The 115,343-nt window shown below is 49.9% G+C and carries 95 protein-coding genes (2 of these 95 cut by a window edge); 36 read left to right on the forward strand and 59 right to left on the reverse strand.

Annotated features, from left to right (window positions below; genetic code table 11):
- The 7 genes from ACJJH9_RS14920 to edd all read right to left on the reverse strand — a co-directional run.
- A protein-coding gene (locus tag ACJJH9_RS14920; RefSeq protein WP_444923241.1) for an RHS repeat-associated core domain-containing protein crosses the window boundary here: on the reverse strand, nucleotides 1–4,297 show its 5' portion. Its footprint begins 851 nt before the window's first position; 4,297 of the gene's 5,148 nt are visible here — the first part of the coding sequence; the start codon lies at nucleotides 4,295–4,297; the stop codon falls past the left edge of the window.
- Nucleotides 4,298–5,135: 838 nt separating this feature from the next.
- Nucleotides 5,136–6,572, reverse strand: coding sequence for a pyruvate kinase (gene pyk, locus ACJJH9_RS14925; protein ID WP_444910317.1), 1,437 nt, complete (start codon nucleotides 6,570–6,572; stop codon nucleotides 5,136–5,138).
- Between the two features lie 153 nt (nucleotides 6,573–6,725).
- Nucleotides 6,726–7,760 carry a type I glyceraldehyde-3-phosphate dehydrogenase gene (gap, locus tag ACJJH9_RS14930; RefSeq protein ID WP_444910318.1) on the reverse strand — a complete coding sequence of 345 codons (1,035 nt, stop codon included), beginning with the start codon at nucleotides 7,758–7,760 and terminating at the stop codon, nucleotides 6,726–6,728.
- 163 nt (nucleotides 7,761–7,923) lie between these two features.
- Entirely contained in the window at nucleotides 7,924–8,553 is a 630-nt protein-coding gene (locus ACJJH9_RS14935; protein ID WP_444923242.1) for a bifunctional 4-hydroxy-2-oxoglutarate aldolase/2-dehydro-3-deoxy-phosphogluconate aldolase, read from the reverse strand.
- A gap of 21 nt (nucleotides 8,554–8,574) precedes the next feature.
- Nucleotides 8,575–9,285 (reverse strand): 6-phosphogluconolactonase, encoded by a 711-nt coding sequence (gene pgl / locus ACJJH9_RS14940; RefSeq protein ID WP_444923243.1) that lies wholly within the window; start codon nucleotides 9,283–9,285, stop codon nucleotides 8,575–8,577.
- A gap of 56 nt (nucleotides 9,286–9,341) precedes the next feature.
- Entirely contained in the window at nucleotides 9,342–10,802 is a 1,461-nt protein-coding gene (gene zwf, locus ACJJH9_RS14945; protein ID WP_444887006.1) for a glucose-6-phosphate dehydrogenase, read from the reverse strand.
- 54 nt (nucleotides 10,803–10,856) lie between these two features.
- Nucleotides 10,857–12,674, reverse strand: coding sequence for a phosphogluconate dehydratase (gene edd, locus ACJJH9_RS14950; protein ID WP_444923244.1), 1,818 nt, complete (start codon nucleotides 12,672–12,674; stop codon nucleotides 10,857–10,859).
- A gap of 809 nt (nucleotides 12,675–13,483) precedes the next feature.
- Here edd and ACJJH9_RS14955 point away from each other — a divergent pair.
- Nucleotides 13,484–14,557 (forward strand): LacI family DNA-binding transcriptional regulator, encoded by a 1,074-nt coding sequence (locus ACJJH9_RS14955; protein ID WP_444923245.1) that lies wholly within the window; start codon nucleotides 13,484–13,486, stop codon nucleotides 14,555–14,557.
- 16 nt (nucleotides 14,558–14,573) lie between these two features.
- On the opposite strand, the gene nagA is transcribed toward ACJJH9_RS14955, so the two are convergent.
- A complete protein-coding gene (gene nagA / locus ACJJH9_RS14960; RefSeq protein WP_444923246.1) occupies nucleotides 14,574–15,701 on the reverse strand; it encodes an N-acetylglucosamine-6-phosphate deacetylase in 1,128 nt (375 codons plus the stop codon).
- A gap of 51 nt (nucleotides 15,702–15,752) precedes the next feature.
- Nucleotides 15,753–16,751 carry a glucosamine-6-phosphate deaminase NagB-II gene (gene nagB-II, locus ACJJH9_RS14965; RefSeq protein ID WP_444887009.1) on the reverse strand — a complete coding sequence of 333 codons (999 nt, stop codon included), beginning with the start codon at nucleotides 16,749–16,751 and terminating at the stop codon, nucleotides 15,753–15,755.
- A gap of 314 nt (nucleotides 16,752–17,065) precedes the next feature.
- Between nagB-II and ACJJH9_RS14970 the strand changes: the two genes are divergently transcribed.
- Together ACJJH9_RS14970 and ACJJH9_RS14975 are read left to right on the forward strand one after the other, a co-directional pair.
- Complete coding sequence (locus ACJJH9_RS14970) at nucleotides 17,066–17,932, forward strand: DUF6279 family lipoprotein (RefSeq protein WP_444923247.1); 867 nt, start codon at nucleotides 17,066–17,068, stop codon at nucleotides 17,930–17,932.
- Nucleotides 17,933–18,075: 143 nt separating this feature from the next.
- The gene (locus ACJJH9_RS14975; protein ID WP_252083064.1) at nucleotides 18,076–19,362 is read left to right on the forward strand and encodes an aspartate aminotransferase type Ic; all 1,287 of its coding nucleotides are present in this window, start codon (nucleotides 18,076–18,078) and stop codon (nucleotides 19,360–19,362) included.
- A gap of 59 nt (nucleotides 19,363–19,421) precedes the next feature.
- On the opposite strand, the gene olsF is transcribed toward ACJJH9_RS14975, so the two are convergent.
- The 3 genes from olsF to ACJJH9_RS14990 form a co-directional block, all read right to left on the reverse strand.
- Nucleotides 19,422–21,107: a bifunctional ornithine lipid synthase OlsF gene (gene olsF, locus ACJJH9_RS14980; protein WP_444923248.1), complete on the reverse strand. Its 1,686-nt coding sequence runs from the start codon at nucleotides 21,105–21,107 to the stop codon at nucleotides 19,422–19,424.
- Nucleotides 21,104–21,895: a UDP-2,3-diacylglucosamine diphosphatase gene (locus ACJJH9_RS14985; RefSeq protein ID WP_444923249.1), complete on the reverse strand. Its 792-nt coding sequence runs from the start codon at nucleotides 21,893–21,895 to the stop codon at nucleotides 21,104–21,106. Before ACJJH9_RS14985 ends, olsF begins: the two co-directional genes overlap by 4 nt.
- A gap of 316 nt (nucleotides 21,896–22,211) precedes the next feature.
- Nucleotides 22,212–22,544: a DUF1820 family protein gene (locus ACJJH9_RS14990; protein ID WP_211214910.1), complete on the reverse strand. Its 333-nt coding sequence runs from the start codon at nucleotides 22,542–22,544 to the stop codon at nucleotides 22,212–22,214.
- A 181-nt stretch (nucleotides 22,545–22,725) separates the two neighbouring features.
- On the opposite strand from ACJJH9_RS14990, the gene miaB reads away from it, so the two are divergent.
- The 6 genes from miaB to ACJJH9_RS15020 all read left to right on the forward strand — a co-directional run bounded on the left by miaB (nucleotide 22,726) and on the right by ACJJH9_RS15020 (nucleotide 29,462).
- Nucleotides 22,726–24,093: a tRNA (N6-isopentenyl adenosine(37)-C2)-methylthiotransferase MiaB gene (miaB, locus tag ACJJH9_RS14995; protein WP_444883981.1), complete on the forward strand. Its 1,368-nt coding sequence runs from the start codon at nucleotides 22,726–22,728 to the stop codon at nucleotides 24,091–24,093.
- Nucleotides 24,094–24,307: 214 nt separating this feature from the next.
- Nucleotides 24,308–25,336 (forward strand): PhoH family protein, encoded by a 1,029-nt coding sequence (locus ACJJH9_RS15000; protein WP_252083068.1) that lies wholly within the window; start codon nucleotides 24,308–24,310, stop codon nucleotides 25,334–25,336.
- Nucleotides 25,337–25,353: 17 nt separating this feature from the next.
- Nucleotides 25,354–25,824 (forward strand): rRNA maturation RNase YbeY, encoded by a 471-nt coding sequence (ybeY, locus tag ACJJH9_RS15005; RefSeq protein WP_444887015.1) that lies wholly within the window; start codon nucleotides 25,354–25,356, stop codon nucleotides 25,822–25,824.
- Nucleotides 25,825–25,889: 65 nt separating this feature from the next.
- Complete coding sequence (locus ACJJH9_RS15010) at nucleotides 25,890–26,783, forward strand: CorC family transporter (RefSeq protein WP_435583622.1); 894 nt, start codon at nucleotides 25,890–25,892, stop codon at nucleotides 26,781–26,783.
- A gap of 81 nt (nucleotides 26,784–26,864) precedes the next feature.
- Nucleotides 26,865–28,430, forward strand: a complete 1,566-nt coding sequence (gene lnt, locus ACJJH9_RS15015; protein ID WP_444923250.1) for an apolipoprotein N-acyltransferase — start codon at nucleotides 26,865–26,867, stop codon at nucleotides 28,428–28,430.
- Between the two features lie 114 nt (nucleotides 28,431–28,544).
- Nucleotides 28,545–29,462, forward strand: a complete 918-nt coding sequence (locus ACJJH9_RS15020; protein WP_444883977.1) for a TIGR01777 family oxidoreductase — start codon at nucleotides 28,545–28,547, stop codon at nucleotides 29,460–29,462.
- Nucleotides 29,463–29,501: 39 nt separating this feature from the next.
- Here ACJJH9_RS15020 and ACJJH9_RS15025 read toward each other — a convergent pair whose 3' ends face one another.
- From ACJJH9_RS15025 to ACJJH9_RS15035, 3 genes are all read right to left on the reverse strand, one after another.
- Nucleotides 29,502–29,915, reverse strand: a complete 414-nt coding sequence (locus tag ACJJH9_RS15025) for a hypothetical protein (RefSeq protein ID WP_252083072.1) — start codon at nucleotides 29,913–29,915, stop codon at nucleotides 29,502–29,504.
- Between the two features lie 163 nt (nucleotides 29,916–30,078).
- Nucleotides 30,079–30,864 carry a YdcF family protein gene (locus ACJJH9_RS15030; RefSeq protein WP_444883976.1) on the reverse strand — a complete coding sequence of 262 codons (786 nt, stop codon included), beginning with the start codon at nucleotides 30,862–30,864 and terminating at the stop codon, nucleotides 30,079–30,081.
- The gene (locus tag ACJJH9_RS15035; protein ID WP_252083074.1) at nucleotides 30,861–31,310 is read right to left on the reverse strand and encodes a zinc ribbon-containing protein; all 450 of its coding nucleotides are present in this window, start codon (nucleotides 31,308–31,310) and stop codon (nucleotides 30,861–30,863) included. Before ACJJH9_RS15035 ends, ACJJH9_RS15030 begins: the two co-directional genes overlap by 4 nt.
- 162 nt (nucleotides 31,311–31,472) lie before the next feature.
- On the opposite strand from ACJJH9_RS15035, the gene leuS reads away from it, so the two are divergent.
- The 3 genes from leuS (at nucleotide 31,473) to holA (ending at nucleotide 35,712) form a co-directional block, all read left to right on the forward strand.
- Nucleotides 31,473–34,070 (forward strand): leucine--tRNA ligase, encoded by a 2,598-nt coding sequence (gene leuS, locus ACJJH9_RS15040; protein WP_252083075.1) that lies wholly within the window; start codon nucleotides 31,473–31,475, stop codon nucleotides 34,068–34,070.
- Between the two features lie 101 nt (nucleotides 34,071–34,171).
- Complete coding sequence (locus ACJJH9_RS15045; RefSeq protein WP_444887020.1) at nucleotides 34,172–34,696, forward strand: LPS-assembly lipoprotein LptE; 525 nt, start codon at nucleotides 34,172–34,174, stop codon at nucleotides 34,694–34,696.
- A gap of 11 nt (nucleotides 34,697–34,707) precedes the next feature.
- Nucleotides 34,708–35,712 carry a DNA polymerase III subunit delta gene (gene holA, locus ACJJH9_RS15050; protein ID WP_444883974.1) on the forward strand — a complete coding sequence of 335 codons (1,005 nt, stop codon included), beginning with the start codon at nucleotides 34,708–34,710 and terminating at the stop codon, nucleotides 35,710–35,712.
- Nucleotides 35,713–35,807: 95 nt separating this feature from the next.
- On the opposite strand, the gene ACJJH9_RS15055 is transcribed toward holA, so the two are convergent.
- The 6 genes from ACJJH9_RS15055 to ACJJH9_RS15080 all read right to left on the reverse strand — a co-directional run bounded on the left by ACJJH9_RS15055 (nucleotide 35,808) and on the right by ACJJH9_RS15080 (nucleotide 40,240).
- Nucleotides 35,808–36,998: a hypothetical protein gene (locus ACJJH9_RS15055; RefSeq protein ID WP_444887022.1), complete on the reverse strand. Its 1,191-nt coding sequence runs from the start codon at nucleotides 36,996–36,998 to the stop codon at nucleotides 35,808–35,810.
- A gap of 55 nt (nucleotides 36,999–37,053) precedes the next feature.
- Nucleotides 37,054–37,533, reverse strand: coding sequence for a hypothetical protein (locus ACJJH9_RS15060; RefSeq protein WP_444923251.1), 480 nt, complete (start codon nucleotides 37,531–37,533; stop codon nucleotides 37,054–37,056).
- A 321-nt stretch (nucleotides 37,534–37,854) separates the two neighbouring features.
- Nucleotides 37,855–38,703 carry a CsgG/HfaB family protein gene (locus ACJJH9_RS15065; protein ID WP_252083080.1) on the reverse strand — a complete coding sequence of 283 codons (849 nt, stop codon included), beginning with the start codon at nucleotides 38,701–38,703 and terminating at the stop codon, nucleotides 37,855–37,857.
- Nucleotides 38,704–38,745: 42 nt separating this feature from the next.
- Complete coding sequence (locus ACJJH9_RS15070; protein ID WP_444889577.1) at nucleotides 38,746–39,147, reverse strand: curli assembly protein CsgF; 402 nt, start codon at nucleotides 39,145–39,147, stop codon at nucleotides 38,746–38,748.
- Entirely contained in the window at nucleotides 39,147–39,560 is a 414-nt protein-coding gene (locus tag ACJJH9_RS15075; RefSeq protein ID WP_252083082.1) for a CsgE family curli-type amyloid fiber assembly protein, read from the reverse strand. The genes ACJJH9_RS15070 and ACJJH9_RS15075 overlap by 1 nt, the downstream gene beginning before the upstream one ends.
- Nucleotides 39,557–40,240 carry a LuxR C-terminal-related transcriptional regulator gene (locus tag ACJJH9_RS15080; protein WP_444923252.1) on the reverse strand — a complete coding sequence of 228 codons (684 nt, stop codon included), beginning with the start codon at nucleotides 40,238–40,240 and terminating at the stop codon, nucleotides 39,557–39,559. Before ACJJH9_RS15080 ends, ACJJH9_RS15075 begins: the two co-directional genes overlap by 4 nt.
- A gap of 666 nt (nucleotides 40,241–40,906) precedes the next feature.
- Between ACJJH9_RS15080 and ACJJH9_RS15085 the strand changes: the two genes are divergently transcribed.
- A complete protein-coding gene (locus ACJJH9_RS15085) occupies nucleotides 40,907–42,595 on the forward strand; it encodes an acyl-CoA dehydrogenase family protein (protein ID WP_444923253.1) in 1,689 nt (562 codons plus the stop codon).
- A 65-nt stretch (nucleotides 42,596–42,660) separates the two neighbouring features.
- On the opposite strand, the gene ACJJH9_RS15090 is transcribed toward ACJJH9_RS15085, so the two are convergent.
- On the reverse strand, nucleotides 42,661–45,246 hold the full coding sequence (locus ACJJH9_RS15090; protein ID WP_444923254.1) for a TonB-dependent receptor: 2,586 nt from the start codon (nucleotides 45,244–45,246) through the stop codon (nucleotides 42,661–42,663).
- A gap of 273 nt (nucleotides 45,247–45,519) precedes the next feature.
- On the opposite strand from ACJJH9_RS15090, the gene ACJJH9_RS15095 reads away from it, so the two are divergent.
- The 6 genes from ACJJH9_RS15095 (at nucleotide 45,520) to ACJJH9_RS15120 (ending at nucleotide 52,194) form a co-directional block, all read left to right on the forward strand.
- Entirely contained in the window at nucleotides 45,520–46,845 is a 1,326-nt protein-coding gene (locus ACJJH9_RS15095) for a DUF5690 family protein (RefSeq protein ID WP_444923255.1), read from the forward strand.
- A 19-nt stretch (nucleotides 46,846–46,864) separates the two neighbouring features.
- Complete coding sequence (locus ACJJH9_RS15100; RefSeq protein WP_444923256.1) at nucleotides 46,865–48,049, forward strand: TIGR03364 family FAD-dependent oxidoreductase; 1,185 nt, start codon at nucleotides 46,865–46,867, stop codon at nucleotides 48,047–48,049.
- Nucleotides 48,039–48,593, forward strand: coding sequence for an HD domain-containing protein (locus ACJJH9_RS15105; RefSeq protein ID WP_252083088.1), 555 nt, complete (start codon nucleotides 48,039–48,041; stop codon nucleotides 48,591–48,593). Before ACJJH9_RS15100 ends, ACJJH9_RS15105 begins: the two co-directional genes overlap by 11 nt.
- Before the next feature lie 49 nt (nucleotides 48,594–48,642).
- Nucleotides 48,643–49,452, forward strand: coding sequence for a phosphonoacetaldehyde hydrolase (phnX, locus tag ACJJH9_RS15110; protein ID WP_444923257.1), 810 nt, complete (start codon nucleotides 48,643–48,645; stop codon nucleotides 49,450–49,452).
- Nucleotides 49,453–49,531: 79 nt separating this feature from the next.
- Nucleotides 49,532–50,233, forward strand: coding sequence for a UTRA domain-containing protein (locus ACJJH9_RS15115; RefSeq protein WP_444923258.1), 702 nt, complete (start codon nucleotides 49,532–49,534; stop codon nucleotides 50,231–50,233).
- Nucleotides 50,234–50,433: 200 nt separating this feature from the next.
- On the forward strand, nucleotides 50,434–52,194 hold the full coding sequence (locus tag ACJJH9_RS15120) for a hemopexin repeat-containing protein (RefSeq protein WP_444923259.1): 1,761 nt from the start codon (nucleotides 50,434–50,436) through the stop codon (nucleotides 52,192–52,194).
- A gap of 4 nt (nucleotides 52,195–52,198) precedes the next feature.
- On the opposite strand, the gene ACJJH9_RS15125 is transcribed toward ACJJH9_RS15120, so the two are convergent.
- The 5 genes from ACJJH9_RS15125 to ACJJH9_RS15145 form a co-directional block, all read right to left on the reverse strand.
- On the reverse strand, nucleotides 52,199–52,939 hold the full coding sequence (locus tag ACJJH9_RS15125; protein WP_252083092.1) for an SDR family NAD(P)-dependent oxidoreductase: 741 nt from the start codon (nucleotides 52,937–52,939) through the stop codon (nucleotides 52,199–52,201).
- 32 nt (nucleotides 52,940–52,971) lie between these two features.
- Nucleotides 52,972–55,035 (reverse strand): aminotransferase class I/II-fold pyridoxal phosphate-dependent enzyme, encoded by a 2,064-nt coding sequence (locus ACJJH9_RS15130; protein WP_444923260.1) that lies wholly within the window; start codon nucleotides 55,033–55,035, stop codon nucleotides 52,972–52,974.
- A 227-nt stretch (nucleotides 55,036–55,262) separates the two neighbouring features.
- Nucleotides 55,263–55,667 (reverse strand): NUDIX hydrolase, encoded by a 405-nt coding sequence (locus ACJJH9_RS15135; RefSeq protein ID WP_252083094.1) that lies wholly within the window; start codon nucleotides 55,665–55,667, stop codon nucleotides 55,263–55,265.
- Nucleotides 55,668–55,700: 33 nt separating this feature from the next.
- Nucleotides 55,701–56,816: a phospholipase A gene (locus ACJJH9_RS15140; protein ID WP_444923262.1), complete on the reverse strand. Its 1,116-nt coding sequence runs from the start codon at nucleotides 56,814–56,816 to the stop codon at nucleotides 55,701–55,703.
- Nucleotides 56,817–57,125: 309 nt separating this feature from the next.
- On the reverse strand, nucleotides 57,126–57,851 hold the full coding sequence (locus tag ACJJH9_RS15145) for a hypothetical protein (RefSeq protein WP_444889566.1): 726 nt from the start codon (nucleotides 57,849–57,851) through the stop codon (nucleotides 57,126–57,128).
- A gap of 621 nt (nucleotides 57,852–58,472) precedes the next feature.
- On the opposite strand from ACJJH9_RS15145, the gene ACJJH9_RS15150 reads away from it, so the two are divergent.
- On the forward strand, nucleotides 58,473–59,411 hold the full coding sequence (locus ACJJH9_RS15150) for a hypothetical protein (protein ID WP_444883959.1): 939 nt from the start codon (nucleotides 58,473–58,475) through the stop codon (nucleotides 59,409–59,411).
- A 104-nt stretch (nucleotides 59,412–59,515) separates the two neighbouring features.
- On the opposite strand, the gene ACJJH9_RS15155 is transcribed toward ACJJH9_RS15150, so the two are convergent.
- From ACJJH9_RS15155 to ACJJH9_RS15170, 4 genes are read right to left on the reverse strand one after another with little or no spacing between them, the layout of a single operon-like run.
- Nucleotides 59,516–60,829: a lysine N(6)-hydroxylase/L-ornithine N(5)-oxygenase family protein gene (locus ACJJH9_RS15155; protein WP_444903011.1), complete on the reverse strand. Its 1,314-nt coding sequence runs from the start codon at nucleotides 60,827–60,829 to the stop codon at nucleotides 59,516–59,518.
- A 2-nt stretch (nucleotides 60,830–60,831) separates the two neighbouring features.
- Nucleotides 60,832–62,646 (reverse strand): IucA/IucC family protein, encoded by a 1,815-nt coding sequence (locus ACJJH9_RS15160; RefSeq protein ID WP_444923264.1) that lies wholly within the window; start codon nucleotides 62,644–62,646, stop codon nucleotides 60,832–60,834.
- On the reverse strand, nucleotides 62,643–63,623 hold the full coding sequence (locus tag ACJJH9_RS15165) for a GNAT family N-acetyltransferase (protein ID WP_444923265.1): 981 nt from the start codon (nucleotides 63,621–63,623) through the stop codon (nucleotides 62,643–62,645). The genes ACJJH9_RS15160 and ACJJH9_RS15165 overlap by 4 nt, the downstream gene beginning before the upstream one ends.
- A gap of 34 nt (nucleotides 63,624–63,657) precedes the next feature.
- The gene (locus ACJJH9_RS15170; RefSeq protein WP_444923266.1) at nucleotides 63,658–65,523 is read right to left on the reverse strand and encodes an IucA/IucC family protein; all 1,866 of its coding nucleotides are present in this window, start codon (nucleotides 65,521–65,523) and stop codon (nucleotides 63,658–63,660) included.
- A gap of 177 nt (nucleotides 65,524–65,700) precedes the next feature.
- Here ACJJH9_RS15170 and ACJJH9_RS15175 point away from each other — a divergent pair, with 177 nt between their 5' ends.
- Nucleotides 65,701–66,921: an MFS transporter gene (locus ACJJH9_RS15175; RefSeq protein ID WP_444887038.1), complete on the forward strand. Its 1,221-nt coding sequence runs from the start codon at nucleotides 65,701–65,703 to the stop codon at nucleotides 66,919–66,921.
- 51 nt (nucleotides 66,922–66,972) lie between these two features.
- Here the strand turns inward: ACJJH9_RS15175 and ACJJH9_RS15180 are convergent, their stop codons facing one another.
- Both ACJJH9_RS15180 and ACJJH9_RS15185 read right to left on the reverse strand, forming a co-directional pair.
- Nucleotides 66,973–67,482 (reverse strand): GNAT family N-acetyltransferase, encoded by a 510-nt coding sequence (locus tag ACJJH9_RS15180; protein ID WP_444923267.1) that lies wholly within the window; start codon nucleotides 67,480–67,482, stop codon nucleotides 66,973–66,975.
- A gap of 163 nt (nucleotides 67,483–67,645) precedes the next feature.
- A complete protein-coding gene (locus tag ACJJH9_RS15185; RefSeq protein WP_444887040.1) occupies nucleotides 67,646–67,867 on the reverse strand; it encodes a hypothetical protein in 222 nt (73 codons plus the stop codon).
- 136 nt (nucleotides 67,868–68,003) lie between these two features.
- Here ACJJH9_RS15185 and can point away from each other — a divergent pair, with 136 nt between their 5' ends.
- The 4 genes from can to ACJJH9_RS15205 all read left to right on the forward strand — a co-directional run bounded on the left by can (nucleotide 68,004) and on the right by ACJJH9_RS15205 (nucleotide 71,933).
- On the forward strand, nucleotides 68,004–68,660 hold the full coding sequence (gene can / locus ACJJH9_RS15190) for a carbonate dehydratase (RefSeq protein ID WP_252083105.1): 657 nt from the start codon (nucleotides 68,004–68,006) through the stop codon (nucleotides 68,658–68,660).
- A gap of 85 nt (nucleotides 68,661–68,745) precedes the next feature.
- Nucleotides 68,746–70,404 carry an FAD-dependent oxidoreductase gene (locus ACJJH9_RS15195; RefSeq protein WP_444923268.1) on the forward strand — a complete coding sequence of 553 codons (1,659 nt, stop codon included), beginning with the start codon at nucleotides 68,746–68,748 and terminating at the stop codon, nucleotides 70,402–70,404.
- A gap of 105 nt (nucleotides 70,405–70,509) precedes the next feature.
- Nucleotides 70,510–71,022, forward strand: coding sequence for a flavin reductase family protein (locus ACJJH9_RS15200; RefSeq protein ID WP_252083106.1), 513 nt, complete (start codon nucleotides 70,510–70,512; stop codon nucleotides 71,020–71,022).
- 179 nt (nucleotides 71,023–71,201) lie between these two features.
- The gene (locus ACJJH9_RS15205; RefSeq protein ID WP_444923269.1) at nucleotides 71,202–71,933 is read left to right on the forward strand and encodes a glycerophosphodiester phosphodiesterase; all 732 of its coding nucleotides are present in this window, start codon (nucleotides 71,202–71,204) and stop codon (nucleotides 71,931–71,933) included.
- 152 nt (nucleotides 71,934–72,085) lie between these two features.
- Here ACJJH9_RS15205 and ACJJH9_RS15210 read toward each other — a convergent pair whose 3' ends face one another.
- Together ACJJH9_RS15210 and ACJJH9_RS15215 are read right to left on the reverse strand one after the other, a co-directional pair.
- Entirely contained in the window at nucleotides 72,086–74,707 is a 2,622-nt protein-coding gene (locus tag ACJJH9_RS15210; RefSeq protein ID WP_444923270.1) for a TonB-dependent receptor plug domain-containing protein, read from the reverse strand.
- 383 nt (nucleotides 74,708–75,090) lie between these two features.
- Nucleotides 75,091–76,641: a M20/M25/M40 family metallo-hydrolase gene (locus ACJJH9_RS15215; protein ID WP_444923271.1), complete on the reverse strand. Its 1,551-nt coding sequence runs from the start codon at nucleotides 76,639–76,641 to the stop codon at nucleotides 75,091–75,093.
- 685 nt (nucleotides 76,642–77,326) lie between these two features.
- On the opposite strand from ACJJH9_RS15215, the gene ACJJH9_RS15220 reads away from it, so the two are divergent.
- The gene (locus ACJJH9_RS15220) at nucleotides 77,327–77,956 is read left to right on the forward strand and encodes a DUF2799 domain-containing protein (protein WP_444899987.1); all 630 of its coding nucleotides are present in this window, start codon (nucleotides 77,327–77,329) and stop codon (nucleotides 77,954–77,956) included.
- A 316-nt stretch (nucleotides 77,957–78,272) separates the two neighbouring features.
- Here the strand turns inward: ACJJH9_RS15220 and arfB are convergent, their stop codons facing one another.
- Complete coding sequence (gene arfB, locus ACJJH9_RS15225; protein ID WP_444923272.1) at nucleotides 78,273–78,680, reverse strand: alternative ribosome rescue aminoacyl-tRNA hydrolase ArfB; 408 nt, start codon at nucleotides 78,678–78,680, stop codon at nucleotides 78,273–78,275.
- A gap of 434 nt (nucleotides 78,681–79,114) precedes the next feature.
- Here arfB and ACJJH9_RS15230 point away from each other — a divergent pair, with 434 nt between their 5' ends.
- Nucleotides 79,115–81,451, forward strand: a complete 2,337-nt coding sequence (locus ACJJH9_RS15230) for an autotransporter outer membrane beta-barrel domain-containing protein (RefSeq protein ID WP_444923273.1) — start codon at nucleotides 79,115–79,117, stop codon at nucleotides 81,449–81,451.
- A gap of 149 nt (nucleotides 81,452–81,600) precedes the next feature.
- Nucleotides 81,601–82,107 carry a GNAT family N-acetyltransferase gene (locus ACJJH9_RS15235; RefSeq protein WP_444923274.1) on the forward strand — a complete coding sequence of 169 codons (507 nt, stop codon included), beginning with the start codon at nucleotides 81,601–81,603 and terminating at the stop codon, nucleotides 82,105–82,107.
- Nucleotides 82,108–82,233: 126 nt separating this feature from the next.
- Here ACJJH9_RS15235 and ACJJH9_RS15240 read toward each other — a convergent pair whose 3' ends face one another.
- Complete coding sequence (locus ACJJH9_RS15240; protein WP_252083114.1) at nucleotides 82,234–82,752, reverse strand: hypothetical protein; 519 nt, start codon at nucleotides 82,750–82,752, stop codon at nucleotides 82,234–82,236.
- 611 nt (nucleotides 82,753–83,363) lie between these two features.
- Here ACJJH9_RS15240 and ACJJH9_RS15245 point away from each other — a divergent pair.
- Nucleotides 83,364–83,654 carry a DUF1540 domain-containing protein gene (locus tag ACJJH9_RS15245; protein ID WP_252083115.1) on the forward strand — a complete coding sequence of 97 codons (291 nt, stop codon included), beginning with the start codon at nucleotides 83,364–83,366 and terminating at the stop codon, nucleotides 83,652–83,654.
- A gap of 88 nt (nucleotides 83,655–83,742) precedes the next feature.
- Here ACJJH9_RS15245 and ACJJH9_RS15250 read toward each other — a convergent pair whose 3' ends face one another.
- The 14 genes from ACJJH9_RS15250 to ACJJH9_RS15315 all read right to left on the reverse strand — a co-directional run bounded on the left by ACJJH9_RS15250 (nucleotide 83,743) and on the right by ACJJH9_RS15315 (nucleotide 98,661).
- Complete coding sequence (locus tag ACJJH9_RS15250) at nucleotides 83,743–85,452, reverse strand: AMP-binding protein (RefSeq protein WP_444923275.1); 1,710 nt, start codon at nucleotides 85,450–85,452, stop codon at nucleotides 83,743–83,745.
- Nucleotides 85,453–86,268: 816 nt separating this feature from the next.
- Nucleotides 86,269–87,252, reverse strand: a complete 984-nt coding sequence (lipA, locus tag ACJJH9_RS15255) for a lipoyl synthase (protein WP_444923276.1) — start codon at nucleotides 87,250–87,252, stop codon at nucleotides 86,269–86,271.
- Nucleotides 87,245–87,946 carry a lipoyl(octanoyl) transferase LipB gene (gene lipB / locus ACJJH9_RS15260; RefSeq protein WP_444923277.1) on the reverse strand — a complete coding sequence of 234 codons (702 nt, stop codon included), beginning with the start codon at nucleotides 87,944–87,946 and terminating at the stop codon, nucleotides 87,245–87,247. Before lipB ends, lipA begins: the two co-directional genes overlap by 8 nt.
- A complete protein-coding gene (locus ACJJH9_RS15265) occupies nucleotides 87,946–88,227 on the reverse strand; it encodes an HP0495 family protein (RefSeq protein ID WP_444889550.1) in 282 nt (93 codons plus the stop codon). Before ACJJH9_RS15265 ends, lipB begins: the two co-directional genes overlap by 1 nt.
- A 176-nt stretch (nucleotides 88,228–88,403) precedes the next feature.
- Nucleotides 88,404–89,549 carry a D-alanyl-D-alanine carboxypeptidase family protein gene (locus tag ACJJH9_RS15270; RefSeq protein WP_252083120.1) on the reverse strand — a complete coding sequence of 382 codons (1,146 nt, stop codon included), beginning with the start codon at nucleotides 89,547–89,549 and terminating at the stop codon, nucleotides 88,404–88,406.
- 363 nt (nucleotides 89,550–89,912) lie between these two features.
- Complete coding sequence (locus ACJJH9_RS15275) at nucleotides 89,913–90,779, reverse strand: septal ring lytic transglycosylase RlpA family protein (RefSeq protein WP_444923278.1); 867 nt, start codon at nucleotides 90,777–90,779, stop codon at nucleotides 89,913–89,915.
- A gap of 148 nt (nucleotides 90,780–90,927) precedes the next feature.
- The gene (mltB, locus tag ACJJH9_RS15280) at nucleotides 90,928–91,938 is read right to left on the reverse strand and encodes a lytic murein transglycosylase B (RefSeq protein WP_252083121.1); all 1,011 of its coding nucleotides are present in this window, start codon (nucleotides 91,936–91,938) and stop codon (nucleotides 90,928–90,930) included.
- A gap of 43 nt (nucleotides 91,939–91,981) precedes the next feature.
- Nucleotides 91,982–93,127 (reverse strand): rod shape-determining protein RodA, encoded by a 1,146-nt coding sequence (gene rodA / locus ACJJH9_RS15285; RefSeq protein WP_444923279.1) that lies wholly within the window; start codon nucleotides 93,125–93,127, stop codon nucleotides 91,982–91,984.
- Complete coding sequence (mrdA, locus tag ACJJH9_RS15290; RefSeq protein ID WP_252083123.1) at nucleotides 93,120–95,012, reverse strand: penicillin-binding protein 2; 1,893 nt, start codon at nucleotides 95,010–95,012, stop codon at nucleotides 93,120–93,122. Before mrdA ends, rodA begins: the two co-directional genes overlap by 8 nt.
- 122 nt (nucleotides 95,013–95,134) lie before the next feature.
- Entirely contained in the window at nucleotides 95,135–95,611 is a 477-nt protein-coding gene (gene rlmH, locus ACJJH9_RS15295; protein WP_444883939.1) for a 23S rRNA (pseudouridine(1915)-N(3))-methyltransferase RlmH, read from the reverse strand.
- A 4-nt stretch (nucleotides 95,612–95,615) separates the two neighbouring features.
- A complete protein-coding gene (rsfS, locus tag ACJJH9_RS15300) occupies nucleotides 95,616–95,993 on the reverse strand; it encodes a ribosome silencing factor (RefSeq protein ID WP_252083125.1) in 378 nt (125 codons plus the stop codon).
- Nucleotides 95,993–96,736 carry a nicotinate-nucleotide adenylyltransferase gene (nadD, locus tag ACJJH9_RS15305; protein ID WP_444923280.1) on the reverse strand — a complete coding sequence of 248 codons (744 nt, stop codon included), beginning with the start codon at nucleotides 96,734–96,736 and terminating at the stop codon, nucleotides 95,993–95,995. The genes rsfS and nadD overlap by 1 nt, the downstream gene beginning before the upstream one ends.
- Nucleotides 96,714–97,997: a glutamate-5-semialdehyde dehydrogenase gene (locus ACJJH9_RS15310; protein ID WP_444883937.1), complete on the reverse strand. Its 1,284-nt coding sequence runs from the start codon at nucleotides 97,995–97,997 to the stop codon at nucleotides 96,714–96,716. The genes nadD and ACJJH9_RS15310 overlap by 23 nt, the downstream gene beginning before the upstream one ends.
- An 88-nt stretch (nucleotides 97,998–98,085) precedes the next feature.
- Entirely contained in the window at nucleotides 98,086–98,661 is a 576-nt protein-coding gene (locus ACJJH9_RS15315) for an LON peptidase substrate-binding domain-containing protein (RefSeq protein ID WP_444887053.1), read from the reverse strand.
- A gap of 174 nt (nucleotides 98,662–98,835) precedes the next feature.
- Between ACJJH9_RS15315 and ACJJH9_RS15320 the strand changes: the two genes are divergently transcribed.
- On the forward strand, nucleotides 98,836–99,138 hold the full coding sequence (locus ACJJH9_RS15320; RefSeq protein ID WP_286037026.1) for a peptidylprolyl isomerase: 303 nt from the start codon (nucleotides 98,836–98,838) through the stop codon (nucleotides 99,136–99,138).
- A 77-nt stretch (nucleotides 99,139–99,215) separates the two neighbouring features.
- On the opposite strand, the gene ACJJH9_RS15325 is transcribed toward ACJJH9_RS15320, so the two are convergent.
- The 4 genes from ACJJH9_RS15325 to mpl all read right to left on the reverse strand — a co-directional run bounded on the left by ACJJH9_RS15325 (nucleotide 99,216) and on the right by mpl (nucleotide 104,252).
- Nucleotides 99,216–101,792 (reverse strand): efflux RND transporter permease subunit, encoded by a 2,577-nt coding sequence (locus ACJJH9_RS15325; protein WP_444923281.1) that lies wholly within the window; start codon nucleotides 101,790–101,792, stop codon nucleotides 99,216–99,218.
- A 118-nt stretch (nucleotides 101,793–101,910) separates the two neighbouring features.
- A complete protein-coding gene (locus ACJJH9_RS15330) occupies nucleotides 101,911–102,186 on the reverse strand; it encodes an Rdx family protein (RefSeq protein WP_286036977.1) in 276 nt (91 codons plus the stop codon).
- Nucleotides 102,187–102,207: 21 nt separating this feature from the next.
- The gene (locus ACJJH9_RS15335; RefSeq protein WP_444925228.1) at nucleotides 102,208–102,834 is read right to left on the reverse strand and encodes a flavin prenyltransferase UbiX; all 627 of its coding nucleotides are present in this window, start codon (nucleotides 102,832–102,834) and stop codon (nucleotides 102,208–102,210) included.
- Between the two features lie 29 nt (nucleotides 102,835–102,863).
- A complete protein-coding gene (gene mpl, locus ACJJH9_RS15340) occupies nucleotides 102,864–104,252 on the reverse strand; it encodes a UDP-N-acetylmuramate:L-alanyl-gamma-D-glutamyl-meso-diaminopimelate ligase (protein ID WP_444923282.1) in 1,389 nt (462 codons plus the stop codon).
- A gap of 280 nt (nucleotides 104,253–104,532) precedes the next feature.
- On the opposite strand from mpl, the gene ACJJH9_RS15345 reads away from it, so the two are divergent.
- Nucleotides 104,533–105,795 (forward strand): 6-phosphofructokinase, encoded by a 1,263-nt coding sequence (locus ACJJH9_RS15345; protein ID WP_252083130.1) that lies wholly within the window; start codon nucleotides 104,533–104,535, stop codon nucleotides 105,793–105,795.
- A 77-nt stretch (nucleotides 105,796–105,872) separates the two neighbouring features.
- Here ACJJH9_RS15345 and ACJJH9_RS15350 read toward each other — a convergent pair whose 3' ends face one another.
- The 3 genes from ACJJH9_RS15350 to ACJJH9_RS15360 form a co-directional block, all read right to left on the reverse strand.
- Nucleotides 105,873–106,238: a VOC family protein gene (locus ACJJH9_RS15350; protein ID WP_444923283.1), complete on the reverse strand. Its 366-nt coding sequence runs from the start codon at nucleotides 106,236–106,238 to the stop codon at nucleotides 105,873–105,875.
- Nucleotides 106,239–106,273: 35 nt separating this feature from the next.
- A complete protein-coding gene (locus ACJJH9_RS15355; protein ID WP_444923284.1) occupies nucleotides 106,274–106,648 on the reverse strand; it encodes a hypothetical protein in 375 nt (124 codons plus the stop codon).
- Between the two features lie 265 nt (nucleotides 106,649–106,913).
- Nucleotides 106,914–109,760: an ExeM/NucH family extracellular endonuclease gene (locus tag ACJJH9_RS15360; RefSeq protein WP_444923285.1), complete on the reverse strand. Its 2,847-nt coding sequence runs from the start codon at nucleotides 109,758–109,760 to the stop codon at nucleotides 106,914–106,916.
- A 195-nt stretch (nucleotides 109,761–109,955) separates the two neighbouring features.
- Between ACJJH9_RS15360 and ACJJH9_RS15365 the strand changes: the two genes are divergently transcribed.
- From ACJJH9_RS15365 to ACJJH9_RS15375, 3 genes are read left to right on the forward strand one after another with little or no spacing between them, the layout of a single operon-like run.
- On the forward strand, nucleotides 109,956–110,495 hold the full coding sequence (locus tag ACJJH9_RS15365) for a MarR family winged helix-turn-helix transcriptional regulator (protein ID WP_444923286.1): 540 nt from the start codon (nucleotides 109,956–109,958) through the stop codon (nucleotides 110,493–110,495).
- Nucleotides 110,492–111,448 carry a S41 family peptidase gene (locus tag ACJJH9_RS15370; RefSeq protein WP_444923287.1) on the forward strand — a complete coding sequence of 319 codons (957 nt, stop codon included), beginning with the start codon at nucleotides 110,492–110,494 and terminating at the stop codon, nucleotides 111,446–111,448. The genes ACJJH9_RS15365 and ACJJH9_RS15370 overlap by 4 nt, the downstream gene beginning before the upstream one ends.
- 55 nt (nucleotides 111,449–111,503) lie before the next feature.
- Nucleotides 111,504–111,974: a GNAT family N-acetyltransferase gene (locus tag ACJJH9_RS15375; protein WP_444903037.1), complete on the forward strand. Its 471-nt coding sequence runs from the start codon at nucleotides 111,504–111,506 to the stop codon at nucleotides 111,972–111,974.
- Here ACJJH9_RS15375 and ACJJH9_RS15380 read toward each other — a convergent pair.
- A complete protein-coding gene (locus ACJJH9_RS15380) occupies nucleotides 111,967–112,566 on the reverse strand; it encodes a pyridoxamine 5'-phosphate oxidase family protein (protein ID WP_444923288.1) in 600 nt (199 codons plus the stop codon). The genes ACJJH9_RS15375 and ACJJH9_RS15380 overlap by 8 nt on opposite strands.
- A gap of 103 nt (nucleotides 112,567–112,669) precedes the next feature.
- Here ACJJH9_RS15380 and pdxR point away from each other — a divergent pair, with 103 nt between their 5' ends.
- On the forward strand, nucleotides 112,670–114,142 hold the full coding sequence (gene pdxR, locus ACJJH9_RS15385; protein WP_444923289.1) for a MocR-like pyridoxine biosynthesis transcription factor PdxR: 1,473 nt from the start codon (nucleotides 112,670–112,672) through the stop codon (nucleotides 114,140–114,142).
- 314 nt (nucleotides 114,143–114,456) lie between these two features.
- A protein-coding gene (locus tag ACJJH9_RS15390; RefSeq protein WP_444923290.1) for a hypothetical protein crosses the window boundary here: on the forward strand, nucleotides 114,457–115,343 show its 5' portion. Its footprint extends 454 nt past the window's final position; 887 of the gene's 1,341 nt are visible here — the first part of the coding sequence; it begins with the start codon at nucleotides 114,457–114,459; the stop codon falls past the right edge of the window.

Here is a 115,343-nt window from a genome sequence, read left to right on the forward strand (position 1 = left end):
CAGGTTTGAAAGTGCCCGGCTCGAAGTAGTAGGTACGGGTATTGATATCCTGCTTGGTTTGGGTATCAGTTTTATTTTCCCGCAGGAGTACGTCGCCATCCCAAAGAAAGCCTGTTTGCTCATCGCTAGAAGCTTTACCAATACGGCGCCCCAGGGGGTCATATTGGTAGTGAATCTCTTGTTGAAGCTGCTCTGCCCCCTCTTCTACCTTGAGCTTTTCTACCCTCACCAACTGCTGGCGACTGTTGTAGTGGTAGCGGGTTTGCAGTTTTTGTCCTTTACCGCGTAGCTCAGCAATACGGTTGCCATGGATATCGTAGCGGTAGTGGGTATCACCACGGAGGGCTAAACGGTTGCCTTTGACCTGGGTGACGCTAGCCTGTTGTTTGGCTTCGTCTTTCGAGTTGGCGGCGGCAAGAATATTGTGCGCGGGATCGTGCACAAAATATTCGGGGTTGGGGCCGTCTACCTGAGTGAGCCGGTCGAGGGCGTCGTAGTGGTAGCTGCGGTTTCCGCGCAGGCTGTCCTCAATTTGGGCAATCTGGCCGGCTTTATTGTATTGGTAGCTACGCTCCAGGATGGAGTTTGACTGAGTTGGATCTGATACCGGGCCATTTGCCTTGCCCAGGCGCAGTTTTTGCAGGCGGCCCTGAGGATCGTAATCTCTCTGGCTTTCCAGCCCATTGCCGTGTTGGCGCTGGCTTTCCCTGCCCTGTTCATCGTGGCTGATGCTGGTGATCAGCTGATCGATGTCGCCACCTACTGGGCAGCGGTGTAGGCTTTGGAATTGGCCGGCGGGATTGAAGGCGAAGTTCAGTACTTCACCATCGGGTAATGTTGTGGCAATACGATTACCGACGGCATCGTATTGGTGGCTAAGTTTGTCTTTGCCCTGCCAATCGGCAACAACACGCCCATTAGCATCGTACTCCCAGCGCAATTTACAGTGGGTATTTTCCGCCTCAATTAATTGCCCACTGCGGTTGTAGCGGAAGTTAGTAATTCCATCCGGGCTCACCTCTTCTAACAAACGACCGAAGGGGTCACGCTCGAAGATGGTGTCGATGCCCTTACCTGAATCCGTATCCGTCACTGCTCTGGAGCTAATCAGGTGGCCGGCGCGGTTGTAGGCGTAGCGGGTCACGCGGCCATCGAAACCGACTTCTTCAATTAATCGTTCGTTGAGATCGTATTTAAGCTGGTAGTGTTCACCATTTTCGTTGGTGAGACCAACTAAATTGCGCTCGCCGTCGTAGTGGTATTGCAGGCGGCTACCATCCGGATTAGTACGGGCCTTAACCTGGCTAAGGCCGTCGTAGGCGTAGCAGGTACTGCGACCTTCGGAGTCGGTAACTTCGGCCAGTAACCCCTGAGGGTTGTAGCTGTATTGGATGCGAGCACCATCTGGGGTGATTACCGCATGGATGCGATCCTGGGCATCGTATTCGTAGCGAGTGACCTGGCCAGGGGCGTGTTGTACTTCTTCCAGGCGACGAGCGCTGTCGTAGCGGTAGTGCTGGGCGCGGCCCATGGGATCTTTGACTGCGGCGAGTTTACCTTCAGGATTCCACAAGTAGCGAGTGGTATTTCCCAGTGGGTCGGTAACACTGCCGATCAGACCAACGGGGTTATAGCCATACTGGGTACTGTTGCCGAGAGGATCTTTGGTGGCAGCGATCTGACCTTTTTTGTTGTACTCGCGTTGCCACTTATTCCCAGCAGGATCAATAACTTTTGCGGGCAGGCCTTCCCTATTGTATTCAATGCGGTGCTTATTGCCGGCGGCATCGGTTTTTTGTACCAGACGTCCCTGATCGTCGTATTGATAAATCTCTTCACGCAGGCTGCCATCGTCGCTTGGCAGCTGTACCTTAGTGATCTGGCCCAGGTCGTTGTAACTGTAAAGGGTCTCTGCACCTTCCGGATCGCAGTGATAAATGGGCAGGGCGCGCTCATTGAAACGGTAACGCTCTTTACCGCCGCGGGTATCCGTGACGCTAACCCCCTTACCATCATCATCCCAGGCAAACTGATAATTGTAAGTGTCCTGCCCATCGATAGGGTCACCCCACTGACGAACACAGCGGGCGGAGGGACCTTCGGCATCCCATTCGAAGTGGAAGCGGTAGCCGGTTTTTAGGGTACGCTGCTTAATAACATGCTGGTGATACTGATACTGCTCACTGTGGCCATCAGCGTCGGTGGCCTTGATCAGGTCGCCTTCATTGTTGTACTCATATTTTGCGAGAACTTTAATACGACCATCGCGGGTTTCTTTTTTCAGTTCACCAATATGTAAACTTTTTGCCTGCCCTTCCGGAGGACTGATATGCAGGGCTTCACCGAGACTGCTCTCGATGCAGATTAAACGCTCATCGATATAGTGGAACAGGTAGAAGTTGCCGTAACCATCGCGAATTTCTGCAAGCTTAAGAGTCCCCTTATCCCCGATAGCTTTAAAGTGCCTCTGCACTCCATTGGGGGCACCATAGGGGGTAACTATCCAATGTTCATCATTAACGCGAGTAAGGGTTAACTGCTCCACCACGTTGTGGCTGCGACCGCTATCTCCCGGTGCCGGCAGGTTAATCACTCGGCCCTCGGCATCGTGGAGCTGCACCGCTTTACCGGGGCGCCATAGCAGTTTTTCACCTAGGGTATGGGTCCAGCCGTGTCCCATGCCGAAGTCTTTGGGGTTACTGCTGCGGTAGGTGCGCGCTACAGTGAGTGGCAGAGGGCCATCCAGAACCGTATCCACCAGGGTGAGGCGTTCCTCACCGGTTTTTAGGTTAATTGGATCGCCACCCTCAACCGCATTAGAGTTGGATTGACTAGTTTTTTTGTTTTGGTTGTTACCTGTTTCACTACTGGTTTTATCGGGCTGGTTGGAGGCTGAACTACCTCCAGTTTGGCCCCCATTATTTGTGCTGGAACCCGAACTACTGCTCTGGTTACTTTGACTACCTTTACTCGAACTATTAGAGGAAGAACTGCTAGACGAGGGGCCATTGGACGATGGCGGTGTCGCAGCTTCGGAGGAGCTTAAGTCAGAGAACTTAGCCCCTTTAGCTCCAGAGGGGCGCCTCAGCTTACGTAGACTTTGTTTTTTAAGTAAGTCTGAAATACGCTTAAAAATATGCCCAATTTTTTTGTAGCCATTGGCAAGCATCAATGCAGGTTGATTTACAGCAGCCACAGCTGCGGCTGTCCCCCCTGTTAGGAAGGCAATTACAACAGCTACTATAAACTCAAATAGTTTGCCACCTGCCCATTCAGCTATTTCTAAAGGATGTTGGGCTCGTACATAGGCTTGAAGAAACCTTGAAATCTCTGCCCGCATTCTCTGATCATCGTAGATTGCTTCAGCAATTTGGAACGCTTCTTCCGTAACCTCTTTTGCAACATGCCGAATATCGTACCCAAGAACATCAGCCGTTTCCTTAAACGCCTGATTTAAATTGGTGTCGAGATACTTTAAAGCCGCAGCTTTTTGCTCCCCTCGCAAAAATAAATTAGCCGCAGCTGTTTGCCCTAGGTAACCAGGTAATTGATGCCATACTGTTTGCCAGGAGGCAGCCATTTCAACAATATTTACACCTAGCTTTAAGGCCTCATCTGGAGAATTCCATACCCACTTTGCTGTATCAACCGTTGTATCCCATGCGCCTTCAGCATACTCAGTGACATCATTCGCAGCATCTACAAATCCATTTTTGGCAAGCTCAGCAGCAACTGCTTTATAGATCCAGTCAGAAGCATACTCTCTAGCGACCCCCTCAACGACACTCAGCACCTTGCCTTGTAAATCGCTAGTATCTGTGAACTGCCTCTGCCCCAAGATCCGAAGCCGCGATTGTAAAAGAGATTCAATCTCTGCTTTATGGGCTTCTTCAGAGGCAATAATTTTCTGAAATTCGGCACGCAGCTCAGAAATCAACCTCAATCGTTCTTGCTCAATCTCCCACAAATCATTGATATCCTCTTCAATGATTAAGCGGTTTTGAATTAAAGCTATGTATATATCTCGGGCTCTGCTTGATAAGTAGGCTGGCGCTTCGCTTAGCGGTCCTAGAAAAACTGTACCAGTATTGCTGGACTGAATACTGATACTAAGTGTATTGCAGGAAAAGCCATCTGGACCAAAAAACTCACGATGTATATCCTGAATAACCTTATCATCAAACATTGAAAGCAAAAGATTCGCATCTACGCTCATGGGTACGCTCATCTGATAAGCAAACCCAACACGAACCAGATACCTCACGCCTTCTTTGTTCTCGATAAATAATCGCTTCATGGATAATCCTTTAATCACAGCAGCCCGTAGCAAAGCAGCTTCTTACCATCTCGCTCAGAGCAGAAAAATACTCTGATTTATTTAGTGACTGCTAAAACGAGAAACTCTTAGAGTGATCAAAAACTGAGCAACTCATTTAGATTGATCGCTCTTTCACCATGGGAAAGAGCCTCACAAACAGCCAAATACCCCTATAAATTTTATAGATTTAGGGTAACCGTAATTTGTGAAATCTTAAATACCAAACTTTTATGGCTCTGAAGGTAGTCAAAATCCACTTACCAAAATTCTAACTTTCTGGACGAACGAAGAGCTGAAAGCAAGACTAGCGGCAAGGAGTACCCATAATTACGGTCTATCTGGGAAGATTACCGTAACTAGGTCGAGGGGGATAGATAAACGGCATTACACGAGTACGACAACGAGTGTAGCGCTGCAGACAAATAAATTACTGAAAATATTTTGAATTAAGCGTAATAAATATAAAGGCAATCATCCTAGCAACAGATAATTTACTGCAAAGATCTAAAAGAAAAATCAAATTCGAATTTAACCGGCAATAACTCATTAAAAAAGTTATTTGTGCTGCCATCCCTCTTCACTGCTTTAACTAGTAGCTACTAGTTGGATCTATAGAACCACTCAAGGATCAGGCGCAACGTGAACAACATCACAAACCAGGAGAGGAGAAAAGATTGAAAAGAATTTAGAGCTGGGTGAAAAAGTGAGCAGCTGAGAATGGAGAAATGAAAAGTTTATCGACAATCTTTCTTTTCAGGTGAAAGCCATTACTAATTTCAACTCCCAAATCGTTAGTAATGACTTACACCATAAAGATTTATTCGATTTCTTTAATACGCATCGAGTTGGTATGACCACCGACATTGAGGCGCTCACCTTGGGTGATCAATACCCGCTGGCCTTTTTGCAGGTCTATGCGCGCGCCCAGCACTTCGATAATTGACTCGGTAAGGTGCCCCAGAGGCACCGTGGTTGGGTCGTAACTGATGGGCTCTACTCCGCGCAAGAGTACCAGCTGACGTGCAACATTGGGGTGCCTTGTCATAGCGTAAATCGGCAGGCGGGTATTGGCGCGGGACATCATACGCGGGGTTCGGCCAGACTCTGTCAACGCAGCCACTGCGCAGAGATTCTCCACTCGGGCAGCCACATCAATAGCGGCCTGGGCGATCACGGTATCAATACGATCCGAAGCACCATGTTCCTCTGGCGAGTAAGGCACACTGCCGAGATACTGCTCTGCCCCCACAATCACCTCACTCATGGATTCCACTGCAGAGACCGGGTAATCTCCTGCAGCGGTCTCTGCAGAAAGCATCACCGCATCGGTACCATCCAGCACAGCATTAGCCACGTCCATCACTTCCGCGCGGGTAGGCGTTGGGCTGGTAATCATGGACTCCATCATTTGCGTCGCGGTGATTACGCCACGATTAAGCGCATTGGCACGGTTGATCAGTTTCTTTTGCACACCCACCAGAGCGGGATCGCCAATCTCTACTCCTAGGTCGCCACGTGCCACCATAATCGCATCAGAAGCAAGTATCAGGGCATCCATCTGTGTATCGTCGGCAACGGCTTCGGCGCGCTCAATCTTGGCCACAATAGCGGCCTGGCTACCAGCAGCCTGCATAGCCTTGCGCGCGGTCTCCAGGTCCTCGGCACAGCGGGGGAAACTCACTGCGAGGAAATCCACTTCCAACTCGGCAGCCAGTTCAATATCGCGGTAATCTTTTTCAGTTAAAGCTGGCGCGGACAAGCCACCGCCAAGCAGGTTAATGCCCTTGTTATTGGAGAGTTTACCGCCCTGTAGCACACGGCAATACAGTTTGCTGGCAGTTGTGCCCGTCACCTCCAGGCGAATCTTGCCATCGTCGAGTAGGAGAATATTACCGGAATGGCAATCGCTGATCAGACTGGGGTAGTCGACCCCCACACGATGCTCATCGCCCCCTTCCGGAGGGCAGTCGAGATCCAGTGTGAACTCATCATTGTTCTCAAGCGCCACGCTGCCGGCTGTAAAACGGGCAATTCGAATTTTGGGGCCCTGTAAGTCGCCCAGTACTGCGACAGTTTTCCCCTGGGCCTCAGCAGCATCTCGCACTTCCCGCACCCGACGGCGATGGTCATCGACACTACCATGGGAGAAATTTAAACGCACAACATTCACGCCGGCACGAATCATTTCATCGATCACACGCGGCTTATCGGTACCGGGTCCCAGAGTGGCGACGATTTTTGTATGGCGAATCATATGGTCCCGTTAGATATTTGTTTAAAAGAAAATCTCTACGACCGGCTAGCACTGCAAAAGTAAATTTAGCCGGCCCACTAGAGTACAAGACGAATTCACAGGCTTTCCCACAAGGGTTTTCTAATTTAGGGGCAACCTATCATAAGAATATACTCAGGCAGATTCCGCCACCGGCAGATCCAACTGTAAAGCTGCTGCCATGGCCAAGCTGGTATCCAACATACGGTGGGAGAAGCCCCATTCATTGTCATACCAGGCCATCACCTTCACCAGATTTCCATTCACCCGCGTGTGATTGGCATCGAAGTGGCTGGAAGCGGTGGTGTGATTAAAATCCACAGAAACCAAAGGCTGGTCGCAATAGCTCAAAACACCACCACTGGCTTCTGCGGCGCTCTGCATAATACGGTTTACCTCTTCAACCGTAGTATCGCGGCTCGCAATAAACTGACAGTCCACCAGAGAGACGTTACTTACCGGCACCCGAACCGCCATTCCATCCAAGCGTCCCTTTAATTCCGGTAATACCAGACCCACGGCCGCCGCCGCCCCAGTCTTGGTGGGAATCATATTGTCGGCCGCAGCACGTGCCCGATAAATATCCGCATGTACCGCATCCTGAGTGTTTTGGTCGTTGGTATAGGCATGCACCGTGGTCATAAAGCCCCGCTCAATTCCCAGCGTACGGTGCAGCGCCTGTGCCACCGGTGCTAGGCAATTGGTGGTGCAGGAAGCATTGGAAACTACGCGATGCTCCGAGGTCAGGTTACTATTATTCACGCCGTAAACCACGGTGAGATCTGCATCTTTTGAAGGAGCGGAAATCAGCACCGCTGCAGCACCAGCTTCGATATGGGCAGAAGCAGAAGCCTTGTCAGTAAAGCGGCCGGTACATTCCAATACCAGATCCACCCCCAGCTTTCCCCAAGGCAGTTTAGCCGGATCGCGCTCCTGATAGACCTGAACTCTATCAGAGCCGATAATCAACGCATTGCCGTCCACTTTTACTTCGGTGGCAAAGCGGCCGTGAATAGTATCAAAACGCGTCAAATGCGCATTGGAGGCAACCGGAGCCAAGTCATTAATCGCAACCAACTGGATACGATCGCGGTAACCGGACTCGTAGATGGCACGGGTGACGTTGCGACCGATACGGCCGTAACCATTGATGGCGACTTTAATTTTCATCTGGCTTTACCTTTTTTTTAGCTTCTGGTTATCCCCTATTGCATCCATTTATGAATGCACTCTAGCGAACTTTTATGACGATTTGCCTGATGGTGTAGCGCACTTGCATCAGTCACTAAAGTACTACCCGAACAATTCGGGAACGACACAGGCAATTAACAGATTAAGATTCCAGTGCTGCAGCCTGTTGCGAAAGACGGGTAATCTCGGCCCAATTTTTCTCCTGTACCAGGGCACTTGAGGCCATCCAGGAACCTCCCACACAAACCACGTTGTTAAGTGCCAGGTAATCCGCCGCGTTGTTGGGGCTCACACCACCCGTTGGGCAAAATTTTACTTCCGCTAATGGACCGGCAAGGGACTTCAGCATGGCCACACCGCCGGCGGCCTCAGCAGGGAAAAATTTCTGATAACGGTAACCCCGCTCATACAGGCCCATCACTTCGGAGGCGCTTGCGGCACCGGGTAATAGAGGCACATCACTTTCATCCGCAGATGCCAATAGTTTTTCTGTTGCACCAGGGCTTACCATAAAGCGCGCTCCTGCATCGACAGAGCGGCGCAGATCATCGCCATTTAGCACTGTGCCGGTACCCACATCAGCCTCGGGTAGGTGTTTGGCAATTTGCTCTACTGCAGCCAAGGCCGCTTCTGTACGCAGGGTCACCTCAAGAACATTCAAGCCACCTTCGAGCAAGGCCTCAGCCAGGGGCAACGCATCTTCAGCCCGCTCGATAACCAACACTGGGACAACGCCAGCAGACTGCAAAATGTCGGCGATATTTTTCTGCATCAATCAATTCCAAATCGTTCGTTAAGGCGCCCAATACACAGTGACCGGCTTCAGTCCCTGCTTGAGAATACTGCGCACCGGCATTTCCATTTCATCACTACCGAGCAGGGCTTCACGATAAACCTTGAGTTTTTCCTCACCGGTAATCAGTAGCTTGATATTTTTTGCCTGTAAAATGGCATTTAGGGTCAGCGTCATACGTTCGGTATTGGTACCGGTTACGGCACTCTGTTGCGCGGTAATGGCGCTACACAATTTGTCCGAATCTGGATTTAGTGCTTCGGCAAGCCCTTGTGCATGGGGAAATAAAGAAGCGGTGTGGCCGTCGTTACCCATTCCCAGAATGCACACATCAAAGGGGCGCGGTAGCTCGTCATAGGCGCGCTCACAATCAGCTTCACCCTCTACAGCACTACTATGGGTGTTTTTCATGCCCAGCAAAGTGGCCTCGGCGGCATTATTTTGCAGCAGGCTGTTTTCAATAAATGTCTGATTGCTGCCACTGTGGGATTTTTCTACCCAGCGTTCATCCACCAACGCCGCCGTAATCTGCGCCCAGGGCAGTGGACGCTTGGAAAGTTCGCGATAAACCGGTTCCGGAGTACTGCCTCCCGAGACAAGAAAAGTGGCTTGACCAGACTCTTTAATGCCTTGCTGCAGTTCGCAGGCACAGTCGTAGGCCAGTGCCTGTATCAGGCGTTCGCGATCGGTAAAGAATTTCTCTTCTGCCATGAATACTTCCATTCATCGTTATGGATTACCTTAAAAATAGGTAATCCACAAAATCATTAGTAGGCGTTAAACCATTGGCGACCATCCCGCGCTAGTAGTTCGTTAGCTTCTTCTGGTCCCCAGCTACCAGCAGGATAGGGCTTGGGCTGATTTTCGGTTTCACGCCAGTGTTCAATAATAGGGTCCACCCAGGCCCAGGCTGCCGCCACTTCATCGCGGTGAATAAACAGGGCCGAGTTATTGGCAGCGGCATCGAGCATCAACCGCTTATAGGCATCACTGCGGAAGCTGTCATAAGTGTCTGAAAGCGTTAAGTTCAATTCCGCCGGCTGTAGCTCAGTGGTCAGGCTATCCATTTTCTTGGCCATCAAAATCAGCCGGATGCTCTCTTCCGGCTGTAAGCGGATAACCAAACGGTTGGGGACTACATTGCCGGCACTCTCGTCATAGACTAGGTGGGAAACTTTTTTGTACTGCACCACAATTTCCGCACAGCGTTTTTCCATACGCTTGCCTGTACGCAGGTAAAAAGGTACTCCCGCCCAACGCCAGCTATCGATATATGCACGCAAAGCGACAAAGGTTTCCGTGGCACTAGCGCCACCTTCCAGATCATCCAGATACCCCGGCACCTTTTGACCATTAATTTCTCCAGCAACATACTGGCCACGCACAACGTTTTTATCTACCAGGCCGCCCTTTAGTGGGCGCAACGCCTCCAATACCTTGATTTTTTCCGCTCGAACATTTTTCGCGGTCATGGAATTCGGAGAATCCATAGCGATCAGGCACAAAAGTTGTAAAAGATGATTTTGCACCATATCCCGCAGCGCACCGGTTTCATCATAAAAACCCGCGCGGCCTTCAAGGCCGACAGTTTCAGAAATACTAATCTGTATATGGTCAATAGTTTTTGCATCCCAAAGGTGCTCGAACAATACATTACTAAAACGCAAGGCCAGCAAGTTTTGAACGGTTTCCTTACCCAGGTAATGATCGATGCGGAAAATACTATTTTCCGGAAAGTAACTCGCAATTTTGCTATTGATTTCGTCGGAAGTCTGCGCGTTATAACCGAGAGGTTTTTCTACCACCACCCGGGAATTTTTACTAATTAAGCCTTTGGATGAAAGGTTTTCACAGCAGGGGCCAAAAACACCAGGGGGAATAGCCAAATAAAAAATTCGTACTCGCTCGGGATCTGATTCGAGGATGTCCGATAAGTGCGTCCACTGTTGATCCGGTACAGAAATATCCAGGGCCACAGGGCGTAATAACTGGCTAAAACCAGTCCAGATGGAATTGCAATATTCACCATCGCGCAAATGCTGCTGTAGGGCCTGAAGTGCCACATTTAGATATTGATCGGCGTCTTGCTGGTGGCGACAAACAGGAAGAATTCGGCAGCCCTCTGCTAAGCTGCCCTCTCGGTAAGCGCGATACAGTGCTGGAATCAACTTGCGCAGGGCAAGATCACCACCACCACCAAATAACACCATATCAAATGGGTTAGACATAAACTTTGCTCTGAAATCGTTTTCTACTGCGCCGTTTCTTTTGAGCGACACATATTAATAAAGGATACTGGCACCACTCTCGGCACCACTGGCGATAGCGCGCATATTGGCAAAGAGTTCCCGGCCCATACCGCGGGCGCTATCAGATAAATCGCACTGAGCGAGTTCGCGCGCATGTAATTCCGTTTCATCCACCAAGACCCGCAACACGCCAGCTTCGGCATCTAGCTCCACTATGTCACCATCGCGCACCTTGGCAATGGGGCCGCCTTCGACGGCCTCAGGAGACATATGAATAGCCGCCGGCACCTTGCCGGAAGCACCGGACATCCGCCCATCGGTGACCAGGGCCACTTTGAAGCCTCGATCTTGCAGTACACCCAGGGTTGGAGTCAGCTTATGCAGTTCAGGCATACCGTTTGCTTGTGGTCCCTGAAAACGCACTACCGCAACAAAATCCCGTTCCAGCTCGCCAGCTTTGAAACGCTCTAGCAATTCATCCTGGTTATGCAGCACAATCGCCGGCGCTTTCACCTTGAGATGCTCTGGTTTAATCGCGGAAACTTTGATCACACTACGGCCGAGGTTGCCCTCCAGTAGCTGCAAGCCGCCGTGATGGGAGAAAGGATCGCTAACAGGGCGAATCACTGTAGTGTCTCCGCTCTCTTTCGCCGTTGGCCGCCAAACTACACCATCACCAGACTCGTTGAGGAAGGGGTCTTGGCAATAGGACTCAAGACCACTATCACCCAACACCGTGCATACATCACCATGTAACAGACCAGCCTCAAGCAACTCACTCATCAGGAATTGCATACCGCCAGCTGCCGCAAAGTGATTGATATCGGCTGTACCGTTCGGGTAGACATGGCACAACAGAGGCACCACTTCAGAGAGGTCGGCCATATCCTGCCAGGTGATTTGGATACCGGCAGCTCGCGCCATCGCTATTAAATGCAGCGTATGGTTGGTGGAACCACCTGTGGCGAGCAGTCCCACAATACCGTTAACAAATGTTTTTTCAGTGAGGATTTTCGCGATGGGTGTGTGTTGGCTGGGCTCAGTAATTTTTGCTAACTGTGCCACCGCCGCTTCATTAAGTGCATCGCGCAGGCCAGTGCCAGGATTTACAAATGAACTGCCTGGCAACTGCAGGCCCATAATTTCCACCAACATCTGGTTGCTGTTAGCGGTGCCGTAAAAAGTACAGGTGCCAGCACTGTGGTAAGAAGCGCTCTCCGCCTCCAACAATTCGGCACGACCAACCTTGCCCTCGGCATAGAGCTGGCGAACTCGTACTTTTTCCGCATTAGAAAGCCCAGTAGGCATTGGGCCCGCCGGTACAAAAATTGAGGGTAGATGTCCAAAAGCGAGGGCACCGATTACCAGTCCCGGCACTATCTTGTCGCAGATGCCGAGGAACATAGCGCCTTCAAAGACATCGTGGGAAAGGGCGATGGCTGTGGACATGGCAATTACATCGCGGGAAAAGAGACTCAGCTCCATACCTGGCCGCCCCTGCGTCACCCCATCGCACATCGCCGGTACCCCACCGGCTACTTGCGCAGTGGCACCGTGACGCGCCGCCGCCTCTTTCAAGCGTGGCGGATAAAGCCCATAGGGCTGGTGCGCTGAGAGCATATCGTTATAAGCGGTAACAATCCCCAGATTGGGACCACGCCCGGAAACAATAAGCTGCTTGTCCTTTTCTGGAGAGGCTGCAATAGCATGGGCCAGATTGCCACAGGACAGGTGCGTAGTGGCACGCCCTTCAATGTGCGCTTTCTCCACCTGAGCCAAATACTGAGCGCGGGTTTCCTCACTGCGCTGGATAATCCGCTCGGTAACTGCCTGAACCTTGCTGTGAACCATGACTCTTCCGTATTAATTCTGCTCGATGCACGCTTGAGCTGACATCGATGCCTTATTGCGGTGGCGGCACAGCCACCATTGAGTTTTCATCCCTGAAAGGGCCTTTCGGCAAGTAAAATCCCGCCGCCTGACTGGGTTGTAGTGCGGACGAAGCCCTATCACCCGGCAGGCGATGGACAAGCTGGAGAACTCCATCACCCACCTAGCAAAAAAAGTGCACTTTTTTTTCAGGAAAAACTAATAGGCTTGATCAATACCCCTACCAAACCTCAAGAAATGCACTTTCTTACCAGGCCTAATTTTTACCGGAGCCCACTAACTCCATCGGATACTAATGGGCCAGTGAGATCAAAACCTCCCCCCTCCAGATGGAGTAGAAAGCTCACAAACCTCAAATGGCACTAGCAAAATAAGGCCATGCAAGCTTGATGAAGCTCATTATGTAGTAAAACTACAAAAAAGATCAAGAGCCAACCTATAGCCGACATAAGAACCAAGCCATTAGCCTGGGAAGGCCAAGTGAAACGATGCTAAATCCTCCAATAAAGAGAATTAAACGCCACAATAGCAAGATATACGGGAAATATATTTTTGGTACCAAAAGGTAATAATGTAAGAAAATTACAAAAGATGTCAGATCAGTATATTTTGCTCATGCCCACTACCGCCATTAACCGGGATTACTAGCTGCTGCCAAACTGTCAGTACCGAGTGATCCTTTTTACTTCGGATGGTCCGAACAAAGAAGATGAGATGAGTTTGAGGCTAAGGCCTCCCCAGGGCAGGTTTTGCTAGAGGAATCGGTGCCGATGAAAGTCACCATTAACGACGTTGCCGCACGCGCAGGCGTATCAATAAAGACAGTTTCCCGGGTCATAAACAATGAACCCTCTGTGCGCCCCAGCACCCGCGAGCGGGTCATGCAGGCGGTACAAGCCCTAAACTACCGTCCCAACCTGGCCGCACGCAATCTGGCAGGTACCCATTCCTATTCCATTGCCCTTATTTACGACAACCCCAATGCCTACTATGTGATCGACATGCAAAACGGCATCCTCGAAGCCTGCCGCGAACGGGGCTACGAACTGCTTATCCATCCTGGCAGTGGCCGAAGAGAAAACATCCATGAAGAGTTGCGCAAACTAATAGAGCAAAGCCGGGTTGCCGGACTGGTACTCACTCCCCCTTTCTCCGAGACCCGGGAAGTTATCGATACTTTGAAGTCACTGGATGTGGAGTTTGTACGGATAATTTCCTCTGAAGGTTGCGGCCAGGGAGAGGAAAACTGCATTGCAATTGATGACGAAACCGCCGCTTTCACAATTACCCAACATTTATTGCAGCTGGGACACAGACAAATTGCCTACCTTGGCGGTGGCGCCGAACACTTATCCACCCTCAGCCGCCTAGCGGGTTACAAAAAGGCCCTGCAAAAAGCTGGCTTACCTTTTACTGAAGAGCAGGTCATAGAGGGCGAATATTCCTTTGACTCCGGCGTAGCCGGGGCGACCGCCTTATTACACTCAGTCACCCCTCCCACGGCCATCTTTGCCGGTAACGATGAAATGGCTGCAGGAGCACTTTTTGCCGCGCGCATGTTAAACATTGAGGTGCCACAACAACTTTCTATCGCTGGCTTCGAAGACAGCCCCTTTTCACGCCAGACCTGGCCGAAGCTCACCACCGCCCACCAACCGAACGAAGATATTGCCCGTCGCGCTGCAGAACTGTTATTGGAGCGTATTCAATGCCGTGGAGGACAGGAAAAAGAACAACTAAACGGCGTAAAGTCAGATAGCAATTACCGCAGTTTTACGCCGAGTCTAATCGTGCGAGAATCCAGCGGTCCGGTAGTTGAGAAAGCCTACAACCCTCAAACTTGATTGAGAGGCAGGCACACTACTCACCATAAACCTGACGGCCACCGATCCAGGTTTTTTGCACATTAAAATTACGGTCGAGCAAAATAAAATTCGCTTTGGTTCCAGGAGCAATACTTCCGCCCTGCGAACCCAGAAACTGGCAAGGATAGAGGCTTGCCATTCGCAAGGATTCACAGATATCCAAGCCACACCAGTCGCTGATATTACGCACTGCCCCCATCATATCCAGATGCGAACCGGCCAACTCTCCGGTACTGGAAGTGAGCTTATCCCCCTCTCTAGTTACCACCCGATCAAATAACGGAAAGCTCAACGCATCACTCCCCACCAGGGACATGGCATCGGTCACAAGAAGCAGCTTTCCACGCGGCTTAACCTTGAGCGCCAGAGTAATAGCCTCGGCACTGACATGATGACCATCGGCAATAATTCCGCACCAAGCTTCGTCGCTAACAAGAGCGGATCCCACCATACCCGGCTCGCGAGAATGCAACGGCGACATGGCATTGTACAAATGTGTAAAACCCACTGCGCCAGCCTGCAATGCCGAACGCACGGTTTTCCCATCGGCATTAGAATGCCCCAAACACACCCGCACCCCCATAGAAGACAGTCGACTGATATCCTCCATGGGCACTGTTTCCGGCGCCAGGGTAACAACCTTGATACCCAGATCCTCTCGCGCATAAATTTGCCACTCCTCATCGCTAAGAGGACGAATAAATGACTGCTCATGAGTCCCCTTTTTCGGCACGCTAAGATGTGGTCCTTCAAAGTGGATACCGATCACACCGGGTACTTGCTGATGCAGCGCAGCACTAACCGCATTCGCAGCATCCTGCATAATATCGAGACAGTCGGTAATCAGCGTGGGGAGAAAAGCTGTAGTGCCGAACCGGGCATGAGCCTCGCCCATTGTACGTAGCCCTGCAACATTGGGCTCTTGGTTAAACAGTACACCACCACCACCATTCACCTGCACATCCACCAACCCCGGCGCCAATAGGCCCTGCAAATATGTCGCTGAGGACTGCGGGGATTTTCCAACGGAGGCAATGCGACCATCATCGTCGATAATCAGTGACACGTCCTCCAAGATCCGTTCACCATCAAAAAGCTTCTCTGCGACCAGGGCGAAAGCCACAACCTCTCCTTAACACTGAATATTATTTACACCGAAATTCCTGGCAGATTATTACACGGTCTGGGTGACCTTTTTTAGGCCTGCCGGCTCATCAGGATTAATACCGCGGTTTACTGCCACATGGGCAACATCGATATAAAAGCGCTGCAGTAAAGCAAGGGGGGCGATGCGGGGATGTACTCCTTTACTCGGCACATGCAGATTGATCAGGCTTGCCCCTCTTTGCACTATGTCATCGATTTGCTCACTGTGCGCCTTGAATGACTCATCCTCAATAGGGACATTTACCACGGTCAACTTGTCTTCAACGAGAGTAACCGGCCCATGCAAAAATTCTGCACTGGAAAAAGACTCCGCATGGATATTGCACACTTCTTTTAATTTCAGTGCCAGCTCGCGGGTTATGGCATAACCGGGACCGCGTCCGAGCACCACCAGATTCTGCACCGAAGCCAGATCCTCAGGTCTCAATTGTATCTCTGCACGAACAGCAGATTCTAAAGTTTCAGGTAGTTTTTCCAAGGCCAAGCGCAGCCTCTTGTCACCACTCCAGCAAGCCACCAGCTGCAAAATTGCCGAAAGCGTGGCCAGGTAACTTTTGGTAGCTGCCACCGCTTTTTCCGGCCCCGCCTTCAAGGGGATCAGTAAATCGACAATATCCTTGATTGGCGCCTGCTCATCATTCACCAAGGCTACCGTATAGGCGCCGCACTCCCTGGCCATCTTCGCCTGAGCCAGAATATCCGGACTGCGCCCCGACTGAGAGATCACCAGCACCAATGCCCCTTCCAATTTCAATCGGCGTCCATACACACTGGAAACTGAAGGCGCCGCAGCAAAGGTGGGCGTCCCTGTTTCTATTTCGATCAGATACTTGGCAAAAACACCAGCATGGTCAGAAGAACCCCGCCCAACAATCATGACAAAGCGCGGAGCATGAGCTTGCAAACGCTCCCCCAGGCGCTCCATCACTTTCGCATTCGTTTGTAGCTGTTCAGCAATTCTTGCCGGAGCCTCTCGGGCTTCGGCCTCCATGATCGTCGTAGTCATTCCATCATTCACTCAGGCTACTCCTCCCCCCCCCCGAAACCGGACTCCCGGCAAACTTTTGGGGGGGAATCCAACTATCAGTTTATGTGCAGGTAACACATAAAGAGCGGCTGTTTTAATGGCTGGGGAGGTCATTGTCACTTCTTTTATCAAGCCATTTTCGACTCATTCCCGATAAGCGTGAAAAGCTTCCCAAAGCAGGCCTACACGAGAGAAACAGGCAATTTCACGCCACAAGACGCTTATATCCTAATCATCTATGCTTTCTAATAATTCCCCGACATCAATCGGGCAATGCCTACAGGAAAAAATCGATGACAAAAGCGGGCGGCACGCCAACACACCTTTTCTGGCGAGTTATAACGCTCCTAATCCTATTACAATTTATTAACAGTTGTTCCAGCATCCAATTTGCCTACAACAATGTGGATTACTGGATTCGCTGGAAAGCCCAAAAATATGTAGAACTGGATCGCACCCAAGAAGGTGAGCTGCAGGGCGCACTCAACAGCTTTTTTCGCTGGCACCGACAGACCCAACTCCCTCGCTACGCCGACTTTTTGAATAACCTAGCAAAAAGGGTCGATGAAGGAGCACTGGAAAAGCCCAACTTGCAACCTATCGATAAGCAGGTCCATCAGTTTTTAGCCGCCGCCAGTGAAAATGCTTACAACCTGATGCTGCCTTTGGCAGCGCAGTTGAGTGAACAACAGATTAATGAACTACAAGGCAATATGTGGAGAAAAGAGCAAAAGAGATTGGAAAAATGGCAACGCTCTCCGGAAAAAGTACAACATAAGCGTGACAAAATTATCCGGAGAGAAAGCATTCGCTGGCTCGGCACCCTTACCGAAGAGCAAAAAAAAATGATTACCGCCTGGGTATCCAAAATGGAGTACAACCCTCTACAGCGCATCGAGCAACGAAGACTCTGGCAATCCAAAACCTTCGAATTATTGCGTAACAAACCGGAGGGATACCTGGAAAAAATCCGCAGCCTGCTGCTCAACCCAGAACAACTCTGGTCGCAAGAATATCGCCAGAATCAGGAACAGCGTCAACAGCAGGCGCAAGAACTGGCCCAAAAAATATTAACCAGTACCAGCCTTGAACAACGCCGACATCTCAGTAAAACACTAAGAGAATACGCGCAGGACTTTCACTCCCTCGCCAACCAATAAAAATACCGAAGAAAAAAGATAAAGCGCACTTATAAGCCAATGCACCCTAAAAAGTAACCTTCAAAAATCGTAACATGGGGCTGACTAAGCACAGCTCATACTGCTAAGCTCGCCAACTCTAATGACCAGCCAGGGGACTTCACGTGCAAATCGAATCCGCCAGTTTTGACCAGTTAGCCGAGTGGGAAAAAGAGCTGAGCTCCCACTATGAGCGCATCCGTCAACACGAGTTAAATCTGGATATCACCCGTGGCAAACCCTCCACAGAACAGTTGAATTTATCCGACAAACTCGACGGTATCCTGTGTAACGATTACCGCGCCGCAGGAGGCACTGACACCCGCAATTACGGCGGTTTAATCGGGCTCACTAGTGCCCGTGAACTTGGTGCGGATATGCTTCAAGTACCCACAGAAGAGGTTATCGCCGCAGGCAACAGCTCCCTAACCCTGATGTATCACGCAGTGTTAACCGGCTACCTGTTCGGCTTTGCCGGCAATACCCCCTGGCGAGAATTGAAAGCCCCCAAATTCCTCTGCCCTGTGCCCGGATATGATCGGCACTTCAGTATTTGTGCACAACTGGGGATCGGTATGGTCAGCATCCCCATGAATGATCAAGGACCTAATATGGACCTTGTAGAAAAGTATATTCGTGAGGACAATGAAATTATCGGTATCTGGTGCGTGCCCAAGTACTCCAATCCCAGTGGTATCACTTACAGTGATGAAACCGTAGAGCGCCTGGCTCAGCTCGGCCAAATCGCCAATCCAGGCTTTCGAATATTCTGGGATAACGCCTATGCTGTACACGACCTTGGACACTATGTCAGTCTCGCCAGTATTCGTGCTGCCACTCTGGAAAATGACACTGTAGACTCAGTGCTTCAATTTGCCTCCACCTCTAAAGTCTCCCATGCCGGCGCCGGTGTCGCATTTGTCAGTGCCAGTAGCGCCAACCTGCAATCCTTGCAGCAACAGATGCAGACCATGACTATTGGCCCAGATAAAGTGAATCAGCTGCGCCACTCACGCTTCTTTACCGAATTCACCACCCTGAAGGAACACATGCGCAAGCATGCCAATATCCTTAAGCCCAAATTTGACTGTGTGCTGGAACACCTGCACAACGGTCTGGCTGAAATGGATCTGGGCCAATGGGAAAAACCTCAAGGAGGGTATTTTGTCTCCTTCAATACCCGCAAAGGCTGTGCCAAGGCCGTAGTCAAGTTGGCAGCAGAGGCCGGTGTAAAACTCACCCCTGCAGGTGCCACCTTCCCCTATGGCAAAGATCCTGAGGACAGCAATATCCGCATAGCACCGAGTTTCCCCCCCCTGGAAGAACTCGACACCGCCATGTCGGTGTTTGTACTGTGCGTGAAACTAGCCAGTGTGCGCCAGAAGCTGGAGCAACAGCGAAAGGCAGGATAACCTTCTGAAATGGTTTGGCAGAGAATCAAAAGGGCGGCATTAAAAACTGCCCTTTTGATTCAAGCAGCGTTTTCGCTTGAGAGATAGCGTCGTGCGAACTTCTCATCGGCTAAATCTAAATCGACCACCACGAGCCCATCAACGGAATCACAAAAGTCTGGATCAACATTGAAGGCGTGAAAACTAGTGCCACCCGGCTTGGTTAATGCAGCATACTTTTTGAAAAGTGGCGGTAAAACCACCCCCTCTTCACGCAACACCAGTTTTAACTGGCGCATATCCGCAATTGAATCCCCAGAGAGATCTGGCAGAGGTGCACCGGCTTGCAGGAAAGGCAGACGCGCATCGCCCAGTGGGTTTTGTGGAGCAAAATAATGGGAAAAATATCTTACAATTGCCGACTTTGCCCGCACCGAAAATGTTCCCGGCATAGAAACAGGGCCAAATAAATAGCGTACTTTATTACGCAAGACCCACTGGCCGATAGCACTCCATAACAAATCCAGCCCTTTGCCCCTCCAGTATTCAGGCAGTAAGAAACTGCGACCAAGTTCTGCCGAACCGGGCAGGCAATATCGCGGTGGGGAGGGATAATTGAACAGGGTGCTGCTGTAGATTTCATTCTCTGCCAAGCTCTCGGTGCCCGCTATACGGTAGGCGCCCACTATCTGCTGGCAATGATGGTCCCACAGTAGCAAGTGGTCATAGTGCGCATCAAATGCATCCCAATCCCGACTCTGCCCTGTTCCCTCACCCACTGCCCTGAAAGCCACTTCACGCGTACGCGCCAGCTCACGCATAACTGGGCAATCCGGCCGCTGCCGATAGAGTCGCACGGAGAAGTTCCTCTGGGAGGTCAGAGCTTCACAGCTCTCGATTATTTTTTTCACCTCCCCCCGAGACTCAGCAGCGGCAATAAGTTCCGGCCCCAGAGGCGCGGGAGAACGATGCAATTTATAAACATGTTTGCGCCAGAGAGCCGCCTGGGCACGGGGAGTTAGCGGCCAACTGCGGAAGTGCTCCGCTTCCAGGGGGCGGCCAATACGGATATCAATACCACGGCTGGCCTGCTTAAACATTTCTCGAATAAGCCAAAGGGTTGAAAGTGGTTTATTCAGCATCGACAGGCCGTAGAACCACCAGGAATTTCTGCCGAGCACTTGCACCGGTAAGATCGGTGCATTGGCCCTCTCAGCAAAGCGTACAAATCCAGGGTTCCAGCGCCCATCGCGCACCCCCTGGGGGCTTAGGCGTGAAACCTCACCGGCGGGAAAAATAATTACAGCCCCACCCTGGCCGAGATAATCATAAATCCCTTGCACATCGGCACGGCGGGTACGCCCGTTAAAGTTATCTACCGGCAAAAAATATGGACGCAATGGATGAATATTCCATAAAAGGTGACTGGCAATTGCACGCACATCCTTGCGCACTCTGGCAACCATATCGATTAATGCCAGGCCATCCAGGCTGCCCAGGGGGTGATTAGCCACAATAATCAAAGGCCCAGTCACTGGCACCCGCTCCAATTCCGAGGGATTTAACTCATAGCGGAAATTGAGGTCACTAAATAACTGGCGAATAAAATCCAACCCTCCCAAGTGAGGGTAACGCCGTCCAAATTCTACAATCTGCTCCTCACAACAAATTTTTTTAAGGGTAGCGGAGACCAATTTTCGTGTGGGCTTTTGCGGCGCTGCGCTGTACCAGGCATTTTTTTGTAACAGTGTTTCAAGCTGAATCATGCGGCCACCACCTCTGTCATTATGCTGGCTATTTTTGGGGCCCGGTACCAATGGAGCAGTTCCAGGCTGCCATCTTGTTGTTCTACCACGGCACTCATCGAGTCGACCCAATCACCACAGTTTGCGTAAGTAACCGTACGCCCATCTCTGTTCTTATTGCGCAGCGCCGGGCGATGAATATGCCCACAGATAATTCCATCCATCCCCTTGGCCTGAGCCTCACCCACGGCGACATTTTCGAAATCGGTCATCATTTGCCTGGCTGCACTCACACGGTTCTTTACTTGGCTGGCCAGAGACCACCAGGGCTTGTTGAAACGACTACGCCAATAATTAATCCAGCGGTTAAATCGCAGCATAAGGTAGTAACTGCGATCCCCAATGTGGTAACTGAACGGATTAATTTTGATATTATGTTCAAATTGATCGCCGTGGGTTACCCAGTAACGTTTACCGCTGGCAGCTGTGTGAATCCAATCGCGCTCGATACGAATATTACCCAAACGTTTACCCGCCCAGCTGCGCATGGGGGCGTCGTGATTTCCGGGAATATAAATAACCTCCGGAGTAAGACTGCTTAACTCCGAAAGCATCCCCAACAACATGGAGGATGCCTGACACCAGGTGCCCTTCCCTTTAGAGAGGGCATACATATCGAAAATATCCCCTACCAGGTACACCTTATCGGCACGATTCTGTGCCAAAAAATCCGCCAACCGATGAGGCTCACTGTCTCTACTGCCCAAATGGACATCAGATATCCACAGCGCATGGTAGCGATTGCCCATAGCAAGGCTCCAACCTTTGACCAGTAATCAACTCGCGTAAAGACTGATAACTAGCCTGCTGAGCGCCAACCTATGCCATGCAGTGGAATTTATCGGTCAATAGTTTGCAAGCCGCGAACAGGCGAACGCTTATTAGATATCGATCAAATACCATCAAGGCCAATGATCGCCTGCGCAGTCACTTTGCAGCGATTTGATGACAGTCCAGAGGACCTTTATTGAAGCTTATATTGCAGTGAAACCCGCTAGACTGCGAGGGCTTTAGGCGCCCGAATCAGCCTGGCCCAAGGCCAGCTGATTCGGTAAAGGGGGAGGGTTATTCGGTATCTTGGGGATGGCGAATGGGCGGCGCAAAGGGAAACTTTGCAACTTTATCGCCTTTAACTTCAACAATTTTGCCTGTCCCCTCTTTTTCCACCTCATCGATACGCACAATACTATGCATCGGGATATAGGAACGGGTTACCGAGGCAAACTCGGTTTTTAGCTTTTCTTCACTGGGGTCCACTACCAGCTGGGCCTTCTCCCCGAAAACAAACTCCTCGACTTCAATAAAGCCGTACATATCGCTCTGATAAATCGCCCGGGCATAGAGTTCATACACCTGGCTTTGGTTGTGGAAAATCACTTTATATATCGGGTTGGCCATAAGTCTCTCAGGATGGGGAATACCCCGAAGCTCGAAGTTGTTCAGAAAGCGGGCAAAGCCCGAAAAAGCGCGCAAGAATAGCACAGGTTCTCAACCGCTAATATAGCCATCTATGCAGTGCCGGGTCCTGTCGCTATAATGCCCCACCCGTTTAATTGACCAGTTTTTAATCAGGCACGATATGTCCGATACACCGGCGAAAAAGCTATACATCAAAACCCACGGCTGCCAAATGAATGAGTACGATTCCGCCAGGATGCGCGATCTACTCGGCGAGTCTCACGCTATGGTACCCACCGACGATCCCGAAGAGGCGGACGTTCTCCTGGTCAATACCTGTTCCATTCGCGAGAAAGCTCAGGAAAAACTGTTCCACCAGCTGGGTCGCTGGAGGCGCCTCAAGGAAAAAAATCCCGAGCTGGTTATCGGCGTCGGTGGCTGTGTAGCCAGCCAGGAGGGCGAGGCTATCGCCAAGCGCGCGCCCTATGTAGATCTGATCTTCGGCCCGCAAACTCTGCACCGCCTTCCAGAAATGATGGAAACCAAAGAGCAGAAGAATGGCGTGGTCGTTGTAGATATCAGCTTCCCGGAGATCGAGAAGTTCGACCGATTGCCACAACCTGAAGCCGACGGAGCCACGGCTTTTGTCTCCATTATGGAAGGTTGCTCCAAGTACTGCACATTCTGTGTAGTGCCCTACACTCGCGGCGAGGAAGTAAGCCGCCCAGTCGCCGATGTACTGGAAGAAGTTGCACACTTAGCAGAGCAGGGTGTAAGGGAAGTAAACCTACTTGGCCAGAACGTCAATGCTTACCGCGCCGCCGGGGTAGACGGACAGGAAGTGGACTTCGCCGAGCTGATCACCTATGTAGCGGCAATTGATGGCATCGACCGCATCCGCTACACCACATCACATCCGGTAGAGTTCTCCGATGCTTTGATCGACGTCTATGCACAGGTGCCTGAACTGGTCAGCCACCTGCATCTGCCAGTGCAAAGTGGCTCCGACCGTATTTTAATGGCCATGAAACGTGGACACACCGCGCTGGAATACAAGTCCAAGATTCGCCGCCTGAAGAAAATACGCCCGGACATCTGCCTGTCTTCGGACTTTATCGTGGGCTTCCCCGGTGAAACCGACAGAGATTTCGAAGCTACCATGAACCTGATTCAGGAAGTGGGCTTTGATATATCTTTCAGCTTTATTTATTCCCCGCGCCCAGGTACTCCGGCAGCGGATCTCCCCGACGACACCCCGGAAGACGTCAAAAAAGAGCGCCTGCAGCTTTTACAAAACCGTATCAACCAGCAGGCCCAGGCAATTGCCCGACACATGGTAGGTAACACTGAAAGGGTTCTGGTGACCGGAGTATCCAAGAAGGATCCAGGACAGCTGCAAGGACGCACTGAAAACAATCGGGTGGTAAATTTCCGCGCCGATGATCTGGCCCTGATCGGCAAATTTGCCGATGTCCTGATTGAGGAAGCCCTGCCAAACTCCCTACGCGGCACTTTACTCACCTCGGAACTGGAAGAGGACTTATTCTAATCTGAGGCATTGTGACCGCCCTCCCCCCCTGGCAAGGCGTGCTTTAAAACCACGCCTTGCCACCCAAATTTCCTAATAACACCTCTGAAATTACAAGCTGTAATTAAAATCGGGTAAAGTTAGAACCTATTGGTAGCACCCAAAGCTTTCCTATCTGGGGAAAATGGGTATACCCTAGCTATGAACCCTCTAGATTAAGGTGCCGGAAACCAGTTTGGAAACGCAAACCCTCGCTCAAAGTATTACCCTCGAGCCCAACGATGCTCGCCGTCTCGCCAACCTCTGCGGTCAGTTCGACCAACATCTGCGCCAAATAGAACAGCGACTGGATATTGAGATTCGCAATCGCGGCAATCAGTTCGCCGTCTATGGTGAAGCTAAAAAAGCCAAAGCTGCCTGTGAATTACTTAGCTTCCTGTACAAGGAGACTGACTCCCGGGATCAACTGACCCCCGATGAGATCCACTTAGCCCTGCAACAAGCCGGTGTAGAGGAGCTTCTACACAAGGGAGAGAAGGGCGAATCCACTGAAGCAGACCAGGTGGTATTGATTCGTACTAAGAAATGCTCTGTGCGTCCCCGAGGTTTGAATCAGCGCAAGTATGTGCATGCGGTTCAGAGTAACGATATCAATTTCGGTATTGGCCCAGCGGGTACCGGCAAGACCTACCTCGCAGTAGCCTGTGCGGTCGAGGCCCTGCTCAAAGACCAAGTGGAGCGTATCTTACTAGTGCGCCCGGCGGTAGAGGCAGGCGAAAAGCTCGGCTTTCTCCCCGGTGACCTGAGTCAGAAGGTAGACCCCTACCTTAGGCCCCTGTACGACGCACTCTATGAAATGCTCGGTTTTGAAACAGTGGGCAAACTCATAGAGCGCAATGTGATCGAGGTAGCCCCCCTGGCCTATATGCGTGGGCGCACCCTCAACAACGCCTTTGTCATTCTCGATGAAAGCCAAAACACCACCCGCGAGCAGATGAAAATGTTCCTGACCCGGATCGGTTTCGGCTCCACTGCAGTGATTACCGGAGACCCGAGCCAGGTGGACCTGCCACGAGGACAGGCCTCGGGGCTGCGTCACGCGGTGGAAGTCCTGGGCAAGGTCAACGGCATCAGCTTTACCCATTTCGGCGCCAAGGATGTTGTCCGCCACCCTCTCGTACAGCGCATTGTCGAAGCCTACGATATCCACGAGGCTGAGCGGGATGCCAGTGTCAGCAACAAAGCCGACGAGAATGCCGCCTGAGGTTCCTCCACAGAGTTATGATTGATTTAACCCTTGATGTGCAGCGGGCTAGCCGCTGCACAAACCTACCCTCCGATGAAAAGATCCGCACCTGGGTCATTAACGCTCTGTCCGGTCGACGAGATGAGGCCGAACTGGCAGTTCGTATCGTCGACGAAGAGGAGAGCCAGGCGCTCAACGCACAATATCGCGGCAAAGATAAGCCGACCAATGTCCTGTCCTTCCAAGCAGACTTTCCCGCAGAGCTGAACCTCCCACTATTAGGAGACTTGGTAATTTGTGCTCCCGTTGTGGAGAAGGAAGCGGAGCAACAGAACAAAACGACTGAGGCGCACTGGGCACATATGCTAGTCCATGGCACACTGCACCTTCTGGGTTATGACCATATCAAAGACAGCGATGCGGAAATCATGGAAAGGCTAGAGACTGGCCTAATGACCCATCTCGGCTTTGCGGACCCCTACACCCCTCTCGATGAGGCGGGATAACGGGGGTTGAAATGAATCTACCCACTAACGATTACTGATTGAAATAGACGAGAGATATTCGGAGCATGGCCACTTCCATGACCACTGACGAGCCCCCAAGTAGTCACTCTTCCAGCAAAGCCAGGTCGAGTGAAAAGAACTGGCTGGAAAGATTGTTTGGTGCATTTTCTGCCGAACCCAAGTCCCGCGATGAACTATTGGACATCATCAAAGACGCCGCTGAAAATCAGCTGGTTGACGCCGAGGCCCTATCCATCATCGAGGGCGCCCTGGACGTATCCAACCAGCAGGTTCGGGAGATAATGATCCCTCGCTCGCAGATGGTGGTTGTAGGGCTACAGGACAAGCCGGAAACGTTTCTCCCCAAGATTATCGAGTCAGGCCATTCACGCTTTCCTGTCGTCGGCGAGAGTATCGACGATATCCGCGGAATACTGCTAGCCAAAGACCTGCTCCCCCTGCTCCTCAAGGGCGTCGGCGAATTTCAACTCGAAGATATTATTCGCCCAGCCAATATCATCCCTGAAAGTAAGCGCCTCAACATTCTCCTGCGAGAGTTCCGTGAAAACCGCTACCACATGGCCATCGTTATCGACGAATATGGCGGCGTTTCCGGCGTAGTGACCATTGAGGACATCCTCGAAGAAATTGTCGGTGAGATCGAAGACGAAACCGATGAGGAAGAGGCAGATAGCTTTATCCGCCGGGTGGGAGAAAATGACTACATAGTCAAGGCTCTCACGCCGATCGAAGAGTTCAATGAATTTTTTAAATCCGAATTCAGCGATGAAGAATTCGACACAGTTGGTGGTCTGATTATGCAGTCTTTCGGCCACTTGCCCGGTCGCGATGAAGTCACCCGCCTGGGAGACTTCCTCTTCCGGGTGCTCTACGCGGACAGCCGGCAAATCCACCTGCTGCGCGTGGCCCATATGCGTAAACCACCCGATGAAGATTGAGTTGAGCCCCCTCTGGGGCTCTAGCCAAGATTTTCTCGGGTAGGATGCAGCCGCAACGGCGGCTACCGATTAAGCGAGTCTATGCGAAGATTACTTTTACCTGCCGCTGGTGCAGCTGCCGGCGGGCTAATGACGCTCTCCCTGGCCCCTTTCAACTATTGGTTGTGCGGCCTACTCTCTCTGGCGCTTTTTGCCGGGCTATTCCTGTTTGCCTCTCGCGGCAAGCCGCTACGTGGGCGCACCAGCCTCTGGCTAGCCTTCTGTTATGGGCTAGGCCTTTACGCCACTGGTGGCTCTTGGGTCTATGTCTCAATTACCAATTTTGGCAATTCTTCGCCGCCGCTGGGATTCGCACTCACCGCCAGCTTCGTCGCGCTGATGGCGGCGCTGCTTGCAGCACCGTTCTATTTCCTCGGTCGCTTTACCGCCAACAAATTTAGCTTCGCCCTCGCCTTTGCCGCACTCTGGTTTATCAGTGAGTGGTTCCGCAGCTGGATGTTCACTGGCTTTCCCTGGCTGTTCGCCGGCTATGCCCACTTGGAGACCTGGTTATCTGGTTGGGCTCCGGTGGTGAGTGTCTACGGAATCGGGCTTTTTCTGGCCCTCTCCGGTGCGGTCATCGCACTGGCTGCCAGTGGCCACTTGTCCCCCCTCAAGCGACCGGCCCATATTGTACTGATTGGCGCAGCAATCGTACCCTGGCCCCTCGGTGCTGCCCTGGCCAATATACAGTGGACTCAGGCAGAGGGAGGCATCATCACCGTTGGACTGGTACAGGCTAATATTCCCCAGGAGAAAAAGTGGCTGCCGGAGTTTCGCGGCGAGACTATTAGCCGCTATCAGGAGGGTACCCGCACCCTGAGCGAGCGTGATGTCGACGTTATAATCTGGCCTGAAGCAGCGCTACCCATGTTTTACGGCCAGGCTCCGAACCTAATGCAGGCTCTGCAACGCAATGCAGAGAAAACCGGCATTGATCTTATCAGCGGAATTCTCTACGACACCCACAGCCCTGTGGATAACTCTCGCAAAGTCCACAACTCCGCAGCGGTCTTTGGCCACAGCCCCAGTGTTTACCATAAGCGTCACCTGGTACCTTTTGGTGAGTATGTCCCACTGGAGGAGCTGATTCGAGGCACTATTGAATTCTTCAATTTACCCACCTCCTTTATTCGCTCCGGACCCGAACAACAGGGGCCACTGAATGCTGCAGGAGCACGTTGGGCTCCACTAATCTGCTATGAAATTGTCTACCCTCGCCTAGTGGCGGATAGCGCTCTCACCTCCCAGGTACTCCTGACCATCAGTAATGATGCCTGGTTCGGTGAATCCATAGGGCCGTTGCAACATATGCAAATGGCGCAAATGCGCGCACTGGAAACCGGTCGCTATTTAGTCCGCGGCACCAATACCGGTGTAACCGCTATTGTCGATCCCCGCGGGCTTATCATTGAGCAGCTGCCACAATTTGAGCAAGCCAATATGAGCGGTGACATACGTGCGATGCGCGGCTCAACACCATTTATGCTTGCCGGAATTTTCTCAGTATTTGCCCTGGCACTACCAATGTTGGCGCTGGCTGTAATTCTCAATCGCAAGCGAAAGAACAGCGCTGCCAAGCCGATGACCGGGGGAGTGACCGAATAGTAATGACCTGCCACTGATCACTCTAAAGTGCGCCGCCGAGACACCCCGCATGTGCAGATGACTGCTATGCTGCATGCAATTTACCTGTGAAATTATGGCGGGGATGGGCAGTCTATGCATTGCTTAATCAGTGGTGGCACCGGTTTGATCGGTAGACTCTTTTGCCAACGCTGGCTCGCTCGTGGCGACACACTTACAGTACTTAGTCGCCATCCGGATAAGATACACCAACTCTGCGGAGAGTCTGTCAATGCCGCCAGCGCTCCTGAAGAGGTGCAAGAGCGGGTAGATGTTGTTGTCAATCTGGCAGGGGAACCCATTTCCTCTCGCTGGACCGAGAAACGCCGTGCCGAAATTCGCAACTCACGCCTGAATACCACCGAACGGCTAGTACGCTGGACACTCGCCCAAAGAGAACGCCCCAATTACTTTCTCTCAGGGTCTGCTATTGGATACTACGGAGACCGTGGCGGCGAACTGCTCAAGGAGGACAGCCCTGCTGGCGGAGGGTTTTCCGCACAACTGTGCCGTGACTGGGAAGCGGCCACACTGCCACTACAAAGAGCCGGGATGTGCGTCGGAATCATACGCACCGCTATTGTGCTCTCCAACCGAGGGGGAGCACTTCCCAAAATGCTACCGGCATTTCGCCTGGGGCTTGGTGGACCAATGGGTTCTGGCGAACACTGGATGAGCTGGATTCACGAAGACGACGAAGTCGGATTGATACTTCACGCTATTGACCAACACCTATGCACCCCTTTTAACGCCAGTGCTCCAGAAGCAGTTACCAATAACAGCTTCAGCCGCTTATTGGCAAAACAGCTACACCGCCCCTGCTTTTTCCGCTCTCCAGCCTGGCTGCTGAAAACCCTGTTCGGGGAAATGGCAGAAGAGCTACTCCTTGCCAGCGAAAGAGTGGAGCCCCGAGCCGCCTTAAACAGCGGCTACAGTTTCCAGTTTCCTACCCTGGAACAAGCACTAGCCGACCTGCTAGCTAAAGACAATGCTAGTAATAAGGTAAGTGTCTGATTCCTGGGCACTTTTATTGGCTGGATCAGGCTATGCTGCTTAAGCAGCGACCACGCTACTCTCCAGGGCCTGCATTAAATAACGCCGACTGGATTCACTGGTGACTAAATCCCCGTGACTACCCATAGGGGCTGAGCCAACCCAGTGCGCGTGCCAGCGATACCACTGGGACTCCTCTGCATTTACCCGCAGCTCGATGAATTCCACTTCTGCAGGATCTAAACCGAACTCACGGACAATTTGCCCCGCAAATGTCTCGAAATTTTTATTCAAATGGGCCCCGCTCTCAGCACCGCCACATAGGAAAAATAGAATTCGGCCATCCTGGTCCACACGCTTGAAGCCGATCCAAACAGCCCGGTTGAGTCGGTTGTGCAATTGGATGGGAGTGAAGGAAACCGGGATGCCCTTCATCATAAGGTTATCTCGTTTATTGTTATGGTTGTTATCCACAGTCGCTACTCCAATGTAAGTAGTAATTAGCGGGTGAGATCTGTGGCGCCAGTCGTCCATTTACCTAGTACAACCAGCTTTCAAAAAACAGATGCAATCCCTCGCCGACGCCTATTCCCTCATGCCTGATAAGTATCTGAGAGCACTGCATCACAAAAGTTCCTCAGCACTTTTTGGCCTGTGGCAGTGGTCGATATTGATACCAGGCTTGTGCCAATAGTTCCCGCCAATAGGCCTGAGTCCGCAGCAACGCCTCAGCACTGGGAACCCAATTTAAGACCCCACCCTTTTCCCTTGACTCTAACTCAGAAGCACTGCCCACTGATAAAGGCTGTACCTTTAGGCCTGCGCGGGTAAAAACTGCCGCAGCCCTGGGCATGTGCCACCAGTGAGTGGCGAGCACAATAGTTCCCACACCTGAATTGCGCAATATCTCCGCGCTATTTACCGCGTTCTCTGCGGTAGTTCGACTGCAAGCTTCGCGCCAACTCACTGGGCGGGACATCTCATCCAACATTTTCGCCATCAACTCTGCCTCAGAGACATGCTCATCCGGTGAAACACGACCGCCGGACACCAGAATTGGCATATCCCTTGGGACATGCTTTGCTGCCCAGATCACCCTCTCCAAACTGGACGCAGATAGGTACTCATAGCCTTGCTGATTATCCCGGTAAACACCGCCTCCGAGGATCACCACAGCCCTTGGAGCTGCCTCTGTATCAGGTAAATCTGCTACAACGCCCAAGCGCTTACCGATCCAGCTTGAAAAAGCCGGCGTAGCACTAAGCCAGAGCAGACAAAATGAGAGGATCGCCAATGGCAGGGACAATTTCTCCAGCAAAGAGCCTTCAGGAAAAAAGCGTATCAAGAATGCCGCCAGCAGCCCCAGCATTGGCGCCAGTGGTGGCATCAACAAATTGACCGCTATTTTATACAGCTCAATCAATACTCAAGGCCGCCTTCTATTTGCCTGAAGCAACCATAGCCACAGCGGTGACAGGGTGTAATTTGACTATTCTCCGGCGGCTGAGCGAGATAACCACACCCCAGACATTGCAGTTCCTCGTCGGCCCCCACTATCTCACCCGCAAGGGCCCAAGGTTTGCCTTCACGGATACAACGCATAAGATTGGGCCAAGCCGTTTCTGTCGGGTCCGCCGCGTTCAGCAACCAGTCCCCCCCGCGCTCTTCCAGAGTAATCAGCTCCCCTCCCAGACCGCGCATATAATCCCCGGCTCGATGCAGATCATCTTTTAACCAGGCGCGAAGAAAAGCGACCTTATTTGCGGTCAGGTCCTCAACTGCCAGCTCTCCCTCAATCAAATCCTCCAGGTCTTCACGAAACTCATCGGCCAGATCGTCCTTCGGCGGTAACTTCGGTTCCTTCGTCACGGTATCCCTCCTATAATCTCGCGTTTACGCATCCTAAAAGATGCTCTGGGGGCCGTCCTTGATCGCAATCAATCCTTTTGCTTGTCGATCCAGAGCTGCTTCCACTAAAACACTGAAAAGTTTCCCCGCAAAATTTGATCACAGAGTATAGGTCCCCAATCGATGGAAGAGCAGTACAACCCCTCCGCAGTCGAAGCTTCCGCCCAGGAATTCTGGGAGGCAGAGAAAAGCTTTGAGGTAAAGGAAGATACCGGCAGGGAAAAGTTCTACTGCCTATCCATGTTCCCCTACCCCAGCGGCAAGCTGCACATGGGCCATGTGCGCAATTACACCATTACCGATGTTATTTCCCGCTATCAGCGTATGCAGGGTAAGAATGTCCTGCACCCCATGGGCTGGGATGCCTTCGGCTTACCGGCAGAAAATGCTGCGATCCAGAATAAAACCGCGCCAGCAAAATGGACCTACGCCAATATTGATTATATGAAGGGACAATTGAAAGCTCTCGGATTTGGCTTCGACTGGTCCCGCGAGCTAGCCACCTGCCAGCCATCCTATTATCGCTGGGAGCAATGGTTCTTCACCCGTCTCTATGAAAAGGGTCTGGTCTACAAGAAAAACTCCGCGGTGAACTGGTGCCCCAATGACCAGACCGTGCTCGCCAACGAGCAGGTTGAAGATGGTGCCTGTTGGCGCTGCGGCACTACCGTGGAGAGGCGCGAGCTGGCCCAGTGGTTTATCAAGATCACTGACTACGCAGAAGAGCTGCTCAAGGACCTGGATAAGCTACCGGAGTGGCCCGAGCAGGTGCGCACCATGCAGCGCAACTGGATCGGCAAGAGCCGAGGTGTGGAACTGAGCTTTAGCCTGCCCACCACTGTGGCTGGTATGGATCACTTCGATGTTTACACCACCCGCCCAGACACCCTGATGGGCGTCACCTATGTATCCCTCGCCGCTGAACACCCAATCGCTCTGGAGTTAGCAGAGACTAACCCCGAACTGAAAACATTTATCTCTGAGTGCAAAAAGCAATCTCTATCTGAAGCCGATATGGCCACAATGGACAAGAGAGGCATGGACACAGGTCTCAAGGCCATTCATCCCATCAGCGGGGAGGAAGTCTCTGTCTGGGTAGCCAACTATGTTCTGATGGATTATGGCTCTGGCGCGGTGATGGCAGTACCCGCCCACGATCAACGCGACTGGGAGTTCGCACACAAGTATCAGTTGCCTTTGACTCAAGTCATAGCGCCCGCCGATGGCCAGGAAATCGATCTCAACAAAGAAGCCTTCACCGAAAAAGGCAAACTGGTGAACTCCGGCAATTTTGATGGTCTGGATTTTGATGGTGCCTTTACCGCGATTTCCGAAGTTTTAATAGCAGCAGACAAAGGCCGTGTGACCACCAATTATCGCCTGCGCGATTGGGGTGTATCCCGCCAGCGCTACTGGGGTGCCCCTATCCCCATGTTCAACCTCGCAGATGGTGGAGAAATCCCGGTGCCCGCCGAGAAACTCCCTATTTTACTGCCGGAAGATGTGGAGCTGGACGGTGTTCAGTCCCCCATTAAAGCCGATCCCGAGTGGCGCAAAGACGAACTCAATGGTACGCCGGTCGAGCGTGAGACCGACACTTTTGACACTTTTATGGAGTCCAGCTGGTACTACGCTCGCTATACCTGCCCAGACTTCGAAGAGGGCATGCTCGACCCCGATCGCGCCAACTACTGGCTACCTGTCGACCAATATGTAGGTGGTATTGAGCACGCCATCCTGCACCTTCTCTACGCGCGCTTTTTCCACAAATTGATGCGGGATGAGGGCTTGGTCAACAGCGATGAACCCTTCAAGCAGCTTTTGTGCCAGGGCATGGTGTTGGCTGAATCCTTCTACAAGGAAGAAAACGGCCATAAAACCTGGATCAACCCCGCCGATGTTGATGTCGAGCGGGATGAGAAAGGAAAACCCATCAAGGCAGTTGAGCGCGCAACAGGTGAAGAAGTAATTGCCGGTGGCGTTGTGAAGATGTCCAAGTCAAAAAACAATGGCATCGATCCCCATGCTGCTGTTAAAGAATACGGTGCCGATACTGTACGCCTGTTCACAATGTTTGCAGCTCCGCCCGAGCAAACTTTGGAGTGGCACGATGCCGGCGTGGAGGGAGCCAGCCGCTTCCTGCGAAAGCTCTGGAAAACTGTACACGCACATGTTGCTGTAAGCACTAGCAGCGCTCAGATTGACCAACAGTCTTTGAGCGATCAGCAACAACAATTACGCCGTAAAACCCACGAGACGATTCAGAAGGTTGGCGACGACTACGGACGCCGTCAAACTTTCAACACGGCTATTGCCGCAGTGATGGAGCTTCTCAATGAGGTTGGTAAACTGGCGGATCGCAGTAATGAGCAGGGGCTGGCAGTGGAGAGAGAGGCTCTACAGGCAGCTGTCTTACTACTGGCTCCGGTAACTCCGCATATTTGCCACCAACTGTGGCAAATCCTGGGCAATAACAACACCTTAATTGATGCTCCCTGGCCAGTAGTAGATGAAAAGGCTCTGGTGCGTACCTCAATTACTTTGGTCGTTCAAGTCAATGGCAAAGTACGTGCAAAGCTGGATGCGCCTGCTGATGCGGACAAAGAGGGCTTGGAAAAACTCGCCCTAGCCGACGAAAACGTCCAGAAATTTATTGGCGATGCCACCGTACGCAAAGTCATCGTTGTGCCAGGCAAACTGGTAAATATTGTCGCGAAGTAAAAATTACTGCGCAGTTATATCCAACCAATAGCCGGGAGCATTATGCTCCCGGCCCATATTCTGCAAACCCTTTATTTGCTGGCACTAAAGCCAGGTAGTTTATGAAAACATTTGCACGTCGTATCGTCCTGCTAGTTACCCTTGTGGCCACCGCCAGTTGCGGTTGGCACCTGCGGGGAGCGCCAAAAAACTTTCCTCCAGGCAGTACTATTTACATATCGAGTGAAAACCCTCGTAGTGATATTGCCGATGAAATTAGCCGTCTTCTGGAAAACGGCGGGGTCCCTGTTGCTCCATCCCCTATTGAAGCGGACTACCTACTCACCATTCATAAAGAAATAGAACGAAAATTAACTGTCGCCGTGGATTCTGAAGGGCGGGCTTCTGAGTACGAGTTGATTACCAGCGCGATTTATAGCGTGCGTACACACAGTGGCGAAGTACTGCTAAATAAAGCTCAGGCCGATGTCTATAGATCATTGGAGTGGAACGTCTCAGAAATAGTCAGCAAGGGAGAAGAGGAACGCCTCTTACGCGCGGAAATGCGCCGCGAGTTGATTAGCCGAATGATCAACCGTTTGCGCCGTATCGATGTCAATGCCCCCTTACAAGATAAGAGCTACTAGGTAGTTCTGTCATGCGTATTAATCCCCAACAGCTTCCCCAGCAACTACGGAAAGGGCTTGCGCCGGTTTATATTATCTCAGGCGATGAACCACTCCTGGTTCAGGAATCTTGCGACCAAATACGTGCGGCAGCGAGGCAGAATGGTTTCGCTGAGCGGGAACTTCTACATGCAGAGCATAATTTCGACTGGGGTTTATTACTTGCCTCAGCCGGAAATATGTCTCTTTTTGCAGAGAGGAAGCTTATCGAGGTACGCGCTCCCAGTGGAAAACCAGGGGATAAAGGCAGTAAAGCCTTACAGGAATTTGCCGCTCTCGCCAGTCAGGATTTGATACTACTGCTGGTTTTGCCCAAGCTGGACAAATCACAACTCAATAGCAAATGGGTTAAAACACTTGAGCAGCATGGTGCTCTCGTACAAATTTGGCCTGTTAGCGCCCAGGAAATGCCACACTGGATCAACCAAAGGATCAATGCCGCAGGGTTATCTGCTGAGAAAGAAGCTATACGTATTCTCGCCGAAAGAGTAGAGGGTAATCTGCTCGCAGCAAGCCAAGAAATCGAAAAGCTCAAACTTTTAAATAGTGACGGGACAATAACGGTCGAACTGTTAGAGCAAAGTGTAACCAGCTCTGCGCGATACAGTGTTTTCGATTTAATTGACAGAGCTTTGGCAGGAGAAGCCGAGAAAGCGATCAAAACGCTACAAGGCTTACGCTCGGAAGGTATTGAGCCACCTGTGGTGCTCTGGGCCCTAACAAGAGAGATGCGCTCATTACTGGAACTAATGGAGAAACTCAATCAGGGCCAGCAACTAGCACGTTTAGTTCGCATCCAAAAACGCCAACCACTTGTACAAAATGCCTTAAACCGTCTAACGCCAAATATACTGGAGGCTCTTCTTTTAAAAGCCAGAGCCGTGGATTCGGCGATCAAAGGTGGCAACACTCACCAGTCCCCATGGAATGGCCTTATGGAACTCACGCTTAATTTGAGTGGACAGAAAAGCGTTTAGAAAGTTAGCCCAAGCAATCGGATTCTTTTAAACGCCGCTAATAAAAAACCCTCCCCGAAACGAGGAGGGTTTAGACAATAGTCATTATAGGCGTATTAGTTTTGAGAAACTGTAGCCATATTGCTGTTGCCGACCTGGTGCACACTGGCCATATTGAAATTGCCAGCCTGAGTTACATAGGTAGTGTTCTCGCTACCAGACTGTCCCAGGTGAGCACCGTGCTCAAAGCCATCCTGAGATACAACCATCAGGTTAAACTCACCCATGTCCTGATGGATCTCAGCCAAGTTCAGCTCACCGCTCTGGTCAACATCAACTGTGTTGGCCATACCTTCGCTATGGCCATAAGTGAAGTTGGCACTTCCCAGCTGATCAATATTAGCTGTATTGAGATCCCCAAACTGAGAGAATTCAGCTTCGTTATGATCACCCGTTTGTTGCAGAATTGCAGCATTATCATTGCCGTATTGGTACATATCGCCAATATTGTTGAGGTCATTCTGCGTAACGGTCATGGTGTTGGCATCACCATACTGACCAGTAACACTAGAGTTACCAGTGCCATTCTGAGCAATAGTATTGAAGTTATTGGCCCCATCCTGGGACATATTCAGATAGTTGAAGTCACCTGACTGCACCAAGTTAGAAGTATTTTCAACACCGCCTTGATAAACAAAACCGACGTTACCTTCACCAACTTGGCCTCCTACGAAGCCTTCATCAGAGCTCATCCAGGTGCTGCTCCAAACGCTGTTTCCATCACCAGACTGAGTGCTGACAAACAGGTTATTATCTCCGTCCTGCTGCAGTGCAGCCATATTGTCATTACCCTCCTGAACCGCATCAAGGGTATTGTAATTAGCCTCACCACCATCTGAGCGGTACTGATCTAGATGCATAGTATTTTCACTACCCATTTGAGTAGCATAAGCTGCATTGCCATTACCGCCCCACTGATGAACAACTCCCCAGTTACCCTCTCCCTGCTGATAGGAATAGGCTTGGGAGCTATTTTGATCGAATTGCGTGGTTTCAGAGTAGTTACGGTTACCTACCTGAGTCTGGTCGATATAGTTAGCATCGGCGGTGGATTGACTTGCGTAAGCACGGTTGTCATTACCTTCCTGCCACTGATAAGCCGCATTATTGGTGGACTCGCCCATTTGATAGATATCAGCAGCGTTGTCATTTCCAACCTGCAGTTGATCACCATAATTAGCATCGGCCATTGCGTGACCAGCACCAACAAGCATTGCAATCGCAGCAGCAAGTGAAAGCTTTTTCATTTATGTTTCTCCATCAGACTAAGTAAACAAATACAAACAAAAAGAAAGCAGTGCTTTAATCGTGCTGAACGACCTGCACCGCATGGTTGTCACCGAACTGCGCGACAAATCCAAAGAGCCCATCTCCGTTTTGGATGATGTTGGCTGAGTTTCCATTGCCCACTTGATTTATTAGAGCAATATTATCTAAACCATTTTGTATAGCGGTAGCTTGGTTATAAGCTCCAGACTGAGAAATTGCCGCATAGTTATATTCCCCAGCCTGCTGAATTGCTGCTTCATTCGAATAGCCATCCTGAACCAAAAAAACTTGGTTGAACTGCCCAAACTGAGAAACTTCTGCAAAATTGTATTCCCCTGTCTGAACGACCTCAGCTAACTGACCAGTAATAGACTCATCCCGTTGCAACATGAGATCCAGCTTTCCCTGACCAGAAAACAGCTCATCATGATCATCTAAGTCACCAGCCCAGACATAGTTAATACAGGTAAGGAGTAAAAATAAACCACATAGGCTCACTTTGATAACGCCCACCAAAATTCTCCTAAAGGTTAATTAAAGAGAGAGCCATTCCGCTCATCGAGGACCACTATAGGAATTTAAGCGAAAACAATAAATCAGAAAAAAGAATATTTTTTGGGGCGGGAAAACAATAAATATTTAAGACTTTTGTATGAAAGCCTTTCTAGAAAGTTGATTTAATACGAAGATGTAAGATATCGACAAGTAGATTTACTAAATTACACAAACTTACACAAAGATTCAACAAGAAAAACCGCCCACACAAAAATGTGAGCAGCTAGCAACCATTGCAAGACAAAGAAATTAGCCAGAATATTTAATAAAAAAATTATTCTAAAGAATTTTCACAGTTGCATCCGCATATTCACTCAGTACAGATGCAGGGAATTCATTGACATCCTGCATTGCCCAAATATTATTCGTCACACCATTGGCAATAAGGTGAATAACTGCAGATTCAATCGCAGAAAGCACACAAAGTTGAGCCGGATCATTGGTCGTCATTCCAGCCTCAATCTCTAACAAACGTTTATACTCAACAAATGTATAAACGTCTCCCTGAACCTGCCTTGATAGAATTTTCTTACTGGTTAAAACGCTATTTAAAACTCTTCCAGTTCTAACATCGACCGCACGCAAATTCACGGTTACTTCGTCTACTCGATATTGCTCAGAAAGTCCAATACCAAAATAACGCGCACCGGCTCCGCCGGTTTTGATATTGGTATCATAAGCGACTATACCTCCCTCCAACATTATATTTGCTGACATCAGGGAGGGGAGCTCAAAGGGTTGGGGAGTTTCTTGCTCTTTGATTGCTGCTCGTATGATTTTTCTTTCAGTAAGCAGGTTTTGTAGCCCTTCACGCTCAAGAGTAACAAACCAACCTGACTCGTTGAGTACTTGTACGAGCATAGAGGCAGCGCCTTGTGTTACTGCAGTAGAAAAAGAGCTAGACGGTGCTGGCCTGTACTGGCCAGTTTGATCACTAAATCCATAAACCGCTACTACGATCTTCCCCCTCGGTAAGGGCAAATTCAAAAGATCTGCATAAGTACTCATTCGATCCGTCAAAGTGGCTTTTTGATGCCCTGGGCCAAACAACGCCTCTCCTGCATTTTGAAAGAAACTACAACCACTTAAAATAAAAACCAAAAATATAACTATTATTCTAACCACCATCACCACCACCCTAAAGAACAAACAATCTGTTGACCAATTAAATCAGTTACCAGGATTTAGGCCTACGACTACGATCTCAGAAAGCTCTCCTGTGACAGCATCTGTAATAGTTATAGTTAGGGTACCATCTACATCAAGTATGTTAACGATAAAGTCATCGGTTACGAGAGTACCATCATTTCCATCTCCAACATCTGTGAGCAACTGAGACAACAATCTGGATTCTAGTGTATCCGTAAACCTGTCAAGTGAAGATGAATCAGAGTATGGTGACTTACCAGCTTTAGGATCTTTTTTACTATTTTGAGCGCTGGCATTATTTAACAAATAATTACCATTTAATGGATTACCTCCGAAGGATGGATTTACTGGAGTGTAAATTAGCTCTGTCGAATAGGCAGAGACAGAAAAGAAAGATAAAACCAATAAAACATAGAACTTCACTATAATTCCTCCCCGGCCAAGTCCAAGTTTTGTGAAAATAACTGCTGCAGCCTTTGCTGTCGTACATTATTATTGATTTGAGCAACAGCTTGCTCAACTATCTGCCCAAAACGTCTTCTGCCTGGGTAAATAACAGTCCTGAACACCTGCTTATTCTCATAATTTACCCACACAACACTACCCCACCGCGCAGAAGGCCTTTCATACACAGTCAGGTTATAATCAAAGTCAGTCAAGTTGGATGTAATATACAACGATAAAGAGCGTGCGAACTCATGCCCTATGCCGCTTACTGTGTTATCAATCACCAAACCGGTAAGGATTGACTCTTCGCTCTGAGCAAACTCTGACTCCTGGGAAATAACTGTACTAGAAATAAACCAAATAGAAAAAAATAGAATTTTTAATTTCACAGATTTTGACTCGCCCAACTACTTGCCTCCAATCTGTTTTTGCAACCAATCTTTTTATAAACCTTGTATAGGTGACTTTTAACGGTATGCTCACTGACACATAGTACCTCCGCAATATCTGCATTGGTTCTACACTCACAAATAAGCTCCAATATCTGTCTTTCTCTTTGTGTAAGGTTTGCGCTAGAATCCATCCATCTTTTAGGACGTCTATGCTGCCTTAAAAAGTTATGCAGGACATCTCTAGGGAACCAATATTCCCCCAGGAATATCTTACCTAATCGCTCCATAATAACCCCGGGCTCACATTTTGCCGGCATCAACCCTAGGACCTTCTCCCAGTGTAAGACAAAGTCAAACTCATTAGGGTCGTCAACATTTAAGAGAATAATGCCAGGCGAGTTAGTAGAAGCATGGATATCACGTAATAACTGATCAAGATCCGCTTTAAAAAGCCCAACACAGTCGAGCAATAGATAATCAGCCTTAACTCCATCAAGTGAAAAAGATGGGACTCTCTGAACAATGAAGCATCTGGTTTTAAACTCCTCTTCAATATGACCTGCAAAAATTGAACTTTGCAAGTTGACTGATGAAGTTAAGAAGGTAACAGCGGGACCCTTACAAACATGATCCTGCGAAACAACTTTGAGGCGTGCATATTCCTTATGCAAATTCATCTGGGTTCCCCCAATATGCAATCTCTTTAAGATTTTATCTAATGACTTCTTACTTTTTTATTATTTTCTATCCACATTCTCGATATTGAGAGCTAAATCTATTCGATCAACCAACACACTGCAACAGTAAGTGATACAGATAACAAAAATTCAATCTTAAGTGTGCCAGCGATTATCACAAATGTCATTTTTTCATACAAAGGTATTAAAGACGATTACTAAGTAACCAACCAGCAACATCCTTTTGTCTAAACTTAAAAAAAGTAAAGCGCTTAAAAAACAGTAATAAATTTGCACTAACCCACAAAATTAATGGATTTATTTTAAATATTAGCATGAAAAAAGCATACCTAGAAAAATTAAAAACCAATAAACGACACAAAAAGCCAAGTAGCAACAAAAATTAAAATTCAGCTAATCAATCACACTAAAATAATAAATACACTCTCTTTCCTGAAAGTAATATTATTTTGGATAACCTAGCCAAAGAAACCCTATAAATTATACTTATTAAATATTTTTATAGTGCGTAATAGATTTAATGAGTGCGCAAATAGTAATCAGGGTGGGACTACTTTATGATTTTGTATTGGTACGCTATCACCATGTCTCTTGGTACCTGTTTGGTGTTTTGGTACAAGTAGATGAATCAAAGAACATATAACTATGTTAACCATTGAGGCCATGATCATGAGCGATCACCTTCACCCCCCTGCCCATGCAACCACTCATACGGTAAAGAATCAGACTTCCCCTCTCTCAGGGCACAACCTGTATGCCGGCGATCAGGCTCTACTCGATTCGGTACACCTTAATGGCGGACATTGGTCCGAAAATGATCTACAACGCTATGGCGAGGTTTGTGGAAGACCAGAAATGATTGAACGGGGTTATGCTGCCAATGAGTTTAAACCCATATTTGAAAGTCATGACCGAATCGGAAACCGTATAGACTTAGTTCGCTATCATCCTTCTTACCATCAACTTATGCAGCTTGCCTTATCAGAAGGACTACACAGCTCCCCCTGGAGTCATCCTTGTAGCGGTGCCAATGTTGCTCGAGCGGCAAAGAACTATCTGCATTGTCAACTTGAGGCGGGTCATGGGTGCCCAATCACGATGACTTTTGCCTCTCTTCCTTCGATAAAATTAAACCCATCAATCGCCAAGGAGTGGATCCCTAAAATTCTTAGCCGGGGCTACGATGGCAGTAATCGCCCCTACTATGAAAAACACTCTCTGACTATCGGTATGGGTATGACAGAGAAACAAGGTGGGTCAGATGTACGTGCCAACACAACCTGTGCAATCCCCATGGATGACGGAACTTATGAGCTACTTGGGCATAAATGGTTTATGTCTGCTCCTATGTGTGACGGTTTTCTAATCCTGGCTCAGGCACCGGGCGGGCTTTCTTGTTTTTTGGTTCCCCGATGGCGTCCGGATGGAAGTAAAAACCCATTAGAAATCCAAAGGCTCAAAGTGAAATCTGGCAATGTATCCAATGCCTCTTCCGAAGTGGAAATGCGAGGTGCCTTAGGGTGGCTCTTGGGTGAAGAAGGTCGGGGAGTCAATGCAATTATCAAGATGGTCGCGATAACTCGTTTTGATTGTATGGTCGGTTCCTCTGGGGGCCAACGCCAAGCCGTATTGCAAGCGATATACCATGCATCCCATAGAGAAGCCTTTGGAAAAAAGCTAATTGATCAAGCCCTAATGCAAAATGTCCTGGCAGACCTGCAATTAGAAGTTGAAGGGTCAGTGGCCTTGACCATGCGCATGGCCCGAGCTATGGATCATGAAGATCAAGAACACGAACAAATGCTCCTAAGACTGGGAGCAGCTGTGGGTAAGTATTGGATTTGTAAGCGCAGCCCGCATCATGCCTATGAGGCGATGGAATGCCTAGGTGGAAATGGTGTTATTGAAAGTTTTATCACTGCACGACTCTACCGCGATGCTCCAATTAATGCCATATGGGAGGGTTCCGGTAATATCCAGGCTCTTGATGTGCTGCGTGCCATCACAAAAACACCCAATGTCGTAAATCACTGGCTGGATGAGATGGCAACAAGCATTGGTATGGATATCCGCTTCGATAACGCTATAGATTCACTAAAAAAAGAGCTTGCTGATTTGGATCAATTTGAATACAGGGCACGCAGTATTATTGATCAAATGGCGATTGCAATGCAGGTTCATCTACTTTTACAGTCAGGCAACGAATCGATTAGTGATGCATTTATTCGATCAAGACTGGAAACTAGAGGAGCTCATAGCACTGGCAGTCTACCAAAGGGTGTTGACATTGAAACATTACTCAGACGCGGCGACCCGCTTACAATTGGTGTTTAACTGCTTTTGGGAGAAGCAACTCGACGACAACCGAGATGTTTCTCCTGTGCAAGATAAAAGATTAGCTAAAAAAAACTATAGCGAAAACCCAGTTGACCACGAACCCCATAATACTCAACTTGCTTTGGCCTATCTTTATCACCAATATAATAAGTTAAAGGTTCATTCGTAAGGTTTAAGGCCTCAGCAAAAATAACTAAATTGTCCCCAATCGTATAATTTGCACTCATATCCAGGCTTGTGTAAGCACCGTAGTACTGGTCTTCATTTTTATTGCCACCATGCTCTTCAATATACTCTCCCTTATGGTTTTGAGCTAAGCGAATGGAGAAAGCACCGTCATCATAATAGATAGAGAGATTATGTAATAAATCAGCCTGACGGGAAATCGGCACTACACCATCACGGCCCGGAATACGCATTTCTGAATCCATCATAGTTAAATTTGTCGATAACCCAATATTTGAAAGAAATCCGGGAAGGAAATCCATTTTTCGCACCAGATTAAATTCCAATCCCCCCAACCACGCATATTCACCATTTTCCGGACTATAAATATCGACTCCTGACACCCCATTGTATTCACCTTCTTTTACATCTTTAAAAATTGGATCTGTAATATCTTTATAAAATAAACCAGCAGATAAAATCCCCGAGTCATCAAAGTAGTACTCATACATCAAATCCAGATTCCAAGAGTAAGTAGGATCAAGATCTGGATTACCTCCTATAAACTCATTATCGTGCTCGGCATAGTACCCTCCCGGATTCAGGTCACCAAAGTCCGGCCTGGCAAAGGTTCTGGTCAGCGCGAGCCTGATATTGCTATCCTCTGTGAGCGCATATTTTAGATGTGCCGATGGTAGAATGGATAAATACTCTTTATCACCATTAAACGGCACCAAATAGCCGTTATTAGCTTCATCGTTAACAAATACCTGGCTTTCCACCTTCGTTTGGGTCTGAGTGAGTCGTAAACCCATTACAAGAATGGCTCTATCTGAAAGCTCATAATTACCCATACCATAAGCCGATAGGTGCCTCTCTGTTAGCTCAAAATTTCGCCCAAGAGCCCCTCCATTTTCAACTAGAGCTGATTCTTCGGGAATCAAAATGAATTTATCCCGGTTTTGGTTCCAAAAATTCTCCAATTGAGACATTGAAGCAACCTGAGAGAATTGGGAGTCATAGTTGATATCCAACTCTGATAGGAAATCATTTCTGCCAGGCTGATCAGACAAGGTAAAGCCACAGAGAGTTGGGGCAGGCCCATAGTTTTCCTCATCCCAACTGTAAAATGCATCGGAGAATTCAGACACCCGTTCCTTGTCCCGATATTTCATACCGAACTTTAACTCCAGCTCACTGGAAAACTGGGAAGAAAAGTCAAAAGTGGCTACCACTTTATCCTTTTCGTTGACATACACTTTATATAGTTCAACCCAAGATAGGCTGGACTGGCTTGGGTCCATTACAAAACCATCCGGGAGGTGAGTGGGTATATTTTCTGCTGGGTCAGTACCACCATCGATTTGGTTGTAAGCCAGCCCATCATCATCCAGACCAACATAACCTACTTCCGTTTGATCAAAACGCATTACAAAATAAGAGCGATCATCTTTATTGGGTGTATTCCCATAGCGGAATTCATTATCATAGCTGGCTAAATTCCAATTCAGCTGCTTATCATCACCAAAAAAGTGCTCTCCACCAACTTCAACACCTTGCATACGTGTTATCAAAGTATTGTGGATATGCTGAAGTTCCATTCTATCTTTATCGAACCGCAACCTGTGCTTGTAATGTGTCTCCTCATCTTCTAATGTCCCATACAAACCACGAGCAAAAATCTTACCTCCTTCTTCCAATCGGTATTCAGTAGCAAGGTTTAACCCCAGGGTATCTCTGGTTCCGGTATAATCCCGCAGTTCCAATCGATATATTCCCTCCCCTTTACGGCGGGGCTCGTAGTTATCTGTTGCCCAATCCCTGCTCCAACCAGTTACATTGGCCAAAAATCCCCATTTACCACCTTCACTTCTATCCCCATAAAGAATGCTCATGGATTTAATATCACCGTCGGCTTTATCCGCATAGCCACCAGATAGGGATATATCCAAAGTGCGTTCTTCAGGGGCTGTACGAGTCACAAAATTAACATTGCCGCCAATAGAGTCACCTTCCTGATCCGCGGTAACAGCCTTAGAGACCTCAATACGTTCAATCAGCTCCGATGGAAAGAAATCAAACGCCGTAGCCCTGCTGGTAGTTTCCTCTTCTGCAGATGGCAAACGATGACCATTAAGGCTAGAAGAACTCCATTGGGACGGGAGGCCACGCACAGCCACAAACCGTCCTTCCCCCTGGTCACGCTCGATAGATACGCCTGCGACTCTTTGAACTGCCTCTGCGGCGTTACGATCCGGTAACTTACCTATACCATCTGCCGATACCACATTAACAATCCGGTTGGATTCCCTCTGTAACTCCAGGGAACGTAACTCTGTCTCAAACATTCGTCCAAGCACAACAATCTCTTCTATTTCTCTATCATCCTGGACATTCTGCTTACTACTTTCTTGTGCATGAGCGTAATTTACTTGCCCCACCAGCAGAGCAATCGTTGCAGGCAATAATTTGACATAAATCATTTTACTTCCCCTGTATCAATCAAAAAATGATTGGCAAATTTTTATCGACACAAATTAATTTGCTCGATCATCAACATAAATCTGGACTAGACCAGAATCCTAAATTGCCGCCATGACGTTTGTATAACAGGTGTGTGAATATTCCCTGCGAATATATAAATGAAAAATTTTTACCATCTGGAATGGTTATTGAACTTAAAAAAAGACTGTCACAAAAACGCAATCATAAGCACCTAAAATCTGGTCTAGACCAAATGGCAGCTATCGATAAAAATGGAAAAAACCGGTAAAAAACAGGAATCTGATTCCAGTGAAGATTTCAACAGTGAGCTTTTCTTGCTACTCTTTTCCGGAGTTGCTGCATTCTTCACTTATTTTTGTATGTATGCTTTCCGCAAGCCCTTTGCAGCAGCATCTTACGCCAACATTTCCGGCTGGGATTTCACTCTAGACTTTAAAACCGCACTTATAATTTCCCAAGTACTGGGTTATGCGTTTTCAAAAATTATCGGGATTAAGGTTGTCTCAGAGTTACGGCCATTGCAGCGGGGAAGAATACTGGTAATTCTAATTCTTTTCAGTCATCTGGCCTTGATAGCATTCGCATTGATTCCCGCTCCTTATAATGTTGTCATGCTTTTTTTTAATGGCCTCCCACTTGGAATGGTGTGGGGACTAGTATTCAGCTATTTAGAGGGGCGTCGTCTTACTGAAGCACTAGGCGCCATTTTATGTGTTAGCTTAATCGTCTCTTCAGGAGCCGTAAAAGCAGTAGCCGCATATCTAATGCTGGAATGGAAAGTGCCGGAAATCTGGATGCCTGCAACCGTGGGCTTATTATTTCTACCTGCACTGATTCTATCGACATTTACACTCAGTAGAATTCCCCAACCCAACCAAGCAGACATCCGTGTACGAAAACAAAGAGTACCAATGACGAATGAAATGCGTTGGACTTTCGTCAACGAAACGAATCTGGGACTGTTGGCTTTAATCGTCGCTTATGTATTCCTAACGGCATTTCGTGACTTCTCTGATAATTTCGCTGCAGAGCTTTGGCAAGCTTTGGGTCATGGTCAAGCACCCCAGATCTTCCTTACCAGCACTCTACCCGTGGCACTGATAGTTTTAGCATCCCTGGCGCTACTTATTTTTGTACGTAACAACTATCGCGCATTGCAGCTAAACCAGCTATTAGTCGCGGCTGGGGGAGCAATCTGCATAACTTCAACTCTCGCATTTGAGTTAGATATTGTATCCGGGGCTGCCTGGATGATTGGGATCAATATCGGGCTCTATATAGGCTATGTTCCATTTAACTGTTTATTATTTGAACGTCTGGTCGCCTGCACCAAGAGCCTAGGTAACGCAGGATTTGTGATTTATCTGGCAGATAGTGCGGGTTATATCGGCAGCATTAGTGTCATGCTCTATAAGACTTTCGCGCAACCAAATCTAAACTGGTTACAGTTTACTCAGCAACTTTCCTATGCTACTGGTTTTGCATGTATTTTGTTAATGCTGCTCTCACTTCTTTTCTTTCGCCGCTTGCACCGTAATTCTTCTTCACGGTTGAGGCTTATTACTTCTCCAGTGTAAAAAATGCTATAGAGCAGTTATGAAATTTGATATTACCATTGTCGGTGCCGGGATATTAGGCAGTTTTGCTGCTTACCATGCACTCAAATCTGGAAAAAAAGTACTGTTAATTGAAGCCAGTACAAAGCCTCACGGAGCCACGGTACGCAATTTTGGCCAAGTAGTACCATCTGGTATGAATCTAAAACTATGGCGAAATCTGGGGCGACGATCGCTGGAACTTTATGGCGAGTTGGCGACAATAATGCCGGACGCACTCTGGCAGAATGGCTCTCTCTATGTGGCTTCTTCTTTAGAAGAGGCCAATCTACTAGAGGAAATGCATGAGATTAATCGTGAGACTAACTACGTTTCTAAGCTTCTTACCTCGACGCAGTGTCACAAGCAAATTAATTTACTAAAGCAGAGTTACTGCCATGGTGGCCTCTACTATCCACAGGAAATGAGTGCCGAAAGCTCCCTGCTAATGAAGTATTTTTGGAAACTACTTGAAGACACGAAAAATTTACATTTTAAGAAGGCATCTCCGGTAATAGCCGTAGAGGAAGTCAAAAATGGGGTCCAACTTCGCTGCTCAACAGGTGAGTCTTTTATTTCAGAACAGGTAATGATTTGTTGTGGCCACCAACTTAGTCATTTATTTCCGCACTTATTACAAACAGAACAACTACAGCTTAGTAAATTGCAGATGTTGCGCACCCAAAAAATCAAGGGAGTCAAAATACCAGGGAACCTGCTTACAGGTCTGACAATACGCCGCTATGAAGCATTTAAAAGTTGTCCTAATTATAAAAATCTACCGAAGCCTCATATTGATCCAAGCTATGGAAAATTTGGTATCCACCTTCTGTTTCGACAATCTGCCGATGGCAGCATCATCATTGGCGATTCTCATGAGTACTTCACTGCCCAGGACTCAGGCAGTTTGGACTATGAAATATGTCAGGAAATCAACTCACTGATGTTAGCCGAAGCCAAGCGTATCCTTAATCTACCCTATTTAAATGTTGCCAGGATTTGGAATGGCTATTACAGCCAGGAAAGTAGCCAAGGCGTATTCCTAAAATCCGCAACAGAAAATATTCATTTAATAACCGGTATTGGAGGAAAAGGTATGACAACCGGACCAGCATTAATGGAACGGGTGGTGAAGGGTATTTTGGACAAGATCCCTCTAGATGAGTGCTTAATCGATGAGAGCTAATGTTGTAGATAAAATTAAACAGTTATTTTTGCAGTACGGGAATTTAACACTTGGAGAAAAATGCACGCAGCTACAGCATGCTACCCAGTGTGCCACCCTGGCGGAACACTCTGGTATCTCCGGTGAAATGACTGTTGCAGCGTTTCTTCATGATATCGGCCATCTCCACGCTATAAAGGAAAAAATACCCGGGACGGATACTGAAGGCTACAGTGCACATGACCTAATAGGTGCAGATTTACTCGAAAGGTGGGGTTTTCCCAATACAGTCACAAAGCCTATCGCCCTACATGTTCAAGCTAAAAGATTTTTAATGAGTACAGATAACATTTATGAGACACGGCTATCCGCAGCAAGCCACAAAACCCTAAAAAAACAAGGAAAAAGAATGACAGATAAAGAAAAAGATAATTTTCTTAATACCCCATTCGCCGAGGATGCTCTACGTCTGCGCGAGTGGGATGATTCAGGAAAAGTGCCTGGTTTAGCCGTAGCTCCTTTGGATCACTGGCTAAAGATCTGCTCAAAGGTACTTAGTCGATAGATATTTTACCGCTCAACTCCCTTATCAATTACCAAAAAGGAGATAATCCATGGAACCACTGCAACTTAAAGCTGCTATCCTCGACTGGGCCGGAACCTTAGTAGATTTTGGCTCCCGCGCCCCTTTACAAGCGTTTATGCAAATTTTTGCTGAGGCTGGAGTTACGGTCAGTGAAGAGCAAACCCGTATTCCAATGGGTACTGAGAAGAAAGAACATATTCGCCAGATGCTACAACAAAATTCCATTCAAACTGCCTGGCAAGTGGTTCATGGACGCCCATCCCAGGAATCTGATATAGACGGACTATATCGCCGTCTGGCCCCGATACAGATTCAGGAAATCGATAGGCACAGCCAAATAATACCCGGAGCCGACAAACTATTTGTCCGCTTGCGTGAGCGTAATATACGTATTGGTAGCACCACAGGTTACAGTCGCATAATGATTGAAGGCATGCTGGCAAAAGCTCAACAACAAGGCCTAGAGCCCGACTGTGTTATTGCAGCAGATGAAGCTGTGGGCGCAAGACCAGGACCCGCAGCTGCATTAAAGAACGTCATTGAAATGGAAATCCCGTCTGTCAACCAATGTGTCAAGATTGATGATACCGCCGCAGGCATTCATGAGGGGCGCAATGCCGGCATGTGGACAGTTGCAGTGGTACTTTCAGGAAATGCTTCGGGATTATCCCTGGGAAGTTGGCAAGTACTCTCGGAGGAAGAAAAAAGAAATCACAGTATTGGCGCTTATCAAAAACTTGAGAATTGCGGCGCTCATTATTTGATAGACGATATCAAGAAGCTTGAACCCGTACTGGTCGATATCAATCGCCGACTGGCTCTTGGACAACGCCCCTGATAGGCTATCAAACTTCAGGAATACCAGTTTGGTAGCCCAGGCTTAAGACCGAGTTTCAGTCAAACCCAAGAGAAATACTGTGTCCTCCAGTTACGAAGAAATTAAATCACATATCCAATTGTTGATCGGTAATGGTCGCCTGGCCGCCAATCACAAGCTGCCCGCTGAGCGCGAGCTGGCGGAGCAGCTGCAAGTCACACGTATTACTTTACGAGATGGTTTAAACCGTCTTGAAGGTGAGGGACTGGTGTACCGACAAAATCGCAGAGGCTGGTTTGTTGCACCAAATCGATTTGTGATGAACCCGACACAAAAGGTAAATTTCAACTCCATGGCCCGACAACAGGGTTTTAGATCAACCACCAAAGTACTTGGGGTCCGTAAGCTGACCGTAAGACACAATATTTATTCCGCCTTTAACGCCACTAAAAGTACCAGGTACTTTGAAATCCGAAGAGTCCGCTACCTGGACCAAAGGCCAGTCATGGTAGAAGAGAGTTATCTCTCATCAGAGTGTTTTCCTGAATTATCTGACTTCGATTTATCCGGATCTATTACCGAAATATTGCAAGATAATTACATGCTAAATATCACTCACGAGCGCTGTAATATTCAGGTTGCGAACCTCGAGTTGCAATATGCAGAGCCATTGGGTATACACGCTGGTGCTCCAGGCCTGAGAATCTTAAGACTTCGCTATGATTCTGCTGAATATCTGATTGATTACAATATTGAATACTGGCTACCCCACGCCATAGAAATGGAAGTAGCCACTAGATAGTACTTATTTTTTACCGCACCTAAAAAATTCCTTGCTCTTTAATTTTAATGAGGGAGATTGGTTAGTTGTTAGCTTTTAAATAGCTGTCTTTTCTTTGCAGTATCGCTGTAAAAATCCCTTCATTGGGATTTAATAGCTATCGTCTATTCTATCATTACTGGTCTAGACCAGAAAATCATTGAAAATACGGGATATTCGATATGAAGACACTTATCTCCTGCCTGTTGTTAATTTCGTTTGTTTCCAGTAACCAATTCGTTTTTGCCCAGAATAATAAAAAGGTACTTCTAATTGGCGTTGATGGGCTGCAGTACGAAAAGCTCAAGGATATAGACACCCCCAATTATGATCGATTAATTCTACACAAGGCTTATACCGGTGGTATCAGTGGCTCTCAAAGTCAACAGGACACTAAAAGTGGCCCCGGCTGGTCCACTATCCTTACAGGAGTTTGGGTTGACAAGCACCAAGTCACGTCCAATGACTCAGGCCTGGCAAATGCAGAATTCCCCAGTTTGTTCAAACGGATAAAGGAGGCTGATAATAGCCTTTGGGTGGGCAGCATATCCCATTGGAGCCCTATAAATACCAACTTTTTTACTACCGACCTGGCACAGGCTAACCTGGTTTTAAGTGGCCTTTCCGATGCGGATGTCACCACACGCGGCGTGCAGGAAATAGCCTCAGGTCATGTGGATTTCCTTTTCCTACACCTGGATGATCCCGATGGTGTCGGTCACAGCTCCTGTTTTGGCAAAAACTATAACGAAAGCATTCGCACAAGCGACACTCAGCTGGGCGCTCTGTTAGATGCCGTAGATACACGTATTGCAAAAGGTGAAGAATGGTTAGTGCTTGTAACTACAGACCACGGCCGTGATTCTCGCGGCTGCGGGCATGGGGCACAAACTACCAGCGAGAAAACAATTTTTATTGGCAGTAATTTGCCGTTAAATGCTGAGCACAGCGAGTTTATTGGAGATATCCACAATGGAGATTTCAATGGAATTTATGGCCATGCTGCCCAAACCTCCATTGCACCAACGGTGTTGCGTTTTATGGATATTGAGCTGCAAACGAATTGGAAGCTGGATGGTAACCCACTGATTGGCAGCCCTGGAATACGTAAAATGATGGCTGCTGACAATAAGACAATTAAATGGTATTCCACAGATAGCGGACCCGTGGAGATTCACCAGAACGACCAGTTCATTGATGTCGTCGACGCTAGCTCACAAAGCTGGACCGACTATACAGAAGCACAGGGAGTCCTGGACTATGTATTCGTACATAACGATACCCCAGTTGCTTTGCGTAAATCGGCCCTGGAAATTACTGCTGGCCTGGACTGGAGCACTGCACGTGCTTACTATTTTCGCGGTGACGATCAATATGTACGCTACAATAAAACCCTGGACAAAGCCTCTAGCGGTTATCCACGCATAACCAATAACAGTACATGGCCTGGCTTGGGCGTCTATGCCCACCTGATTGTTGCTGCATTTAAAGCCAACAGTGACAAAGGCTATTTCTTCTTAAATGACGGGCGTTACCTGCGCTATGACCTCAATGAAGATCGGGTCGATTCCGGCTATCCCAAATTGGTGGACAACAATACTTGGCCTGGTTTGGCTACCTACGCGACAAAAATTCGCGCTGTCCTGAAATGGCCTAATAGCAAAGTTTATTTCTTTCTCAAAGACGGGAATTATTTACGCTATGACCTGGAAGAAGACCAACTTGACAGCGGCTACCCCCAACCTATCAATGACAGCAATTGGCCAGGACTCGGTCCTTATGCTACGGAGATTACCGCAGCCCACCAATGGAACGCATTTCGTGCATATTTTTTCCTCAAAAACCAGCGCTATATACGCTACTCCATCACATCTGATCAAGCATACAGTGGGTATCCGAGAACAACAGATAATGAAACCTGGCCAGGCTTGATGACCCCCTGATTCTCTACCAGGGCAAACGGCTACCATCCCAAAAAAACAGATTACCACTATCGGCGGGCGCCAGTTGTTGTAGTACATCCACAATACGCCCGGCACTCAGTGCCGGGCTGTATAATTTTCCCGGCGCCAGATTACCCTGGAAGGGTTTGGAAAGTGCTGTATCCGTAGTGCCCGGATGAATGGCTACCACACAACTGTTTTCCAATCGGCGCCCCCATTCAATAGACAGGTTTTTTACCAACATATTGAGTGACGCCTTGCTGATACGATAGCTATACCAGCCCCCCAACTCATTATCGCCGATACTACCCACCTTGGCAGAAAGGGATACCCATAGCAGCGGCTGCTTGCGTTGTAATTTTCTATCCAGCGCCTGGGCCAGATGCATATGAGTAAGGAGGTTGATACGCATAGACTGTATCAACCAATCATCCTCACATTGCGCTAGAGATTTTTCCGGGCCATGGAATTCATCGTGCAACAATCCACAACAGTTAATTACCCAGTCAGGCGGAGAGGAAAATTCAGAAAGGAAAGTCTCGACAGCCCTGATAGAGTGCTCGTCCGCGAGAGAGACTGTCAGGTGACGACGCTCGCCGGCGTGTCCAGGTACCCGATCTACTGTACCACGGCTCAAAGTCACCAAAGTAATATCGGGATAGCGCCGAACAATTTCGGCGCCGATCGCGCGAGCCAAACCGCCCGAGGCACCCGCCAGTAATACCATCCTTGGTTGATCAAACATACCGGCCTCCATGCCGGATAGCTCGTGTGGCTTTATTTTGCCTTTTTGCCGCCGGACTTTTTGTCTTTGTTTTCTGATTTCTCAGCGACTTCCTTGACTACACGCAGCATAGGTTCATCTGAGCGGAAAATCAGACCGTGAATCTCCGTAGTATTCTGCCCCTGCAACAACTGCTGCAAGTACTGCACTATCTGCTCAGAAATCTCCTGGCCAGGTACCAGAACAGGGATGCCCGGCGGATAAGGCACTATCTCATCGGCGCTGGTGCGACCGATAAGATTCTGTGTAGCGTCAACCCCATTGTCCATCAACGGCAACTCTTCCGTATCGGCAAAGTAGGCATCCGCCGGCAGACAGGTGAAGCGGGTAAACTCAGGCAGGCGGCGCGGAGTACCGACATGAATACGCTTGTGAGTATTCCCCGCCAGCTGCTTCAGTGCATGAATCAAGCGCAACAATTTACTCTCAGTACTGCCCAGAGTTACCAGTACTGTGATGGTATTGTAGGTGGTCTTTTCCACTTGAATACCGTATTGATCAAACAGCTTGATCTGCATCTCATTGCCCGAATAGCCGCTGCGGGAAATATCGATGGTTACCTTGGTGGGGTCCAGGCCGATATTGTCACCTGCTAGAGGTTCAGCAATCAGGTCATCGCGGGTGAGGGCTCGGAATACTCCGGTTTCATTGACTGCACGGCGAAGGGTTTCCACCATCTGCAGACACTGCTTGAGACGCCCATATCCCTCCATCGCCATCTGCTTACGGGCAACATCGAGGCTGGCAATCATGGCGTATTGCGGGCTGGTAGACGCATGCATGTTCAGGTTTTCGCGGAAACGGAACTCGTCGAAGTCCGGGTCCTGTACATGAATCATGCTGGCCTGGGAGAAAGCCGACAACATCTTATGGGTACTCTGGGTCACATAGTCCGCGCCACACTCGAGCGCGGTCGGGCGCAATTCTGGGTGGAAGAAACCGTGAGCAAACCAGGCCTCATCGACCAGCACCTTGACACCGCGCTCATGGGCGTAATCGATAATAGGTTTCAAATCGTAGCGCAGACCATCGTAGGTACAGGAAGTGATAACCAATAAGCGCGCATCGCTATGTTCATCAAGCGCCGCCTCGATATCCGAGCGCTTCACCGGGCCATAAATGCCGAATTCAGGGTGCAGTACCGACTTCAGATAAACCGGCTCACAGCGATTCATCACTATCGCATGGTGAACCGATTTGTGGCAGGCCTGGTCGACGATAATCTTGCCGCCGCCACCGAGTATCTGCTGAATCACTACCTTGTTAGCAGTAGAAGTGCCATTGGTCAGGAAAAAGGTATGACGTGAACCAAACGCCTGGGCGGCAAGATCCTGTGCTTCCTGAATTACCGAGTGCGGTTCCAGCAGGCTGTCGAGTATCTGTACGGAAACAGACAAATCCGTATTGAATACATGCTCGCCCATAAAACGGTAAAAGTCCCCTACCCAGGGGCTGTTGCGCAGGCTGTCGCCACCGGAGTGACCAGGGGTATGCCAAGCGTCACGTGCGGAGAATACATATTCTTTCAGGGTATCGGCAAAAGGCGTGGAGGCACGGCGGGCAATAAACGCCTGTACCAGGCGGAACATATGGTTGAAATTGCCCTCTCCGCGATCAAACAGCTCGTCAAAGCGGCGACGCAGGTTGGTCAGTGACTTGACCCCACTCTTACCGGCAAGAGGAGTACCACCGGCGACATCACTTTGTGCCACCAAAAAAATATTGAGTTGAGAACGAAGTGCATGTATCTGGTCAGCAAGCAGATCGGCAGCTTCCAACCCCTGAGTATCGGTGCCACCATCTACGATAATCGCCTGAAGACGAGACTCCTCCAGTGCCAGTTGTTCCACATCTGCCGGTAACACCGCCTCAAACACCAGGCCAAAGGGGTTTTCATGCAGAGTCGCGGTGCTATTGAGGGCGCTAACCCAGTCTCCCGCTAATTTGCTGTCTGCGCTCACTAGCGCGACATGGCATTCCAGCTTCTGTACGCTGTGCTTCAGGTTGCCCAGTTCAGGCATCTTCATTTCCAAACCCATATTCTTATCCACCAGCATAGCCCGCAACTTGCTGAGGGCCGCTGCCTTAATTATTCAACTGTTTGATTTTATTAACTTTTATTTAGTCCCCCGGCAAAAGCGGAGAATCTGGAGTTCTTGGGTAAAAAACCAGGAGGCAAATACTAATGGAGCGGACCGGGGAATTCCGCGATGTCAGTGCTTTTGGCGAAAATCGCCAAAAGCGTGCTGACCGACCAGATCTATTGCCAAAGAAGGGGGTAAAGTTAGAACTTTGCGCTGCGAACAACGCCGTCGAATTCGAGGCAGTCCCTGACCCTCTGCCGTTGCACTTCGGAGAGTCGCTCAAGGGGAAAATAAGCTACCTCTGAGTGCTCACTAGAGAGGGTGATATGTCTTCTGTCGGTAAAATGGGCGCGGAATATGAATGCATGAGAGTTGTAGATCTTATGGTAATAGACGCCGCTCAAGTATTCGATACGCACTTCACGCCCTAACTCTTCATGACACTCCCGCCGCAGGGCCTCGTGAATGGTCTCTCCGGGATCGAGTGCACCACCGGGTAACCCCCAACTACGGTTGGCATAGGTCGCCAGCAGCTGCAGGACCTCACCAGAATCATTGGTAATCACCGCATGCGCACTGAGCCGGTAGCTATCTTCAAATCCCATCGATTCCATCCCTGGATTTTTGCCCAATAGGAGTTAGAACCCCTGTGCCAGGGTGAAGCCGAAGCCAAGAGTCTGCACTGACTCATCGTAGTCGATCAGGCTTTCTCCGTAACCATTAAAGTAGCGAATGTAGCCATCCACCCGGTCACCCAGGGGAAAACCCCAGGTCAGTTCAAACGCACCGTGATTTTCCGAGCGCAGGTTATTGCGCACCATAACGGCTATGGTGTGATCGCCATCGCGGTAGCGGCCACCCAGCTCAAAATGTCCTAAATAATGCTCTATATCCGGATTGTCATCATCCTCACGATCCTCCTTGAGGCGATACCAGGGCTTTATACCAATCGAGAAATTATCCCGCTCAAAAATAAAGTTGGCATATACCCGATTCCAACTGCGGGAGAAAGGTTCGCTGCGTCCATTGGACTGGTGGTTGAAAGCGATCTGGTTAGCGACATTCTGCCAGCCAAACAGGCTCCAGTTATTGAGCCAGGTGAGAATCAGCTCTGGCTCGTGGTTGGTCTCACGAAATGGTGCCGAGTTATCAGAGTTATAGGCTTGCCAAAAACTCCGGTTGGTGTAAGCCACGCTCATAAATGAAGCGCTGCCAAGAAAACCCCGCCATACCGGTACTTGTACTGATAACTGGAATTGCACCTCGATATTATCAAGGTCTTTCCCTTCGCCTTCGTAATCCGAGAGCCCACCCTTCTCAGGAGTTGGGTTATAGGTAAATGGCAATATGTAGTTGGTCTTGTGGGAGGCAAGTGTAAAGGGGTTGCTGGCGGCATCGCGAATGGCCTGGGCCCGGCCACCAAGTAAGACCTCATCCGTAGGCAATTCCTCAGAGTACTCCTCCACCACAGGGTCGACTTCGAAGAAATCCTCCTCCAGACCTAGCTGGGCTCTCACCCGATCGGCACAGAGCAGGCGAATATCCCTCAGTGTGGTATCCGCGGAGGAAATCAGCAGCTGCTCGTGCAAGCACTGCTCCTGTTGTTGCTCCGGGGTTGTGTTTAACTCCTTAAGCTCTATTTCGGTCTCACCATCAATACTTGCCAAAGCGACATTAAGCGGTAACTGTGAAGTCACAAATAAGATGACCGCCAGCGGCATACCCCAGCGCGAATTGGTTTTGGATAAAGGCAAAATGGCTCCCCCATTAGCACATAAGTGACGAAATCTTACACTGTGGTACTGAAAAAATCCCGCGGTATAAATTCCTCCGGCACTCTCTCAAAGTCCTGTTACCGGCGGTTGACTACGATGTGCATCAGACACAAAAAGTTCAAAATGTGGGAGAAAAGATATTTTGAGGAAATTCTTACCAGGCTGGAAAGGCTATAAGCCTCTGGCAGAGTGAATGATGCGTCAAATAATCATCATTATTCACTAGATTGATAGACCCAATTGTGTTCACAGGGTATAAGTCCGGTGAACACAATATCAAGATAATAATTAAAAAAGGAGACTGGTGAGACTGGGAGACCACTCCAGGTCTCTGAGGCGAACCTGCCACAAACGCCCGGTACTGGAAGGCCAATCATAACCGACTAGCAGGCTGCGGTTATCCACATAACAGTGCGCATCCCGCTCAGCCTCATCCCCCTGATAAATATAACCGCTGATATCTGGGCCCAGATCTTGAGAGCGCTGACTAGCCTGATCACCCGCCATAATTCGCGCCGTGCGATGGCTTACTCTGGGAGCCAATAGTTTTCCTCGCTGGGAGGGGTCGACAATATCTGGAGAAACCACTTCCAAACCCGCTTGGTGTTTTACCAGTGTTTTCAATAGCGGCCCCATAAAAACGCGCATTAGAGGGAATAGCAGACGGTTTTCTCCCCCCAAACGCAACTCTTGAGGGCCGTTAGGGCCACTCCAGTTAGCCTCTATTTCATCTCCTAATCTGGGAGGCTGACCTTCAGGGAAACACAAATGATAATGCGCACTGACCTCATCAACCTCATCGCGCCAATTCACTTGGCATTCACTCACCAAGCCATTATTTAGCAGCGCAAAGACCTCTATGCCGAAGCCTCGATCACCCACCAGTCTCTGGCTGACCAGAGAGCGGCGTCCAAAGGCATCAAAGCCCAACTGCCAGCTATCTTGAACAGGCATCTCACGCCCGTCACAGCTGTAATGATAACGCCCTTGTGCAAGGGTTGAGTTCAAACGCATTACAGATTTCCTCCCTGCTCACTGCATGCACCAGACCGATGGTTCAGTACCCAAAAAGTATTGCACAAGGTGGCTTGAGCACCCGGGCTTTGGCGCGAAAATTAACTATATATTTATGCGCTTGTACGGGGATTTCTGAGCGGAAATAAGAGGAGAAAAATGGATATATCTCATCGCTATCAAAACAAGTAACGCAAGCATTTACTAGCACTATTCCATGCTGTCATAGACTAGTTATTAAGAAAAATAAAGAAACAGCGACTGACAAATCCGACTCGTTAATCTTTGATAATACCTATCGGTTAGACACAATGCTTAATAAAAATGAAATCCAGATCGAAAAATTCGCAAGTCATTTATTTTTAAGGCAAATTATTCATTGCTCCAGCACGGAATTTAAAACCAATTCACCTTACATAAACTGAAAATTAATTCGGGCAAATAAAAACTTTTAATCACCCTACAAAAACACAGCCAGGAAAATAAAATTGACGCCAAAATGCAGCAACAAGCACCTGCTCTAAAAGACCACAATCGCAAAAAAGATCTGGCTTTTATTATTAACAAAAGGTATTAAACCTCGTGATTCATTGGAAGATTCAATAAAAATGAGTAACCGACATGCCAACCTTTGCCTATCAATCCATAAATTCAAACGCCAGTACCAATCATGATATTGGTGCTTCCAACAGCCAGCATTTCACTCGTGTTACCCATAACCACCAAGCCGCCAATCAAAGTCCCTGGCTTTTGGTAATGCCAACCGCCAAAGGACTGGACCCCCACACTCCGCTTTACGGCCCCGCCCAGCTGGTCTCCCAGGCACCTGTGGGTTATATGGCCAAGGGCCAACACAGCAACAGCCAATTTCTCACTATGGTTGAGGGCAAGGCGCGACAGACTCACCAACATCTCTATCGCTCGCTAAGAAAAACTTGCGATCTATTGGTATATGGTGAAATGGATGGGGCTAATAGCGAATGGAGCTCCATGCAGCAACATGCCGGAGCGCTGGTAGGATCAAGCTCCACAGGCAAGGCCTGCAACAGTTTTAGTGTCCATGCCGCAAAAACTACCCAGCACCAAGTCCTGGGGTCAGGTATGGGCTGGATCGCGGTGAAAACAGGCAATGTCAATGCTGTATTTGTGCATGTCCCCAATAGCATTGCCAAGAGTGAAGGACAGGCAACATTGTTTTATCAGAATATTAATAAATACCTGTTGCAGCAGGGCCACGGTGCAATTGACCTCGTGATGGGAGATACCAACCAAGGCAGCAACAGTTTTACCCCTTCAGTAATAAGCCGGGCAACAAACATGATCTTTCACGACGCACACCCCGCAAGTGAGGTAACACCCTCAGATTCCCATCAACGCAGTTTTTCTGGCACCAATAGTACTGCCAGTAAAAAATATGATGTAGCGGTTTACAATACTGCGACTATCAATATCGTAAATGTGGACTACTTATCACAGAGTACTGCAGTCAATATTGACGGTGTCAATATGGCTGCAGCTGTCACTGACCACATGGGTATTTTTGTTGACGTAACCAAGTAAGGCTGGCAGCCATTTCGGCTATAGATAGGATTGCAAAAACTTACATATCCATGATCGACCTTATTGGTGGACACCTGGAGGTCGATCATGATTTTTCCCTCTATTTAAGCAACAGCTGCCTGCTGAGCTTGCGGGGTAATCCATTTCATAAAATTGCCGGTTTGCTGATTGTCATAGAGCGCATTACCGTGTAAATCATTCACTACTTGTGCCGCACGCCAGGCCGATAAGCTCAGCTGTGGCTCCGCAATGCCATGACTGGTGCGACCAGTACCAAGGAAATACAAACGTCGACCACTCTCATCGCCGCTGAGTCTTGCCGCAAAAGCATCATCCAACAGCAAGCGACCCTCTGCATCGCGTGCAATGCGCTCTTGTAAAGGCGCCAGACAAGGAGGTAGAGCCTCACACAGGCCAGTGCATAGAATAACGATATCCGCATTAACCCACTCGGTACCATCTGCCTCACCTAGCAAGTGATTTTCCAGCTGCAGTTGATAGTCACCGCGGTGAGACATCTCCACCAGTTCGCGATTGGGCAATAATGCTACTCGTTCAGCATCCTTTTCCAGGTGCACAAGACGGTAGAACAACTGGTAAAGTTCCTTGAGGGTATCAGGAGATATACCATCAGAAGCCAGCTTCTGCTCTGCAACCACTTCCTCACGACGCTGAGGGCTCAACTGACGGAACACGTCGACATACTCTGGGGTAAACCAATCATTGGTGAAGGGGGTCTCATCCAATGGCAAATAATTGCTGCGGCGGGATACCCAGGTTACCTGCTGTGGGCGGCCCCAGTGTTTACTCAAAAGATTAATAACCACTTCCGCACCAGTCTGGCCGCCACCGACCACGGCGACGCGCTTACCACTTACATCCGGATTACGCAGGGCAATTTCCAACGCGTGGAAGCAATTATCAGACAGGAATGGGCGGCTGCACTCTGGAATATTTGGTTTTTTACCCGCTGCAACACACAAGTTTTTGGTGAGTACCTGTTCGCGACCATTGGGGCCGTGCACGTCCAGCTCAAAAAACTCCCCATTATCTACCACGCTCTGTACACGGCTGCTCATTTGGATAGAATCCAAGCGACGGGCAGCCCACGCCAGGTAATCGGCAAACTCGCGACGGGTTACGGTACGCTGTTCTGCGTGCAGAAAGTCATAGAAACGTTTATTTTCTACCAGGTACGCCAGAAAGCTACAGGGATTGGTTGGATCAACCGGCGTTACCAGGTCTTTCAGGTAAGAAGTCTGCATCATAGCCCCCGGCAACATTAAACCAGGATGCCAAGAGAATTCCGCTTTAGCATCAAAAAAGCGATGGCTCAAAGATGTGTCCCGCATTAGAGCGGCCACAGCCAAATTAAAAGGACCGGCTCCGATACCGGCGAGATCTAGGAAATTGCTCATGATTATGCCTCTAAAGCGGAAGCGGTTGCTGGTTGGTGTTGCTGTGACTCTTGCTCTGCGAGCCAAAGGGGATTAGTCAGGTCTCCACCGACAATGGGGACCGGGCGTTCAGCGCTGTCATCGTAACCTTGACGCAGGCGCACGCGATTAATACAAACGCGCTCGATATGGGGACGGAACAAATTAAACTGCTGGAAACGCTCCGCCATACCGCCATTATCTCGCTGTGCGGATTCTTGATATCGGCGTAGGACCTTGGCTAAAACTCCGTAGAATTTCCTTTCCTCTAGGCCAATCTCTGTCATTAATTGGGCGGACAGATAGCGCAGCACTGTGACAAAGTGACCGGTAAACAGGTCGTGAATAATGTAATTAGCAGGCAATTGATCGAGAACTTGTGCCGCCGATTCCGGTAGGTCCGCACGATCAGGAAAATCACCCTGAGCGAGACGTAGATCTCCCTGGAAATCCTTCAGAAGAACACGAACAACTTTGTTGTCGCGTAATACCAGCGTTAGGTTTTGCGAGTGAGCTACCAAACCTATGCCATAACGGCTAAGCAGGTGATAAAGAGGCACCACCGTAGCGTCGAATAGCTGCTCAAGCCAGGCTTCTACTGAAAGGCCGGAGGCTTCAATCAGAGCAGAAATTACAGACTTACCGCTGCTATCTTTCTGTAATAACGCGGCCATTAAAAGATGACGCTCGCCCTCAGCACACAAGCTTGCCGGGCTCTGCCTCCAGGTAGCTCCCAGTAATTCACGGTAACGATAGGGCGCGCCCTTTATCGACTCTTGATGTAAGTGCGGTACATGCAGACCAGCTACTTCTTGAAGAACACCGGTGCCCCGCGATTGTAATTGCTCATCACGCTCACAGAGTAACTGCATCCATTCAGATAACGCCGGTCCGCAGCGCATAAACTTGCCTGGAATTCCACGGTAGCAGGAAGTATTCAATACCGTTAATGGCAACTTCACATGGAGAGCCTGCGGGCGCTTCAAGTTGGACAAGGTACGTAGTGAAACCTGCGGCAAATATTCATCGCCAAACTCACCGAGTAAAACCAAGTCACCACTAAAAATCTGTTGTGCATAATGCTGACTAATATGATGCTGCCATTGCCATGGATGCACCGGCAAGGGCAAAAACTCTTGCCAGTTAACCCCTTTCTCACGACATTTATCGTCCAGCTGCTGTAACTGTGATTCACTCAGGCTTTCTGCCAATAGCTGAGGCCAATCCCACAGATCACTATTGCCACTCACAGCGAGATCCCGGCAAACAGCAAGCCATAACAGCCTGACCCCCTGAGCGGCCTCTGTACCAAAGGCGTTAAACTCTTGTGCGCCCCAACCGATACGGCCTTTATTCACCATAGCCTTAGGATGACCATCCAGTAGGCACTGCAATTTTTCATCAGTTAGTGTGGCTAGGGTATGCGCTGTGAGCGATTCACGCTTTTGCAGCAAAGTAACATCCGCAACCAGGGTATTAGCCAGTTCGTGTAATAAATTGCCCAAAGTACTGGGGGAGGCTTCAAGATCCAGAGCAGCATCAATAAAAAACTGTGCTGCGTCATCCGCAGGTATTACTTGCCCATCACCTTCCCGCTCAATACTTTGCGCATCAATTAATAACCAATCCCACACAGTTAACTGAGCTTGGAAACGATAGATAACACCAGAAGCAAGTTCCACAAAGTAACGGGCACCCGTTTCTAACTTTGCCGTCAGAGCCTGTTCATAACAAAGCTCAGCCAGCGATTTCACCAGCAGGTTAATATTCGCCTGCTTCCAATATTTATCGTCGCTCATATTCCCCCCATACTCTGAAAGAATTCGTCTCGCTTGCACATAATCAAAGCAGCTCTTTTGTGGGGGAAATCAAATTCTTTAACTTTTTTCCAGCCAAAAGTGCCGTTGATGTATTTAAGCAATGCGCGATTATCTGCGCGCGGCTCTCCAACCAAAGTTTCTGTGCGAGCGTCATCCAGAAACATAAAATGGGTAACACCATTAAACCAAGCCTGAGCAAAACGGCCTCCCAGGAAGCGTTGGTCGCCAACCAACATATGTGCACCACGATCAAATGGCTGGCAGTCATAGTAAGGTGCGATACGATCTTCAAGCGCCCAATAAATTTCAAAATAGGCAAAGGGCTCACCATCAATACAGGCGATCAATGGATGCTTATGGGGATCTTGAATAACAGAGTCAATAAACTGTCTCTGCTTTTCTTTATCACCTTCTTCTTCCCAAAATTTTGCGACACGCTCCTGGTTCATCCAGTTGGTAAAGCGCTCCAGATCTTTCTCTGGATCCAGGTGACGTAAACTGAAATCTATTCCCAGCGCGTGGAAATGACGGCGATAAACTTCCCCTTTAGGTGGTTCCGCACGGAGAGGGTGGCGAACTCCCTGCGTATTTTCTACCCATTGCAAGGGAAACTCACCGGCATTGTTACCTCGATACCAGAGCTCTGTACGTTGATAAAAATTGCTGCGGGAAACTCGGCTTACCACAGTATCCGAATCGACAATATCCATATTTTGCAATGCTGGATTCAGCGCAAAAAGCCAGTCGAACCAGAGATCTAACGCTTCTAACGAATTTTCACCAGACGACAGGATGAAAATTGCTATTTCCTGTCCGGGAACATATTCAATTTGAAAATAGTTATCGCCATTTAACTGGCAACGATATCCTCCCACAGCAACTTGCCAAGAGCGCCCATCGGGAAGCTGACCGTGTTCCCCTAAAGATATTTCAAGCGCAGCTGTTGAGCTGGTCATAATTCTTTCCTTTCAATTTTTATCGTCACGGTGATCAAGCTTCGGCAACTTCAGCTTCTACTACCGTTCGCAGGGGGTTCGCCATAGTGTGATAGATGGAAAGCGGGTCTTCGGTGGTGGTTTCATTCATACCAATCACCGCACATTGAAAATTGCCCTTAGCCCAAATTTCATCGGCATTGAGCAAATACGCCAAACAGCTAAAGTCACGTCGCTGGCCTTCGTACAGCAATTGCAGGCGCTCGCGCAGCTGGCGCAACAACTCCTGCTCGGAAATTAAACCTGCAGCGGAAAGCGCACAGATCAAACCAAAACAGCTATTAACGATCAGGTAATAAACAAAAAGGCGGTTGGCCATTTCTTCGTCAATGACATTCTCACTGTCCTGGGCCAGATCAGGCAGATAAGGTTTGAGTAATTCCTCGCCCAGACGGCTATAACCACTGCCTTGACAATCTCTGAAAAAACCAGCCACAGGCAGAGCACCCTCGAAGCTCAAAATCAGATTTTGTTGATGGGCGCCAAATAAAATTCCGAAATCGGCTTGGGCAATTAGCAAGGGCTCAATAACTGCATCGAGAAAAGCCTTAAACCAGCGTTTGCTAGCAGCCTCAATGGAAATACTTTCCTCTCCAGCGAGGCGCTGTACCAATTGCGCAGCCCGGCAGGAAGCACCATTAGGATGATCCTGAGTCAATGTTGCCAACAGGCAGGTATTTTTTGCGGCTGTTTCCAAGAAAGGATTTTCCCGAAACATAACCAGGCTTTCTATAATCTGCTCACCTCTTCTATCGGCAAGCATCAGGTAAGCCGGTTCCGCCAACACCTGGAAGCGCGGGTAGCGGCTGGCAAACTCCTGCCCCAGAGGCGTATCTCTTACTTTTAAGACTTCGAGACCACGCACCATTTCTTTTGGTTGCAGAGTACGCACCGAATTAGTCAGCCTCAGGCTGAGAGAAAACTTGAGCATATAAGGGCTTTGAGCGCTGTAAATTGCGCGCAGTGAAGAGGTTGCCCGCCACGGTTCCCTGCCCTCACCCAACTCAAGAATTTTTCCACTCTCAAGTAATTCGGCCACACGTGGGTCTTGCCCTAGCTGACGCCACTGCCAGGGATGTGCCGGGATAGCAATAAATCCTTCCGGTGCCACCGGAGCACCATCCGTTGCACGCACCAGATCGGCAAACTGCGCCTCGCTAATTTCCGCTCCACTGGCTCCAAGCAAATATTGTGGGTCCACCCCCAGCCACATCAGGGCAAAACTATTGCCAAATTCCGGGGCGTAACATTCGGCATCCTTATCGGTAAATGGATCGCGACTTTTAGGAGTCGGATGGATAGAGTGTCCGCATAAAAGTGCCTGTTCCGACTCGACAAAAGTGAGGGGCTGAGTAAATAGTTTCTCTGTATCTGCGTGACGAGCATCCAGTGCCTGAGCCATATTTTTCACGCTGGCCGAGACCCTGCGAGTAAATTTCGCTCTGGATTCTGCTGTGGCGCCAGGGAAAAAAGCAGGCTCCTGTGCAACCTGCTGCGCCGCATCGGCAAACCCAATAGTTTTGCTGGCACCCTCTGCGTTACGCAATATCATCGGCAGGGTAAACTGGTGCCTGCCACACTCACTGCGATAGGAGACACTCAGCCAGAGTTCGGCACCACTGGCCGGTAGAGGAATATGCACCGCCGGTACACTGATCCCTTGTGGAAGTTGCTCGCCAGCTCGTTCGTGCCAAATACCGCTATCTGTCTCTCGCAGTAGCGCATTGAAGAAGCAGTTGGCTGACATTCTTTCCGCAGCCATATTGACCTCCGTATCCCCGGCGGTCATAACTGGATTTTGAGCAAAAGCATCGCCGTCGACGCCGCCAGTGCTGGCTGCATCGGATTGAGGATTATTCATGGTGGTGATTCTTTATCGGCTAAATCTAAGTGAGAATGGTTTGCATTAGCCTTATGATGCAGGTAAATTTCTCGCACTTCAAGCCCATTGCCAGAGAAATTATCTGGCTGTGAACTCTTGCACAGGAAAGGGTCGCGTTTTTCTGTGATTTTTTATGAATTTGTTGTGGAGTCCCGGATGCGGAGATCCCTGAATCACCCCAAACATCACCTGCGTAAAATCAATATGGTGGTGGCCAGCCAGGGAGCTGCCCAGGTTGTTCTACTGACTCAAATTCCACTCATCGTTGAGCGCTGTGGGCTGAGTCTGGCCAGCATCGGGGGGTTAGTGGCCCTAGGTACTTTTTGCCTGATGATTGCCGGACCACTCTGGGGTGAAATGGGAGACAGGGTTGGCCGCAAGCCAGTACTACTCGCAGGGCTGACTGGAGCACTGCTGGCCCAGTGCCTCTTTGTGGCCCTGTTGGTGGCCATGTCCCAGGGGTACCTGGAGGAAAGTAATGCCCTAATAGCTCTGGCAATCAGTCGTGTCATTTATGGGTTGAACGCTGCGGCCATCTACCCCTGTTGCCAGGCTTGGGCTATTGACCTGGGGGAGCCGGAAAAGCGTTTATCAATTCTTTCAGGCTTGAGTGCGGCGGCTAATCTGGGACGAGGACTCGGGCCACTACTTGCCTTGCCGGCTCTCCTCGCTGGCGCTCTTTGGCCTCTGGCGTGGCTGATATTGCTACCATTCATCACCCTCGTTTTAACCGCCGGTCTGCCGAAGGGAAAGAGCCATATTGCAGAAACAGAATCCTCTGAAAATTCCTCCCTCCCTCCTGGTGCTCTAGCCCTTTTTGCCACCGCTCTGCTCGGTACCGTTAGTGTTGGTCAGCTGCAGGTTGTCATGGGACCTGCTCTTAAAGATCTCTACGGTCTCAGCGCCATGGGCGCCTCATCAGCTACTGCCGTATTGTTGGCTGCAGTGGCGATTTGTGGGTTCCTGGTTCAGATTGGTCTGGTGCGCAAACTCAAGGCGCCGCAAATGAGTTTTATGTTGGGCGTAAGCTCCCTATGCACAGGCACCATCTTGCTCTCCAGTACCCTAGGTAGCCTGCTCGCAGCTGCCGGCCTGCTGATCTTTGTGGTGGGGATTGCCTTTTTGGTACCGGGCTACAGCGCACTTTTGAGCCAAGCGAATCGACGCGGAGGCCGGCTATTTGGATTTCTATCACTGATGCACACCGGCGGTTACACTATCGGTTTTGCCATCGGTGGCTGGCTTTATGAAAGGGATCCGCAGCAACCTTTAATGGGATTACTGGTCAGCGTCTCACTTATCGCGCTTTTTGCACTACTCAGCAGCATAATCAGCAAGAAAAAGAAAGTGGGACAGACCCAGTACACTGCCAGGTAACAAAGTTATTGCTTAATTTGAAAAAGGGTGGCCTGTGCCACCCCTAAAGATTCAGAGATACCGCTGCCAGAATTCGGCCTGCCCAAACTCTTCATCCAGCGTATAAGGCTTGAACCCCGACTTGCGATAGGCATTCTTCGCGGCAAAGTTTTTTTCCAGTACTTCCATAGTCAGCTTACAGCCCCCTCTCTTTTTTGCCTCTAACGCCACAAAGTCCATCATGGCAGCGCAAACGCCCTGCCCCCGGGCGCGCTCACTGACGATAACATCGTGAATATTTATCAGCGGCATACAGGAAAATGTGGAAAAGCCGGTGAAACAATTAACCAAACCCAAGGCCTCATTATCGCTATAGGCGAGCACGCTGAAAGCACCGGGAAAATTTGCCAATTTAGATACCAGCTCATTGCGACAAGGCTCTGGCAATGGCCCCCCTCCACCAAAAGGATGGCGGGAGTATTCATCCATTAAATGGATAATATCCTCAGCCTGATGGCTGTCCGTATAATTTGCCAAAACTACACGCAATGCGCTGGAAGTCTCCGGGGTAACCAAGGCCATTATTATTCCTCCGACTTTTTCCACCTGGGAAATGCAAAAGTATTGAAAAGCGAGTATGTAAACAAATTTTTGTTAATTTGACGATTATTACTGTCAAATAAGATCCACACCGCTTTTAAGCGCTCTTTTCATTTCCTGGTTAATTTATCGGAAACAGCAAAACTCAAGCCAAGGGCTCTCTTTCCAGTTCTCGACTAAAGGGGTCCTCTCCACCATTCATTGGTTCAATAGCTCCTTCCTCTTCATCAGAATAAGAGGTGTATCCACGCAGCCGAGTCCGCCGCGCCTGTAGCTGGCGCATACGCAAACGGTGCCGATCAGCAAATCCAGAGCGCAAGGATGTGCGCTGTCGCCTACCGGGACCGGAGTGATTCCTTCTCGCCATCATTTCTCCTTAAATTGAGACCCAATGCTAAAACATAGTCATCTTTCAGGTTAGCCCATACCCTCTTGGCCCGCAGGAATAAAGCCGCTATCCTCCCAACATTATGTCCAATTAGTCATATCAGGATACAAACCCATTGCACCCGCTAGATCATCTATTAAAAAATAATCAGAACTGGTCCGAGGCCACCCACAAGGACAACCCGGACTTTTTCTTAAAGCTTTCAAAGCAGCAATCACCGGAATACCTTTGGATTGGCTGCGCAGACAGCCGTGTGCCCGCGAATGAAATTGTCGGGCTTTTGCCCGGTGAGCTGTTCGTACACCGCAATGTCGCCAATGTGGTGGTGCATTCTGACCTCAACTGCTTATCCGTTTTGCAGTACGCGGTAGAGATTTTGAAGGTCAAGCATATTATCGTGTGTGGGCATTACGGCTGTGGTGGCGTACAGGCGGCACTACACAACGAACAGCTTGGTCTAATTGATAACTGGCTGCGCCATATCCAAGATGTTCGCGACAAGCACCACACTCTGGTTGACTTATTCCAGGAACAACAGCGTACAGACCTACTGTGCGAGCTCAATGTCTTGGAGCAAGTAATCCATATTTGCCAAACGACAATAGTACGCGACGCATGGCGCTCAGGTCAGTCACTCTCCATTAACGGTTGGGTCTACGGGCTAAAAGACGGGCTCGTACACGATTTGGGGATTTCCATTCGCCACCCAGGAGAGATTGCAGACGTCTATCAAAATGCACTGACAAATATTTCCCAAGGCAAACACGATTAGCAGCACCCTCCGACGATCTCCCTTATATTTGCCCTAAAGCCGGTTGCCCTACAGCCGGCTACTGTCTAGCTAGCACGGGGGCACCATGCCAGACTATCGCCAGTGGGAATGTCAAATCTGCGGCTGGATCTACGATGAAGCCAAGGGCTGGCCTGAGGATGGGATAGCCCCTGGTACCCGTTGGGAAGATATCCCCGAAGACTGGTGCTGTCCCCAGTGCGGAGCACACAAGCAAGACTTTGCAATGTGTGAGTTGGATAAAAAAGAACCCCCCCCTTCTCCACTTGATACCGCGCTTGACTCCCCATTACCAACTCATCAGGGCACAGCTACTTTTCGCCTCTGGGAGTGCATGGTGTGCGGATGGGTCTACGACGAAGCCAGGGGGTGTCCAGAGGAAGGCATTGCTCCCGGCACCCGCTGGGAGGATATCCCCGAGGACTGGAGCTGCCCGCAATGCGGAGTGGGTAAGGAAGACTTCGACATGGTGCTGGTGACTCCGGCATCAAAACCTATAGAAAATGACACTGAGCTAAGTGGCGGTGAAGTCTCCAACGAGAATCAAGCCCCACTAGTGATTGTCGGCACAGGCCTGGCCGGCTATCACCTAGCCTTGGAGTTTCGCAAGCTCGATTCTGTAACCCCCCTGGTTCTGATTTCCAGTGATGACGGGGCCTTTTACTCTAAACCCCTTCTATCAGCCTCCCTTTCCCATGGAAAAACAGCCCAGCAGTTATGCCAAACCAGTGCCGAAGAAATGGCGCGTAAATTGGACGCACAGATTCTCGTACATACCCGTGTTACTTCAATTTCCCCCCACAGCAAAACATTACAGTTGCAGCAGGATGTTGATAACCACGTAACAGATATTCCTTACGACAGGTTGATATTGGCGACTGGTGCCCACTGCCGCAAATTGCCGGCTATCGCGGGCAATGCCCACGCAAGGCTATTTAGAATTAACAACCTGACAGACTACCACCGCTTTCGCACCGCGCTCGTTGGCTGCCAGCGGGTCCTCCTGATCGGTGCAGGTCTGATTGGTTGTGAGTTTGCCAATGATTTGGTGCAAGCCGGATATGAAGTGGCTGTGGTAGATCCTAAGGAGTGGCCGCTCGCCTCTCTCTTGCCAGAAGCTGCCGGTCGCGATCTCCAGGAAGTCCTAAGTAACAGTGGCGTTCGTTTTTATCTGGGAAAATCCATTCGTTCCCTGAATCAGAATCCTAAAGGCATTGAAGCCCTGCTGGATAACGGTGAGACGCTAGTGGCAGATATCGCCCTGGCGGCACTGGGTCTTGAAGCCAATACTGCCCTGGCTGAAACTGCGGGGCTGAAAATTCAGCGGGGAATTGCCGTAGACCGGAAATTACAGAGTAGCAATCCGCATATATTTGCCATTGGCGACTGTGCGGAGGTAGAGGGGCACCAGCTGTTTTACGTCGCTCCCCTAATGACTTGTGCCCGCGCCCTGGCTCAAACCCTTAGCGGCAATCCCTGTCCCGTACACTACGGCGTTATCCCGGTTGCGGTTAAAACAACCCTGCGCCCCACAACCCTCTGCCCTCCCCATCCAGGCGCCGAGGGCAGCTGGCAAGTATCTCAAGACACAAAAGGCGTCTGTGCCGAGTTTCGCAACAGTAGGGGAGAACTGCTCGGTTTCGCACTGACTGGCGCCGCAATTACAGAAAGGGAGCGACTGATAAGTGAGTGCATGCCGCTTATGGACAATAAGTCATTCGAATAACGATATTCGAGCTTCTTTTACTAGCTTGCGAGGCAAGACGCGCAATCAGTACGCTTTTGCCGTAAAATGGCTGGCTAGCACAGTTTTTGTACAAGCAACCATCGTATGTCGACAGAAAGAAGCTCCATTATCACCCCCTCCCCTCAACAAAGCCGCCTGCTGCGCGATACTCTGGGCCAGTTCGCTACTGGGGTCACCGTTATTACCACGCAGGACTCTGAGGGACAGCCTGCGGGGATGACCGCCAACAGCTTTAATTCAGTATCTCTGGACCCCGCACTGGTTCTATGGAGTATCGACAAACAATCACTGGGCTACGAGGCCTTCACCAGCCGCGAACACTTTGCAGTACACGTACTGCGCGCAGATCAGCAACACGTTTCCAACCTGTTTGCCGGTCGCGGGGCCGATAAGTTTGGGCAGATTCAGTGGAGCGAGGGCCCAGATGGAATACCTCGACTGGAAGAGTGCGCCGCCTATTTCCACTGTCGCCGTGTCCAGTGTATTGAAGGTGGGGATCACACCATCCTGCTGGGGGAAGTTTTGGAGTTCAGTGCTTTCGGCGGCGAACCCCTAATATTCCACCGCGGACGCTATCGCGCCTTGTCTGGAGAATAAAAAATCCAAAGTCTCCACCATCAAGACTTTTAAGGGGGCACTCTGCCCCCTTTTAAATATTCCAAACCTATAAAGGTATTTGCCTGTCTGCATAGGTTAACAACCGATAGACTTAAATCACCCTTGCCTCATCATTTAATAATAAGCTTTTAAAAATTATCGGGGGGAGTTAAGCAACAATGAGCCCAAGCACACTTTTCTGTTTTGCCCACCGGGGGTACCAACGCCAGGCCAGTGAAAACACTTTACAGGCCATCAGCCAAGCATTGGCGTTAGACGTTGATGGTATTGAAATCGATGTCTGGAATATTGGTGGGCAACTCTTGGTAACACACGATAGGCGCCTGGGTAGACTACTTTCCGGCAACGAGCTGATAACTGATCTACATCCAGATGCCCTGCGCCAACGCCTCCTACCCTGCGGTAATAACATTCCAACCCTGCGTGAAGTACTGGAGTTAATCGGTAGTAACGCCCAACTCAATATAGAGATCAAGGGTCCAAATTCAGCTGCGCTAGTAGCCAAAGAAATACAAACATTTGTCAGCGACAAGGGCGCAAGCTTTGATCAATATATTGTTTCCTCTTTTGATCACCGACAACTCCACGAGTGCTTACAACTGATACCCAATGTGCGCCGCGGAGTTTTATTCAGTGGTATTCCCCTCGACTTAGCCGCGACCACAGTGCCTTTGAAGGCATATTCCCTACATACCAACTTGGATTTTATCAGTGCTGATTTGATTGCCGATGCAAAACAGAGAGGCGTAAAAAACTATGTCTTCACGGTTAATAGCCCTGACGACCTGATACTCCTAGCCTCACAAGGTGTGGACGGTGTTTTTACTGATCAACCAAAGATAGTACTGAACTTCAATATGCAGGTTCTTACGGGTGGAAAATCGATCTGAGTCTTCATAGAGATTGGCCCATGAACAAAAAAACCCGGCAAATACCGGATTTTTTATTGCTTACAATAAGTACTTCAGAGTAAATTTTGATTGGCAACGGCTATCAATTAATGAAGGCTTGATACCAGTCCCCAATCAAAAAACCCAATCCACTAAAACTCTGCACTCGCACGGAGATACCAAAAGCCGCCGTTAAAACCAAACGGTGATGTCAGAGCATGGCGAACGCCTAAATATTGCAGAGTACCGTCTTGTTCATCATCGGGCTGCACATCAAAAATATTTTCACCACCTATGGATAATTTATAATTTTCATAGAGAGTAAAGGTCGCCTCCAAGTCCACCAAAATTTCACTACCATAACTGTAGGTATCCGTAGCATCACCAGGACCAAACAAACCACCAGTAGACTCCCAATCACTGTAGCGATTGAATCTTAAGTAGCCGCTAAACAAATCACCTGTATCAAAATCAAAAGTCAGAGTTGTGCGATCACTGGGCACCTGATTTTCCAGGTCGAAGACTCTGGAGGCATTAATCGTATTAGTTTCTACTTTACTCACTTCTTGCTTATTGTGGTTGTGACGTAAATCCACAACCAGTAAATTACCTGCCACTTCAAAATCACTGGTAATGGCCAAGTCGATACCTGAAACTTCTGAATCGTATGCATTGACAAAATAGTTGGCATTGCTGTCTTTCAATAAGGCAGCATCCTCTACCCCTGCATTCTGTAGCAGCTCGATTTCTTCTGCGCCGATTTTATTGTTACGCAATGCAAGGCGGTCTTCGATGTCAATGTTGTAGTAATCAAGAGTGACGCTGGTATTGCTAAACGGCGTAAACACTGCCCCTAAGGTAAAGCTGGTCGACTCCTCTGGCGTCAACTCTTTTGCCCCCAAGGCCATTGCTACCGGATGGTCCACCGGATAGGTACCACTCGGAATCAGGTTACCACTGGAATCTGCAGTGGTAGTGACATTAAGGGTATTCACTTGCCCTGGTGTTGGCGCACGGAAGCCCGTATTCACTGTCCCGCGCAGTGCAAGATTCTCATTGACATCGTAACGAGCTGAAAGCTTCCAGTCGGAGGTGGAACCAAACTCATCATATTCTTCTAAGCGCAACGCCACGCCAAGGGTTAATGCATCAGTAACATCCGCTTCGAGGTCGATATAAGCGGCAATACTCTCAATACTGAAACTACCGTCTGAGTCTTTGGAGAACCCCTGAAAACCATCTGAGCCTACACCAAAATACACCGCCGTTGGGCCAACCTCAGTAGATGCAGTATCACCAGCTCCAATTGAATAGGTTTCCTCACGCCATTCAGCCCCAAAAGCAACATTCAGTGGGGAGGCAAAGGCAGCAACATCAATAGGTTTCACAAAATCTGCATTTAGACTGGACTCTTCCTGGGTGAGGGTGCCCGGTTTGAAACTAGTGGGTGACAAAACCCCGAGGCTGGGATTAATAGAGTTTTTCAATACATATTCCACCTCATTCTCTGCAACACGAGCACGCAAATCCCAGGTCAAACCATTTTGAAATTCTCCACGAGCACCTATTACAGCGGAGATATCCTGAATTTCCGCACCAAATTGCGGATTGTAACCACCCGGGAATTGAGTATAAATCGGATTGCGCAATACATAGCCACTGGGGCTGGAGTCATCCGCTACCAGGTAATCGGACGGATTTAAGCCTTGAGCGACGATATAATCAATCAGTGACTGAGGGGCTGGATCTGGCAAATAGTCGATACTTCCCGGATCTGCAGGGTCATTGGGCATATCAACTTGTAAAGTACCACGAGCTTTAAACTCATGTTCAGGGTCTAATACTGGACCACGATAAAAGAAGTCAGAAATTGTTTCATTATTCGAGTATCCAAAATTTCCGTACAATTCGATATTGTCATTAATTTCAAGGCCGCTGTTGACGAAAAATTTCAGTGCCTCCACATCCGGGTCACCCCAACGTTGGCCGAGCCCATCAAGGGGAACTAGGTTTTCACCAACTACAGAACCCACAAATTCCGCATCTGGGCGAGCCCCCCCCCGCCAAGTTTTATCCGCCTTGGAATATTCTACAGTGGCATTAACAAACCCCTGATCAAAAAGGTTGAAACCAGCATTAGCGGCAAAAGAATTACGACTTCCATCTCCCTCAAAATATTCGCCGGCCTGGGCAGAAAAAGCAAAACCTTCAGCATCATCCTTTAAGATGATATTAACCACGCCGGCAATAGCATCGGAGCCATACTGGGCCGAAGCACCATCACGCAGCACCTCGACTCTTTCGATAGCCAGTGAAGGCAACGTGGAAAAGTCCACCGCCTGAGCTCCCTGATTTACCGTACCCAAAGGGGCCAGCTGTAAATTCACCAGGGCAGAACGATGCCGACGAGTGCCATTGACCAGTACCAGTGTTTGGTCCGGGGACAAATTACGCAGGGTTACCGGGCGAATAAATGCCGTACCATCGGCGATGGGAAAGCGCTGGGTATTAAACGAGGGGGCTATTTTTGCCAGAGACTCGGTGAGGTCAAAGCCTGCTTGATCTGCCAACTCCTCTCCGCCAACTACGTCAACCGGTGAAAGAGTTTCTGTTGGGGAAACACCTTCCTTACGGGTACCGGTAGTAATCACCTCTTCCATAGTACGATCATCGGCTGTCGAAGATTTTTCATTCCGATCCTGCGCAAAAGCACCTGGAGCAGTCAGCGCGATGGCGATTGCCAACGATAAAGGTTTTAGCAAATGGATTTGCATATTTCCCGTCCTCTCTTCTCATTATTAATTCGGACAGCACACCACGGGATATCCCTGATAAGTGATGCACAGTAATTTTTATGCGCACAATTTCAATAACTGTGCGCGACTTATTTCTGTGGGAATATGTCAGTTCGCCACGATAGCTGCAAATTTTGACGTCAGTGCTAAAAGCCTTTCACTTTTTGGCATTTTCCCCCGTTCGATTAGACAACAGTTACTCTGGAAACCAAAATCCATGGCGTTTAAATTAATTTATAGCAATGGCTGTCAGAGCCGACTGCCAGCCTTAACTGCCAATCATGTCATTTTTTTGCTGATATTTTAAAATCGAGGATGGAGACAATAGGCCCAGGGAAGAAAATTCCCTGGGCCCTCTTTTTTTATTGCGGGGTATAGGTGACATCCAGCTCAAAGTTGGAAGTTTGACGGCTGTATCCGCGAACCATGATAAATGCTTGACTATCACCGCTCGGCACTTGTAGCGAACAATTTTCAGCTGAACCATTCTCGTAGGGCCGGCAATCGTAGTAGCGCCAGGTTGGGACTGCTCCAAACCGCACGTATAGATCAGCGTCATTGGTGCCGGTCATATCCGCAACAAAATTGGTTGCCGGTGTCACGCTAAACGGCCCGTAATGCTCCTCTCCACCACGAGTCACACTGCCAGAGAAGCTTTCCGTTTTCTCCTGACCTGGATCGGGATCCGGGTCGGGATCAGGACCTGGATCATCGCCAATGGATCCCTTGGCCAGCTCTGCCACATAAGCGGCAGCCAGTTTGCCGAACTTCACAGCGTGATTTGCATCGCCACCACTGTTGGCTAAAGTGTCATTGACAGTGTGGATATAAGGATTAGAGCCATTAAATGTGGCCTCGAAAGGGAAAGAGGCCGCGAAGCCCTGGTTGTGCCAGGAGGCATGATCCGAACAAGCATAGCCACAGGTAGTTGTGCCGACACTAAGGTTCCCCAGATAGGTCTGAGCAAGATCTTTCAGGAAGGCATTCTGTGAGCTGTTGGTGTAATCACCAATAATATAGATATCACTGTTTGAACCATAATAATTGGTCATATCCAGTTGTAGAACACCAACCACATTTTTATTTTGGTTCTTGTAATCCGTAGCAATATCATCGGAACCACGCAAGCCAACCTCCTCTGCCGCATACCCCATAAAAGCCAGAGTTTTTGCAGGCTTGTAACCTGTTGCCACTATGGCATTCACCACATCGGTCAGAGTGGCGATACCCGAGGCATCATCATCGGCACCCGGTGCCCTGGTGCCTTCCCCGGTACCCCAGCCAACGGTGGAATCCAAATGCGCCCCCAATACCACGATTTCATCAGGGTTTGTTTGCCCCTGAATAGTGAGAATGACCGAAGGCTGAGCCCAACTATGGCTATAGAGCTGCACAGATGCATCGCTGCGAGAGCTAGTCAATGCTTGCCATTTATCCCGAATCCATTCAGCACCAGCTACGCCTGTAGTAGTGGTGTAATAGCGATTGGTAAAATTGGAAAGGCTGGTGATTGTCGAGCGAATATTTGCCTCAGAGATTTCCGCCTGTAGGGCATTCACCACATTGGCATTATCAATGGTATAGCTGGCAATACTCGACACAGTGTTAGCCAGTGGAGAGAGCTGCGCAGTTTGCGCCTCCTGCAGGGAATCATGCACCATAAAGCCACCACAACGATTGTGGCTATTATGCATTATCGTAGAAATTTCGGATAAATTATCCTCATTCACCTTCAATATGGTTATACCATTGCGCTCTCCTAGTGCATTCAGGGGCTCCTTAGCCATTAACGCACTGCTTTTTTTCAGGGATTGATAACCGTCACTGCCGATCGTTATCCACAAGTCCTCAGCTAAAGTTACACCGGGTACCACCAGTAACCCTAGTAGCGATGTACAAATCATTTTTTTCATTATCTTCTCCACATTGATTGATTCCCCCAGCGTAAGTCGGCAATTTCCCAAAAAACGCTGGGAGGCACTGGAGATTCATGCAAAATCCTTGCACAAACAGCATGCTTCGATGCCGACGAAGTTAAAAAAACCCATAAAAAACGTTCTTAAATACGCAACCTGACTCAAGAAGAAATACTGTACGACATATGGATTTATTTTTATTATTTAAACTTTGATAAACGCTGGGGTTAACAGATAGAAAAACTCAATAAAAATCAAAGAAACAAGTACCAACAGAAAAATGGTACTTGAACAATTTAGCACCACTCACCAAAAAACAAATAATAATTTTTAAGACTGAAGAGAACTTAAAAAATTCTGAATATAAAAAGTTTCGCTATTGTGAATAGAGAAGAACAAACACCAGGCGAATTAAATCCAATAAAGGGCTAATAGAAAACGATCGAAATCACTCAACATAATAAACTCTGTTGGATTAGACAGGGCCTATCGAGCAATGAATTACACTGCCTTCTTAACTCTATGCTTCAACTCTTGCCCCTCTTCTTTTTCAACTTATGTAGAGAGTGCAGAGACACTTTGGTATCGCACAAGGTTTATGAGCCTTTAACCCATTCTCTTCAGCTTACAGTCAGGTTGGCTCAGGTAACTTGCCCTTTTATCCCGATCATAGGAAACAGCAGTGAAGCTAAGATTTGGAACCCTTTCTTTGGTCGCCATCACGCTCTTAAGCACCGGTTGCGCCACCATGAGCAAAGATGAATGCCAAGTAGCCGACTGGCAGGCACTGGGTTATGAAGACGGCGCGGAAGGAAGAGGATTGAGTTACATGGGCAAGCGACGGGAGTCCTGTGCAAAGTATGGCGTTCAGCTCAATACCAGTTCCTACCGCAACGGGCGGGATGAGGGGTTAGAACTTTTTTGTACAGAGCTACGCGGCTTTTCTGAAGGGCGTTCAGGGGAAAACTACGCCGGCGTTTGTCCCGCGGGCCTTGAGGGGCTCTTTCTGAAAGGCTATGAAACCGGCCGGAATCTTTTCATTGCCAAAACTGCAGTTGAAGAAATTGAAGCGGCTATTCATGATCGGGAGCTGGAACGTGAGCACCTCCTAGATGACATGACTGAAATAGGTGCCCAACTGGTTGAAGATGAAGCGACACGCGAAGAGCGGGTCACCATGCTAGCCGACATCGCACGCCTTAAGGTGCGCCATACAGAGCTGGGACTAGAGATTGACGACCTACTATTCGAGCTGACACAAAGACAATTGGAATATCAGGATTTATTGGCTATATCTCCCTACCCACAATAAGTAACAGGGTAAACCCGGGCGGAGGAGAAGAGAAACTGTTCATTAAACGACCTGGAGCATGAACAAATTAGTTATTAACGCTACTCTTCAAATAGCCCTAACTGTAAAGAGTTATTATCTTCCGCCTTTAAATAAGTTTCTAATGCAGAATCCAATATAATTTACTGCAGTATAGTTTTATTTTATTTTTGTTCTAAAATAAACGGCTGAGACAAAACTCTAACCGTATCTAGCTAACACTAAATTCTCTGGGCTCTGTCTATTTAGTGTCTATAAAAGCAGTCATTATAAAAAGAAGACTAAAGAAATTGCTTATTTAGTCCCTAATTTTTCCCCGCATCGCCTTTACTTGAGAGCGGCGATTTTTATTTTTCAGGCGCCGCTCCTTTGAGCCTCGACTGGGTTTCGTCGCTATACGTGGCTTATCCACCCTGGATACCTGCTCGACCAATTGCTGTAAACGCTCCAAAGCATCTGCCCGATTTTTCTCCTGGGTCCGAAAGCGCTGCGCCTTAATAACCACAATACCATCAGCTGAAACTCTCTGATCACGTAATTGTAGTAGCCGGGACTTAACCGCCTCAGGCAGAGAGGAGTTTCTAATATCAAACCTTAGGTGAATTGCACTGGAGACTTTATTTACATTCTGACCACCCGCCCCCTGGGCACGGACAGCGCTGAACTGCACATCAGCCAGGTTAATCTTTAGACGGGCACTTAACATAATTTCAAATCCAAAACCAACTCGATGACCATCAGGGTGAGAACTTATATTTTACTGAAATTCATCACTCTTTAGGACACTCTCCTTTCGGTACCCTGGTACCCCTCATTCTTAGAAAAACACTTGCCCTTCCCATTAATCAGACGCACCATGAATCGAACGATTAAAAAGCCATAGCGCATTTACCTAAAAAGAATCATTCAGTACTATTGCGCCACTTTGTGCGTGCCTCAAGGCACCCCAATTTTGGGATGACCAAGCAGCCAGCCACTTAACCCGTGACTTATTTTATTGTCTGGGTCAAATCCGCTAGTATTGCCAAGCTTCCTTGAGGTACAGGAACAAAAAACAATAAAGATGCACGCCCAGTTGTTTCCTCTGGATTCCTCCCGATGTCTCCGCGGGTGTGCCATTACCGCGACTAGGAGAAAACCATGCCTAACGCCAAGCGCAGCCTTGCGGCGGCTATTGCACTTGCATCCCTTACCAGCGTTTCTGCAATTGCAGAAGAATCGGCCTTCAGCCAGGTTATTGCTTTTGGTGACAGCCTCACCGACGTAGGCAACTACGATGTATTCACTAATGGTGGCGATGCAAATGATATCGCTATCAATATCATGTCCCAGAATTTGGGGCTGGGCCCTGTTACTCCCTCTTGCGCAGGCCTATCGCTGTGCCTCCCTGAGGTCAATGAGAATTTAAGCCAAGAAGAACTACTGGCCTCGGCTAAAGCACAAGTAGCCAATGCTTTGCCTAATGTTGGCACTGGCTGGGCCGTAGGGGGCCATAAGGCAGCTGATGTTCTTCTTAATATTGTTGGTACCGAAAATTACCTGGCTTACTTGGAAGCTAATGGGCTGACCTACAACCCCAACATGCATAGTTTCGCTAGCGCTCTACTGCCAGACCCCACACGCGAAACTGCGACAGGACTGTATGCGGACTTAGATCAATTGGGATTATTGCTCCAAGGACCTACTAAGGTTGCAGAGCTCCTTGCAGCCGCAGAGCAATATGAGGCCGCTGGTGATGCTGTAAATGCGGCAACGTACAAGGCCATGGCAGATGGCCTACAAGCAATGATTGATGCCGCACCCGCCGCTATTATTGCGGATTCAGGCACTACCGGTAACCCTCACCCCACTGGACGCGGTTACTTGGAAACCACACTTGGTACTGTTGATGCCAACGCCCTTTACTGGGTAAATGGCGGCGGCAATGACTTGCTGAGCGGCTTTACAAGTGTCGCTAAAGGTGAAATGAGCATTGAGGAAGCCACCGCAAATGCAGGTCTGGCATCCGTGATGCTCGCGAGCGCTGCCGGCGCTTTATCCAACGCAGGGGCTAACTATATTCTGGTATCCAATGTGCCGGATATCAGTAAGACCCCAGTAGTTTTCGCAAAAGTTTCTTCTGACCTCAAAAAAGCTGTAGAAGCAGGGCAATTAACTCAGGAGCAGGCGAGCGCTCAACTTGCATCCACCCTGGAACAAGCTAGCAAGGCTTCCGAAGACTTTAATGCCAATCTGCTGGCTCAAGCCAAAGATATCGACGGCGTTCTAATGGTCGACCAAGCCGGCCTGCTCAAGGTGGCCCTGAATAATGCCGGCCAACTGGGCCTGTCTACAGAATTCGACCAGGGCCAATATTGCTTTGACGGCAGCGGCGGTGATTGCATTGAGCACCCTGTATACGGCATTAGCCAGGACACTGCCGATGCATCCAAACTGATCTTCAACGATACCGTTCACCCCACCCAAGTTGGTCAGCAGGTTCTCGCCGACTACTACACCGCTATTGTGAATGCCGCTCAGGTCGCCGGTCAGCTGCCTGACATCGGCGCTCAGGCTGCTCGCACACACATTAACAGCCTGGATGAAAACCTGGCTGGTGTACGCTATAGCCAGGCCCAAACCGCAGTATTTGCTGGTGGCATTTTCGGTGATATCGATTACGACAACGGCTTTGCCGCCGATATGAGCGGCGATAGTAATGCCAACCTGATCGGTATGACCTACGCCCTCCGCGACAACCTGGAACTGGGCTTCGCGGTGAGCCGCTCCGATATCGATGTGGATAACGCCCGCTCCGATATCGAGTCCACCTCTACCAACTACAGCTTGTTTGGCCGCTTCCATCACGATGTATTCTTCGTTGAAGGTAGCATGACCCTGACCGATGTAGACTTCGACCAGGCAAACCGCGCCCTGACCCTCGGCAATAATTTTGCTTCCGAGCTGGAAGGCGATACCTCCGGTGAAAATACCACTCTGAGCCTGACGGTTGGTGCCAATCTGTTCAGCGAAGCAAGCTTCCAGCTAGGGCCCTTCATCGGCGTAACCCGAGCGACCATGGAAGTTGACGGCTATACCGAAAAGGCCATCGAGGGCTTTACTTACACCGACTCCATGGGTAATGAGTACGACCCCCTGGGCATGAATTACGGTGACCAAGAGCGTGACTACAACACCTTGCGCTTCGGTGCTTTTGCCAATAAGAGCTGGAACACCATCAATGCCTACGCGCAGGTTTGGTATGAAGATACCAACGGTACTGACACAGATACCCTTGTGGTAGGTGTTAAGTCTATGGCTGGTAACATGAACGCTATGCCCAGCTATTCAAGCGTGGACCAAGGCCTCTTCGACGATGGTATGGGCCTGATTGCTGGTATTCGCTGGCAAGCGGCTGACTCCCTCGCTTTAAGTGCCAATGTGACCTCACGCCCAGCGGCTGAGCAAGCATCGGTCAATGTTACCTACCGCTTCTAATCCAGCGATAGAGCTAACACTCGCGCCCCTCAGGGGGCGCGACTCTCTTCCCTCTCCTAACAATTAAGTTCCTCCCGAGCCTCCTTCTCGCTATATAAACAGCTTACCGGCACAATACAAAGCCAACCCTTATTGTGAAAAAAACCAGTATGTTTCAGATCACAACACCTAATTTAGTGATCAGTGAGCTCTGTGAAAGTGACTCGAAACTGATGCTCAACCTACTCAATGATAAGGACTTCGTGAGATATATTGGCGATCGCGGAGTGCGCACTCTTGAGCAGGCTAGTGATTACATTAAAAAAGGGCCAATAGCCATGTACCGCAAGTACAACTTTGGTCTCTATAAAGTTGAACTTGGTAATGGTATCGGCATCGGTATATGCGGCTTAATCAAGCGGGACTGTCTTGATGATGTAGATATTGGCTTCGCTTTCTTAGCAAAATATAGAGGCAGAGGCTACGCGTTAGAGGCAGCACAAGCCGTGCTGGAATATGCTCAACACCAATTAAACCTAGAGCGAATTGTCGCGATCACGCCACCCGAAAACACATCCTCAATAAAGCTGCTGAAGAAAATTGGGCTTCAAGTAGAGAAAAAGATTGTTTTACCAGGGGAAACAGAAGAGCTTCTCCTGATGGCATGGGAAGCTTAACAGAATAACAGAAGTCATTTGGTATCCAAAAATACTGCAACCAATAAAGACCAACTCGTGAAAAATGACTGGATAGAGTGTCTCTTCTGAGCCGACAGTTTCAACCACCGGCTCAGCGACCTAAACTTAGCCTCTCCAGCTTGGCATCAGGTCCAGCTTCCAACCATCTTGGCTTTTTATTATTCTGGGGGCATTGATTTTATATTTCATATCCATGTACTCCATCGTAATAACAAGTTTTGCCCGCTCAACGCCAAACTTAGTTTCGATAGAGTAGTCAATAGACTCCAGATCAGCCTCATCCCAATCAAAGGAATGATTTTTACTTTTCAATAGGATTTTCTTGTAAGCGGTTTGAATTCTACTTTTCTGGGTACGTATATAATCTGCACCCTGCATCTTTTCTACCAACTCATTGGTTCGCTTCATAAAACCTTTTTTACTGGATTCACGAATATCAGCATTTAGAGCCAACTCAATCAAACCTTCATGATCTTCCGCTGTCATAAATAAATCGTTGTAGCCTTCCTGATCCTGGGAGGTTAGCGCATCTACAAGATCCTCTGCCAAATCCTCTGGCGTTGAGTTTTCTCCACAGGAGGCTAGAAATATGACAGATAATACCAGCACAGCTATTTTTTTCATTTATCCCCTCAATCTAAAGACCATGAACAGGGGGCGGATAGTAGGCATGAGAACAATACCAATCAAGAGGTTTTATGCTGACAGTAATCACACGTAATGACACTGATTGACTACAGCAGTAAAACTTCAAGATGGCTATTCTTCATTTGAACCCAGAAGTCCCTTCTCTTTATATCAGAACTCCAAACCAAGTTATGAACTGCGTTGATTGGTAGCTTATCACCAGAGACAAGTCCAATCTTTACCAGATATCGCTCCTACAAATCCAATCAAAATACAATTAAAAAATAAATTTTTACTTTTGAGCTTTTCGATTAGTCAATATCTAGGGCTGGCATCCTGGCCAAAATATTAAATAGTATTTATTTGTAGAAACATTGCATCTGAAGATATAGCCGACACGGTCAAGAATCGTGAAATTTCGAAAATGAATATAAACAACTAATTTTAAATCATAATCATCTATTTAAATCATTTCCATTGAGCAATTGCACTATCAATTCAAGACAAATATGATAAAGCTTTAATGCCTTACAAAAATCATGGCTTCTTTATTGACATGCCACGGCGCTAAGCTAGTCTCCAACTTATTAATCTAGGAGAAGAAAGCCATGATAATCGCGACAGATATGCCTGAAGTGAGCAAATGTGCCGCAACTCAGTGTGCCTATAATGCTAATGATGCCTGCCACGCCAGGGCGATAACTATAGGTGAAGGCGCGGACCCAGATTGCGACACTTTCTTCACTAATTCCAGGCACACCCGCAGTTCCCGCACCGCGGGTGTTGGCGCTTGTAAAATGGAAGACTGTAAATTTAACGATGACTTCGAATGTTCAGCGGACCGTATAGAGGTTGGGCGCAATGGCAACTCAACAAATTGCCTAAGCTATACCCACTGAGCCTGGATCAGCTGGCAAGTTCCTCCCCAATAATAAAGCCCGAAAGCTATCCGCTATCGGGCTTTTTCTTTTAAGGCATTACACGATCTTAATCTACAGCTTGTAAATCCGGTTGAGACTTCTCTTTGATATCCCGGGGCTCCCAAACTACCCCTTGAGTAGTCGCATGCTGCTTAAAGAGTGGTTGATAATGGGATTCCAGCACTTTGCGTTTAATTTTTAGAGTGGGAGTCAGAAATTCATTTAACGGAGTCCACTCCTCCTTACAGATAAAAATTGCCCGGATACGTTCATGGTACGGTAAACGCTCATTAACTGCTTCCAGTATACGTCGCAACTGTTCATTGACCTCAGTACGAGGAAGCTTTTCCGCAGATTCCGATATGGTCGCCAACATCACAGGTTGATCCATACCATGCCCCAACACACAAAGTTGTGCCAAAAGGGTCTCATTACCGAAGTGTCCCTCCAGTAAGCTGGGCTGAATAAATTTTCCTTTACTCGTTTTAAAAGTTTCAGAGATCCTGCCTGTAATATGTAGTAAGCCCCTCTCATCGATAAAACCAGAATCCCCGGTATGGTAATAACCATCCCGAATGGCTTCTGCAGTTTTCTCTGGCTCCAAGTAATACCCTTTCATCAGAGAGCCGCTTTTGAAAAGGATTTCACCCTCATCAGAAATTTTCACCTCGCAACCGTGGTAAGGTTTACCCACCGTACCAGGCACTGGGTCCTCACCCGGCATCACAAAACAGCCATAGATAAAGTTTTCCGTCATCCCATAGCCATCAGCTATCTGCATCCCCATACGCTCATACCAGCGCAATAGCTCGATGGAAATTGGTGAGGCACCGCTTACCAGCATTCGTGCCTGATCCAGTCCAAGCCCGGCACGTACCTTATTTTTTAACCAACTATTCAGGCCCGGAATTCTGAGCAGTACATTTTGCAACGCAGGCGGAATCTTCTCGTCAATTCCCTCCTTAAACTTGGTCCACAATCTGGGAACCGAGAAGAACATAGTTGGCTTGGTGCGCTGTAAGTCTTCGAGGAAAGTATCCAGGGACTCCGGAAAATGTACCGGCGTACCTGAATAGAGACAGTGGAATTCCACCAAGATTCGCTCTGCGGCATGGGCCAAAGGCAGATAGGAAAGCACGCGGTCGCTCTCATTAAAGCCATAACCACGAATCATATTGGGTACTACAAAGACTACCGACGACCATGTATGCATCACGCCTTTGGGATTACCGGTAGTGCCAGAGGTGTACATAATGGTGAAGAGGTCATCCTCATTAAAAACGGGACTTTCCTCATAGCGTTCATTAGAGGCGATAACAGCTCCCAACTCTTCATCGCAGTGTATTTCACAGCGCTGAATCGCTACCGAAGGTAGAGTGTCCGCCACTTCCTGAAGAGCGGCATTGTTATCTGTAGCTCCACAAAAAAGCAATTTCGACTCGGAGTGCTGCAAAACATAAGACATAGAGGATGCAGATTGCCCAGGATACAGAGGCACGCTAACCATACCAGCAAGCATGATACCTACATCAACAATGATCCAGTCAGCACAGTTTTTACCGTGAATTGCAATTCGATCGCCTGGTTCGAATCGGCTGCGCAGGTAGCCCGCGATACGTCTGGCCCGATCCATTACCTCACGCCAGGTGTAGTCCTGCCACTCGCGGCGCTGCATCTGACGAAGAAATACCGTTTCCGGTTCTTCCGCCTCTCTCTTGTAGAGAAGCTCCAATGGCTGCAGGCCCTTCACCTTCTCGTATCGCTCTTCTGGAGTCATCGCTTTCTCTCTCATTATTGTGTTTATTATGGTTTGATATTGGGTAGCACTGTAAGACCCTGCACTTGGGTACTAGCAGCGACTTAAATTCCAGGTCGCCAATTCAATTGACCGCGCACCTAAATCACCATTTTAGTGCACTCTGACTAGCAGCTTTCTAAGAGGTGCAGTCACAAATATATAGGTCAACGTCAGCTTATCGTTATTATTTAACTTAAAGTTACTGAATATGCTCGCTTAGTGCAATTACTAAGCACTAGGAATAGATGTACCATTTCAGCAAGAGTGTAGACTACCCAGTCCGTTGCAATGAGGTTGCAATAAGACAGTATCTGGTGCACTTTTTGTGGAAAGGCAAAAGCTTGAGTTAATGAAAAAACTTAGAAAAGCTTACGCGGCAAGAGCTGACTAGCCAGTACCAACTATAATCACGGTAGTCATAATTGTGAATACTTATATTCTTATACTTTCACACTTGAAAAAATCTAATTACTTTCCAGACTAAACCGTCAAAGCAAATGTGTGTTCCCAGAAATGACAAGAGCTAAACAGTATCGTTTTTTTAAAAGATAAAAACTGGAATTATAATCGAATCAGCAAACCATCGCTGACTCTGACTAAAGCTTCGCTAGAAACACTCAACCAGTGAAAAACATTTACTAAATTAAAAGTTATTTTGAATAACTCACTGCTGCAAAGAACTTTATGCGCAACAGAGTTGAGAGGATAAAGGATGAGGAAGATAAAAGTTATAATTAAAGTATCTTAAAAAAGAGGAAAGCTCATCCAACTCTCTCCTCTTTTATTTCCTTATTTTTAGCTTACTGTCTCACCATGAGCCTGCTTATCCGCATGGTATGAAGAACGTACCAGCGGACCACAAGCGGCATGCTTAAAACCGATTTGTTCTGCATAACGACGATATTCCTCAAACTCATCCGGATGTACATAGCGCTGCACGGGCAGGTGCTCTTTACTCGGCTGCAGGTACTGACCGATTGTGAGCATATCGATATCATGCTCGCGCATATCGTCCATTACCTGGAAAATCTCTTCCTTTTCCTCACCCAGGCCCACCATCAAACCAGACTTGGTTAGTACATCCTGGCGACGTTTTTTGTACTCTTGCAGCAGCTTTAGGGACCACTTGTAATTGGCACCTGGGCGGGACTCACGATAAAGGCGCGGTACGGTTTCCAGGTTATGGTTGAATACATCCGGTGCCTGCTTTTCAAGGATATCCAGTGCAATATCCATGCGCCCGCGGAAGTCGGGGGTGAGGATTTCCACTTGCAGGTTCGGGGAGAGCTCGCGCGCCTCGCGGATACACTCGGCAAAATGCTGGGCACCCCCATCGCGCAGGTCATCCCGATCCACCGAGGTAATAACCACATAACGCAGACTCATAGCGGCAATGGCCTCCGCCAGATTCTTGGGCTCTTCCGGGTCAAGAGGGTTGGGCTTACCGTGGCCAACATCGCAGAAGGGGCAGCGGCGGGTACAGATTTCCCCCATGATCATGAAAGTGGCAGTACCGCCACTAAAGCACTCACCCAGGTTCGGACAGCTGGCTTCTTCACATACGGTGGAGAGTTTTTGCGAGCGCAAGATACTCTTGATGCGATCCACTTCTTTTGAGGCTGGCACTTTCACCCGGATCCAGTCGGGTTTGCGCAGCACAGTATCACTGGCAATAACCTTGACTGGGATACGCTCTACTTTGTCACCATCACGCAGTTTCTCCCCCTGTTGAAGGCGGCGGGTGCGCTTTACCGGCACCAGATCGGGTTTATCAGCCATTACTCAATTCCTGCTGTTCCGCGCTCAGTTGCGCCAATACATGTTCTTCAAGTGGCTGCCACTTTGCCGGGGGCAGCTCCAAGGTACGCAGTAATTCGCACACAAAAATTTCCGCCACCTGTTCCCAGGAGGGTACTTGTGGCAATAACTCGGCCATCTGCACCATTTGCATGCCGGCATATCCACAGGGGTTAATTCGGAGGAAAGGGGCCAGATCCATATCGATATTAATGGCAATACCGTGGAAGCTGCAGCCGCGGCGCACACGCAGGCCTATGGAAGCAATTTTATTGCCACTGCAAGGCCCTTCCGTCAGGTAGACCCCTGGTGCATCAGCACGGGGCGCAGCTGCAATACCCAAGGTTGCCAGCATAGCTACCGTAGCTTTCTCCAAGGCCGTCACCAGATCGCGCACGCCGATTTGGGCGCGACGTAAATCCAGCAATGGATAAACCACAAGCTGGCCGGGGCCGTGATAGGTCACCTGGCCACCACGGTCCACCTGCACCACTGGGATATCACCGGTATTCAACAGATGCTCTGCCTTGCCGGCCTGCCCCTGGGTAAATACCGGTTGATGCTCCACACACCAAATTTCATCTGCGCTACTTTCATCACGAAGATCGGTATATCGGGACATGGCACGCCAGACGATCTCGTAGTCCCGCCGGGCTAGGTTGCGGACAATGGTCATCAAAGCACCATATGAACCGCAGGATGTACTTTCAACTCCTCAAAGAGGGCCTTGAGCTGGTCCTCACCTGTAGCGAGGATAAAAAAGGTCATCGAGGTAAACTTCCCACTGCTACTATCCCGCAGAGTAATACGCTCCTCATCCAAACCGGGGGCATGGCGACGCATAACTTCCAGAACGAACTGATGCGCGTCCTCATTGGCATCGCGTACCACTTTGACCATATAGTCTTCGCAAGGGAATTCAATCTTCGGGGGTTTCTGATTGGGATCTTGACTCATACCACTCTCCGGGACCGGCCTTTGGACATTAAGAAAAGCTTAGGTGCAGCCGGGCGGCGATTATACAGTGAGCGCAGGGCAGTGGACAGGGAATGACAGAGGAACTGGTCAGGGAACCGGGCGAGCCGGCCAGGGAGGCAAAATTGCCACCCCCGGCTGGTCAAAACTGAGCAAATTTAATTGAAGAAGCCCATAACAAAGCGCTTGATAGAATCCCACATGCGCTTAAAGAAACCGGCTCGGTCTACCTCTTCTGCGGCGACCGCTTTAACATCCGCGACAGTTTCACCATCGAGAGTCACAACAACTTTACCAACAGACTGACCCTTCTCGACCGGAGCTTCCAACTCTCCATCCACAATCAGGTCGGCCTTGATACCCTCTTCGCCACCGCGTGGGATAGTTACAAAAATATCCTTCTCAACCGCTATGCCAACACTGGGTTCTTTACCACCCCAGACACGCTCGGTCTGCAGTACTTCGCCCTGCCCATATACTTTGTGGGTCTGGTAGTAGCGGAAACCATAAGCCAGTAGCTTCTGGGTCTCTGAAGCGCGTTTTTCATCGCTATCGGTGCCTACCACGATGGCTATCAGGCGCATACCGCGCTTCATGGCAGAAGCCACCAAACAGTAGCCAGCCTCTTCGGTATGGCCTGTTTTAATGCCGTCTACTGCGGAATCACGCCACAATAGGCGATTGCGGTTGGGCTGGTTGATACCGGAATAACTGAAATACTTCTCGGAGTAGATGTCGTAGTGCTCCGGGTGGTTGGCAATCAGAGCACGTGCGAGAACCCCCAAATCCCGGGCAGTGGTCACATGCCCCTCAGCCGGCCAGCCAGTAGCATTGACAAAATTGGTGTTCTCCATCCCCAGCAGTTCGGCTTGCTGGTTCATCACTTCAGCAAATACCTCCTCACTACCTGAAACATGCTCAGCCAGGGCGATACTGGCATCATTACCAGACTGGATAATAACGCCGCGCATCAGGTCCATAATCGGTACCTGGTCGCCAACCTTAACGAACATCTTAGAGCCGCCCTTGCGCCAGGCTTTCTCAGAGATACGTACCTTGTCATCTTCTTTAATGCTGCCTTTGATCATCTCTTCCGAGACAATGTAGGCCGTCATCATTTTTGTTAGGCTGGCAGGAGGAACCTCCTTATCAGCCTCGTGTTCCACCAATACCTGACCGGTATTGGCATCCACAAGCAAGTAGGAGGTAGCCGCCAGCTGGGGCGGCGCTGGAATAAGTGATTGCGCCTGGGCTAGGCCCGCACAAAGCAACAGAAAAGAGCAGGCGATAATCCGTGTGATCATAGGTGAGAGTCTCGTTAATCCTCGTGTTCGTTGGCTGGCTGTTAACCTATTACTTATTTTAAGCGATTAATTCACAGCGAAGGCTTATCACCTTATGCCGTGAGCCAGTAATAAAGACAAAATACAAGAAAATTCGCGCCATTGCGCAGTATTTTGTGAACGGTCGTTCCTATGACCGTCAATTCCATTGGTGATCACTGACGACTAGCTATCCCCCCCTGTGCTGCCGGCACAGCTGATGACGGGTTTTTCAGCGAGTTCGAGAAAAGAATATCGTCAGGAATTTACGATTCTCCGGTAACCGTGACCTTTCTCCACAAACTGGAATATTCACCGTTCGGACCGTACTTTTACCGATGGGTTTTATTCATACACAACCTGGGGCTCTCCCAGCTGGTTCTTCTGCACAGTTTCCCTTGCATTGGCCAGGGCCCGCTGTTGGGAGATTGGGCCTATGCGCACCCGATAAAATTGCTTGCCACTGCGCTCAACCGGACTGACAGAAACAGGATAGTCAATTGCTGCAGCCAAGCGAGCCCGAATTTTCTCGGCCTGGGCTGGGCTGCTATAGGCTCCCACTTGCAGGAAGGTATTTTCCGGCAGGCGGATACTGGCATCCTGGGGCAGGCCGCCAGTTACATCGCCAGCCAATAGGGTTTCCGTCACCGGTGGCAGGGTATTTGGGTCCAGCGCTTCTACCTCAACACGGGCAACACCCTGATTCACATAGTCCAACTTTTGCGCTGCTGTATAACTCAGGTCGATAATTCTGCCGCGAACAAAGGGGCCGCGGTCGTTAATGCGCACAATAATACTGCGCCCATTATCCAGGTTGGTTACCTTGGCATAACTGGGTAGCGGTAGGGTTTTGTGCGCGGCGGACATGGCATACATATTATAAATTTCGCCATTGGCAGTGCGTCGCCCATGAAATTTGGTGCCATACCAGGAGGCCTTACCCTGCTCTTTGTAGCCCTTAACCGCAGGGCGTACGTGATAGGTTACACCTTTGACTTTATAAGGGCTTTTATTGCCCGCCGGTCCGATTGGTTCCCGCACGGGTGTGGGCTCCGGCGTAGCGAGCATATTTACCGGTTTGGCTGGGCCGCTATCCTTAAGGCTATCGAAGTCCTGCTCGCCCTGCTTATTCGGCTTAATTTGCGGGCCGCCACAAGCGACCAAAAACAAAGCGGCGAGTAGGAACACTCGCCGTATATTGCGCTGAAACATAATCCCCCCGGCGCGCGGCAACCCCAGGCTGCCGTCTCCAAGCCGCTGTTATCTATAACTGCTTAGTAAAACAGAAAATTATTGATTACCACCATCACCATTAGTTCCCGGCTTTGGCAATTATTCTCAGGAATTATTTATCTCCAACTCAGCTCTTTCCGCCGCGCGCTTTAACAATCTCCTGGGCAAGTTCATTCACTGCCATGGCGTAGAGGCGGCTGCGGTTGTAAGTCGTAATAGTGGAGAAGTTATTCAGGCCTAACCAGTACTGCTTGCCCTGCTCAGTCTGCAGAGAGAAAACAATCGCGGGCATTTCCGGTGCCACTTGACTGGTAGCATTAAAGCCTTTTTCCGCCAGTTCACCCACTGTCCACTCGGGCTGTAGGGTATCGTTGACGATGGTCATATCTGCATTGGGGCGCGGGTTGGCTAATACAGTCGTTGGCTCGCCGGGCTTCCAGCCGTGCCTGGCCAGATAGTTAGCCACACTGCCGATCGCATCGGTTGTATTGGTCCAGATGTCCACCTTGCCATCTTCACTGAAATCCACCGCATAGGCACGGTAACTTGAAGGCATAAACTGGCCGTAACCCATGGCACCGGCATAGGAGCCCTTCAGCGCGAGAGGATCCATACCTTGATCACGGGTTAAAAGCAGGTAGTTTTCCAACTCCTTGGTAAAGAACTCAGAGCGGCGCGGGTAATTGAAGGCTAGGGTGGAGAGTGCATCCAGTACCCGGTAGCCTCCCATATTGCCACCGTAGCGGGTTTCAACCCCGATGATCGCGACAATAACCTCAGCTGGGACACCATACTTTTTCTCAGCTTCCGCCAGGGCCTCAGCATTTTTATCCCAAAAATCCACACCGCCGGCAATGCTTTGCGGAGTTAAAAATAGCTTTTTATATTGATACCAGGGCTTGGCTTTTTCTGCGGGGCGCTTGATCGCCTTGAGGATAGAGTCCTTGCGCTTGGCATTGCGCATCAGCTCCTGCATTTCGTTGCGGTCAAATTGATGCTCTTGCACCATATATTCCACGAACTTTTGCGCGTCGGCATTATCGCCGTGGCCGGGCTCCTGCGCACAAGCTGCCAGCGCTAGCCCCATACCAACCAATAGTCCCGAGGTCCACTTCAAAACCACCGCTCCTGTCTTCATCTCGCGTCTCTACATCCAGTTTTTGATTTGCGCCGCTGGTTCATCAAAAATGTACCCTGCGCCGCTCGGTCCCTACGGCCATGAGAATACCGAATCCCGCCATTAAGGTAATCAGTGAGGTTCCACCGTAACTGATTATTGGCAAGGGTACCCCCACCACTGGCAACAATCCCGTAACCATACCAATGTTCACAAACACATAGACAAAAAAAGTGAGGGTAATACTCCCCGCCAGCAGGCGCCCAAATAGATGTTGCGCCATAAAGCTAATATAGATGCCGCGGGCGATCACCAGCACATAGAGTAAAAGCAGTAACAGGACACCGCGCATCCCCCATTCCTCAGCCAACACCGCGATAATGAAGTCGGTATGGCTCTCCGGCAGAAAGTCCAGCTGCGATTGGGTGCCCTGCAAATAGCCTTTGCCATACACCCCCCCGGAACCTATGGCGGCTTTAGAATTGAAAATGTTCCAGCCAGCACCAAAGCGATCATCGTGAGGATTCAGAAGTGTCAGGATACGCTGGCGCTGGTAGTCCCTAAGCCCCCACTGCCAGATTGGCCAAGCGGAAACCACCAGGCCCATGGCCGCCGCTCCGATCATCTTCCAGTTCAACCCGGCCAAATACAGCGCGAACAGGCCGGAAGCGGCGATCAGGATAGAGGTCCCTAAATCTGGCTGGCGCACAATTAAAGCGGCTGGAACCGCCACGATGGCCAGAGCCCCAATGACAGTCACAAGGGACGGGGGTTGGGCGCGCTGGTGCAGGAAAGCCGCCACCATCATCGGCACTCCCAACTTCATCACCTCCGAAGGCTGAAAGCGGAAGCCGGCAATCTCCAGCCAACGTTGGGCGCCCTTGGCACCGGTGCCAAAGAGCAACACCCCCACCAGCAGAGCGCAGCCGCCCAGATAGGCCCAGGGAGACCAGCGCCGATAAAAATCCAACGGAATCTGCGCGACAATAAACATGCCGGTGAACGCCAGGCACATAAATATAGACTGGCGCCGCACGTAGTTCATATCGCCGCCAGAAGCACTGTAGAGCACCCCCAGCCCCACAGAGGCAAGCACCAATAAAAGCACTAGCAGTGGCACATCAATGTGTAGGCGCCTCGCCAGACTCACTGGCTTTCGGAGACTGCCGTGAGCATCGGACAGCCGGTGAGAAAAATCGCGGCTAGCCATTATCCACCCCTTTGCTCAATCTGGTTTTCTGCGCCGTATTCTCTTGGGTGTCTGGTCTTGGCACCCACTCGGCAAATAATTCCCGCGCCACCGGCGCCGCCACGCCACCACCGGCTTCACCGTTCTCAACCAAAACTGCTACAGCAATACGCGGTTTATCCACAGGAGCAAAGGCGACAAACAGGGCGTGATCACGGTGGCGCTCCTGCAGAGCCTCTGAATCGTAACGGGCGCCCTGGGCTATACCCACCACCTGGGCGGTGCCGGATTTTCCAGCGACACGGAAGTTCAGGTCTTTACCCGCGCGCTTGCCCGTGCCATAGCTGCGATTGACCACCGCCTCCATGCCCTCGAACACAAGGTCCCAATTATCAGGGTGCGCCTCCAGGTTATGCAGAATTTCCGCCGGCTGTTCGACCCCGTTGATGGTTTTCACCATTTGCGGGCGATAGTGGGTACCGCGATTGGCAATGGTAGCGGTCATCACCGCCAGCTGTAGGGGCGTCGCCAGGACAAACCCCTGCCCCAGCACGGCGTTCAGACTATCGCCAGGGAACCAGGGCATACCCCGCGCACCGCGCTTCCAATCCCGCGAGGGGAAAAGGCCGGAGCGTTCCATCGGCAGATCGATACCGGTCTTGGAACCCAGGCCGAAGTGAGCGGCCATATCGTGCATGCCATCAATATCCCAGCGGTGGGCCATATCCCAGAAATAGACGTCGCAGCTCTGCGCCATAGCCTGAATCAGATCCACCTTTTCTCCATGGCCCCAGCGCACATGGTCGCGGTAAAGACGTGGATCATTTGGCAGCTTATAGAATCCCGGATCCTTAATTTTGGTTTCACGGGTGATCAGTCCAGCCTCTAGCCCGCCTAACCCCATCAGCGGCTTCAGGGTGGAACCCGGCGGATATTGGCCCTGTACCGCGCGGTTAAACAGCGGCACATCAAGGGAATCACTCAGGGCGCGATAATCAGCAAAGCTGATTCCGGTTACAAACAGGTTGGGGTCGAAGGAGGGCTTGCTGACAAAGGCCAGCACCCCGCCGGTGTTCACATCGATGGCGACAACTGCACCGCGGCGATCGCCCAGGGCATCCGAGGCCACCTGTTGCAGGTGTGCATCCAGATGCAGGGTAAGGTCAGCACCGGGCTTGGGGTCCTGGCGCTCCAACACCCTCAATACTCGCCCGCGTGCATTGATCTCCACATTTTCATAACCTACTTCGCCGAGCAGGGTTTTCTCATAGGAGCGCTCCAGTCCCACCTTGCCGATACTGCGGGTGCCGCGATAGAGGCGCACGTCCTCTTTAGTGAAATTACTCAGGTCGCGATCACTGATACGCCCCACGTAACCAACACTGTGGGCAAACAGGTCTCCCAGGGCGTAGTAGCGCACCAACTCGGCCTCCACAGAAACTCCGGGCATGCGAAACTGGTTCACGCTGATCCGTGCGATTTCCTCCTCACTCAGACGAAACCTCAGAGGCACCGGTTCAAATGGACGGCGGCGACGCAAGCGTTTGCGAAATTTGGCCACATCGCCGTCACCCAGACGGACCAGATGGCCGACCAGTTCGAGGGTTGCGTCCAGGTCTTTCACCCGTTCACGCACAATAGAAAGGTTATAACTGGCGCGGTTATCCGCGAGCAATATACCGTTGCGATCGTAAATCAGCCCGCGAGTTGGAGCGACGGGGCGTACCTGAATACGGTTATCATCGGATTGGGTGCGGTAGTCATCGTAATCTACCACCTGCAAATTATAAAAACGCGCAATCAAAACCCCTAGCAACGCGATGACACCAACAATGGCCACCAACATGCGGTTGCGAAACAGTCGCTGCTCCGTGTGGGGGTCCTTGAGGTGATGATCGTGGGGCATTGGCGTTTTTTAAACGATTATGACTGGCGCGGGAAAAAACTAATTCGGACTACATTACCACAGCGAACGCACGGAGAGAGAATTCCAGTTGGCAAATCTCTCCGCACTTGGTCGCAAATGTCTTATTTGTGATAAGGGTGGCCGGCAAGCAGGGTCCAGGCGCGATAAATTTGCTCGGCCAAAACCACACGTACCAGAGGGTGCGGCAGGGTCAAGGGTGACAGAGACCAGCGCTGACGCGCCCGGCTCAGGCAGTCCTGCGAAAGCCCGTCTGGGCCGCCAATCAACAGGCTGACATTTTCCCCCAGCAGCTGCCAGTCGCGCAGCTGGTCGGACAATTGCTCTGTACTCCAAGGCTTGCCCTTAACATCCAGCGCCACCACATGATCGCGCGGGCCGAGAGCAGCGAGCATGGCCTCGCCCTCTTTCTTGCGCGCTTTATCAATCAGTGCCGCAGAGCTTTTCTGGCCCCGCTGCCCCAGGGGGATCTCCACCATTTCCAGAGCAATTTCACGGGGCAGACGCTTGGCGTATTCGGCATAACCCTCCTGGACCCATGCCGGCATTTTGCCTCCGGCGGCGAGGATGCGAATCTTCACTTAATCAACCCTGATGGGGATCGCTACCATCCGCCTCGTCACGGGTATTTGGAGTCATAGACCAGAGTTTTTCCAAGTCGTAGAAATTGCGCACATCCGCGAGCATTACATGCACTACCAGATCCCCATAATCCACCAGTACCCACTCGCCCTGCTCTTTGCCCTCAACACCAATCGGGCGCACCCCCTCTTTCTTGAGTTCGTCCACCACATTTTCCGCCAGCGATTTTACCTGGCGGCTGGAGGTACCGGTGCAGATCACCAGGTTGTCCATCACATCAGAGAATTCGGAAACATCCAGAGCGACAATGTCTTTGCCTTTCAGATCTTCCAGAGCATTTAGCGCGATATCTTTAATATTTGTCATAACACCTTGATTCATTACTGGTCACCAGTGGCAACCGATTCTGTGTAGAGTTGATGGTCTTCAATATATTGCAACACCGTTGCTGGCAGTAAGAAACGCGGAGACTGGCCGCTGCCCAGCAACTGGCGAATCTGTGTAGCGGAAATTGGCAGCAGGGTTTGCGCGCGCAAAACCAGGCGACCTGAGGCATATTTATGTAAATCGGCCACGGTCCCGCGATGCTGCTGCAGCAATTTCGCTAGCTCGGCATTGCCAGTGGCTGCGCTCGCTTCCGGCAAGTGCCAGCCGGGCCTGGTCACAACGACCAGGTGAGCCAGCTCCAACAGGCGTTGCCAACGATGCCAGCGATGCAAGGTCAACAAGGAGTCAGTACCCATACAGAAACTGATGGACACTTGTGGCCCCAATTCCTCACGCAGCGCTTCGAGGGTATCTACCGTATAAGTGTCGCCACCGCGCTGTAGTTCCCGCTCATCCAGCTGCAATTCATCACAACCAGCCAATGCCAGCGCCAACATTTCACTACGCTGGCGTGAGGAAACTCCCGGACTCTGACGGTGGCGAGGCTGATGGCTGGGTAGCAGACGCATTTCATCGAAACCCAGGGCCTGGCGCAGCTCTAGCGCCATGCGCAGATGGCCGAAGTGCACCGGGTCGAAAGTGCCGCCGAATAAGGCGATGGTCTGCCGCTTAGTTGCCAAAATTACCTCTTTACTGGCTGCCGGGCCCGAAAAACTATCGGCGGATATGCCCGTCACCGAGCACAATCCACTTTTGCGAGGTGAGCCCTTCGAGCCCCACCGGTCCACGGGCGTGGATTTTATCAGTACTGATACCGATTTCCGCCCCCAGGCCGTATTCAAACCCGTCGGCAAAGCGCGTGGAGGCATTAATAATCACCGAGCTGGCATCCACCTCGGCAAGAAAGCGACGACTGCGACTGTAATCCTGAGTCACAATAGCCTCAGTGTGGCCTGAGCCATAGCGGGCAATATGATCCATTGCGCCATCCATATCCGCCACGACGCGGATAGCGAGAATAGGCGCAAGGTATTCCTCACTCCAGTCGCTGTCACTGGCTACGTTAATCTGTGGCAATATCTCTCTGCTGCGTTCACACCCGCGCAATTCTACGCCTTTCAGCGTATAGGCCTCAGCCAAGCGCGGCAGAATTTTCCCGGCAATTGCCTCGGCCACCAACAGCGTTTCCATAGCGTTACAAACGCCATAGCGGTGGGTCTTGGCATTCAAGGCGATCTCAAAAGCCTTCTGTTCGTCAGCCAGGTCATCGATATAGACGTGACAAACGCCGTGCAGGTGTTTGATCACCGGCACACTGGCCTCGCGGCTGACTCTTTCGATCAAGCCGGTGCCACCACGTGGCACTATGACATCCACATAATCGGGCATGGTGATCAGGGCGCCCACTGCAGCGCGGTCGCTAGTATCCACTACCTGTACTGCCGTTTGCGGCAAGCCGGCCTCGCGCAGCCCTGCACTGATGCAGGCGGCGATAGCCCGGTTGGACTGCAACGCCTCACTACCGCCACGTAAAATAGTCGCATTACCGGATTTCAGGCAGAGACTGGCCGCATCGATAGTCACATTGGGGCGAGACTCGTAAATAATACCCACTACTCCCAGGGGCACACGCATCTTTCCCACCTGAATTCCGCTGGGGCGATAGCACAAATCCTCAATTTCCCCCACCGGGTCCGGTAGGTCGGCCACCTGTATCAGCCCTTCGATCATACCGTCGATGCGCTCATCATTGAGTTCCAATCGGTCGAGCAGTGCCGCATCCAGACCGCGCTCGCGTCCGGCCTGCATATCAGCCGCATTGGCCTTGGCCAGTTCGATCCGATTGGCTTCCAACTCGGCAGCAATTGCTGCAAGGGCACGGTTCTTGACCTCAGTATCTGCGCGCGCCATTGTGCGAGAAGCTTCTCTAGCGGCTCGCCCCATCTGTTCGAGTTTGTCGCGGGTAGATTGCTGATCAGTGCTGGCTGTCGTGGTCACTTGGCTCTCCGTGCGAAATCCGGTCGGCCGCGCAGTATACCCCAGCAGCCGGGGGTTTAAACGGCATAAATGGATTCCTGCTGTTGGGTTACTCCCTACTCCAACGATCCAGGTTCTCAGCAATATTGGCGAGACGGGCCAAGGGGTCTTCCAGGGCCAGCAAATCTACTCTCGCTTTATCCTCAAGGGGTAACAACTGGGCCAGTTGCCAGGACAGGGCATCGGCAGAGTCGACATTATCGAACTTGAGTGAAAGATCCTTGGCACGCTCCTTTAACTCTTCCAGCACTGCCATTAGGCCATCGCAATCTGCAGGTATCGGCCGGGGGGCATTATCCGGCAACCACTCAACATCCCCCAGTAACAGGCCGTCTTCAGCCCGCTCGGTGTGACTGATGCGGAAGCGCCGCCGCCCTACTACCTGCACATGCAGCAAGCCCTCCTCCCCCTGACTCCAATCGACAATATGCACATAGACCCCAAGGGGCCAAACCGAGGCGTTGCCCACCTCGCCGCCAGAGCGAATCAAAACAACACCAAAGCCGCTCTCATTTTTCAGAGATTCGCTAACCAAATGCAGATAACGCTGTTCAAAGATACGTAGAGGTAGCGCAACACCTGGGTAGAGGGGCACGCTCAGGGGAAAAAGGGGGATCTGTTGCAAAATGCTCTCTCGTTGGGTGGGTTGAAGTACTAAAGATAACACTGCCAATAGGATCACCGAGATTACTGGCGAGGCCTTTAAGCGCCAATCCAATTGTTTGAGTGCAATATTCCACGGAATCCCGGTAATTGTCGGTGGCAAGCACGACCCACAGCCATTAAGCTGCTGCGGTTTATTAACGAATGGAGACTATTCATGCCTAAAGCAACAGCCCGCCATATCCTGGTACAGACCGAAGACAAGTGCCTGGAACTGAAAGATCAGATCGAAAATGGCGCCGATTTCGGCAAAATCGCGGAGCAGTTCTCCCAATGCCCTTCCGGCCGTTCCGGCGGTGACCTGGGTGAGTTCAGCAAGGGTATGATGGTGCCGGAGTTCGACAAGGTCGTTTTCTCTGAGGAACTGAACAAGGTACACGGCCCAGTAAAAACTCAGTTTGGTTACCACCTTCTGGAAATCACCAGCCGCCAGGATTAATTCTCCGCGAATTAATCTGCTAATAAAAAGCCGGGCAATTGCCCGGCTTTTTATTGCTAGCTCTAAAAAATATTCCCTCAGGCCTTGGCTGCCCCCTCTGGAATTTCCACCTCACTTCTATCTACAGAACCGGCACCCAGAGGCTTGAATATCACCAGTAACAGTGGCAACAAAGTCAGTGAGCCCAGCAGTGCCGCGGACATGGCCGAGGCGGTCAAGAGGCCAAAGTAAATAGAAGGCACAAACTTGGACAGCGCCAGGATCGAGAAGCCGGCAATAATGGTGATTGCCGTGTAGAACATGGCGCGACCGATAGTTGCATGGCTGCGATGCATGGTGGCCAGGTAATTGCCGTCTTTGGCAAACTCGGCGCGGAAGCGGTACAGATAGTGAATCGCATGATCCACCCCAATACCCACGGTAATCGCCGCAATGGTGATGGTCATCATATCCAATGGTATACCGGCGAGCCCCATACCACCGAGTACCACACAGGCCGCCAGCATATTCGGTACCAGCGCGATAATGGCAATCGACAGAGAACGGAACAACACCAGGAACATTAACAGGATGCCCACAAATACCGCCCCCAGAGTCAGGATTTGGGACTTAAACAAGCTCTGCAGCATATTGTTGTAGAGCACCAGCAGTCCTGTCTGGTGGATGTTTTCCGGCGCTATACCCATTTCATTATGCGCGTAATCGTAAATGCGCTCGATCAATTCGCCACGGCGCAGATTCGGATCAGTCTCCATCACCCGCAGGGTAATGCGGGCCTGATTGTTCTCAACCGAGAGGTAAGGGTCTACCAATACGCCGCGGATTTCCGGCGGCAGGCTGGTATTGGCCACCGCCAACTCAAAGTCATTGAGCTGACCACCTTTCAGGTCACGAGCCACTTTGTACAGAGTGGCGAGGGACTGCACCTTGCCGATCTCTGGCTGTTCTTCCAGGTAATCGTGCAACTGTTCCAAGGTATTGAGACCAGCTACGGTAAACCAATAACTCTGCTCCTGAGACTCCTCTTCTCCGCCGAAAGGGTCATCTGAGGAAAAAGGATCTTCTTCTACCGCAAACGGATCTTCCTCCGCTTCCATGGCAAAAGGATCTTCCTCACCCTCGAAGGCAGGCTCCTCTTCCAAAGGCTTGTCGAGGATAATATCCAGGGTCACAGTGCCGCCCAGGCGGCGGTCAATCACCAGCATACCCTGGTAAATTTCGGTGGAATCATCGAAGTAATCGATAAAGCGGTTTTCCACTTTAAGCTGCAGCATTCCCGCCACACTGATCACCGCAGCGGCCAGGGACACCCCCAACACCACAAACTTATGGCGCTCGGCAAAGCTAGAGAAACGCAGGGTAAATGCATGGGAATTATCCTCACTCACTTTGCCCTGGCGCTTGGGCTGGATCATCAGAAAACTGGGGATAATCAGGAAGGACAACATCAGGGCTAGAGTTACCCCCATCGTCATCATCCAACCAAAGTCGATAACCGGGCGAATACCACTCACCACCAGCGATACAAACGCAACGATAGTGGTCAGGGCCGTGTACAGACAGGGCTTGGCCATAAACCGCACTGTCTGCAGCACCAGTGTTTCACGGCTCCAGTCGGGGTTTTGCGCAATATATTCGCGGTAACGCACCGCCAGGTGGATAGTGATCGCCAGGGTAATAATCAGCAGCAGCGCGACAAAGTTTGCGGAAATCACAGTCATGCGCCAGTCGAGCCAGCTGAGCAGACCCAGGATCATCACTGCGGTGGTGACACAGGTGAGCAGCGGTAACAGCACCCAACGGGGCTGACGGAAGATCAGCAACAGAGTCAGAATAATGAAGACGAGGATGCCCACACCAAACACTACCAGATCACTTTTGATAAAAGTGATCATGTCCGAAGTGATCATGGTCACACCGCCGAGGAACAACTCTGCCTCGCCTTTGTAACCGGCGAGAATCCCCCGCACCTCATCAACTCGAGCCCGCGCTTCCAACTCCTGAGCAGTGCGGTGCTCCAAATAGACGGCACTCACCTCTTCCAAGCGCGCAGCCTCTTCCGGGCTCAGGCCCTCACTATTGCGCTTGCGGCGCAGGGCATCGCGCTCGCGTACCAATTCTATACCGTGGCTATCCAGCGTCAGATTGGCGAGCAGTGCGGTGGTCTGGCCATCCGGGCTCAGAATCAATTCGCGGTAAATAGGGCTGGAGAGAAACTCCTGTCGGGCCAGGTCTCGATCAGTATCTGCCTGGGACAGGGTGCGAATCTCATCGGTGATATCGGTTAAAGACAGCTTGGGGCTGTACAGCAAAGGGACATCGAGGATGGTCTGTACACTGGAAACGCCATCTACTCCGGCCAGCTCATCGCGTAACTTGGCCAGAGCTTGTAGAGATTTATCGCTAAACAGGTCGCCATCCTTATAGCGATAGGTGACCACCAGGAAGTCCCCGCTAGCGTAGCGCTCAGCGATCTCACGAAAATAATCCAGGGACTCATCGGCCTCCAGGGTGAGGGAGTCCGCCGAGGCATCGATCTTGAAGCGGGGCAAGCCCATCGCTGCCAGCAGGGTGAGCAGGCCAATAACTACCAACACAACCAGTGGCCGCTTGGTTACCAGGTATTCATACGAGTTCTTGAAAGCTGACAGCATAGGTTTTTGCTTCTATCCAATAAATCAGTGGGCCGCAGTACGGCGCATATTTTGATCGCCCCGGCAGTGCTGGTGCAAATACAAAATTTGCGTTTACACGGCGCTATTGGAAATATTTTCAGGGAGTATCGATATGTCCCAGATCGCGCTCGGGAAACAATAGGTCCCGCACGCGCCGCTTGAGTTCCTTTGCTCCGGGGAAACCGCCATCGCGCTTGCGCTCCCAGATCAAATTTTCACCAATGCGGATTTCGAATACTCCTCCAGTTCCGGGTTGTAATGCAACCTGTTGTAGGTCATCCGCAAAAGTGTGAAGCAACTCCTGGGCCATCCAGGTAGCCCGCAACATCCAATTGCACTGCACACAGTAGTGGATGGTTATGCTCGCTTTCACTATTTTTTATCTCCCTGTGACCTACTCACCCCAAGCCGGCAACAACTTTTGTTCCACGCCCAACTGATCGAGCAGTCTCGCCACCACAAAATCGATTATGTCTTCGACCGTGCGCGGCTTCTGATAAAAACCGGGGCTGGCCGGCAGAATCATCGCGCCCATGCGGGTGAGTTTGAGCATATTTTCCAGGTGAATCTCCGAGTAAGGCGCCTCACGCGGAACCAAAATCAACTGGCGGCGCTCCTTCAATGCCACATCTGCAGCGCGCTCAATCAGATTGTTGGAGGCTCCACAGGCAACGGCCGACAAAGTACCGCCGCTAGCCGGGCAGATCACCATGCTAGCCGACGCTCCAGTGCCGGATGCCACCGGCGAAAACCAGTCGCGCTTGCCAAACAATTTCAACTGGCCCTCCTGCGCGCCGAAGCGATCGGCGAGAAAAGCCTGCAGTGTGTCATCGTCGCCCTCCGGCAGTTGCAGGTCGGTCTCTGTATTGATCACTACCTGGGCCGCCTCAGACATCAACAGCCAGACGCGCACGCCAGAAGCGAGCAGGCACTGCAACAAACGCAGGCCGTATTGGGCCCCAGAAGCCCCAGTCATGGCCAGGGTAACGGTTTTATTAAATTTGGCTTGCTGCAAGATCACTTCCCCGATCACTAAAGTGCTGACTCTTTTCAGGTCGAATAGTTATATTTTTGCTCCAGGGCTCCAATCAAACGCTGATGGATACCACCGAAGCCGCCGTTACTCATCACCACGATATGACTGCCCTCGCCGGCGAGCTGCAGTGCCGATTCCACACCATTCTCGATAGTGTCAAAAATCTTGGCCGGCACCGGAGAGTGGTGAGTAACTTCATTCAGAGACCAATTCATCCCTTGGGGCTGATACCACAACACCATATCCGCACCGCTACAGGCACTGGCCAACTGGCCCTGATGCACGCCCATACGCATGGTGTTGGAACGGGGTTCAATCAAGGCGATGATCTTGTCCTTGCCCACTTTGGCCCTGAGGCCACTGAGTGTGGATTCGATCGCAGTCGGGTGGTGGGCAAAATCATCGTAAACGCGGATACCAGCCACTTCGCCCAGGCATTCCATACGGCGCTTTACGCCTTGAAAACGTCCAAGGGCAGAGGCGCTTAGCTCTGGTACCACGCCCACATGACGAGCTGCAGCCATAGCGGCGAGACCGTTGCGCACATTGTGCATACAGGTGAGATCCCACTCCACACGCGCCACTTCGGCACTCTCGAATAGCACGGTAAAACTGCTGCCATCCGCGGCGATATCCACCGCTCGCCAGTCGCCGGCACTGATTCCCGGCTGATCCTCACTGGCAAAGCGCTGAACTTCACTCCAGCAACCCTGCTGCAATACCTGCTCCACATTATTTTCTGCGGCGCTGACAATCAGGCCGTTGCCGGGCACCGTGCGAACTAGATGATGAAACTGCCGCTGGATCGCCGCCAAATCGTCGAAGATATCGGCGTGATCGAACTCCAGATTGTTGATAATCACTGTGCGTGGGCGGTAATGCACAAACTTAGAGCGCTTATCGAAGAAGGCGGTGTCGTATTCATCTGCCTCCACCACAAAGAAAGGGGACTCCCCTAAACGCGCCGATACTCCAAAGTTGCCTGGCACACCGCCGATCAGGAAGCCCGGCTGCATATCCGCCGCTTCCAGAATCCAGGCCAACATGCTGGCAGTTGTGGTCTTGCCGTGAGTGCCCGCTACTGCCAGCACCCAGCGCCCGCCGAGGAAGTGGTCACAGAGCCACTGGGCACCGGAGGTGTAGGCCAGCCCCTGTTCAAGTACCGCTTCCACGGCGGGATTACCGCGGGACATGGCATTGCCGATAATGACCAGGTCTGGGGCCGGCTCCAACTGAGCCGGGTCATAGCCCTCGGTGATCTGAATACCCGCCTGCTGTAGTTGAGTGCTCATGGGGGGGTAAACATTGGCATCGCTACCGGTGACCCGGTGTCCTTCGGCCACCGCTAATTGGGCTAGGCTGCCCATAAAGGTGCCGCAAATACCGAGAATATGGATATGCATGGCGAAAATCTGTACTCCTGGGGGTTGCGGCGCAAGCTTACCACGGCAAAACAGGCCAGTAATTGCCAAATGCCCCGTTTGCCATGCAATTTACTCGCTATTCCATTAGACTCCGCCCCCGCACAGATCGGCCTCACCCCCGGTAGGGTGGTAGGAATTTTCCAGCTACGGCCGACACCCGATACGAGCTCCCGGAGTTCCCCACTGGCGCCGCCGAAGAGCGTCCGGCGGACAACCGGATCGGGTCACTTCCCAAGATCTCTATGAAAACAGGATAACCATGTCGAAGAAGAACGCCTTTTACGCGCAGTCCGGTGGTGTGACTGCCGTAATCAATGCCTCCGCCTGCGGCGTAATAGAAGCTGCCCGTGAAAACCAGGACAAAATTGGTAAAGTCTATGCGGGGCTGAACGGCATCCTCGGCGCATTGCGAGAGGAACTGATCGACGTGAGCCAGGAAAGTGTGGAAGACATCGCCGCACTGCGTCACACTCCCTCCGGCGCCTTTGGCTCCTGTCGCTACAAGCTGAAGAGCTTGGAAGAGAACCGCGCAGAGTACGAGCGCCTGATCGAAGTATTCAAGGCCCACGACATCGGCTACTTCTTCTATAACGGCGGCGGCGACTCCGCTGACACCTGCCTGAAAGTCTCGCAGCTGTCTGAGACCATGGGTTACCCAATTCAGGCCATCCATATTCCCAAAACGGTCGACAACGATCTGCCGCTAACCGACAACTGCCCCGGCTTCGGCTCCGTAGCCAAATACGTTGCAGTCTCAACCAAGGAAGCGGCCATGGACGTAGCCTCCATGTGCGCTACTTCCACCAAGGTCTTTATCCTCGAAGTGATGGGTCGTCACGCGGGTTGGATTGCCGCCGCCGGCGCCCTGGCCCAGGAAGAGGAAGGGGATGCACCGCACATCATCCTGTTCCCGGAAGTGGCCTTCGATAAAGAGAAGTTCTTGGCCAAGGTGCAAAAGACCGTGGACGAGAAAGGCTACTGCGTAATCGTCGCCTCCGAGGGCGCCCAGTACGAAGACGGCACCTTCCTCGCCGATGCCGGCACTACCGACGCCTTCGGTCACAAGCAGCTGGGCGGTGTGGCACCAACCCTCGCCAATATGATCAAAAGCGAGCTGGGCCTGAAATACCACTGGGCACTGGCCGACTACCTGCAACGCGCCGCCCGCCATATCGCCTCCGCCACCGATGTGGAGCAGGCCTACGCCGTCGGTCGCGCCGCCGTGGAAATGGCGGCAGCCGGCAAAAACGCCATTATGCCGGCAATTATTCGTGCAGAAGGTGAAGAGTACAGCTGGTCTATCGCGGAAGCGCCATTGTCTGAAGTGGCCAACGTCGAAAAATTTATGCCGAAAGAATATATTAGCGAGGACGGCTTCGGCATTACCGATGCGGGACGCGAGTACCTGTTACCGTTAATTCAGGGCGAGGACTACCCACCCTACAAAAACGGCGTACCCCAGTATGCGAAATTAAAAAAGCAGTTGGTGGAAAAGAAGCTGGATACTGAATTTAAGGTGTAATCTTAAAACTCTTTCATCCAGATTTAAAAAAGCCCCCGAATAAAACCGGGGGCTTTTTTATTTATGCAACCTAAAAATTACTGTTTCTCTCCGATATCTGACCAAACCGCAAATTCATTGCCGCTGGGCTCGGTAAAATGAAAGCGCCTTCCTCCGGGGAAAGAAAAAATAGGTTTGACCACCTTAGCACCGTACCGCTCGACTTTTTGTAACGTATCTTCCAGGTCAGAACTATAGAGTACTACCAACGCGGCACCATTCGCTGTTGAGCTGTGCATATCCGCCTGGAAAAAGCCACCGTCCAAACCTGCGCCGGAGAAAGCGGAGTACTCGGGGCCATAATCTGTAAATTCCCAGCCTAAAGCCTTTGTGAAAAAAGTCTTGGTCTTTGCCAGACTCTTAGATGGGAACTCTACATAATTAATTTTTTCATGATTATCCATACCAAGCTCTCCCGATATTTTAATTTAATTCTCCCCTAACCAACGACGGGTTTTTCCGGCGTCTCCACCACACGAAAACTGCCATTGGCCAGCGCGAGGGGTTGATCGTTATGCATAATAACTGCGCGATCCATCATCAGGTCAAAATCCAACATGGCGTAAAGAACAACTCCACGCCGCCCCTGGTAGATATTCGGCCGATAAACCAGTGCTGCCATGCGTACTCCCATAGGCGCATACGAGTAACTGGCTTCACATACCAGCTTGCCACCGGCAGTGATATAGCAGTTGGATTCTGACTCATAACTGACAACATAGGTGGAGAGATCAGGGAAATCTCCCACCTCGGAATAATGGCTGCCAGTCCACTCCAGGCTTAAACCTACGAGATTTTTGAATGCACACGACATAAAGGGGCGCCCCTGTAACCCAACAAGACAGAACCTAGTATGGTCCTTCTTTCTCCCAAAGGGGGTCATCAGCTTAAAAACAAATGGGGGCAATTAATTTTTTAAGGAGAGCGAAATAAAAAAGACCGCACCACCAGGGTGCGGCCATTCGCTTCTAGGGAAAAGCTATCAACTCAAAGAATCCTGGTGAAGCGACGACAGGGAATTCAAAACCCCAGCGCCAGGGCAACCAGAATATTTATTATTAATCAAAAATTGACATATATCATCGTGGCCAGGAAATTTTTACTACTTGGGAGGCGCTATCTTCAGCGTCCTCACCATCAGTCACTGTGAGGGTAATTTCGTAATTACCCGTTTGTGCGTAGCGATGTAACGCCCAACGACCGTTGCGCTGCACTCCATCCCCAAAATCCCAGTGGTATTGCAGTTTATTATCACCACTGTATTGGCTGCGATCTTCTACCCATACCCAACGGAAAAAGCGATGCAGTTTAAAGTTAGCCTGCAATGAAATCGCATCATCCATCACTTCAACAATCTGTTCTTGTGTGGATACCGCACCGCGATCGTCTTTTACCTGCAAACGTACCAAGTAATTACCCGGCACATCGAAAGTGTGGCTGGGATTTTGCTCGCTACTGGTTAAACCGTCGCCAAAATCCCAGGACCAGCTCAACAGCTCACCATCTGCATCACTGCTGTTATCGATAAAATTAATCAACAACCCTTCAGACTCCCAGCTGAATTCTGCCGTGGGCGCTAGGTTATCTGCACTCAGATCCAGCTCAACAATTAAGGGATCGTGATCGGATGCACGGAAGGGGCCTGTAGAGTAGAGGTTTTCCTGCTGCTCTAGGCTCTTGTGTTCAAGGTTGTAATCCAGCACTCGCGGTTCATCGGCATTGATATGCCAGTCCACAGCAGCAGTAACCAACGGAGCCAGTGAAGGGCTGGCCAGCGCATGATCCAGGTAGCCAGACTGGCCGTCATAGACATAGGAATAAGCCTGTCCCGCTCCGTACCATTCCAGCAGGTCGGTATAACCCGCCCCTTCAAGAGCCGTAATTGGATTTTCCATGGCGTAGCTGTTGAGGTCGCCCAGCACTAAAACACGGTCAATTCCAGTTCCGGTGGGGTCATTCTCAACCCAACTCACCAGGGCATCGGCAGCCTGAGTACGCAGAGCATTCCAGCAGCCCTGACCATCCCCCTGATCACTGTTCAGGCTGCCATCATTTGGACAACTTCCCTTGGATTTAAAGTGGTTCACCACCACGGCGAGACGCTCACCGGAGGAGAGTTCGGCAAATGCCTGCAACAGCGGCTGGCGGTTGCCGTCATCAAAAGGATAATCCTGCAGAGTAACGGCACTGCCAATCGGCATAACGCGGTCGCTGCGGTAAATCATGCCCACGGCGATTTCATCACTGCCCAGCTGCGTGAGGTCCGGCTGCACAAACTGGTAGCTGTGCCCTGATGCTGCAGCATTGAGCCCATTGACCAGATCCTGGATGGCACTATCGACACCGTAGCCGTCGTTTTCCAGTTCCATCAAGCCGACAATATCGGCTTCCATGCGCAGGATTGCAGAAATAATTTTCTCTCTTTGGCGCTCAAACTCTTCCAAAGTATCGGCACCGCGCGAAGTGGGAAAGCCACCTCCGTTACCGTCACCATTGAAGTAATTCAGCACGTTAAAGCTGGAAACGCGCAGGCTGCCATCACCCGGTAAGATGGGCGCTTCATCGCGTAGATTGACCGGGGTAAATTGGGGGACTTCCACAGGGTGAACACGGTAGGCACCAAAGCCGTACCCCATCACTCCGGTAAGCCCCTCCAGAGTATCGCCACTGCGCAAGGTGTTAGAAGCGCTGAGACCCGAGGCCGGATAAGGCATTGTCTCGGGATTTTGCACTGTGGAACCATCGTCCAGAATAATCTGGTTGAGTGCGTTGGCTTCCACTTGAGCCGCCGCTGCGGCGCCCGGCATATTATTGTGGGTGGGGATATACAGGCGGCCGTTGGACAGGATCACTTCGCCATAGCGGCCCAGGTTGTAATGACCGTTAACGGTGAGGCTCTGTGGGAATTCAACCAACATCCCTTCGAGCTGCTCCTGCTCTTCTACTGAGCCAAACGGCATCTGTACATTAGCCGCCGTTACCTGATAACCGCTTCCGCAAACGCTGACACCATCAATCTGATTCAACTCAGTGAAATCAAAAAACTCATCGACGATACCCCCCACGCGCACCAGGTCGCCAACTTGCACACTCACACCGAAGGCATTGTCGTGTACAAACAGTCCTTCTGAAGTCGCATCCACGCCATCCTGATCGCTGTCCTCTTCCTGTAGGAAGAAACCAGCCAGGCCGGTATTGGGATCTTGGAAATTGCCGACAACCACCGCCTCAATTTCGTGGCGCTCGCCTTCAAGCGCACTCGCGGTGCCGCTGCCCTGAATCTGGCTGATTAAGGTTGACGCATCGCCACAGGCCCCCAGCTCAATACCGCCATTACCGTCACCATCTCCATTGCCACCATCGGCGCCGTGCCAGCCCAGGTGATCAAAATTATTCAATCCCTCACTGGACCACTCCAGAGCGGGATCGAAGGTGCTGTTGCCATCGGAGCGGCCTGTCTGCACATCCAGATTGCGTACCAGTGTTTGGTTTTGTGTGCCGAGGCTGCTATTGCCCCACTGGCTGCCGGGGTCAGTACCAATTTGGCCGATCACATCAACAAAACCATTGGGACCTACAAGTGCTACTACATCGTCACCATTAAACAGGCCACTGGTATAAATCTGGTCGGCCTGATCCAGCAACACTGTATCGGCACTGCCGTGGGCCAGAACAAATACCGCACCGCCCTGCAAAGTGCCACTCAAAGCAATGTTCGCAGAGGCGCTATCGGAACCATTGAAAAAAAGCTGGATGGCGTAATCACTCAGATCAATCGTAGTTTCACCGCCATTAAAAATTTCCAGCGCTTTATTGTTACCACTGCCCTCAATGTACTCCGAGATAATGAGGTCGCTGGCTTGGACCTCTGCAGCCATCAGTGGAAGACCCAGGGCTGCCAGAGCAGCCAAGCCAAATTGTTTCATCGTCGTTATTCCCAGTTGCCTGATACGGATTAAGCGGCGCACAGAGTGGCGGGGAATTCCTAAATTTCGATGAAACAAATGTTAAATTTCGGTTTCAATGTGTGGTGATTGGAAAGGGTTGGCATTTGCCGGCAACCTAAAACCGTGTGTCCGCGATCAAGCGAAGGGTTAACGGGTTCACAGGAGGTTGAAGAAATGCCACAGCGTAGGGAGATACTCTACAATCATTTATATAAGCACTTATATAAATTCAACACTATGAAATACAGCCAGTTGGGTACTCGCCTCAGGCATTTAATCGAATTACTGGACGGCGATGTCGCAGATAGTTACCGCACCTGCGGTATTAAAAACTACAAGCCGCGTTATACACCGGTGATGCGAGCCCTTATCCACAAGAGCCCGGTCACCATCAATGAAATAGCGGCCAGTGCCGCAATCTCCCAGCCGGCGGTCAGCCAGACGGTCAGAGATATGGTCCAGCAGGGATTATTAGAAATCCTCACCGGGGAGGATGCACGCCAGCGCAAGGTCCGCCTCAGCCGTAAAGGCCACCGCTTACTACCAAAGCTTGAAGTCCACTGGCAAGCCACCGTTGAAGCGGAACGTTCATTAAATCGGCAACTGTCTACACCTCTAACAGCACTCGTCGAAGAGGCGATTGCCGCTCTGCAGGAACACCCCTATCTCGATCGCATTCAGCAGTGCATTACCAAGGAGAATAAAAAGCCATGAAACTGATTGCCGCCTTCAGCCTGGTCCTGTGCCACACCATCTCTTCAGCGACTTACGCAAGCGATGAGGATTGCCAGTTTAATCCCACCGTAGTTATCCAATCCGCCGCCAGCGCTATTGCAGAAACTTATGTACTCGCAGACAAAGCCCAGAGCGTTTCCCTGGCGTTGTCTGAGATGGCCAGTAGCCCTGAAGCTTTGCGCCTTTGTCGGGATTCCGAAAGTTTTGCCAAGCTAATTACCGAGAAAATCCGAACACTGTCCGGAGACAAACATTTCTATTTGGAGCCGGTAAGCCCTAATGCAGATTCCAACAACTGGATAGCACAGTGGCGAGCCGAGGCGCCCAAGAACAACTATGGTGTAAAGAAACTAGAGTTATTGCCCGGTAATATTGCCTACTTCAAACTCTCTTCATTCCATACTTTTGAAAATGCCCGGCAAAGCCTGGCCGCGGCATTTACCCTGTTGCAACACAGTGACGGTCTGATATTGGACCTGCGCAATAATGGCGGTGGTGATAGTGATACCGCCACTGCCATCCTCGAATCCTTTGTGGACCCCACTAACCCCCTGCCATATGTCATTGAAACCAGAGAGAAGCAACATTCCCCTGAACGCATCAAAGAACTTCCTTGGCCAGCCTATGGCACCCAGAGACCCATGGTAGTACTGATCAATGGGCGCTCCTTCTCCGCATCAGAAAGCATCGCCTTCTCGCTGCAACAACTGGGTAGAGCCACTATTATCGGTAGTGCCAGCGCCGGCGGAGCCCATATGATGGATGCGCCTCAGACCCTGCCATTTAACTTTGAAATTGGAATTCCCTCTAGTCGCCCGGTTTCGACTTTATCTAAGGAGCTGGTTAACTGGGAGGGTCAGGGGGTGAGGCCGAATATTGAAAGCAGCGAGCAAGAAATTTTACAGGTGGCGTTAAAGGTTCTTAAAAAATAAACTGCGTTTTAAAGCACACCCAAACTTTAAAGCAATGGAAATGTAGAACTCAACAATGCGTACCTCTTTACAACCTATAACCCAGAATAACTATGAGGCGGTCTGCGATCTGGATGTCGCCGAAGCGCAGCAAGAATACGTTGCCTGCAATATGTGGTCACTGGTGGAGGCACAGTTCAATTCAGGGTATGAAACCCGTGCGATTTATACGGGAGAAAAGCCCGTTGGTTTTCTTATGTGGGTGAAAGAGAGCCGTGAAAAAATTTCCATTTGGAGATTTATGGTTGACCAGAATCAGCAGGGGAAGGGGATAGGTAGGGCTGCGCTTCAGCTAGCCCTGCAAGAAATCCGGCAAACACCCAATATCGAGCAAATAGAAATCTGCTACAACCCCAAAAATCCGGTGGCTAAAGACTTTTATTCCAGTTTTGGTTTTACTGAAGTGGGCATGGATAAGGACAACGAAGATATGCTTGCCATTATCAACCTCACCAACAAAACTCCTGAAGAGGCTGATGCTATCTAAACGGGCAGGCGGGCTTAGTGCCACTCCAAACCGGTAAATCGAGATCTTCTTTATTGTCTGATGGCGCCCCTGTGCGACTCTTAAAAGAACCTTCCTCTATGGTCAGGCGCATCAGGGCCGTACCCTTGCGCTCCTGAGGGTTTGGAGCGCGCACCTGGCTCCAGCGGCCGGGCTCGATATCTTCGATAATAGATTTGAAAACCGCATCAAACTCCTCTGGGTCCTGTACCCGCGTACCGCGGCAAAACAAAACTGCCGAGCGATAGTTGGCACTGTGATGAAAGGCGGATTTAGCCAGGACCCATTCGTCATAGTGAGCAAAGGAAATACACACCTGCTGCCCCGAATCCAGTAATTTCTGCAGGCGGCTTTTATTGAGCACATGAAAATACAAAAAGTTCCCATGGCGCCATACCGTCATGGGAATAACAATCACTTCACCATCCTGGATAAAACCAATATGCCCCAGCTTCAGTTCATCGACCAAACGATAAATATCCTCGCGGCGATAACTGGCCCTCTTGGCAGCACGGCGCACCCGGCTTTTCGCAGTTACCGGCAATTCACTCTTTGCGGAATCTAAAACTACCATTCTTAAAAACTCCCACAACGATTTATCAACAACAGATATCGCCAATATAGGGAGTTGCTGGTACTCTGATTAGATCCAGTTTTAATCAGTTAATGGTGCCAGTTTGAGCAGCCCCGATTTTGCCGACTTAACCCTGGACCCCAGGCAACCGTTACAAAGCCAGTTATACCGCAGCCTGGTGGAGTGGATTTGCAGCGGCCGTCTCGCAGCAGGGAGCAAGCTCCCCTCCTCTCGTAGACTATCCTCCACCCTGAATATCAGCCGCAATACGGTCACACTGGTGTTAGAGCAGCTCAAAGCAGAGGGCTTTGTTACCAGCCGTGTCGGACAGGGCGTTTTTGTATCTAGCGCCCTACCCGCTTACGTACAGAAACCACAGCACCAGGCATGGCATTCCCAAGGCTCCGATAGTACAGCTCCCTTACCAGGGCTCTCAGCCCTTGGCCAAAAGCTGCAGACTGCAACGGCATTTAAAACCGACAGCGGTGTATCTCTACCTTTTTCACCGGGTATACCGGATCTCAATGCCTTTCCTTTAGCTATTTGGTCCAGACTCTACAGGCGCCACAAAGATAGGTTTCCACTGCTTGGCTATGGGCACAGCCAGGGCCATCCACCCTTACGCCAGGCACTGGCAGAATACCTGCGCAGCTGCCGCGGAGTGCTCTGTGATGAAAGCCAGATCATCATAACCAATGGCGCCCAGGAAGCCTTGAGCCTGTGCGCACAAGTGCTACTAAGCCCCGGCGATACCGCCATCATGGAAAACCCTGGCTACCGCCGCGCCCGCTGGGTGCTTCAAGCCTGCGGCGCCAAGTTGGCATTGGCCGGATTGCAAAGCGGCTATTTAGACGTGGATGCACTGATCAAAAGCCAACTGCACGGCAAAGTCCTCTACACCACGCCAACCCATCAGTACCCCATGGGCGGAGTCATGCCTGCCAGTGAACGGCTAAAGCTGTTGGACTGGGCCAGCAAGACGCGATGCTGGATTTTAGAGGATGACTACGACAGCGAATTTTCCTTTAAGCACAAACCTGTCGCCGCTCTCCAGGGAATGGCAGAGCATACCCCGGTTATCTATATGGGCAGCTTCAGTAAAAGCCTGCAGCCCGGCCTGCGCTTAGGTTACATGATCGTTCCCAAACCCTTTGTACAGGCATTTGCTCGGGCAAAGGAAATACTCTCCGGCCACTCCCCCCTACTTGCCCAGGCGGTTGTTGCCGACTTTATTGACGAGGGACACTTCGTACGACACCTGCGCAAAATGCGCATCAACTATCGGGAAAAATGGCTGCATTTTTGCGACTTGGCACGAGATAAACTTGAACCCCAGGCGCAACTCATCGCAAGTAGTGCCGGAATGCACTTGGTACTCGCCACGCCCGGCAGGAATGACCTAGAACTGTCAAAGCAATTAGCCCAGCACCGCTTCGGTAGCACGCCACTTTCTTTTTTCTACCCCGATAAATCATTGAACCATGGCCTGGTATTAGGGTTTGCCAATACCAGTAAACAACAACGAGAGGACTGTATAGATCTTCTGCAGAGTTTTTTAACACACTCATTCAGCTAGCAAACTTTCAATATCATTATTATTGGCAACAGCATTTCTATGCCATGGTCAGTAGAAAATATTGTTAGTGTATTTCTTATATACACTCACCCCGCATATGCCTGGCCAGCCCTAGCCTGAAGTTATCCACGCTTTCCTATTGCCGATAAAGACAACAACTTGGATGGAAACAAGCTGAAATAGCGAACTTTTTTTGGCACAAGGATTGATCTATGGGGGTCGAATTCAACTAGGCTGGGTTTATGCACAATTCCAGTCAAACTTTAGATACTAGCCAAACAAAAGCGGCAACCTCGCAAACTGCATGGCTAGCCATGATAAGCCTTTTTTTAGGCGCCGCTTGTATCCAACTGGTCATTATGCGCTACCTGAATGGCGAGATGGCTCCGCAGGCCTTTGCAGCCGTATTAGAGCAGCTTATTCGAACGGAAGAAGTCCCCGCAGCTCTTAAATCTTTAGCCATATTTTTCACCCCGCACATCACTAGCCTGACTTACTCACTGCATTTTGTCATTCTACTTGCCGGGGTACTCTTAATATTGCGGGTATTAATGACCCTAGGCGCCCTACTCATGTTTGTGAGCTTCATAGTATTATGGGGCTTTACTTATATGGGCGAAAATAGCTGGTTCTTTGAGTTTTTATCACCGGCTTTATATGCATTAGTCTTGGCGGTAAGCAGCTGTAGCTTCACCTCAAACATTCAGAAACCATCCGATCAAGCCTCATCTCATCCAACGCCCTATCACCAGCGTCTATTGGGCAGTATTCTGGCACCCGATATAAGCTTTTTGTCCTGGTGCCTCTGGGTGATTGTGGCATCTAGCGTGTTGTTTGCGATATTTTTGATGTCGCGCAACGGCGGCAATCACATACTTCTAGCCAGCCTTTTATCCAGTATCACCATTGCCGCCCTAGCAATACTTTCAAAATTTTTAGACCGATATCGCATAGTCTTACAGACAGAACAATCCAATCTGCTGGTAGGGCGTTGGATTAACCTGTTCACCATCACCATAGGTGTTATGTTGATTTTCCAGGTTTATGAAGACAGCTTACTGAACTGGTTTACCGTAGAGGGCTATAGAGGGCTGGTGAACTCCTATGTAGAATACGGAAACACCCCGCTATGGTTTCGCAACGCATTAGCCTGGGTTGCAGAGCATGCCAATATTTTTATGCCCATTCAAAGGGTTTTCGA

The sequence above is a fragment of the Microbulbifer mixtoriginis (SeqCode) genome (assembly GCF_052466715.1).

Coding starts and splice junctions, on each gene's coding strand:
- pyk (WP_444910317.1), bottom strand. CDS start 6,572: ATGATTCGCCATACAAAAATCGTCGCCACTCTGGGACCCGGTACCGAT.
- gap (WP_444910318.1), bottom strand. CDS start 7,760: ATGAAAATTAAAGTCGCCATCAATGGTTACGGCCGTATCGGTCGCAAC.
- ACJJH9_RS14935 (WP_444923242.1), bottom strand. CDS start 8,553: ATGCAGAAAAATATCGCCGACATTTTGCAGTCTGCTGGCGTTGTCCCA.
- pgl (WP_444923243.1), bottom strand. CDS start 9,285: ATGGCAGAAGAGAAATTCTTTACCGATCGCGAACGCCTGATACAGGCA.
- zwf (WP_444887006.1), bottom strand. CDS start 10,802: ATGTCTAACCCATTTGATATGGTGTTATTTGGTGGTGGTGGTGATCTT.
- edd (WP_444923244.1), bottom strand. CDS start 12,674: ATGGTTCACAGCAAGGTTCAGGCAGTTACCGAGCGGATTATCCAGCGC.
- ACJJH9_RS14955 (WP_444923245.1), top strand. CDS start 13,484: ATGAAAGTCACCATTAACGACGTTGCCGCACGCGCAGGCGTATCAATA.
- nagB-II (WP_444887009.1), bottom strand. CDS start 16,751: ATGACTACGACGATCATGGAGGCCGAAGCCCGAGAGGCTCCGGCAAGA.
- ACJJH9_RS14970 (WP_444923247.1), top strand. CDS start 17,066: ATGACAAAAGCGGGCGGCACGCCAACACACCTTTTCTGGCGAGTTATA.
- olsF (WP_444923248.1), bottom strand. CDS start 21,107: ATGATTCAGCTTGAAACACTGTTACAAAAAAATGCCTGGTACAGCGCA.
- ACJJH9_RS14985 (WP_444923249.1), bottom strand. CDS start 21,895: ATGGGCAATCGCTACCATGCGCTGTGGATATCTGATGTCCATTTGGGC.
- ACJJH9_RS14990 (WP_211214910.1), bottom strand. CDS start 22,544: ATGGCCAACCCGATATATAAAGTGATTTTCCACAACCAAAGCCAGGTG.
- miaB (WP_444883981.1), top strand. CDS start 22,726: ATGTCCGATACACCGGCGAAAAAGCTATACATCAAAACCCACGGCTGC.
- ybeY (WP_444887015.1), top strand. CDS start 25,354: ATGATTGATTTAACCCTTGATGTGCAGCGGGCTAGCCGCTGCACAAAC.
- ACJJH9_RS15010 (WP_435583622.1), top strand. CDS start 25,890: ATGGCCACTTCCATGACCACTGACGAGCCCCCAAGTAGTCACTCTTCC.
- lnt (WP_444923250.1), top strand. CDS start 26,865: ATGCGAAGATTACTTTTACCTGCCGCTGGTGCAGCTGCCGGCGGGCTA.
- ACJJH9_RS15020 (WP_444883977.1), top strand. CDS start 28,545: ATGCATTGCTTAATCAGTGGTGGCACCGGTTTGATCGGTAGACTCTTT.
- leuS (WP_252083075.1), top strand. CDS start 31,473: ATGGAAGAGCAGTACAACCCCTCCGCAGTCGAAGCTTCCGCCCAGGAA.
- ACJJH9_RS15045 (WP_444887020.1), top strand. CDS start 34,172: ATGAAAACATTTGCACGTCGTATCGTCCTGCTAGTTACCCTTGTGGCC.
- holA (WP_444883974.1), top strand. CDS start 34,708: ATGCGTATTAATCCCCAACAGCTTCCCCAGCAACTACGGAAAGGGCTT.
- ACJJH9_RS15055 (WP_444887022.1), bottom strand. CDS start 36,998: ATGAAAAAGCTTTCACTTGCTGCTGCGATTGCAATGCTTGTTGGTGCT.
- ACJJH9_RS15065 (WP_252083080.1), bottom strand. CDS start 38,703: ATGGTGGTTAGAATAATAGTTATATTTTTGGTTTTTATTTTAAGTGGT.
- ACJJH9_RS15080 (WP_444923252.1), bottom strand. CDS start 40,240: ATGAATTTGCATAAGGAATATGCACGCCTCAAAGTTGTTTCGCAGGAT.
- ACJJH9_RS15085 (WP_444923253.1), top strand. CDS start 40,907: ATGTTAACCATTGAGGCCATGATCATGAGCGATCACCTTCACCCCCCT.
- ACJJH9_RS15090 (WP_444923254.1), bottom strand. CDS start 45,246: ATGATTTATGTCAAATTATTGCCTGCAACGATTGCTCTGCTGGTGGGG.
- ACJJH9_RS15095 (WP_444923255.1), top strand. CDS start 45,520: ATGGAAAAAACCGGTAAAAAACAGGAATCTGATTCCAGTGAAGATTTC.
- ACJJH9_RS15100 (WP_444923256.1), top strand. CDS start 46,865: ATGAAATTTGATATTACCATTGTCGGTGCCGGGATATTAGGCAGTTTT.
- ACJJH9_RS15105 (WP_252083088.1), top strand. CDS start 48,039: ATGAGAGCTAATGTTGTAGATAAAATTAAACAGTTATTTTTGCAGTAC.
- phnX (WP_444923257.1), top strand. CDS start 48,643: ATGGAACCACTGCAACTTAAAGCTGCTATCCTCGACTGGGCCGGAACC.
- ACJJH9_RS15120 (WP_444923259.1), top strand. CDS start 50,434: ATGAAGACACTTATCTCCTGCCTGTTGTTAATTTCGTTTGTTTCCAGT.
- ACJJH9_RS15125 (WP_252083092.1), bottom strand. CDS start 52,939: ATGTTTGATCAACCAAGGATGGTATTACTGGCGGGTGCCTCGGGCGGT.
- ACJJH9_RS15130 (WP_444923260.1), bottom strand. CDS start 55,035: ATGCTGGTGGATAAGAATATGGGTTTGGAAATGAAGATGCCTGAACTG.
- ACJJH9_RS15135 (WP_252083094.1), bottom strand. CDS start 55,667: ATGGGATTTGAAGATAGCTACCGGCTCAGTGCGCATGCGGTGATTACC.
- ACJJH9_RS15145 (WP_444889566.1), bottom strand. CDS start 57,851: ATGCGTTTGAACTCAACCCTTGCACAAGGGCGTTATCATTACAGCTGT.
- ACJJH9_RS15150 (WP_444883959.1), top strand. CDS start 58,473: ATGCCAACCTTTGCCTATCAATCCATAAATTCAAACGCCAGTACCAAT.
- ACJJH9_RS15155 (WP_444903011.1), bottom strand. CDS start 60,829: ATGAGCAATTTCCTAGATCTCGCCGGTATCGGAGCCGGTCCTTTTAAT.
- ACJJH9_RS15160 (WP_444923264.1), bottom strand. CDS start 62,646: ATGAGCGACGATAAATATTGGAAGCAGGCGAATATTAACCTGCTGGTG.
- ACJJH9_RS15165 (WP_444923265.1), bottom strand. CDS start 63,623: ATGACCAGCTCAACAGCTGCGCTTGAAATATCTTTAGGGGAACACGGT.
- ACJJH9_RS15170 (WP_444923266.1), bottom strand. CDS start 65,523: ATGAATAATCCTCAATCCGATGCAGCCAGCACTGGCGGCGTCGACGGC.
- ACJJH9_RS15175 (WP_444887038.1), top strand. CDS start 65,701: ATGCGGAGATCCCTGAATCACCCCAAACATCACCTGCGTAAAATCAAT.
- ACJJH9_RS15180 (WP_444923267.1), bottom strand. CDS start 67,482: ATGGCCTTGGTTACCCCGGAGACTTCCAGCGCATTGCGTGTAGTTTTG.
- ACJJH9_RS15185 (WP_444887040.1), bottom strand. CDS start 67,867: ATGGCGAGAAGGAATCACTCCGGTCCCGGTAGGCGACAGCGCACATCC.
- ACJJH9_RS15195 (WP_444923268.1), top strand. CDS start 68,746: ATGCCAGACTATCGCCAGTGGGAATGTCAAATCTGCGGCTGGATCTAC.
- ACJJH9_RS15200 (WP_252083106.1), top strand. CDS start 70,510: ATGTCGACAGAAAGAAGCTCCATTATCACCCCCTCCCCTCAACAAAGC.
- ACJJH9_RS15205 (WP_444923269.1), top strand. CDS start 71,202: ATGAGCCCAAGCACACTTTTCTGTTTTGCCCACCGGGGGTACCAACGC.
- ACJJH9_RS15210 (WP_444923270.1), bottom strand. CDS start 74,707: ATGCAAATCCATTTGCTAAAACCTTTATCGTTGGCAATCGCCATCGCG.
- ACJJH9_RS15215 (WP_444923271.1), bottom strand. CDS start 76,641: ATGAAAAAAATGATTTGTACATCGCTACTAGGGTTACTGGTGGTACCC.
- arfB (WP_444923272.1), bottom strand. CDS start 78,680: ATGTTAAGTGCCCGTCTAAAGATTAACCTGGCTGATGTGCAGTTCAGC.
- ACJJH9_RS15230 (WP_444923273.1), top strand. CDS start 79,115: ATGCCTAACGCCAAGCGCAGCCTTGCGGCGGCTATTGCACTTGCATCC.
- ACJJH9_RS15235 (WP_444923274.1), top strand. CDS start 81,601: ATGTTTCAGATCACAACACCTAATTTAGTGATCAGTGAGCTCTGTGAA.
- ACJJH9_RS15240 (WP_252083114.1), bottom strand. CDS start 82,752: ATGAAAAAAATAGCTGTGCTGGTATTATCTGTCATATTTCTAGCCTCC.
- ACJJH9_RS15245 (WP_252083115.1), top strand. CDS start 83,364: ATGATAATCGCGACAGATATGCCTGAAGTGAGCAAATGTGCCGCAACT.
- ACJJH9_RS15250 (WP_444923275.1), bottom strand. CDS start 85,452: ATGACTCCAGAAGAGCGATACGAGAAGGTGAAGGGCCTGCAGCCATTG.
- lipA (WP_444923276.1), bottom strand. CDS start 87,252: ATGGCTGATAAACCCGATCTGGTGCCGGTAAAGCGCACCCGCCGCCTT.
- lipB (WP_444923277.1), bottom strand. CDS start 87,946: ATGACCATTGTCCGCAACCTAGCCCGGCGGGACTACGAGATCGTCTGG.
- ACJJH9_RS15265 (WP_444889550.1), bottom strand. CDS start 88,227: ATGAGTCAAGATCCCAATCAGAAACCCCCGAAGATTGAATTCCCTTGC.
- ACJJH9_RS15270 (WP_252083120.1), bottom strand. CDS start 89,549: ATGATCACACGGATTATCGCCTGCTCTTTTCTGTTGCTTTGTGCGGGC.
- ACJJH9_RS15275 (WP_444923278.1), bottom strand. CDS start 90,779: ATGTTTCAGCGCAATATACGGCGAGTGTTCCTACTCGCCGCTTTGTTT.
- mltB (WP_252083121.1), bottom strand. CDS start 91,938: ATGAAGACAGGAGCGGTGGTTTTGAAGTGGACCTCGGGACTATTGGTT.
- rodA (WP_444923279.1), bottom strand. CDS start 93,127: ATGGCTAGCCGCGATTTTTCTCACCGGCTGTCCGATGCTCACGGCAGT.
- mrdA (WP_252083123.1), bottom strand. CDS start 95,012: ATGCCCCACGATCATCACCTCAAGGACCCCCACACGGAGCAGCGACTG.
- rsfS (WP_252083125.1), bottom strand. CDS start 95,993: ATGAATCAAGGTGTTATGACAAATATTAAAGATATCGCGCTAAATGCT.
- ACJJH9_RS15325 (WP_444923281.1), bottom strand. CDS start 101,792: ATGCTGTCAGCTTTCAAGAACTCGTATGAATACCTGGTAACCAAGCGG.
- mpl (WP_444923282.1), bottom strand. CDS start 104,252: ATGCATATCCATATTCTCGGTATTTGCGGCACCTTTATGGGCAGCCTA.
- ACJJH9_RS15345 (WP_252083130.1), top strand. CDS start 104,533: ATGTCGAAGAAGAACGCCTTTTACGCGCAGTCCGGTGGTGTGACTGCC.
- ACJJH9_RS15350 (WP_444923283.1), bottom strand. CDS start 106,238: ATGGATAATCATGAAAAAATTAATTATGTAGAGTTCCCATCTAAGAGT.
- ACJJH9_RS15355 (WP_444923284.1), bottom strand. CDS start 106,648: ATGTCGTGTGCATTCAAAAATCTCGTAGGTTTAAGCCTGGAGTGGACT.
- ACJJH9_RS15360 (WP_444923285.1), bottom strand. CDS start 109,760: ATGAAACAATTTGGCTTGGCTGCTCTGGCAGCCCTGGGTCTTCCACTG.
- ACJJH9_RS15365 (WP_444923286.1), top strand. CDS start 109,956: ATGCCACAGCGTAGGGAGATACTCTACAATCATTTATATAAGCACTTA.
- ACJJH9_RS15370 (WP_444923287.1), top strand. CDS start 110,492: ATGAAACTGATTGCCGCCTTCAGCCTGGTCCTGTGCCACACCATCTCT.
- ACJJH9_RS15375 (WP_444903037.1), top strand. CDS start 111,504: ATGCGTACCTCTTTACAACCTATAACCCAGAATAACTATGAGGCGGTC.
- ACJJH9_RS15380 (WP_444923288.1), bottom strand. CDS start 112,566: ATGGTAGTTTTAGATTCCGCAAAGAGTGAATTGCCGGTAACTGCGAAA.